Genomic DNA, 113,012 nt, shown 5'->3' with positions numbered 1-113,012 from the left:
CAGCTTGCCATCGAACGCCAGGCGGGCGCGGTCTCGGAGTTGCGCACCGCCATGGAGCGCGATGCCAGGGCCGTGGGCACCCTTTCGGCCGCCATCACCCGGATCGAGGACCATCTTCTGGGAGAGAGCCGCAGATGAGCTATGCCGCAACACTGGACGCCCACCGCCGCCTGGCCATCCTCACCCATCTTTCGGCCTGTCTCGAATATGCCTCCAACTCGGAGATCCTCATGGATGTCTGCAATGGGCTGGGCATTACCACCTCGCGCGACCGGCTGGTCTCAACGCTGGCCTGGCTCAGCGAACAGGAGCTTGTGACGCTGGAGGACCATGAGGGCTTCGTTCTGGCCTCGGCCACCGCGCGCGGCGTGGATATCGCGCAAGGCCGGGCCCTCCATCCCGGCGTGAGGCGGCCCGCACCAAAGGGGCCGTGACATGCCGCGACGGCGCAAGATCGATCTTCTGCCCTCGGCCATCCGTGACTGGCTGCGCGAAGAGCTCGCCGCGCAGGGGTTTGCCGACTATGACACGATCACCGACGCGCTCAATGACCGCCTGGCCGAGAAGGGGCTGCTGGTCACGATCGGGCGCTCAACGGTGCAGCGGTTCGGCCAGGAACACCGGGAGTTCTCGCGCCTTCAGCAGGAGGCCACCGGCTGGGCGGCGGGGTGGCTGGACGAGATCGGGCTGGAAGAGGAAGCCCGCCGCCAATCGGTGCTCTTCGAGATGATCACCACCGTGGCCTTCAAGGTGATGAAAGCGCAGATGACCCGGGAGGCCGGGGAGATCGATCCGCGTGATCTGCATTTCCTGGGCCGGATGATGAAGGATGTCATGAGCTCATCGGGCTTGCGCGAGGCAATGGCCGACAAGGAACGCAAACGCCTGGCCGAGGCCGAGCGCCGCGCCGGGGGAGAACGGGCCGGGGCGGCCGCGCGCGGGGCCGGTCTCAGCCCGGATGTTGCCGCCCTGATCCGGCAGGCGGTCGAGGGTGGTGATGCATGAGGACCCTTCTGCCCTATCAATCGGCCTGGGTGGGGGACCCCGCCCCGCTGGCCGTGATCGAGAAGTCCCGCCGCATCGGGATCAGCTGGGCCGAGGCCTATCACGCGGTGATGCATGCAGGCACGGGCCGGGGCGATATCTACTATCAGAGCTACGCACGCGACATGACGCGCGGCTTCATCGACGATTGCGCGGGCTGGGCCGAGGACCTCGACATCGCGGCCGGGGCGGCCGGCGAGGTTCTGATCCATGATGAGGGCCGCGACATCCAGGCCTTCCGGATCGCGCTGGCCTCGGGCAAACAGATCCTCGCCATGACCTCTTCCCCACGCGGGTTTCGGGGCAAGGGCCGTCCGGGCGATGTGGCGGTGATCGATGAGGCCGCCTTTGTCGACACGCTCGACGCGGTGCTGAAAGCGGCGCTTGCGTTTCTGACCTGGGGCGGCCGGGTGCGGATCATCTCCACCCATAACGGCGAGGCCAACCCGTTCAACACGCTGGTGCGCGATATCCGGGAGGCTCGCCAGCCGGGCACGCTCCACCGGGTGACACTGCGTGACGCGCTCGCTCAGGGGCTCTATGGGCGGATTGCACAGCTTACCGATCAACCGCTCACGCAGCCGGCCGAAACCGCCTGGGAGGCCGCCATCCGCGCCCAATATGGCCGCCACGGGCCGGAAGAGCTCGACTGCGTGCCTTCGGCGGGCGGCGGGGCCTGGCTGCTTTATGATCTCATCCGCGCCGCCTCACGCGACGCGCGCGCCGGAAACCCCGACCATCGCGGCTCCGGTCCCTGCTATATCGGTGTTGATGTGGCGCGCCGTCGCGACCTCTGGGTGGCCGCCGTGCTGGAAGATGATGGGGGCACGCTCTGGCTGCGCGAGATTGTCACACTGGACAACAAAACCTTTGCCGAACAGCGCGCCGAAATGCGCCGTCTTGCGCGCGCGCACCGCCCCTTGCGCATCCTGGTCGATCAGACCGGCATGGGCGAGGCGGTGGTCGAGCAGTACCAGGAAGACCATGGCGCGCTCACCGTGGAAGGGGTGCTCCTGTCGGCGGCCCGCAAGCTCGATGTGGCCGGCGCCCTGCGCGAGGCCTTCGAGGATCGCCGCATTCGCATTCCCGCCGATCCCGCGCTCTGGGATGATCTGCATTCCGTGCGCGCCGAACCCTCGGCCTCCGGGGCGCCGCGCCTTGTTGCCGACCGCAAGGACAGTGACGGGCATGCCGATCGCTTCTGGGCCCTGGCGCTCGCGGCCTTCGGAGCCGCCTCGGTGGCAGGACCCTTCGAGATGCGGCCGGGTCCGCAACTCAGCTCCGCCGGGCTGGGCGGCGGGCCAGGCGCGGGCGCGGGCTACCGCGCCGATCCCGATCTTGACATCATCCGCTCGCCGCTGGCGGGCCCTGTTGGCTGGAGGTAAGCCATGGATCCCCGTGACAGCGATGTGCCCAAGCGCCCCGATACCGCAGAGCGGGCCGCACCGGCCCAGACCGCCCGGCTGGGCGGAACCGGCATCTGGGGTCAGACCGCAGGCTGGCTGGAAGGTCTGGGCAGCGCGCTGGCCGGCGGGCCGGGCGGCTTTGGCGCTGTCCCGGGCGATGACGCCGGACTGGACGCCGCCGAGATCGCCCTGACCGACAGCAAGGCCACCGCCGTGCTGGGCCAGCGCATCGACGGGTTGCTGGCGGCCCCCCTGACAATCGAGCCCGGCGGGACGCGCGCGCGGGACGTGGCGGCCGCCGACGATCTGCGCTTGCAGTTGGGCGGCCTCGACATGAACCGGGTCAGCCGGGCGCTTCTGCACGCGATCTGGTATGGCTATGCGATCTCCGAATGCCTTTGGGCGGTGGAGGGGCACCGCGTCCGGCTGGTCGATATCCGCAGTCGCGATCCGCGCCTCATCCGCCATGACCGGACCACGCTCGAGCCGCTGCTGATCACCCGGAGCCATCCGGCCGGGATCCCGCTGCCGCCAGCAAAATACATCCTGCACCGCACCCCGCCGCGCCATGGCGGGCAACCCTTCGGGCTGGGGGCCGCGCATTGGTGCATCTGGCCGGTCTGGCTCAAGCGGCAGGTGCTGCGCATGTGGTCGGTGGCGCTGGAGAAGTTCGGGGCGCCGGTGCTGGTGGGCAAATACAGACAGGATGCGCTGCAACCGGAGATCGATGCGCTGCTGGCAATCATGGGACAGGCGGTGACAGCCAGCTGCATCGCGCTGCCCGAGGGCCAGTCGGTGGAAACGCTGGCCGCCGCCGGTTCCGGCGGTGGAGCCGGTGGTAGAGGCTCGGGGGGCGGAGACTTCCGCTCCATGCTGTCCGCTCTGGATCGCATGATCGCCGAAGCGGTGGTGGGCCAGCACGCCACCTCCGAGATCGGCCAGCATGTGGGCACAGCCAGGGTCCAGAATGAAACCCTTCAGGCCCTCATCGCCAGTGACGAACATCGGCTTTCCGAATGCCTGCACGCCAGCGTGGCCACATGGCTCACCCACTGGAACTTTCCCGGGGCTGCCGTGCCCCGGCTTTACCGCGATACCGCGCCACCCGAGGACCTCGAGATCCGCGCAAAACGCGATTATTACATCACCCAGGCCTCCGGCCTGCGCCCCGCGCGCAGCTATATCGAAGAGACCTATGGTGGGGTCTGGGAAGAGCCGGCCCCCCGGCCCGACAGGCCGCCCGACATGTCTGATCCCACCGCAGAGTTTGCCGCGCCGCCCGGCGGCGCCCCGGGTGATGCCATCACCGGGCTGGTCGGCCATCTCATCGGCCCCGATATTGCCGCAGAGGCCGCCGCTGCCACGCTCATTCCCGTTCAGGGCGCACTGGATGAGGCGGAAACGCTTCAAGCGTTGCGCGACCGGCTGGCGGAACTGGCCACCCACCCAGCCGCCGAAGCGCTGGCCGGGCTTTACGCGCGCGCTGATTTTGCAGCCCAGCTCGCAGGCACCGCCGATGCGCCGGTGATGCCCGAAAGCGATCCGGAGGCGTGACCCCATGGCTGACCCGATCGATCTCACGCCACTGGCCACCGCCACAGCGCTTCAGCCCCGGGAAGCCATAGAGTTCTTTCGCGCCAAGGGCTACGCCCCGCCTGAAGGGCGCTATTCCTGGCGCGACTGGTGGGGCGCCTCCCATGCGCGCGGCTTCGTGGTCGCCAAGGCGATGCAGGACGATCTGCTGGCCACGATCCGCGAAGCCGTGGACGAGGCCATCGCCGGGGGCTGGACCATGGAGCAGTTCCGCGCGGCGCTGGAGCCAAAGCTCAAGGCCGCCGGATGGTGGGGCCGCAAGAGCATGACCGATCCGCTCACCGGCGAGACCCGCATCGTACAGCTTGGCTCGAAACGCCGCCTTGCCGTCATATTCGACACCAACCTGCGCACCGCATATGCCGCCGGACGCTGGATGCGCATCCAGCGCACCAAAGAGGTCTTTCCCTATCTCGAATATATCCAGCTCCAGCGCGCCAGCCGCCGCGCGGCGCATCAGCCTTTCCACGGGCTGGTTGTGCCGGTCGATCATATCTGGTGGGCCGCGCATTTCCCGCCCAACGGCTATTTCTGCGCCTGTACCACCCGCCAGCTCTCCGCCCGCGCGCTGGAACGCCGGGGCCTGACCGTCGCCACCGAGCCACCAATGGAAACCCGCAGCCTGACCGATCCCCGCACCGGGCGCAGCCTTGAGGTTCCCAAGGGCATCACGCCGGGCTTTGAGACCAACCCCGGGGCCACATTCCTCGCCGAGCAGGGCCGCCATGATGCCATCGCCGAGGGCCTGGACCCGGTGGCGCGCGGCATCGAACTGGGGCTGATCCACGAAGCCCGCGCACGCGGCCTCAGAACCGGCAATGAACATCTCGCCGCCATCGATCTCGACGCCGACACCCCCGTGCGTGGCGGCAATGCCGCACCCGTGGAATGGGTGGAGGGCGCGCGAGACCGGGTCGACTTGTCTCCGGAGATGCTCGACATATTGAGAGACCCGGCCCGCCGTATCGGCGTCGTGCACAATCATCCCGATTCCGCAGCCCTGTCATCTGTTGATCTTGAGCAGCTGGAAAAGCGACCCGGCCTCGTGCGCGTCGTCGCCGTGGGCCATGATGGCTCGCTCTTCCGCGCCACCGATCCCCGCCCCGGGCTTGGCCACACCGCCAATCGCCTCTGGCAACTGGCCACGCTGCGCATCAACGAGCAAGCGGCCGGTCTCGACATGAACGCCCCCGCCATGCAGCGGCTGGCCTCCCATGCCGCCACCAGCGCACTGGACCGCGCAGGCTACGTCAACTATGCTCACGCCATCGCCGGGGGCAGCCGCGTCAACCTGATGCGCTTTGGCGAAGACCGCATGGAGCAACTGATCGCAGGACTTCTCGAATGGCTGGTTTCCTGACATGGGAAGACCTCGAAAGGCACGGTCTCACCGAGTGCGATCCACGTGATCGCGAAGATCTCGATGATCGGATGTTCGGTGATTTCCTCTACGATCATGAGCCAGGGCAGTCCGTGGACTGGCTCCGTCAAACACTCAAATCCGGCAAACCGACCTGCGGCGCCGGATTCGCCGTGGAACTGAGATGCTCCATCGGGGCTGTCAGAAACGGCCTGCGGTTCCCCTGGGGTGCGGGCCTGCCCGAACCCGCAGAGATTCACCGATTGCGGGATTGCGTGCGCGAGGCCATTGCGCAGATCACCGCATGGGTCGAGGGTCACGGTATCGACCGCCTTGATACCCCTGAGGAAGAGGCCGCAGCCCGGCATGGATGGCCTGATGCCGTGGGCAAGGCCTGGACACCGCAATGGGACATCCTCGGGATCGAACCACCCAACTGGTGGGCCCGTTCCTGAACCGCCCCAACACAGGCCCTAAACGCATCTTCAAAGCCCCGTTAAACGCCAATGCCACGCGCTCTGACCGATCGGCGCAATCCGGGTGTTCTGGCCTGCGCAGATCGTGGAAAATACGCTCGATTCCGGGCCCTGAAATGCGAAGAAAAAACCAGCGTTTTCCGGCGATCTGAACCACTGAGCGGTCGAGATTGGGCAAATCACTGTCGCAAGCCCGATTTTGAGCCCTCATCGTCACGCCTCCTCAAGCACCCGAAAAACCCCTTATTCTGCGCGGTTTAACGCCCCTCATCCCAGATAGGCCCGGATAGGCCCGGATAGGCCCGATTGAGCATTAATTCTGTCGTGGCACACTTTACCTCTCAGCATTATCAACGGGTGCTGGCCTACGTGCAGGACCGTTTGGACCAAACGATTACCGTCGATCAACTGGCCTCTGAGGCGGGGATGAGCCCTTCGCATTTTGCACGGGTTTTCAAGGAGACGCTGGGCTCGACCCCCATGCAATATGTCATGGCTTACCGTGTCGAACAGGCGATTAAGATGATCGAAGACCCTGCGCGCCCCCTGGGTGATATTGCCTTGGCCTGTGGGTTCTCGGATCAGGCGCATTTCACGCGTAGTTTCAAACAGGTGGTAGGGCAGACCCCGCGCGCGTTTCGCGCGGCGAATGCCGTCTAAAGCAGAATCTTTCAAAAACGCGGCAGTCCGGTGCAAGTATGCCTGCCGCCGAGAGCGTATCTCAGGTGTCATCGGGCCTATGCCCATCCAGACAGATTTTGGGAGATATCGCTATGAACACCCTCGCTCTGAACACCGCCGCAGCGCTTATGGCGTCTACAGCCGCCGTCGCGCAGGTTGAAACCCGCACCGTTACCTTCGAGAACGAAGGCGCTATGCTGTCCGGCACGCTGTACCTGCCGGAAGAGCGCGGATCAGAACCGCTGCCCACAGTCGTCGTGACCGGGGCCTGGACCTCGGTTCAGGAACAGATGCCCGCAAACTATGCCCGAGAAATGGCCGAGCGCGGCTTTGCCGCCTTCACTTTTGATTTCCGCGGTTGGGGCAAATCGGGCGATCTGCCGAACAACGTGCGCTTCGTTGAAAGCCCCGAGGCCAAGACTTCGGACATCAAAGCGGCCATCGCGTTCATCGCCACGCTGCCCGAAGTAGACGCAGATCACATCAACGGCCTTGGGATCTGTGCCTCGGCCGGGTACATGGTCGATGCGGTCTCTGGCAATCCGCTGGTTCAGCGGCTCGGTCTGGTTGCACCTTGGTTGCAGAATGAAGAGATCGTCGAGGCGGTTTATGGCGGTGCAGAAGGTGTCGCCGGGCTGATCGAGGTGTCCCACGCCGCCGAGGCCGCTGGCGGTCAGATCATCCCCGCCGCAGGTCCCGAGGGTGCCGAGGGCGTTCTGATGCCGATCGGTGGTTACTACTATGAGGCCGACCGTGGTGGGATCCCCGAATATGACGACAAATGGAACAATGCAGGCTGGGAAGGCTGGCTGACCTATCACCCCGCCGACAATCCGCAGCGTTTGGACAAGCCGCTGGCCATTGTGCACTCGGAAAGCGCGGCGATCCCACAGGGCGTGCAGACCTTCCTTGCTGGTTTCGCAGGCGATGCGACCGCGCAATGGCTGGAAGATGTCACGCAGTTCGACTTCTACGACAACCCCGAGGATGTGACCCGCGCGGCCGATACCGTCGCTGACCACTTCCGCGCCGGTTCAACCAACTAATCCCTGTCTGGACGCCGAGCAATCGTTCGGCGTCCACCCTCATCTATTCGGAGCATCCTCATGCGTAGAAAACTCACATCGACCCTTGCGGCCGTCTCTATGATCGGAACCGCAGCTTTTGCTGAACAACAGGCCGATATCTCGACCGCAATCACCGATATCGCGGCCGGCGCTGACCGACACGATTGGACCCGCGTGCGCGACGCATTTTCCGATACTGTCACGACGGATTATACCAGCCTCTGGGGCGGAGACCCGGTCACACAACCCGCCGACGAGCTTGTGGCTGGATGGTCCGCCTTTCTTCCTGGTTTCGACGCGACGCACCATATGGTGACCAATCACACCATCACTTCCCTGTCCGATACATCCGCCACAGCACAGGCTGATTTCACAGCAACCCATCGTCTTGATGATGGCCTGTGGGTGCTTGGTGGCCGCTATGACTATGAGCTTGAGAAATCAGACGACCGCTGGCTTGTCACATCAATGACCATGACGGCAATCTGGGAATCCGGTGACCGTGGGCTTGTGGCTCTTGCCGGCCAGCGCGCTGCCGAGGCGAATTGAAGGAGTAACCATGACCAGTCAGCGTATCGCACTCGTGACCGGAGCCAACCGCGGTATTGGTAAAGAAGTGTCCCGACAATTGGCCCAAGACCATGGGATGAAGGTTCTGATGGGTGCGCGCGATCTGGCAAAAGGGCAGGCTGCTGCGGATGAAATCGGATATGGTGCGGAAGCCTTGCAATTGGATGTCTCTAGTCCGGATTCTGTCGCGGCTGCCTTCTTCTTGATGGTTGAATCGGCCTATGGCCGCCTTGATGTTTTGGTGAACAACGCTGGTGTGGACTACGACACCGACCAACAGGTTCACCTCGCCGATTTGGACCGGGTGCGTCGCGCCTTTGATACGAACCTTTTCGGCCCTTGGGAGACCACGATTGCGGCGGTGCCGCTGCTAAAACAAGGCACGGATGCCCGGATCGTCAACGTGTCCTCTGGGGCGGGGTCGCTGACCGGCATGTCCGCCGGAACGCCTGGCTATGGCGTATCCAAAGCGGCTCTGAACGCGTTGACCCTCAAGACCGCTGCCGCCTTGAAACCTCAGGGCATTCTTGTCAACGCCGTGTGTCCCGGTTGGGTTGCCACGGATATGGGGGGCGGGGGACGTCCGATTTCTGAGGGTGCCAGGGGCGTTGTCTGGGCAGCGACCTTACCGAAAGGTGGCCCGACCGGAGGGTTCTTCCGCGATGGCGTTGCAATTGATTGGTAGGTTCAGCCGGGTGTCATGAAATCAATCAGCTTCCTGACCCGCGCGGGCAACAGGCGGCGGCTGGGATAGACGGCGAACATGTCCCGCGTCATTGGTTGGGCATCGGTGACCTCAAGCCGTTGCAGTTCGCCGTTTACCATATCTGAAGGCAGCATCGCGACACCCAGGTTGCGACGGGCCGCCTGAGTAATGACATCAAGGTCGGTTAAACTGTGCGCGATATACTTCGGCTGCAGTGTTTCCCCGCCCTCTAGAACCCAGGGTTGACCAGCATTAAGGGCGGGCAGAGCAAGAAAGTCTGGTGTGGAAATCGACCCGTCCAACCCGCGCTCTCGAATGAAGTCCTGTCCTGCGCAAAAGCAGTAGGGAACTGACCAAAGCCGTTTCGCGACAAGGCTAGAATCCGTCAAGGGGCCGAGGCGAAAGGCCAGATCGATATTGTCGCGAAAGAAGTCCAGCATGACATTGGTTGTGGTCATCTCAAACGCCACATCCGGGTTCTCTGCTGCAAAATCCAACAACCGAGGGCCAACGGTCGTGCGTGCCGCCAGCGGGGGCGCCGTAATGCGGATGCTTTGGCGTCTGGTATCGTCGGCAAAGCCCGCGATACCCTGTAACGCCTCGATCGGGTCCTGACATCGATCCAGAAGGCGGCGGCCTTCTTCCGTTAGGCGCACCTGCCGCGTCGTTCGCTCAAACAGCTTGGTGCCAAGATGGTCCTCTAACTCTGCAATCCTTCGGCTGACACGGCTAAGCGGGATCCCCAGACGCTGCGCAGCCTTGGAAAAGCTGAGATGGTTGGCGACGACAGTAAACAGGGCAAGGTCGTTGTAGATCATTATTCTATTTTTGGGATTATTCTTTCCGATATCAACTATTATCATTAGATAGCGTGACTACTACCTTCTGCGCAACAGAAGGAGACAGATCATGCCTTTCGCTATTGAAATCACCCAGACCGGTAAACCAGGTGTTTTGCGCGAAACCAACCGTGCGACCCCGACCCCGAATGCCGGGGAAATCCTGATCCGCAACAAAGCCGCGGCAGTCAATTTCATCGACACGATCATCCGTCGAGGTGAAATGCCCGAGGGGATGATGCCCGACCTGCCTCATGTACCCGGGGTCGAGGGAGCCGGAGTGGTTGAGGCGCTGGGCGAGGGGGTCGAAGGGTTCTCTGTCGGGGACCGCATAGCGTGGATGGGGCAGATTGGTGCCGGTGGATACGGCACCCAGTCGGTGATCGCTGCGCCCTATGTCTCCCGGTTGGCCGATACTGTCGAGTTCGAAACCGCAGCCGCAATCCCCGTCAATGGGATGACCGCCTACCACATGCTGGTCAATCTGGGCGGCGCGGCAGCTGGCAAATCTGTACTGGTTCACGCTGCGGCCGGGGGTGTTGGCACCATGGCGCTACACATTGCCAAGCATCTGGGAATGACAGTGATCGCTTCGACCAGCACCGACAAGGTTGGGTATGCAAACGATCAAGGTGCCGATCACGTCATCGACTATCGCACCGAGGATGTCACCGAGCGGGTGATGGACCTCACCGAAGGGCGCGGCGTGGATCTGACGCTGAACCCGATCTCGGGTGAAACTCTGAAATCAGACCTCGACGCTCTGGCGCCTTTGGGCACTGCAGTTCTGTTCGGGTTCCTTGCCGGTCCGCCCGCAGGCAGTTTTGCCGAGGATTTGGCGAAACACTTTCAGAAGTCGGTCTCGGTCCGGGTTAGCGACATATACACATATTTCGTCAACCACCCAGATCAGTTCAGCGCAGATATGGCAGCGGTGTTTGAATTGTTGCAAGCGGGTGTTCTGCGCCCACAGGTGACCGTCCTACCCGTTGCCCAAGCCGCCGAGGCGCACCGTCGTTTGGAGGCCGGTGAAACCACCGGCAAACTGGTTCTGAGCATAGAGTGATCGAGCCCGGCAAACACGAGTCGCGGCAAGGCGGTCGAATCTAGTTGAAAAAGACCTTTAGCCCCACATAGGGCCCTTGCTGGGTGACATCATAGGCGAAGGGGCCGGTTGACGTTGAATCGCTGTAGTCGACGCTGAAATATCTGTAGCCAAAGGTGATCGCGGTGCGATCCCACGGCTGATAGTCAAAGCCGATATTTGCGCCAACCTGAAGATCGTTGCCTCCGGCCCCGAACCCGCCAAGTTCCAGCGATGCGATGGTGGTCCACCGGTCGTTGAGACGCCACATGCCCCGGGCACCCACAACGGGCTCAATCCAGCCTTCGTCACCGCCTTGGGTGGGCGGGTTCGTCGGCCCCGGAGTCGTGAACCTGATTTCCTGCCGGATCGAGTTGTAGCGAATGCCGCCCTGCAGATCGACGGTGTAGCGCTGGTTGTTGGCACCATAGGTCCCATCCGCCACGCGATAAGCACCCATGACCGCAAACCATTTTTGGCGCACATCTACATCCACTGCAGTGGCGGCCGGGCCGGGGAGGGTGGTGTCCTCTCCGATGCCGACGTAATTGGCGTCAACGATGATACCAAAGTCTCCGTTCCAGGCCTCATATCGCCCGGCCGCTGCGAAATCGAGAACATCCAGCACGTCGCCAAGATCGAGGTCAATATCGGCTGAAACGCCCGAGACGGTTGACGTTCCATGCGTGCGCAGCGGCGTAAACAGGAAAAAGCCAAGAGTGTGTCGCCAGCCGTCTTCGGTCTGACCCGGCGCAGGCAGGGACTGGGCGTATGCTGCGCTCGACAGAAAACAGGACAGGGCCGTGGCGCCTGCCATCACGGCAGCGGATCTGATAGCGATTGGTGAATCTCCTTACTTTCAAATTGCGCGACGACCTTGCTGCAAGCCGTCAGTGTCCGGATATACGATCATCTGCCAACAGAAGACTGTTTGAGCAGGAATGCCTCGACAGCAGCTTCGGTTTCAGGTCGCAGGTTTTCGATGCCTTCATAGGGAACACCACGGGCTGGTTCGATGTCCGGGTATTTCTCCTTGCGTTTCAGATGGCGCCCCAGAATACGGACGAACTCTTGCCCGCCCCAAGCCCCAACCTCGGTTGAAACCGGGTATTTATCATGCGTATCGCGGTAAACATCGAAGAAATCGGCTAGAATCGCGCTCTCTCCGGCTCCGGGAATGCGCAGCTTTAGTTGATCTTTGATGACCGCGCGGGGGGTGTGGACGGAATAGACGATCAGGTGGTCGCGCCGTCCTTTTGTCTCGCCCAACAGCAGCAGCGAGGATTGGTCGACCCCGTCCACCAGCCGATCCCGAGGAATGCCGCTTTCGGCTCCGGCGAACCGGGCGAGTGTGGTATAGAGATCCGAGACGTGGACGATATCTCCGACGATGCCATCGGCCTCAATCATGCCGGGCCAGCGGATGAAACTGTCGACCCGAATGCCGCCCTCGGACACATCACCTTTGCCACCGGCGAAAACCATCGGGGTGAACCCTGATTGCGGCGAATACTTGGTGAAATGGCCGTTGTCGCCCATCACGATGACAATGGTGTTGTCGGCCAGGCCAAGCGCCTCCATCTCGTTGAAGATATCGCCGAGCCAGCTGTCTAGCTGCTGCATCTTGTCGACATAGAGCCCTCCGTTCGGCGATTGCGGCCCCGAACGACCTGCGCGCGTGTTGTCCAGCGGAATGAGTGGCCAATATTGCAGGAAGAACGGCGCTTCCCCGCCAGCCAGCTCGCGCATTTTTTCAAGCGTCTGGTCCTGGTAGCGCTGGTTCATTTCGTCATATTTTTCGGCGGTCCAGCGCTCGCCTGCGGTCATGTCAACTTCGCGCGCAAGACCCCCGCGTTCAGCTTCAAGGCCGGTGACCATCGCGGCAGGGTCGGGGCGAAAGAAGTCGTCCAGAACGAAACGGTCATCGAAATCCGAGATTCCGACCGAGACCTGTTCCTTGATCGCATCGTCGTTGTAGATGGTCAGTTGGCCCTGCTGATGAACCGGGAACCCCGCCCAATCGAAGCCTTGGTTATGAGGCCAGGCCTCGGGGATATCGCCCATGTGCCACTTGCCCACATGCACAGTCGCATAGCCCGCATCTGACAGGATCTCGGCCAGCGTGACTTCGTCGGCTGGCAGGCCGAACCCGGCGATATCCACGGTGGTGTCGCCCATGCCCATCCGAACCGGAAGCCGCCCGGTCATCATCGCAACCCGTGTGGGTGTGCAGGAGGGTTCGGTATACATGCGCACCATGCGCATCGCTTCGTCCGAGAAGGCGTTGATATGAGGCGTCGAATACCCGCGCACCGCGTTCAGTTCTGGAATACCAAGATCGCCAAAGCCGATATCGTCAATCAGGATATTGATGATGTTGGGTGGCTTGCCGTCGTTCGAGCTTCGGAAGTCTTCTAGCAACTGGTCAACCTCGGCATTGTCAGCAGCCCATTGTTCGGCATTCTGCGCTTCGAGGATGTAGTACTCGGCATCATGGATGATCGGCGCGTCCTGAGCGGTTGAGATCGTGGCCGATAGGCAGAACAGCACCGACAGGCTGGTTAGGGTTTTCATTTCAACAATCCTCATTCGCTTTGGGCGGGGGTCTGGCGGGGGTCAGATGTGGTGTTGGGCGGGCCGGAGCGGTTGATATCCGTGCCGGGGAAGAACTCGACCCAGACATGCCAGAACATGCCTGATCGAAGGGTCTCAACGCGGGTCAGTTGGCCGCAATCCGCGTTTCCGAAGAAATCGACATGGGTGATGGGCGCGCCGCTGTCATTGTACCAGACGCCAACGCTTTCATAGATTGGGTCGTAGGAAACCACGACGTCACGCCCGCCAACCGTGGCGTTGATCAGCCCTTTATTTTCGGCCAGGAAATCATCGGTCCAGCAAACTGCGTCGTCACCGATCGTGATGCCCCAGACATAGGTTTTGTTGGGCAGACGGTTGTCGCTGTGGCTCATGTTGTCCATGACGGGCGCTTCTTCTTGGTGCTGCTTGGCGATGCCCGAGGAGAAAACGGTTTCAGTAAAGGTGTCGAACAACCTGAGAAGCGGGTTCGAGGAGGGCTTGTTCAGAAAGACCTCTCCATCTGGATAGGCCTTTTGAAATCCCCGAAAGCTCATCCGAAAGGTGGGCCATGGCTGCATTGCCGCTGTTCTCGAGGCGTCGCCGTCGAAGCGGCCATAGATCTGCTGGATCGGCTCTCCGGTGGTGTTGTCGCGCAGTATCAGGTTGTTGCCGTGCTGGGCCATCACCTCAAGATCCAGACGTTTGCCGTGGATCTCGGGTTTGTAGGCCTGCCCCAGATTGGCCATGGCACAATAGGTCATGACGATGTCATCGCCGCCCAACCCCTTATCGTTGCCGGCCAGATGAGGGCGCATCAGCTGGGCGTCCGAATGCGCCCGCGCGTGGCCGTTGTTTTCAATCACCAGAACACTTGCGGATGGGTTGATAAATTGTTGCGCTTCGGAGATCGGATAGTAGCGGGCGGTGTCTTGCTGGTTGCGCAGACCGATATGGACCCAAACCCATGGAAACACGAACAGGAATATGATCACCAGTGTGACCGCGGGTACGCCGAGGAAAAACAGCCAGCCCGGACCGCCACCAAGAAAATGCCCGACAAGCATCAGCGCAAGCCCGGTGAATCCCGCGGCAAGATAGGTGTTCTCATTCCGGATAAAGCGGATCATGTTATTGCGCTTGACCTTCAGCACCATCTGGCTGACGTCACCGAGATCACGGAAATACATGAACCCGATGGTCAACGACACGAGGAGCCCGACGTAGAAGAGAAGATTGGCCAACATTTGAATCGCCTTTTTGCGTCTTGATTAGCCCTCGGGCGGGGTCGAATGGGACGAAAGGTAAGTTTTGATTTCGTCCTCAAGCCCTCGGAGGCTGTCGATGAGATCAGAATTTCTTGGGTCGCTTGCATCGCAGGGAAGAAGAGCTGCCAGGCTTTCGAAGTCAGCGCAGATTTGCGCAAAGACCGTGTCTGAGCTGCGCAGGCGCCGGATATCATTCGCCTGATCAGGAAAGTGTATCGACAAGCAAGCCATCATAAGCCTCACGGTGTCTGAACCCAGTTGTACCCCCGCGATGAGGTCCGTTCCCCTCCTTTGCTAATCATTCTGCCCGAAATTCATTTACACATTCAGGTATCTTAACGTATGTTACGGGGTAACATGTTATTTTTCAAATACTTGAAGCCAGCCAGCGGTTAACGAAAGCGATGTCAGACGCCAGCGTAAAGTCAGATACGGCCCAAAAAACGCTCTCGGATGAAGACATTCAGCGGGCACTGAAGGCGGTCCTGGACAGTCCGGAATTCGATGGGGCCGAGCGACTGCAGTCTTTCCTCAGCTACGTTGTCGATAAGCTTCTGGCGGGCCAGTCCGAGGATATCCGCGCCAAGTCGATCGCCGAGGATGTCTACGGAAGGGCGCTGGATTCCGGGGGTGACCCTATGGCTGTTGTGCGGGTTGATGCGGGGCGTGTGCGTCGGCGATTGGCGAGCTTCTATTCGAACTCCGGCAAGGATCAGAGGCTGCGCATCCATGTGGATCCGGGCGGCTATGTCCCCCGGTTTGAGGTTTTGGACCTAAACATACCGTCGGACCGAGCGCGTCCCTCAAGGATGGTCTGGGTCTCAGTAGCAGCTTTGACTGCGTTGGCTATCGCGAGCGGCGTGATGCTCTTCTCCCGATCGCCCCAGTCACCGCCCAGCCCGGTCGCCGTCTCTACAAATGCCAATCAAGAACAAGCCATCAGAGAGGCGCTGTTCTCGACAAACCCGACCAAGCTACAAGCCGTTAATCTGGCGACTGAGGCGCGCCTGCTGATGTTCCCGGTTCTAGACCGCGACAGGCTGCAAGCCGTGCGCGGCATGTTCGAACGCGCCATGGCGCTGGATGAGACATATTTCGGCGGTTATGCCGGTTCGGCGCAGGCGATCAGCATCCTTGCCTTAACAACCCCGCCCGGAGCTGAAAAACAGGCGCTTCTGAACCTCGCCAAAAACCGAGCGCAGCGAGCATTGGAACTGGCACCGGATGAAGGCTGGAGCCATTCCGCCCTTGCCCTGGCTTCATTTTGCTCGCGCGAGCATGAGGCAGCACTTGCGCAGTCCACGCGCGCAACACGGCTTGCCCCTGATGATATCCACGTCACCAATTTTGATGCTCTGTTCGCGTTGTTTGGTGGGGATTTCCAGCGCGCTATAGCGTCCGCCAATCGGGCGCGGGGTGCCAATACGACAAACGGTAGATTTCCCTATCGCAGCGTGTTGGCCTCCTCCAGCTATCACTTGGGGGATTATCAGGCGTCGGTAGACCAGTTCAACGAGGCGGTCAGGCTGGGTGATCCGGTCAGCGCGATCTCGATCGGTTATCTGGCGGCAAGCTATCAACGGCTCGGAGACAATGAGCGCGCGCGGGCCACAATCCTGTTGTTGGACGAAGCCTGGCCCGGCTACCCTCTGGCGGCGCTGTTTCGGACTTTGTTTGCCGATCCGGATCATGCCGAAGACATCATCAGCGCGATTGACGAAATAGCGGCTTTGCAAGCCGACTAGGGTACGGGACTGGAAGAAGAGGCTATTCTCGGATTTCCGACGGATCGACGCCCCAGAGGTTGCCTTTCAGCGTCCACCCCTTGTAGCCCCCCGCCGAAATGCGACACCAATCCAGCGAACACGCGCCAAGGCGGGCGACCACTCCGGTTTCGAAATGCGCGTTGACGGTCGAGTTCGGATCGGGTCGGGCATAAACGGGCAGAATCTCGGATTCGATCAGCACCGTGCGCAGGCCGGACAGCAGGGCGTAGTGAACCCAACCTCCGGCCCCGTCGCGATCCTGTACCTTGCGCCAGTTGCCGTATTCCGCAGTGATTTGCAGCGGCATACCGCGCCGCTTGAAGACCCAATCGATTCGATGGGTCAGGGACGGACCGCGGCGCACATTGCCTTCGGCAGCCTTCATCGAGACATAGCGCGGAAGGGGCAGGTTGGTGACCGGGCCGCGCACGTCTTGGGCTGCGACCGGCGCAGAGCCGAACGCAATAAAATACGCGGATAGGATCGCCAAACAAAGGCGTTTCACCGGTAGAAGACCACTCACTGACTGCCTGCTCTTGTGCCTGTTGATCTGCTTTCGAAAAAAGGTCGACTCAATGCCTTTGGGGTTCTTGTGCCCCGCCTTATCCTGCGCCACGATGCCATGACGCAAGCGCGTTTGCAAAGCAGTGGGAGGGCGGAAGTGCCAAGAGAACGTCTGAGTGTTGTTGTTACGCGACGGTTGCCGGAAGTCGTGGAAACGCGACTGAGCGAGCTGTTTGATGTTCGCCTGCGCGACGATGACACCCCCATGACCCGTGAGGAACTGGTCGCCGCCGTGCAAGAGGCCGACGTGCTGGTGCCGACGGTGACCGACACAATTGACGGTGGTTTATTGGGGCAAGCTGGTGAAAAGCTGCGCTTGATAGCCAATTACGGGGCAGGGGTCGACAATATCGACGTCTCAACCGCGCGTCAGCGTGGCATTCTGGTCTCGAACACTCCGGGTGTTCTGACCGATGATACGGCCGACATGACCATGGCGCTGATCCTGGCGGTGACGCGTCGTTTCCCTGAAGGCGTGGCGCTGATGCAGCAAGGCGATTGGTCCGGTTGGGCGCCGACGGCTTTGCTGGGAGGTCGGATCGGAGGGCGCCGTCTAGGTATTCTGGGTATGGGCCGGATCGGTCAGGCTGTTGCGCGCCGTGCCAGTGCTTTCGGGATGCAGGTGCACTATAACAACCGCCGCCGCTTGCGGCCTGAGATTGAACAGGATCTGGAGGCCACCTATTGGGAAAGCCTCGATCAGATGGTCGCGCGGATGGATGTGATCTCGGTTCATTGCCCCTCGACCCCGTCGACTTTCCACCTGCTGAACGCGCGTCGGCTGAAGCTGCTGAAGCCCTCGGCTGTGGTCGTGAACACTTCGCGTGGTGAGGTAATCGACGAAAATGCGCTGACGAGGCTGATCCGGTCCGGCGATGTCGCGGGCGCCGGGTTGGATGTGTATGAACACGGCACGCAGGTGAACCCACGCCTTCGCAAGCTGCCCAACGTGGTGCTGCTGCCCCATATGGGATCGGCCACGCTGGAGGGGCGGATCGAGATGGGTGAGAAAGTTATTATCAATATCAAAACCTTCGAGGATGGGCACAGACCACCGGATCAGGTGGTCCCATCCATGCTTTAACCTTTTCCAGGAGCACATTATGCCTACCAATCGGATTTCAGGATTACTTCTGTCTGTCATTGCCTTTACCGCTCCGGGCTTTGCCCAGGAAACAGCGGACTCCGTGGCCCCCGAAGGCGCGAGCGAAGGTCAAGTTCAGGCTCTGACCGACGAGTTGATCGCGGCGCTTGAGGCCAAAACCAGCGGCGTGCCCGTACAGTCCGAGAATTGGATGGTCGCTGCGGCCAACCCCTTGGCAGTTGAGGCCGGGGCGAAGATTCTGCGGGTGGGTGGGTCCGCTGCGGATGCCATGGTCGCCGTTCAGGTTGTTCTGGGCCTCGTCGAACCGCAATCCTCGGGCCTTGGGGGTGGGGCGTTTCTGGTCTGGTACGACGCTGCCACCGGACAGCTTACAACACTGGACGGGCGCGAAACGGCCCCATTGGACGCGACGCCAACCTTGTTTCAGGATGAAAACGGCGAGCCCTTGCAGTTCTTTGATGCCGTCGTCGGAGGGTTGTCGATTGGAACGCCCGGCACGCCTGCCTTGCTGGAGGAGGCGCATCGCCGTTGGGGCCGTTCGCCGTGGCCCGGGCTGTTCACCGATGGTATCCGGCTGGCGGATGACGGGTTTCTGGTCTCGCCTCGTCTGGCCAGTCTGGTCGCCAACGACGCCGAGCGTCTGTCGCGTTTCCCTGCAACGGCCGCGTATTTCCTGCCCGAAGGTGAGCCACTGCAACAGGGTCAACGCCTGATGAACCCGGCTTACGCGGATACACTGCGCGCTCTGGCCGAGGACGGTGCCGCCGGGTTCTACGGCGGGCAAATCGCGTCAGATATCGTGCGAACCGTCCGCACCGCGCCGGGCAATCCGGGCGTATTATCTGGCACCGATCTGGCCCTGTATCAGGTCATTGAACGCGATCCGGTTTGCGCCGCCTACCGCGCCTATGAGGTCTGCGGTATGGGCCCGCCGTCGTCCGGGGCGCTGACCGTTGGGCAGATTCTGGGTATGCTGAACAGCTATGATCTGGCCGCGATGGGGCCTGAGAGCGTGGAGTCATGGCGCCTGATCGGCGAAGCCTCACGCCTCGCTTTCGCGGATCGGGGGCGGTACATGGCGGACAGTGATTTTGTGCCGATGCCGACCACCGGGCTGGTTGATCCGGACTATCTGGCGCAGCGCGCGGAGATTTTGAACGCCAAGGGCGCACTGACCGAGGTCGCTCCGGGCAATCCCGAGTTTGATCATGCGATGAACTGGGCTGATGACGAGTCATTGGAGCTGCCTTCGACGTCGCATATCTCGATCGTAGACAGTTACGGCAATGTCTTGTCAATGACGACGACGATTGAAAACGGCTTTGGTTCGCGCCTGATGACGAACGGGTTTTTGCTGAACAACGAACTGACTGATTTTTCGTTCCGCACCCATCGCGACGGAGTTCCCATCGCGAACCGTCTTGAACCCGGTAAACGGCCGCGCTCGTCCATGAGCCCGACCATCGTCATGCAAGACGGCGCGCCGGTTCTGGCCATCGGGTCTCCGGGAGGCAGTCGTATCATTGGCTACGTTGCCAAGTCGATCATCGCCTGGGCGGATTGGGATATGGATGTGCAGCAGGCGATCTCGCTGCCGCATCTGGTCAACCGGTTCGGGACCTATGATGTCGAGGTGGATACTGCGGCTGAAGGCTATGCAGATGCGCTGATCGAAATCGGGTTCGAGGTGAACCCCCGCGATCTGACCTCGGGCCTGCATGCGATTGAGATCAGCGAAGGTCTCAGCGGTGGTGCGGACCATCGGCGTGAAGGGATCGCGCTGGGAGAATAAAATCTAGGTCTTACCCGGCTCGGGTGGGCCTTTTCGACACATTGAGAAAGGCCCGTGCATCTGGCGGGCAGGAAAGGGGTAGCATGGTGCAGGCGACGGCTCTGCCGAGAAATGAGGCTGGGATTGGCACGGCGCTCGGCATCTTGAAGCAACAGTTTGGGGATCGTCTGCAAACCGGTGCGGCCATCCGCGAACAGCACGGCCACACCACGACCTGGATCACCAATCAAAGCCCGGACGCGGTGGTGTTTCCCCACACCACGCAGGAGGTCGCAGAGATCGTCAAGACCTGCGCCGCGCATAAGGTGCCGGTAATCGCGTTTGGCACGGGCACGTCGCTTGAAGGGCATGTGAACGCGCCTGCCGGTGGAGTGTCGGTCGATCTGACCCAAATGAACAAGGTACTGGCGGTGCATGCAGAGGATCTGGATTGCGTCGTGCAACCCGGTGTGACGCGTGAAGATCTGAACACCCATCTGCGCGATCAGGGCCTGTTCTTTCCGATTGATCCCGGTGCAAATGCCTCACTCGGCGGGATGGCTGCGACCCGCGCGTCCGGGACCAATGCGGTGCGCTATGGCACTATGCGGGACAATGTACTGAGTCTTGAGGCGGTGATGCCCGATGGGCAGATCATCCGAACCGGCAATCGCGCCAAGAAATCCTCGGCAGGGTACGATTTGGCGCGGCTTTTGATCGGCGCCGAAGGCACGTTGGGCATCATCACCGAACTGACCCTGCGCCTGCATGGCATCCCTGAGGCGATCAGCTCCGCCCGCTGCTCTTTCCCGACTGTCGATGCCGCCTGCCGGGCGGTCATGATGACGATCCAATACGGCGTGCCCGTCGCGCGGATCGAATTGCTGGATGAACTATCCGTCAAAGCCGCCAATTCATATTCCGGCCTGACCTTGCCGGAAACGCCTCTGCTGCTGTTGGAGTTCCACGGCTCGGACGCAAGCGCAGCCGAACAGGCCGAGACCTTTGGTCAGATCGCAGAAGAGTTTGGCGGCACAGACTTCGCCGCAACCTCAACCACCGAGGAACGCAACAAGCTATGGCAGGCGCGTCACGACATGTACTGGGCCAGCCTTCAGTTGCGACCGGGCGCCAAGGGGATCTCGACCGATGTCTGCGTACCAATATCCCGTCTGGCCGAGGCCGTAGGGGCCGCTCAGGACAAAGCGGCCGAGCTTGACCTACTTGCGCCTATCGTTGGGCATGTCGGCGACGGGAACTTTCACACGCTGCCCCTGATCGACATGGACGACGCCGAAGAAGTCCGCCGGGCCGATGAATTTGTCGGATGGCTAAACGATCTGGCCATCTCGATGGAGGGCACCTGCACGGGCGAGCATGGCATCGGGCAGGGCAAGCGCCCTTATCTTGAGAAAGAACTGGGGCAGGCAACGCTCTACATGGCCGCGATCAAGGCGGCGCTTGACCCCGACGATATCATGAATCCGGGAAAGATACTGGCCGATCACACCTAGCAGTTTCCGCGATCTTGTCTGCTTTGTGCCCACAAATCGTCTAGGTGATGTGGTTTCTTGCGGCGAAAGACGAACAGGTGATCGACATGAGTGCAAAATATCTGGCTGGCTTTGTCGCGGTGGCCGGGCTGGCGGTCGCGGGGCTGGACTACTACCAGAAAGCCAAAGCCTCGGGTGACGGGCTCAGCGCAAGCGACTATATCGCAGCCTTCACTGGCGGGTCCGAGCATGAACCCACAAGCGTTGACAGCACACCGGAAGCTCAGGAACCCGAAGCCGCCGAGCCGCCCGGCAAGCTGGTCTGCAAGACCGTTGGAAACACCAAACGGTGTCGCTCGGAAGGCTGACGGCTGGTTCTAAGTCGCCATTTAACGACCTGCATCTCCCGTGCGGGTCGTTTTTCTTATATCACTGGTCGGATGGCTTCCGCGATTGATTTCGGAATCAAGCCATATGGTGGCAACAGATTCCAAGGGGAGACACCCGGTTATGAAAACCCAAGTCAAAGCACTGGTCGTTGGCGGCGGCGCCGTCGGGACCTCGATTGCCTATCACCTGGCCAAAGCGGGCTGGGATGATGTGATGTTGATCGAGCGGGACGAGCTGACCTCGGGCTCGACCTGGCACGCGGCTGGCCTGCTGCCGCTGTTCAACATGTCTTACGCGACAACCCACATCCACAAGTACTCGGTCGACTTCTACAAGCAGCTTGAAGAAGAGACCGGCCTCAACGCGGGCTTCGCCGTGGTCGGCAACCTGCGCATGGCGCAGACGCAAGAGCGTATGGACGAATACATGCTCTATGCTTCAACAGCTGAGACCTGCGATGTGGCTTACGAATGGCTGACACCCGAGCAGATCAAGGAACGCTGGCCGCTGATCGAAACCGGCGACCTGAAGGGTGCGATCTATCACACCGAAGATGGCTATATTAACCCTGCTGACGTGACCCAAGCGATGGCCAAAGGTGCCCGTCAGCGCGGCGTCGACATCGTTCGCAAGATGCAGGCGGATGCCTTCCACTGGAACGGCACTCATTGGGAAGTCACCTGCACCAAGATGATCGAGCAGGGCGGCAACCTTGTTCCCTCCGATGAGCAGGTGGTGATCACCGCCGAGCATGTCGTGACCGCATCGGGCAACCACGCGCAGCGCACCGCCAAGATGCTGGGCATCAAGATGCCCGCGATCCCGGTCGAGCACACGTTCATTGTCATGGACAAAGACCCTGAGCTGGTCAAATGGCGTGAAGCCGGTAACCCCGAGCACCCCGTTGTGCGTGACGCCGACAACGAGTCTTATGCGCGTGAAGAACGCGGTGGCTGGATTCTGGGCATCTACGAACACGGCGCGCCAGCACGCTTTGAACATGGCGTGCCGGACAGCTTCCGGGCTGACCTGTTCCCGCTGGATATCGACCGGATCGCAGACCAGTACATGGCGATGGCTGAGCGCGTGCCGTCCTGCGCTGACTCGGGCCTGAAAGACGATTTCAACGGCCCGATCTGCTATACCCCCGACGGCAACCCGCTGGTTGGTCCGGCTCCGGGTCTGCGCAACATGTGGCTGGCCGAGGGCTTCAGCTTCGGGATCACCGCTGCAGGTGGCACCGGCTACTATCTGGCGCAGATGATGGTCGATGGCGAAGCCGAGATCGACATGGCCTCGCTGGACCCCAAGCGGTATTCGTCCAACTGGATGACCACCGAGTTTGCGGCCCGCAAGAACGAAGAGTGTTATGAACACGTCTACATCCTGCACCACCCGGATGAAGAACGTGAAGCTTGCCGTCCTCTGCGGACTGTCCCCGCATACGACCGTCAGAAAGCGCGCGGCGCGCAGTTCGGGTGGGTCAACGGTTGGGAACGTCCGAACTATTTCGGCCCTGTCGATGCGCCGGACAATTTCGACAAGGTAAGCCGCTCATTCCGTCGCGGTGGCTGGTGGCAATATGCCGTCGAAGAGGCCAAAGCGATCCGCGAAGGCGTTGGCCTGATCGACGCGTCGGCCTTTACCAAACATGTCGTCAAAGGCCCCGGTGCGACCCGGTTCCTGGATTGGTTCACCTGCAACAAGCTGCCCAAGGTCGGTCGTATCAATCTGACCTACGCGCTGACGTCGCACGGCACCACCCGCACCGAATACACCATCGTCCGCAACGGCGAGAACAACTACTACATCGTCTCTGCCGGTGCCTGGACCGAGTACGACGCCGACTATCTGCGTAAAGCAGCCGAGGACAAGATGGAGGAGTTCGGCTACATCGAGATCCAAGACGTGACCACTCAGTGGGGCGTCTTTGCCATCGCCGGACCCAAGTCGCGCGACGTTCTGAAAGAGGTCATCAAAGACGCCGATCCAGACACCGCGCTGTCCAACAAGCGCTTCCCCTGGCTGTCGGCCCGTCAGATCGAACTGGGCATGTGCCCGGTGAACGCGATCCGTGTGGCCTATACCGGTGAGCTGGGTTGGGAACTGCACCACCCGATCGAAATGCAGAACTACCTGTTCGACCTGCTGGAAAAGGCGGGTGAGAAGCACGGTATGAAGCTCGTCGGCGCCCGCGCCCAGAACTGGTTGCGTCAGGAGAAATCTTATCGCGCCTTCGGCACCGAATTGGGCCGCGACGCGACCCCGCTGGAAGCCGACCTGCCGCGCTTTGTCGACCTGTCGAAAGATTTCCACGGCAAGGCCAAGCTGGAAGAGACCGGTGTGCGCTTCAAGTGCTGCACGCTTCTGATCGAAGGACCGGAAGACGCCGACCCGTGGGGCCGCGAGGCGCTCTATACGCCGGAAGGCAAACGCGTGGGTCGTCTGACCTCGGGCGGCTACTCAGTGGCGTTCGAGAAATCCATCGGCATGGGCTATGTGTCGCCTGATCTCGCGGTTGAGGGCACCAAGCTGAAGGTCAAAATCCAGGACAAGCTGTGGAATGCCGTTGTCACATGCGACAGCCCCTACGACCCGAAAAACGAAACCATCCGCAAGGACGGCTGAAATCCTGGAGAACTGCGGTGGCGCGAGTGAATGCGCCGCCTGCGGCGACACATACCTCCGCCGGAGGCAAGACTGCGCCAGCAGGCTTTGATCGGCAAAACCGCTGATCAGGTTTTCGGCCTTTGAGCAACAAATGCCAGATTATTGGCAGGCATTTCCACCAGTTGGATCAGCTGCAAGCCGTAATACTGCAAACGCGCTTTGATCTCAGTGTCATTCTTGTACCCGATCTCTGGATCCTGTGAGACCAGGGCTTCGTGAAACTTTTCATCCCCAGGGCTGGTTAAGGCACCGTCTCGCATGAAGGGGCCGTAGATGATGAGGCGGCCAGTCGGACTCAGCGCCTTTGAGGCCTCGCCGAGAAACGTATCAGCTTCGGACCATGAGATCAGGTGCAGCAGGTTGATCAAAACGATCAGGTCCTGCTCTTGGAATGCCTCATGCCAGCCTGCGGAGGTTGCATCCAGATCGGTGGCGGGACGGATATTGGATATGTCCTTTGCGTAGGCGTCGATGCTGGCGCGGCGTTCGGGGTCGATTTCTGTGGGTTGCCAAACCAAGTCGGGCAGTGTCTGCGCAAAGGCGGCAACATGCTGCCCAGTGCCGCTGGCGATTTCCAATGCAAGACCTGAGGCGGGGGCCATTTTGGCCAGCAAGGCGCATAGCGCGTCCGAGTTGCGGCTTGCGGCTGGGGCGATCAGTCGGGCCCCATCGCTTTGCGTCGCGACGCTGGCATTCGAAGGCAGAACTCGTTTGGTCATTATCGCAACCTTTCCACATGCAACTGATTGACAATGTCCTGAGGCAGTTCAGACGGCGCGCACGTCACAAGGCTGGCCAGATGGGACGAGGCAGCCGGCGATGTCTAGAACCCGTATCCACCCTGACCCGCACACCAAATGAACGAGCGGTCCTGCGGGTCTGGCCCCAGCACCAACGTGCCATCCGCCACGAAACTACGCAGACCGGCCCAGTTCGCCTCGAGCCGCGTGACAGGGGTTGTCACCATCGCCTCATACCGCGCCAGACCTTCTGCAAGAACCATATCGTCGGCATAGGCGTCATGAGGCGTTGTCGGCTCGGCTTCGGAGGGCGAGACCAGATACTTCCCCGCATCAGGCTTGGCGTACCAACCTTCCCCCGGACCCATCAGCATGGGCCAGTTGGATACGTCATGCCCTCCGGGTGCGGGAATGCGCGCGATGGAGCGGCGTTTCGGCACGATGCCAATAGGCGGCAGACCAGCCATCGCGGCGACCTCATCCGCCCAAGCGCCAGCTGCATTGACCAGGTTCCGGGCCTCGAACACGTCGCCTGCCTGAACGACCCAATGGCCGGTTTTGCGAATATCGGTGACGGCCTGGCGGGTCAGGACCGCGCCGCCATTGCCTCGGATCACGCGCGCGAAGTCCTGCATCAGGCGGTCGGTATCGATGTCGAAGGCGTCCACACTGATGGCGGCATGGGCCAGAACGTCCGGGTTCAGGATCGGGACTTTGTCGATGGCTTGCTGCGGTGAAATGGAGCGTACGTTCAATTCTTCGACGTCTTTGGCAAACAAGTCAGCCTGATCGTGGCCTGCAACCAGCATGAGGCCTCGGGGGGTCAGGTAGCCTTCGTTCGCTGATCGCAGGTAATCGACCCCGGCCCGATTGAGCGCAACCACCGAGGGCGGGCCGTAGTTTTCCTCGAACATCGCAGCCGAGCGACCCGATGAGTGATAGCCCAGAGCGTCCTCGCCCTCGAGAACAGTGACAGAGCCATGAGCAGACAAACGCGCGCCCGCGCTGAGGCCCGCGATGCCGCCGCCGATGATTAGAAAGTCGATCATCGCAGGGTGACCGGGATGGATTGTGATGAAGCAGATGTCATAAGGGTCTTGGTGCTTGTTATAAGAATATGCTTGGATTTCGGGAGACTATAAGCAGGCTTGAATTTGGCGATCAACCCGGCCAAAGACGCATCATAGAAAAGAAGGAGATTAAGGTGACTGCAGCGGACCTCCATCCCATAGCCACGGGACATATCCCAAAATATGTCGTCGCAGCCGATGGGAGCGACTACCTCTTTTCGGCAATGGTCGTTTTTTTTTGTCGTTCTGGTTGTGTTGATTGGTGTCGGATATCTGACGCTGCATTCGGTGCCCGAGAAAATGGCGCATGAAAACAATCACCCTCAGTTCCAGTTGGTAGGAATTTTGGCGCTGCTGGCGCTGTTTACACATAACGGCATTTTCTGGGTTGCAGCCGTTCTGGTTGCCGGTTTCCAATTCCCAGATTTTGCGACCCCGATGCGAAACATAGCGGATGCCATTCGCTCACTTGGACAGTCTCTTGCGCCTCAGGCACCTGCTGAACCGACGCCTCCGGCACCGCAAACCTCTACGACGTCGGAGCAGTAAGTCATGATCGAAACGATGCTCTGCGCCCTGATTACGGTGCTGCCGGATTTCCTGTTCCGACGCTTTGTCCAAGGCAAGCGGATCGGGCATGAGATCACCCTTTTCACCATGTGGTATGAGCTACGCTGGGGCCTGACGACCTGCGCGATTCTGGCGCTGTCCGTGATCACCACGCTGTTCTACTTCCATCCGGCCTCCAGCACGGCGGCCTCGTATTTTCGGACGGTCACGATCCTACCGCAACTGGGCGGGCGGGTGTCTGAGGTCTATGTCAGCAACAACGATACGGTGACCGCGGGCCAGCCGATTTTCCGGATCGAGGATTTCACCCAGCAGGCGCAGGTTCAGGCCGCCCATGCACAGATCGCGCAGGTTCAAGCCTCACTGAAAGTGGCCGAGACGGACCTCGCGCAGGCGGATGCCGGGATCGCCGGTGCGCGCGCGGCTTTGGCGCAATCGGTCGAAGACCTAGAGCGTAACACCACGTTGCGCGACGAAGGCTCCAGCGCGGTGCGTCTGGCCGAGATTGAGCGGTTAGAGAACTTGGTGGCCGAGCGCGAAGCACAGGTCACCGCCGCCCAGTCGCAGCGCGCTGCCGTGGTGCAGCAGATCGAGGAGCTTATCCCAGCCCAACTGGCCAGCGCAAATGCGCAGCTGGACGCAGCCCTGACCGAGCTGGACAAGACCGTAATCAGCGCGGGCGTTACCGGTCGGATCGAACAGTTCGGCCTGCAGGTTGGTGACTATGTCAGCCCGCTTTTGCGCCCGGCGGGTATTCTGGTGCCTTCGCACTCGGGCCATGACCGGTTTCAGGCTGCGTTCAATCAGATGTCTGCTCAGGTCATCAAACCTGGAATGATTGGAGAACTGGGTTGCATGACCAAACCCTTCACCGTGATCCCGATGGTTGTGGTCGAGGTGCAGGACGTCATCCCCTCGGGCCAGATCCGACCCACGGACGAACTGCGGGACGTCCAGCACAACAAAGTGCCCGGCTCAATTCTGGTGTATATGGAGCCGCTGTATAAGGGCATGGCGGATGACATCCCTCCGGGCAGCAACTGTCTGGCCAATGTCTATACCGACAACCACCACAAGCTAGAGGATGAAAGCCTTGGGTTCTGGAACAAGGCCTTTCTGCATGTGGTCGACACGATCGGTGTGGTTCACGCGGCCGGCCTGAGGTTGCGTCTGATTCTGATGCCGGTGAACACCTTGGTGCTGACGGGGCACTGACGGTTCAAACCTTGGTCTGGGCAATGTAGCCCCAACAAAAAAGGCCCGCGATACGCGGGCCTTTGGTTTTTTGATACGTCCTTCAGCTTACTGCGGGATCTCGCCTTCCAGACCTTCGATGTAGAAGTTCATACCGGCCAGCGTTCCGTCATCTGCGACCTCACCTTCGGCCAGCCAGTCGCTGCCATCCTGCTTTTTGATCGGGCCGGTGAAGGGGTGGTATTCACCTGCGGCCATCGCCGCTTTCAGCGCCAGAGCCTCTTCTTTGACATCTGCGGGAACCGCGTCCGAGATCTCGCCGATTGCGACCATGCCTTCGCGGATGCCGTCCCATGTGTTGGCGCTTTCCCAGGTGCCGTCCATGACGGCCTTGGTCCGTGCGATGTAGTAGGGTGCCCAGTCATCGATGATCGAAGATACGCGCGGGAACGGGGCGTATTCACTCATGTCCGAGGCCTGACCGAAGGTCACGACATTGCCAGCCTCTTGCGCAGCCGCCTGAGGCGCGGTCGAGTCGGTGTGCTGCAGGATCACGTCCGCGCCCTGTTCGATCAGAACGGTAGCGGCGTCAGCCTCTTTCGCAGGGTCGAACCAAGTGTAGGCCCAGACGATCTTGAACTCGACATCCGGGTTCACCTTCTTGGCGTGCAGATAGGCCGAGTTGATGCCACGGATCACCTCAGGGATCGGGTAGGACCCGATATAGCCGATGATGTTCGACTTGGTCATGTTACCCGCGATGTGGCCCTGAACGGCACGGCCTTCATAGAAACGGGCCGAGTAAACTGAGACGTTGTCGGCAGTTTTGTAGCCGGTCGCGTGTTCGAATTTCACATTCGGGAATTTCTTCGCCAAGTTAATAGTCGGATCCATGTAGCCGAACGAGGTGGTGAAGATCAGGTCAGCGCCTTCCAGCGCCATTTGGGTCATGACGCGCTCGGCATCCGGGCCTTCGGGAACGGATTCGACAAAGACGGTTTCAACCTTGTCGCCGAACTCTTCCTCAACGGCCAGGCGGCCTTTGTTGTGTTCATAGGTCCAGCCGCCGTCGCCCACCGGGCCGACATAGACGAAGCCAACCTTGGTCTTGTCGTCGGCGGCCATGGCCCCCGAGGCCAGACCCAGTGCCATGGCGGCGCTTGTCAGAAGTGTCGTGAATTTCATGTATTACTCCCCAAGTTGGTTCAGTTGGCCCCTAGTGCGAGGCGTGGAAAATCCGGCCCAGTGAGGCAGGTGCGCTGCTCTTGTCGGCCGAAAGGATCACAAGCACAAGGATCGTGATGATGTAGGGCGACATTGCCAGATACTCGACAGGAATGGCAACGCCCGCTGCCTGCAAATTAAGCTGCAACACGGTGATGCCGCCAAACAAATAGGCACCCAGCAAGGCACGCCATGGCTTCCAGCTGGCGAACACCACCAGCGCCAGAGCGATCCAGCCGACACCGGCGGTCATACCCTCGGTCCACTGCGGGACCCGGATCAGGCTGATATAGGCGCCGCCCAGCCCGGCGCATGCCCCACCGAACAGGATCGCCATGATGCGAATTTTGATGACTTTGTAGCCCAACGCATGCGCCGCATCGTGGTTTTCACCCACCGCGCGCAGGATCAGACCGACGCGCGTGTATTTCAGTGTGGCCCAGACACCCGCTGTCAAAGCAATGCCCACATAGAGGATCGGGTCATGCTGGAAAAAGATCGGCCCGATGACGGGGATATCGCTGATCAAGGGGATATGAATATCCTCCATGCTGGGGGGTTTGATCCCCACATAGCTTTGGCCCAGAAGGGCACTGAACCCGAGGCCGAACAATGTCAGCGCAAGGCCACTGGCCACCTGATTGGCCAAAGCGACCTGAGTCAGCAGTACGAACAGCAAAGACAGCACTGCGCCACCGATCGCTGATGCGATAAAGCCCAGCCAGGGCGAGCCGGTCTCGACCGAGATTGCAAAGCCACTGATAGCGCCGACGATCATCATGCCCTCGACACCGAGGTTCAGAACGCCTGCTTTCTCGACGACCAACTCTCCGATCGCGGCCAGCAGCAAGGGGGTCGCGGCAACCATGAGCGAGGCGACCAGAAGGACGGGATTGATTTCACCAAGATCCATTACGCTACCTCGCTACGGGCCGCACGGATGCGGTAGTTTGTGAGAAGATCGAATGCCAGCAGGAAGAACAGGAGCATCCCCTGGAATACCTGAATGGCAGCGGCAGGCAGGCCCAGCTGAGACTGCGCGATTTCACCGCCGATATAAGTCAGCGCCATCAGGCCACCAGCCAGCAGGATACCCACCGGGTGCAAACGGCCAAGGAAGGCCACAATGATCGCGGTGAAGCCATAGCCCACGTTAAAGTCGATGCTGACCACGCCCGAGGGGCCTGAGACTTCGAACATCCCCGCCAGACCGGCCAGAGCGCCAGACAGGCCCAGACAGAACAGAATCAGGCGGGCCGGTTTCACACCGGCAAACTTTGCAGCGCGCGGAGCTTCACCGGTCAAACGGATGTGAAAGCCAAGCATGTGCCGGTTCAAAAGGACATAGGAAAAGATCACTGCGATCAGGGCCGTCACGACACCCCAGTGCATCCCCGATCCGGCGATCAGTTCGGCATTATGCGCGCTGTCATAGGATTGCAGGTTGCGCGACCCGGGAAAGCCGAACCCTTCAGGGTTCTTCAACAAACCAAGCGACACCGAGGCCAACATTTGCTCGGCCACGTAAACCAGCATCAGCGAGACAAGGATTTCGTTGGTGCCAAAGCGAACCTTCAGAAAGGCCGGGATCATCGCCCAGAGCCATCCTCCGAACGCACCCGCGATCACCATGATCGGAAAGATGTAGAACGCATCCAGAGGGTAGAAGGCCAGTCCGGCCCCGGCCCCAAAAATGGCGCCCATGATGTACTGCCCTTCAGCCCCGATATTCCAGATGCCGGCGCGGAAACCCAACGCCAGGCCGATCGCAATCAGCACCAATGGCGCGCCTTTCACCAGCAGTTGCGGGCGGTAGTAAAATGCAAACTCGCCGAACAAGGGCTCCCAAAAGATGGTGCCGATGGCCTCGATCGGGTTTTTGCCCAGAATGGCGAACAGGATGCCGCCAAAGACCATCGTAGCAATCACCGCCACCACTGGGGTCGCATAGGACCACGCTTTCGACGGTTGCGGCCGTTTCTCTAACACAATCATATACTTATTCCCCGCCCGTCTTCGTCTTTTTCCGATACTCTCGCCGTAGGCGACGCGATAGATCACACATGCGCCACCTCCATGCCATGGGCGCCGCCCATCATCAGGCCGATCTCGTCAACGGTCAGGCCTGTTGTCTCCCGAGGCGCACTCAGCCGCCCTTCGTTCAGGGCCGCAAAACTGTCCGAAATCTCCATCAACTCGTCCAAATCCTGGCTGATGCAGATCACCGCCGTTCCCTTGGCCGCCAGATCCAGAATGGCCTGCCGGATCGACGCAGCCGCTGCCGCATCCACACCCCAGGTCGGTTGGTTCACCACCAGCACCTCAGGGTTCTGCAAGACTTCCCGACCAATCACGAATTTCTGCAGGTTCCCGCCTGAAAGCGACCGTGCCGCGTTTTCGGGGCCGGGCGTTCTGACGTCAAACGCGCTGATAATCTTTTCAGCGAAGCTTTTGGTTTCGGACCATTTGAGGAAACCTTTGTTTTCCAAACCCTCGCGCACGGATCCTGTCAACAGAGCGTTCTCGGTCAAGCTCATATCCGGTGCAGCGGCGTGGCCCAGGCGTTCCTCGGGTGCGGTCAGTACACCCAGTTTCCGGCGGGCAGTGGGGCCGAGTTTGCCGATCTGCTGACCATTGAATTTGATCGCATCGGCAGGGGTTTGAATCTCACCGGACAGCACGCCCAGCAACTCATCCTGACCATTACCAGCGACACCGCCGATGCCAAGAACCTCGCCCTTGCGGACCGTCATGTGGACGTTCTTCAGCGCCGTTCCGAATTCCGACGGCGATGGCACCGATAGACCGCTGACATCCAACGCAACCTCGCCGAACTCGCGACCCGAGCGTTCGGGCGTTTGCAGCGTTGATCCCACCATCATTTCGGCCATGTCGCGCGCTGATGTTTCGGCCGGAATGCACTCGCCCACATTCTTGCCCAGACGCAGGATCGTAGCGTGGTCACACAGCGTGCGGATTTCTTCGAGCTTATGCGAGATATAAAGGATCGAGGTGCCTTCAGACCGCAATTTGTTCAGCGTCTCGAACAGGATTTCGACTTCTTGCGGGGTCAGCACGCTGGTTGGTTCGTCCATGATCAGCAGCTTGGGGTCTTGCAGCAGGCAACGGATGATCTCGACCCGCTGACGCTCACCGGCGGACAGATCGCCGACAGTTCGGTACGGGTCCAAAGGTAAGCCATAGGTCTCGGAAACTTCGCGAATCCGCGAGGCCAGATCGCCCATGGGCGGCGGGTTCTCCATCCCCAACGCAATATTCTCAGCCACGTTCAGCGCATCGAACAGCGAGAAGTGCTGGAACACCATCGCAATCCCATCCGCCCGCGCCGCGCGGGGTTCCGCTGGGGCGAAAGGTTGGCCGCGTAGCAACATGGTGCCGCTGTCCGGCTTCACCAGCCCATAGATCACCTTGACCAGCGTGGATTTCCCCGCGCCGTTTTCGCCCAAAAGCGCATGTACTTCGCCTTCGCCGATGTCGAACGACACCTGATCATTGGCCACGACGCCGGGATAGGCTTTGGTCAGCCCTTGCAGGCTTAAGAGTGGAGTGGTCACGCGCTCAGGTCCTTCTTCAACTCAGTCTGTCGGGCCGGACGCAGAAGCTGCGCGACGACGCCAACGGCGATCATTTGCGGGTGTTTGCCCAGAGCGGGATCGCCGATTGGACAGGTGATCCGGCTGATCTGGTCAGGCGAATGCCCAAGAGCTGCCAGACGCGACCGGAATCGCGCCCATTTCGTAGCCGAGCCGATCAGCCCCGCAAAGCGGAAATCATGCGAAAGCAGCCGGTTGCACAGCTCTAAATCCAGATTGTGTGAATAAGTCAGCACAACATGCTCGGCATCGGGTGGTGCATGACGCACCAGTTCGGCCGGTTTGGCCGCTGGAACGGTGGTTACACCATTTGGGACCAAGGCCGGGAAGCGTTCGGGTCCGGTGTCGACCCAGGTGATCGCGATGTCGGGTAGGGGGTGCAGAACATCCACGAGTGCACGGCCCACATGGCCAGCACCCCAAATCCACAGGTTTCGGGTTGGCTTGTGAACCGGCTCAACCATCCAGCCGTCGATCAGTTGAGGTTCGGGGGCAATTCCCTGACCGCGTGCAGTTGCAAGCAACCGTTTCACGAAGAGAGGCATTTCGCCTGCAGAAGCGGACCGCGCTATGACCGTGTCGTCGAGTGCTTCAACCGTCTTTATATCAAAGACCTCGCTGAACAGTGAAACTGCACCGCCGCAGCATTGGCCCAATTCGGGGCCAAGCGCGTGATGGGTTAGACGGTTGGGGAGGGATTGGGACCGCGCAGCTTCGGCAGCCTGAAACTCCAACGTGCCACCGCCGATCGTTCCGCTCTGGCCATCCCACCAGACCAACATTGCGGCGCCAACCTCGCGCGGGGACGACCCCTTGATCGCGGCGATGACCACACGAGTCACCTGTCCGTGGGTTTTGACCGCCTCCCTCAAAGCCTCCAGATCAAATCCCATCAGATGCCTCCCTTCATCCTCTGGACACCGCGCCAGACTTCTTCGGCCGTAGCGGGTGCATCCAGCGCCGGATAGCTGTCGCCGCAGGCTGCGACCGCGTTCGACAGGGCCAACCATGCCGAGATACCCAGCATGAAAGGCGGCTCACCCACCGCTTTCGAGCGATAGATCGTATCCTCGCGGTTCTCGCCATCCCAAAGTGCGACATTGAAGATGTCGGGCCGGTCCGAGCAGGCGGGGATCTTGTAGGTCGACGGCGCGTGTGTGCGCAGATTGCCCTTGCCGTCCCAGACCAATTCCTCTGTCGTTAGCCAGCCCGCGCCTTGCACGTAGCCGCCTTCGACCTGTCCGATATCGAGCGCCGGGTTCAGCGAGGCCCCTGCATCATGCAGGATATCGGTGCGCAGAATGCGGTTCTCGCCGGTCAGTGTGTCCACCGCCACCTCGGTGACGGATGCGCCATAGGCGAAGTAAAAGAACGGACGGCCCCGGCCTGCGATCCGGTCCCATTCGATCTTGGGCGTTTTGTAGAACCCGGTCGCCGACAGGCTGATGCGGCCCTGGTAGGCCAAAGCGGCGGCCTCAGAGAAGGTATAGCGTTCCGCACCCACCGAGACGTGACCGTCCGAGAAAGTAACGGTCGAAGGATCCGCCTGATGACGCTCGGCCAGATAGTCGGCCATCCTGTCTCTGATCGTGTCGCAGGCCGCTTTGACCGCCATGCCGTTCAGATCACTGCCCGAAGACGCCGCCGTGGCTGAGGTGTTCGGCACTTTGGCCGTGTCGGTGGCAGTGATCTTGACCATCTCCAGCGGAATGCCAAAGCGCGACGCTGCGACCTGCGCGACCTTCTGGAACAGGCCCTGACCCATCTCGGTACCGCCATGGTTCAGGTGGACCGAGCCGTCCTGATAAACATGCACCAACGCACCTGCTTGATTGAGGTGGGTCAGCGTGAAAGAAATCCCGAACTTGACCGGAGAGAAGGCGATGCCTTTCTTGATCACGCTGTTCTCGGCGTTCCATTTCTTAATGGCAGCCTTACGCGCGGCATAGTCGCTGGATTTCAGCAGAGCTTCGGTCATGCCATGCAGTTCGAAATCGCTGACCTCCATACCGTAGGGCGTGGTGTTTCCGCCTGCAGGCAGAGGGCGCACGGGCGCGTTGCCCGTCTCAACTGCGCCCCGGCTTGTCAGGTCTTCATGCGGATCGGGGTGTCCCAATGGTTTCTCTGCCGGTGCCGCTTCAGCTATCTTGTGGGCGGGTTCGTAGTAGTTACGACGGCGCAGCTCGACGGGGTCCAAACCCAGCGCATGCGCGGCGTGGTCCAACACGCGTTCGATCCCGACCATGCCCTGAGGGCCCCCAAACCCGCGATAGGCAGTGGCGGATTGAGTGTTCGTCTTCAGCCGGTGGCTCTCGATCCGCGCATTTGGCAGCAGGTAGGCGTTGTCGGAATGCAGCATCGCTCGGTCCGCGACGGGTAGAGACAGGTCTTGCGCCCAGCCGCAAATCGCGTGGTGTAGGAAAGAGACCCCCTGAATATGGCCGTTCTCATCGAACCCGGCTTTGTAGGAAATGCGGAACGCGTGGCGTTTGCCGGTGATGATCATGTCATCATCGCGGTCATAGCGCATCTTGCAGGCCTTGCCGGTTGTGCGCGCGGCTATCGCACAAGCCACGGCCAAAGCATTTCCTTGGCTTTCCTTGCCGCCGAACCCTCCGCCCATACGGCGGGTTTCGACCCGGACCGCGTGCATGGGAACGCCCAGCGCATCGGCCACCTTGTGTTGGATTTCGGTCGGGTGCTGGGTGGAACTGTGAACCAGTATATCCGTGCCTTCATTCGGCACGGCAAGCGCCGCCTGACCTTCGAGGTAGAAATGCTCTTGCCCGCCAAGCTCGAAGCTTCCTTCGATGATATGGGGCGCACTGGCGATCGCGGCATCCGCGTCGCCCTTGGCGTAGATGCGGGGGCCATCTTCGAACCGGCTGTCGGCGGCCAGCGCCTCTTCGATGGTCAGGATCGGGGTGTCTTCGGCATAGTCGATCTTGCCCAACCGCGCGGCCTTGCGGGCAGCGAGATGGCTGGTGGCGACGACCAAAAACACGGGCTGTCCGATATAATGAACTGTGCCATCCGACAGCAGTGGCTCATCATGGATCGAGGGAGAGACATCGTTGGCAAAAGGAAGATCCTCGGCCGTCATCACCTGCACGACGCCATCCGCAGCTTTCACGGCCGACAGGTCCATCGCGGTGATTTTGCCTTTGGCAATAGGGCTCAGACCAAAGGCCAGATGGAGGGTGCCCTTTGGCGTCGGGATGTCATCCACGTAACGTGCGGCGCCGGCCACATGCAGCGGGGCCGCGTCGTGGGGGAGGGGTTTGGTCACGCTCATGCCGTCACCTTCAGCACGTCGGTCACTTCGCCCTGATCTTCCAGGAAATACCGTTCCAGCATCGCTTTGGCGGTCTCCAGTCGATAGGTGGCCGAGGCACGCATGTCCGTGAGTGGTGAATAGTCCTCGGCAAAGCTGGGCAGCGCGGCGTCAATCACATCGCGCGTCCAGGGTTTGCCGATCAGCGCGGCCTCGACATGGGTTGCCCGTTTCGGAGTGCCGGCCATGCCGCCAAACGCGATGCGCGCCTGCGTGACGGTGCCGTCCGTAACGGTGATATTGAAACACCCGCATACGGCCGAGATATCCTGATCGAACCGTTTGCTGAGTTTGTAGGCTTTCAGGCGGTCGGGTTGACGCGGGAAACTGACGGCCTCGACAAATTCGCCGGGCGCGCGGTCTTGTTTGCCGTAGGCGATGAAGAACTCCTCCAAAGGAAGGGACCTGCGGGCGTCGCCTTTGCGAAGGTGCAGAGTTGCGCCCAAAGCGATAAGTGCAGGCGGGTTGTCCCCGATGGGCGAGCCATTGGCGATGTTGCCGCCGACGGTGGCTGCGTGGCGCACTTGGACGCTGGCATAGCGACGGATCATTTCAGCGTAGGAGGGATGGAGGTCGGCGAGAGCCTCGCCCATCCGGTTCATGTCGACCATGGCCCCAAACCGGATTTCGTCTTCGGTGATTGTGATCTGTTTTAGGTCTTCGCAGCCGTTGAGGAAGATCACCGGGTCGAGGTCGCGCAGTTGCTTGGTGACCCAGAGGCCGACATCGGTTGCACCAGCGATGAGTGTGGCGTCGGGGTGCTGGGCATAGACGTCTGCCAATTCGTCGGATGAGGTGGGGAGGAAGGGGGGCTCTGCCCCCCGGCCTGCGGCCTCCCCCCGAGGTATTTTTGAACTAGAGAAGGACTGGTCGTCGGTAATCCAATGCGGGACGGAACGCGCTTCGGCGGCTTTCGCGGCGCGGATGATCGGGGCGTAGCCGGTGCAGCGGCACAGGTTACCCGCCAGTTGGGTGTCGTGGTCGCTTGCGCCATTTGCGTGACTGGCAACCATCGACATCACAAAGCCGGGAGTGCAGAAGCCGCATTGCGAGCCATGCAGATCGACCATTGCGCTCTGGACTGGATGAGGCTCATCGTTTGGGCCGCTCGCGCCCTCGACCGTTCGGACGGCTTTGCCATGGAGTTGCGGCAGGAACAGGATGCAGGCGTTCAATGCCTTGGCGCTGCCCTCGTCGGTGACCATCACGGTGCAGGCGCCGCAATCGCCTTCGTTGCAGCCTTCTTTCGTGCCGGTCAGGCCACGCTCCTCACGCAGCCAGTCCAGCAGGGTGACCGTCGGACTGACATCCGACAGCTGCACTGTCTCTCCTTTCAGAAGAAACGTGATGTCCATTCGTGAAACCCGTCGCCTTACCCGGTTGCGCCCGTTGGGCCCTCCTTCGATGCGACGTAGAAAGAGTGGCGGGCGAAGTGCTTGCCGTCAGATGTTAGAAACAGCGCACCTTATCTGGCAAGAAAAACTGCCTATATGATGCACCATTGGACCCGCACGGCCTGTGAATGTTGCAGTTGTTTAGAAGTCAGGCACTTGTAAATAAAGGCCATTTTTGAAGCGGTGCCGAGTCTGACCCGAAGCACCTTCTAAAAAATCAGAACAATCTCTGCTGATTTTTTAAGCAGCCAACAGAGTCGGTTCCCGCTTTTTCGTCGCTGCTGACTGGGATAGCGTGCGGGGTATGAGCATTACTCCTCGATTCATTCACCTTCGCGTTCACACTGAATATTCCCTGCTGGAAGGCGCTGTGCGGCTGAAAAAGCTGCTCGGTCTTTGCGAGAAGGCCGAGATGCCTGCCGTTGCGGTGACCGACACCAATTCGATGTTCTCGGCGCTCGAGTTTTCGGTGACCGCCAGCGGGGCAGGCGTGCAGCCGATCATGGGCTGTCAGGTCGATCTGACCTATGTGCAGCCGCAACCCGGTGAGAAGCCGAAAGCGCCTGCGCCTCTGGTGCTGCTGGCGCAGTCCGAGGTTGGGTATGAGAACCTGATGAAGCTCAGTTCTTGCCTCTATGTGGACAAGGGCGGGCAGTTGCCGCAGGTCACGTTGGAGGAGTTGGCGGATCGGTCCGAGGGTCTGATCTGCCTGACTGGTGGGCCAGAGGGCCCGGTGGGGATGTTGCTGCAGCAAGGTCAACGCCCGGCGGCAGAGGCTCTCGTTGAACGGTTGGCGGGGATGTTCCCGGATCGGTTGTATATCGAACTACAACGCCATCCGGGCGAGGACGGCCAGCCTGAGGCCGAGCGCCTGACTGAGCGTGGTCATGTCGAAATGGCCTATGCCAAGAATCTGCCTCTGGTCGCCACCAATGACGTCTACTTTCCAACCTCGGATATGTATGAGGCCCATGATGCGCTGATCTGTATTGCCGAGGGGGCCTATGTCGATCAGCAAGCCGGTCGCCGCCGTCTGACCGCGCAGCATTATTTCAAGTCGCAGCAGGAAATGGTGACCCTGTTTGCAGATTTGCCTGAGGCCATCGAGAACACGGTCGAGATCGCGCGCCGTTGCGCCTTTATGGCCTATCGTCGTGATCCCATTCTGCCCAAGTTTGCCGATGATGAAGTGGCCGAACTGCGCCGCATTGCGAATGAGGGTCTGCAGAAACGTCTGGCCGTGATCCCTCATGCGGTGACGCCCGAGGAATATCAGGAACGTCTGGATTTTGAGCTGGGAATCATCGAAGGCATGGGATTCCCCGGCTACTTCCTGATCGTTGCCGACTTTATCCAATGGTCCAAGGATCACGATATTCCGGTAGGACCGGGTCGAGGCTCGGGTGCGGGGTCTCTGGTAGCCTATGCCCTAACGATCACTGACCTTGATCCGTTGCGCTACAGCTTGCTGTTCGAACGGTTCTTGAACCCCGAGCGGGTCTCGATGCCCGACTTCGACATCGATTTCTGTATGGACCGCCGGGAAGAGGTGATCCGCTACGTTCAGCAGAAATATGGGCGTGACAAGGTGGGGCAGATCATCACGTTTGGTGCGCTTTTGTCGAAGGCTGCCGTACGCGACATCGGACGCGTGTTGCAGATGCCCTATGGGCAGGTTGACCGGCTGTCCAAGATGATCCCGGTTGAGGGGGTCAAACCCGTTTCCATTGAAAAGGCGCTGAAAGACGAGCCGCGCCTGCGCGAAGAAGCGCGGAATGAAGAGGTTGTGAAGCGGTTGCTCGACTACGGCCAGCAGGTTGAAGGGCTGTTGCGAAACGCTTCGACCCACGCGGCGGGTGTGGTGATCGGCGACCGACCTTTGGATGCGTTGGTGCCGCTTTATCAGGACCCGCGCTCCGATATGCCCGCGACCCAGTTCAATATGAAATGGGTGGAGCAGGCCGGGCTGGTGAAGTTCGACTTTCTGGGTCTGAAAACACTGACCGTGATCCAGAACGCGATGGACCTGATCTTCAAATCCGGGCGGCCTCTGCATGTCGCGGCCGACGGAACGGAGCTGTATGAACCAGCCGAAGGGGCCGAGAACCAAATCAATGCCATCCCGCTGGATGATGAGGCGACATATAAGCTCTATTCCGCGGCCAAGACTGTGGCGGTGTTCCAGGTGGAATCCTCGGGCATGATGGACGCGCTCAAGCGCATGAAACCGACCTGTATCGAGGATATCGTGGCCCTCGTGGCGCTGTATCGACCCGGCCCGATGGAGAACATCCCGACCTATTGTGAGGTCAAAAACGGGTTGCGGAAAATCGAATCCGTGCATCCGCTTATCGACTACATCCTTGAGGAAACGCAGGGCATCATCGTCTATCAGGAACAGGTGATGCAAATCGCTCAGGTGATGGCCGGGTACTCCCTTGGCGGCGCTGACCTGCTGCGCCGTGCTATGGGTAAGAAGATCAAAGAGGCGATGGATGCCGAACGCCCGAAATTCGAAAAGGGCGCGGCGGAAAATGGCGTGGATGCCAAGAAAGCCTCTGAGGTGTTCGACCTGCTGGAGAAATTCGCCAACTACGGTTTCAACAAATCCCACGCGGCGGCCTATGCGGTGGTCAGCTATCAGACCGGCTGGCTGAAGGCGAACCACCCTGTTGAGTTCATGGCAGGCGTCATGAACTGCGATATCCACCTGACGGACAAGCTGGCCGTCTATTTCGAAGAGGTCCGCAAGGGGTTGGACCTGCCTTACATCCCGCCTTGTGTAAACCGCTCTCAGGCCACATTTGATGTGCACAATGGGCAACTTGTCTATGCGCTGGGCGCGTTGAAAAACGTGGGTGTCGAGGCGATGAGCCTTGTGGTTGATGGTCGGGGCGACAAACCCTTCGTCAACCTGTTCGACTTCGCCCGTCGCGTTGATCTGAAAAAGGTCGGCAAGCGCCCGTTGGAAATGCTGGCGCGGGCCGGGGCCTTTGATGAGCTGGACAAGAACCGCCGCCGGGTGTTCGAAAGCCTCGATCCGCTTGTGCAGTATTCGGCGGCGATCCACGAACAGAAGAACTCGAACCAGGTGTCATTGTTTGGCGAGGCCGGGGACGATCTGCCCGAACCGCGCCTGTCGCCGACGCCGGATTGGTTGCCTGCCGAGCGCCTCAGCGAAGAGTTCAAGGCCATCGGCTTCTACCTGTCGGGCCACCCGCTGGACGACTACATGCCTGCGCTGAAACGCAAACAGGTGCTGACCTTGGATGAGGTGATGGAAAAAGCCCGCTCTGGCCCTCTGATCGCGAAGATGGCCGGGGTTGTTGCCGGCCGGCAGGAACGGAAATCGGCCCGCGGCAACCGCTTTGCTTTTGCGCAGCTTTCGGACCCAACCGGTGCGTATGAGGTCACGCTGTTCTCGGAAACGCTGGAGAAGTCGCGCGAGTATCTTGAGACGGGCGCGCAGGTGGTTCTGACCGCCGAAGCGACGATGGAGGCCGATCAGTTGAAACTGCTGGGTCGTTCGGTTGGTCCGGTGGATTCGGTTGTGGCCGAGGCGGGCGCGACCGGCCTGCGTATATTCGTCGATCAGCCGCAGGTGTTGCCCACGGTGGCAACCGTGCTGGCAGACGCGGCCAGCGCTGCGAAAGGGGCTGCCAAGGGGCCGATCCAGCTGTGCCTGATGGACCCGAGCCTGCCGGGCGATGTCGAGATGGATTTGGGGCAGGACTTCCCGATCAACCCGCAGATCAAAGGCGCGATCAAGTCGCTGGATGGCGTTCTGTCAGTGGAAGAGGTCTGATCCCGGCTTTATTGCCACAGCGATGTCCCCCGGCTAGGCTGTAACTGCACATTCTGTGACAAATGAAACAGGAGGGTTAGGGTTTGGCACTTTCAGCTATGGGCTCCAAAGCGCTGGTATTGGCGGGGGCGATCTCGCTTTCTGTGGCGACTGCGGCATTTGCAGATGACAAAAAGAAGAAACAGACAATCGAAGGTGCATTGATCGGCGCCGGGGTTGGGGCCCTGATCGGTGACGGCAAGGGCGCGGCAATCGGCGGTGTGGCCGGTGCGATTATCGGACATAACTGGAAGTGATTGCGATGCGGATGAAAACTCTCAAGCCTGTTGTGTTGGCATCACTATTGATGGCTCCGGTCTTTGCTTTGGCCGACGAAGCCGCTCAGCAGATGGTGCAGGATGCCTTGCCTGTCATGCACTACACCTGTGCCTCAATCGCCGAAGAGGCGGACGGGGATGAGGCCTTTGTTGTCGATGTCGTGGGCAAGATGACTGCCCTGTCGCTCTATAATCGTCAGGTCAATATCGAGGACCACGCGGCGACGGATGAAGACAAAGCGCAACTGCGCGAGGCCTTCATCGCCGCTCTGTCCGAGGGCTGTGCTGCGGATAAAAACGCCCTTCTGGGCGGGGTCGTCGACAATGCGGTGAAATCGTCGCTGGGTTTGTGAACGCAATTATCCTGTCTTGCGTCCCGACGAGGGCAAATCGTGGCCGAATTTCAGTTGCTTGATCGTAGAGCCGGTAAACCCACGCCAGTGCTTTCGAACCCGCCGTCGGACGCGATCACCTGACCCGTGACGTAGCTGGCTTTGTCCGAACAAAGGAAATAGATCACCTGCGCGATCTCATCCTCCGAACCGTATCGGTTCAGTGGGATAGCGTCATGATAGGCGGCGATGATTTCGGGCGAGTGAACTGCCATCGCAAGCTTGGTACGGACCGGGCCTGGACACACGCAATTGGCGCGTATACCGAATTCTCCTAGTTCGGTGGCTTGTTGCTTGGTCAGGTGGATGACACCCGCCTTCGACGTTCCGTATGCTATGCGAAGTGTACTGGCCCTTAGTCCCGAAATCGATGCGATGTTGACGATAGCACCACGGCTTTTGCGCAGGGCTGGTATAGTCGCCTGGGATACAAGAAACACGCCATCAAGGTTGGTTTCCATAACCTTACGCCACACTGCGAAGTCGTGTTCCTCAATTGGTCCGAAATCTGCGACACCCGCGTTGTTCACCACGGCATCAATGCGATTGAATTCGGTGAGAACGGCCTTGACCACATCATCAACCTGATTCTGATCCGAAACGTCCGCGACGAACGCCACCGCACCGTCTAGATCCTTTGCGGAAAGAGAAAGCGCCTCAGAGTCACGATCGATCATCGCAACGTTCCAGCCGTTTTGTAGAAACAGTTTTGTTGTCGCCAGCCCGATACCACGCGCGGCACCTGTGACAAGAGCAAGTCTTTCGGCCATTGAACGTCTCCTGCCAGTGAACTGATATTAAAGTATTAGCCTATCAACAAGATTTCGAAAGGTAACCCTGTGACTAGTATAGGGCGTGACCAGCAAGAACCAGAAAAGCAGGCATCAACATCGAAATCTGTCTCAATAATGCGGCGGGCGTTCGTCTCCAAACACGACCCCGCCCGAGCCTTCCTGCGCCCGTTCGGCCTCGCGCTGCAGCAGCATTTCGACGCGGCGGGTCAGGCGGTCGATTTCGGATTGCTGGCTTGTGACGACGGTGTTCAGCTCTTCGACCGTGCGGGTCAGATGGGCGATCTGTTCTTCCAGATGCTGCATTGGGGTCTCCTTCAGGGACGGTCATAGCGGGCCTGCAAAGCCAAGACCAGCGAAAGCGCGCCTTGCCCCGATGCGGGCCATGGGATAGACCGCGCGCGGAACATGACCCGTGAAGGACGCCCCCGATGGCCAAGCCCAAGAAACAGCCCCGCCCCAAGGCCGTAACGCCTAAAGGGTTCCGAGACTATTTCGGCGAGGAAGTCACGCAGCGCACCGAGATGCTGCGGACGATTGCGGGCGTGTATCATCGGTATGGGTTCGACGCTTTGGAGAGCAACGCGGTCGAGACTGTCGAGGCGCTGGGCAAGTTCCTGCCCGACGTGGACCGCCCGAACGAAGGCGTCTTTGCTTGGCAGGAGTTTGACGAAGGCGGCAACGGTGACTGGATGGCCCTGCGCTATGACCTGACCGCGCCTCTGGCTCGCGTCTACGCTCAGCACCGCAACGACCTGCCGACGCCCTACCGCCGCTATGCGATGGGTCCGGTCTGGCGGAACGAAAAGCCGGGGCCGGGGCGGTATCGTCAATTCTATCAGTGCGATGCGGACACTGTCGGCACCGCCTCGATGGCTGCGGATGCCGAGATTTGCGCGATGTTGTCAGACACGCTGGAGACCGTCGGCATTCCGCGCGGCGATTACCTTGTGCGCGTGAATAACCGCAAGGTTCTGAACGGTGTGCTCGAGGCGATGGGGCTGGGCGAAGACGCCGCCGCCCGCGACAACGTTCTGCGCACCATCGACAAGTTCGACAAGGTCGGTGAGGCCGGTGTGCGAGAGCTGCTGACCAAGGGCCGTCTGGATGCATCTGGTGCGTTTATCGATGGTGTAGGGCTGAGCGATGATCAGGCCGAGCCGGTGCTTGCCTTCCTGACCTCCAAAGCTGCGGATACCGCCGGAACGCTCGCGAACCTGCGTGCGGCGGTTGGCGACAGCAAGATCGGTGCCGATGGCATTGCTGAACTGGAACAGATCGGTTCGCTGCTGGATGCGGGCGGCTACGGTTCGGACCGGATCGAGATCGACCCGTCGGTAGTTCGCGGTCTCGGCTACTACACCGGTCCGGTTTATGAAGCCGAGTTGACCTTTGAGATTTTCGACGAAAAAGGCCGCAAGCGGCAGTTCGGGTCGGTCTCGGGCGGCGGGCGCTATGACGATCTGGTCAAGCGCTTCACCGGGCAGGAGGTGCCTGCAACGGGTGTGTCGATCGGTGTTGACCGCCTGCTGGCCGCTCTGCGCGAAAAGGGTCGTCTCAGTGCGCAGGCGACAGGGCCTGTGGTTGTCACCGTGATGGATCGCGACCGTATGGCTGACTATCAGGCGATGGTGGCTGAGCTGCGCAATGCGGGTATCCGGGCCGAAGTCTACTTAGGCAATCCGAAGAACTTCGGCAATCAGCTGAAATATGCGGACAAGCGGAACTCTCCCATCGCAGTGATCGAGGGTGGTGACGAAAAGACGAATGGCATCGTTCAGATCAAAGACCTGATCCTTGGCGCCAAAATCGCCGAAAGTGCCACGCTGGAGGAATGGAAAGAACGCCCCAGCCAGTTCGAAGTGCCGCGTGGTGATCTGGTCGCCAAGGTGCGCGAAATTCTGGACAGTCAGGACTGAGCCATGGCCAACCGTTCACAGATACAGGCCCGCGCCGCCATGATGCGCGTCCGGTTCGAGGCCGCAGGCGCGCAGGTGGTCGATACGCCGCTGTTGCAACCGGCCGAGACATTGCTGGACCTCTATGGTGAAGACATCCGCGGGCGTGCTTATGTCACGTCGGACGCCTTGCGGGGCGAACAGATGCTGCGCCCGGATTTCACTCTGCCCGTGGTACAGATGCACATGAGCGACGGCGCAGAACCCGCGCGCTATACCTATTCCGGAGAGGTTTTTCGTCGGCAGGAACATGACCCCGACCGGTCGAATGAATACATCCAGGTGGGCTATGAGGTCTTTGATCGCGACGATCCATCCGGTGCGGACGCCGAGGTGTTCTCGCTGTTTGCGTTGCAGTTGCGGGGTCTGCCTTTGCGGGCGGCGACCGGGGATATCGGAATTCTGACCGCAGCCGTCGAGGGCCTTCGCACGACCGAGCGTCGCAAGACCGCCCTGATGCGGCACCTGTGGCGGCCCCGCCGGTTCCGTATTCTTCTGGATCGGTTTGCAGGTCGCAAACCCGGCCCCGAAGGGCGAGACGCGTTGCTGAATGCCGCAGACCCTTTGGACAACGGTATTCCGATGATCGGCAAGCGCCGTGCCTCCGAGATCGAGGCGCGGATCGAAGCTTTACGTGAAGATCGCGATACGCCGCCCATCTCAGACAACGAACTGGCCGGTTTGGAGACGCTGTTGAATGTACGTGAGACCATGCCATTTGCGCTGGAACAGCTGCGCGATGTTGCGGTCGACCTGCCTCAGATCACGCAGGCGCTTGATCGGCTTGAAGCCCGGATCGCAGACATGCAGGCGCGGGGCGTCGATGTTGAACGGTTGGATTTCGAGGCTGCGTATGGCCGGACCTCGATGGAGTATTACGACGGGTTTGTCTTTGGGTTCTACGCCGAAGGCCGCCCCGATCTGCCTCCGATCGCGACCGGTGGGCGCTATGATGCGCTGACCCGGCAGCTTGGCAATGGCGAAGAAATTCCGGCTGTTGGTGGCGTCATCCGCCCTGACCTGATGCTCGAGATCGAGGAGGACGCGCAATGAGCCTGAAACTGGGCGTGCCTTCGAAGGGCCGGTTGATGGAAAAGACCTTCTCGTGGTTCGAAAAGCGCGGCATCACTCTGTCCCGCAGCGGGTCGGACCGGGAATATGCGGGCAAGGTTGAGGGGATCGATGATGTCTCGCTGATCCTGCTGTCGGCGGGGGAAATCCCGCGTGAGCTGGCAGCTGGTCGTATCCACCTTGGTGTTACGGGCGTTGACCTTGTGCAGGAAAAGCTGCCGCGCTGGGAGCAACAGGTTGAAGAGGTTGCCGCGCTTGGTTTTGGCAAGGCGGACCTGATCATCGCCACGCCTGCCTGTTGGGTCGACGTGGATACGCTGGACGATCTGGATGCAGCCGCCGCCGCTTTCCGCAGAACACATGGTCACCGGCTGCGGATTGCGACCAAGTACCACCGTTTGGTTCGTGAGTTTCTGACCGATGCTGGGGTGGCCGACTATGCTCTGGTTGACAGCCAGGGCGCGACTGAAGGCACCGTGATGAACGAAACGGCCGAGGCCGTTGCCGATATCACTTCGACCGGTGAAACACTGCGGGCCAACCACCTGAAGATCCTCTCGGACGGTCTCATCCTGCAATCGCAAGCGACCCTGTGGCGCAGCCGTGTGGCGAGCTACGATGCTGGCGACAAAGCGGTTTTGTCCGAGCTGTTGGATCGCCTGCGCTGACTACAATATGCCGATTTCGGCCAGAGCGCGGTTCAGATCGTCTGGCAGGGCATCGTCCTGCTCGCGCGATTTTGGAAGATCGGCAGGGGTGTCTTCGGGTTTCAGATAACGCCAGCCCTGAAAGGGGCGTTTCAGCGCGTTCTGGGTGCGGTGCACTTCGGGGTCGAGAACAATGGCGCAGCGGCGGATGCCGTCCTCACCGCGTACTTCATCAAGGCGCAGGATGCGCTGGCGGCATTGGATCACGCCTTTGATCACCCAATAGATCGAACCTCCGTTCAGGATCTCGGCCTCGCGCTTGGGCCACGTGCGCGTCACGTGGCGCGGGCAGCCATCTGCATAAAGCGGCTTGCGGCTGTCCTGCCACGCCATCAGCGTGTCGACGCTCTCTGACCCGACCGAAAGTTTGACGAGGTTTACGAATTTATCCACAGTTTACCCACAGAGTCGCCCCAAAGGAATTGGTTAAGAAGGTAGGGTTAACGGGTTATTGCATCAAGTCATAGTAGCGCTAGTGTCGCTAACACGCGATATGTCCGGTGTATGTAACATGCGATCTGTCCGGTTCTATTCTGTCTCTGAGAGGAGGCGTTATGAACCGAGCAGAAGTGTTACAGGAAGTTCGACTGATGAAGTTTGAAGATGTGTATTCGCGGCGAAGCGCGAACAAGCTGACGCAAGAACAGGCGGCTGAGATACTGGGTGTATCCGTGCGCACCGTCAGGCGTTGGGAGGATCGATTTGAGGCGGATGGTGCAGAAGGTCTGTACGACCGTCGGCTTGGCAAACTGGCCAACAATCGTGTTGCCACGGATAAGGTCATGGAGATGCTTGAACTGTTTGATACCAAGTACTGGGATTACACGCCGAAGCATTTCCACGAGAAGCTGGTGGCCCACCATGGTTTCACACAGAGCTACAACTGGGTGCGGCTTACACTGCAGCGCCACGGCCGGGTTCAGGCAGCACCCCGACGAGGTGCCCATCGGCGCAAGCGGCCCCGCCGTCCGATGGTTGGCATGATGTTGCATCAGGACGGCTCCAGCCATGAATGGGTTCCGGGTCAGTGGTGGGATCTGATCGTCACCATGGACGATGCCACCAACCGGGTTTATTCGGCATTCTTTGTCGAGGAAGAAGGGACGATGAGCAGTTTTCAGGGGCTGACAGAGGTGATCGAGGCGCAAGGTCTGTTTTGCTCGCTCTATGCCGATCGGGGCTCTCATTACTGGCATACGCCCGAAGCGGGCGGCAAAGTGGACAAGGACAATCTGACCCAGGTCGGGCGCGCCTTGCAGCAACTCGGCATTGAGCTGATCCCGGCCTATTCACCGCAGGCCCGTGGACGGTCTGAACGCATGTTTGGCACGTTCCAGAACCGATTGCCGCAGGAACTGCGGTCCCATGGGATCACAACCATTGAAGAGGCCAATCAGTTCCTGAAAGAGGTCTATCTTCCCGAACACAATGCCCTGTTTGCAAGGGAGCCGGAGGATACGACCTCGGCCTTCGTGCCGTTTACAGGCAATGTGCGCGACACCCTGTGTGTGCAGGAAGACCGCGTCGTCGGCAACGACAATACGGTGCGCTACAAGGGCCTGGTCATGCAGATCGCGGCAGACAGGCACCGTCATCATTTCGTCAAGGCGAAGGTCAGGGTCCACGAATACCCCGATGGTCAACTGGTCATCTTCCACGGCCCGAGATGCATTGGCCGCTACCAGCCTGACGGATCACCCATCACACAGGAGGATAGCAAACACAAAGTCGCGTGACCCGCTTCGACGTGGCGCGAACGCGGTGGCCCAAATCTACGGTCGCCTACGGCTCCCTCCGAATTGGGCCACCGCGCAATCAACTGAAGCGGACAATTGGCATGTTACCTACACCGGACAATTCAGAATGTTCTCGACAGTCATAGTAGCGCTAGGTGGCCAATTTGGTCTATCTTGTATGCCTCGCAGCTGAATAGGAATCACCAATGAGCCGCTTTGCCGCCCCCATCGCCGAGCAGATCTGGGACATGAAATACCGCTTTAAACAGGCGGATGGCACGCCCATCGACCAGACGGTCGAGGACAGCTGGCGACGTATTGCGCGCGATCTGGCGCGGGTAGAGGCGGATCCGGCGCATTGGGAAGAAAAGTTCTACGCCGCGCTGGAGGATTTCAAATATCTGCCCGCCGGTCGCATCACCGCAGGCGCGGGCACCGCGCGGCAGGTGACACTGTTCAACTGCTTCGTCATGGGCACCGTGCCCGATAGCATGGGCGGCATCTTCGATATGCTGAAAGAGGCCGCGCTGACCATGCAGCAGGGTGGGGGGATTGGTTATGATTTCTCGACCATCCGTCCCCGCGGGGCGGATGTGAAAGGGAATTATATACTTAAGTAACATTTATGATTGACGGACTCCGACGCATTTGTTACATTTTAATAACATTCAGGAGTGTAAAAATGACAAAAGCACCGGGAAAATCAAACCGCAAGGGCCTGACCTTCCTACAGGTTGCTGCAATGTTCGGTAATGAAGAAAAGTCGCGTAAGTGGATTGAGGAACTACATTGGCCAGATGGTCCGTTTTGCCCGCATTGCGGTTCTTTCAACGTGCAGTCAGGCATCAGGCATCCAAGCATGACGCACAGGTGTCGTGAGTGCTCCAAAAAACCCATGTTTACGGTTCGGGTCGGCACGATCCTTGAGAATACCCGGCTACCATATCGCACATGGGCCATTGGTATTTACTTGTTCACAACTAACCTTAAGGGCGTATCTTCGATGAAGTTGCACCGTGAGCTTGGTGTTACGCAGAAGTCCGCGTGGTTCATGCTGCATCGTCTTCGGGCTGCAATGGAGGCAAACATGCCTTGGTTTAATGGCCCAGTCGAAGCAGATGAAACCTACATAGGCGGCAAGGAAGGCAACAAACACGCGAAGAAGAAACTCAAGGCTGGACGTGGCGCTGTTGGCAAGGCTGCTGTTGCTGGTATCAGGGATCGCGAAACGGGTCAGGTTGTTGCCAAAGTGGTAGAGAGCACAGACAAAGAGACCTTGCAGGGGTTTGTGAACGAGCATGCCGTCGAAGGAGCAACACTCTATACCGATGAGGCTAGTGCCTACAAGGGCATTGACAGGCCGCATGAGGTGGTAAAGCACTCAGTGGGTGAATATGTCCGCGATCAGGCGCACACCAACGGGCTGGAAAGCTTTTGGGCTCCTATGAAGCGGGGTTATAATGGCGTCTATCACAAGATGTCGCCCAAGCATCTGCAACGCTATGTGGACGAGTTTCAGCACCGTCACAACAACAGGCCAAAGGATACAATCGACCAAATGGGCGGCGTTGTGCATGGGATGGCTGGAAAGAACCTGCCTTACAAGAAGCTAATCGAGGATAACGGATTGAATAGCGGAGCGCGGTCATGAGCGTCGGAACTTCGCAAAGTACTGCCGGGGTATTTTCCAACACGCGCACGGTGACCGTGCCAAAGCTGGTGCTTCCCGATGTCCTTAAGCCCAACACGCGCCTTAAGATGGACGGTCTTGAGTTCCTTTCCGCTATACCTGCGGACGCAGTTCCAGTCGCATTCTTCGATCCCCAATACCGTGGCGTGCTTGAAAAGCTGGCATATGGGAACGAAGGCAAAGTTCGTGGAAAACGCCGCAGCGCCCTACAGCAAATGCCGGAGGAGGCCATCGCCAATTTTATTCGCGGAATAGATCGTACGCTTATCCCATCAGGCCATCTCTTTTTATGGGTGGATAAGTTTCACCTTTGCCAAGGTATTCACCCGTGGCTGGACGGAACGAGGCTGGACATTGTGGATCTTTTAACGTGGAACAAGGGTACATTTGGTATGGGCTATCGCACTCGGCGCAGAGGAGAATACTGCATAGTACTACAGAAACAGCCGCGTAAGGCAAAAGGCGTGTGGAAAATACATAACATTCCAGATGTAATTCAAGAACAAGTATCCCAGCGGGATCACCCACATTCCAAACCAATAGACATACAAGGTCAACTCATGGCCGCCGTGAGCCACGAAGGCGATTTTGTAATTGATCCGGCTGCCGGGTCGTTTTCGGTTCTGCAAGCGGCACGAAACCATGGCCGCACCTTCCTTGGTTGCGACTTGAACGGTTAGATTATGGCACGATTACGGGATGCCAAACCAAAGAACACATCTGGTTCTTACGCCCGGTTGTTTGGGAATGAAGCGTTAGGTGAATTGGCCAGCAAGATACAGTCAGCTGTAATCTCATCGGGGTCAGAACTGGAATCGATGATCGTGGAAGCTGTTCCCAACATCCCTAATCTGGACACCTTTTTGGAACAAGAAATCATGCCTGAGGGCGTGTTGCTTGCCCGAAAACGTGAAATTAAACGAAGTCGGACCTTGGATTTTTCGGGATCAGAGCCTGACTTTATGGTTTTCAAGCGCCGAAAAGGCGAGCAAAACTGCCATATAGTTGAGTTGAAGGACGGTCATGTGTTCGACACAAAAAAAGCTAGCGCAGAGAGGCAGTCAATGCACGGGTTCATTCAACGCAACGCCCAGCATATTCAATATCGGTTCCAGGCACACTTTTGTGCTTTCAATCAAGAAGACAAGCAAGCGATCTGGGAAGGATTCAAGAAGAGAATTTCAATCGATGAGGCAATGACAGGTCGGGAGTTTTGTGATTTGTTGGAAATTGATTACGACAGTATTGTGCGGGCGCGTCAGGCCGACGGCCCCGACAACGTAGAGTTTTTGTTGACCGAACTGGCTAAAATTGAACCAATCCAAACCCGCTTGCGAGAACTTCTCGGCTAAAACCAATGTATTCAATTTAGGAATTCGCATGACAAACCAACGTTACAATGCAGACCTGCCTGAACCCGCCGATCTGCACATCAGATCGAACAAATATCAACCGACCAAGGCTGAGTTGGAAGAAGAAATCGACATGCCTGAAATGTCATTGGATGAAATCAGGGCTGCATTCATGCGGCCAATGAGTATCAAGAAGCCTGATTAAAGAGAGCGCAGAGTGCTAAAATACCTTGCGCGGTTTTCGTTTTTATCGCGTCAATATGCGACAGTCCACTATAAAAATGTTACTTAAGTATATAATCCCCATGTGAAAGGGGTTGCAGCGGACGCCTCTGGTCCGCTGAGCTTTATGGACGTTTGGGACGCAATGTGCCGCACGATCATGTCCGCAGGCTCGCGCCGGGGGGCGATGATGGCGACGATGCGCTGCGATCACCCGGATATCGAACAATTCATCACGGCCAAATCCGATCCGGCCCGTTTGCGCATGTTCAACATGTCGGTGCTGGTAACCGACCCGTTCATGGAGGCCGTCAAAGCCGACGGTCCGTGGGAGCTGGTGTTCGGTGGCAAGGTCTATCACACCGTTCAGGCGCGGGACCTGTGGAACAAGATCATGCAGGCAACCTATGATTATGCTGAACCGGGCGTGATCTTCATCGACCGCATCAATGCGGCCAACAACTTGAGCTATGTAGAGACGATTGCCGCGACCAACCCCTGTGGCGAGCAACCTCTGCCACCTTATGGCGCGTGCCTGTTGGGCTCGATCAATCTGGCCCGGTTGGTGGCCGAGCCTTTCGATGACGCCGCGCATCTGGACGAGGATGCTCTGAAAGAGCTGGTCGCAACCGCTGTGCGCATGATGGACAATGTGGTGGACGCGTCGAAATTCCCTCTGCCCGAGCAGGAGGCCGAGGCGCAGGCCAAACGCCGCATCGGGCTGGGTGTGACAGGTCTGGCAGATGCGCTTTTGATGTTGGGCCTGCGCTATGGCTCTGACGAGGCGGCGCGTCAAACCGAGCGCTGGTTGCACGCGATCGCCCGCGCCGCGTATCTGGCCCCGGTGCAATTGGCGAAGGAGAAGGGGGCGTTTCCCTTGTTCGATGCCGAGAAGTTCCTCGCCAGCGGCACGATGCAGCAGATGGATGACGATGTGCGCGATGAAATCCGCGCGCATGGGATCCGTAACGCTTTGCTGACCTCGATCGCTCCAACGGGCACGATCTCTCTCTACGCTGGGAACGTGTCGTCGGGGATTGAGCCGGTCTTTGCCTATGCCTACACGCGTAAGGTGTTGCAGAAGGATGGCTCGCGCACCGAAGAAGAGGTGGTGGACTATGCCGTGCAGATGTGGCGCGACAAGTTCGGAGACAAGGACCTGCCGGAGTTTTTCGTGAATGCGCAGACGCTGTCTCCGTCGGATCATGTGAAAATGCAGGCCGCGGCGCAGAAATGGATCGACAGTTCGATTTCGAAAACGATCAACTGCCCTGAGGACATCAGTTTTGACGCGTTCAAAGATGTCTACATGCAGGCCTGGGATCAGGGGTGCAAAGGCTGCACCACCTATCGCCCCAATGACGTGACCGGATCGGTCCTTACCGTATCGGAAAGCGCCGATACGGCGCCGGGCGAAAGCGCCGCCGCCCCGCATGAGGTCGATGGTGGCGATGTCGTTTACATGTCCGAGCCGCTGGATCGCCCTCAATCCCTTGAGGGGTCGACCTACAAGTTGAAATGGCCCGACAGTGAGCATGCGATCTATCTGACGATCAACGATATTGTCATCGGAGGCCGCCGCCGTCCGTTCGAAGTGTTCATCAACTCGAAGAACATGGAGCATTACGCCTGGACGCTGGCGCTGACCCGCATGATCTCGGCTGTGTTCCGGCGAGGTGGGGATGTGTCGTTCGTGGTCGAAGAGCTCAAGGCCGTGTTCGACCCGCGCGGTGGTGCATGGGTGAAGGGCAAATATATCCCCTCGATCCTGGCAGCGATTGGCGGGGTGATCGAGCAGCACATGGTCAATATCGGCTTTCTCGAGGGAGAGGGGATGGGGCTGAAGTCCGACCCTCAGGCGCAGGTCGTCAACATGGATGCACCGCGGGGCAAGGCATGCCCCTCCTGTGGGCAGTATGACATGGTGATGATCGAAGGTTGCATGACGTGCAGAAGCTGCGGTCATTCGAAATGTGGCTGAGGTGAGGGCGCGAAACCCGTTGTGAACCGCAAGGCAATATGAACCCATCTCGTTAGTATTGTCGCCCATACGCAAGGTCATTTGCGCCCACAATCCGAAACTCTTGGGTTTCTAGCGAAGAAATGGCGCCGGGTCTTTGAACGCCTAGACCTTTATGTGCGAGTTGGGAAGTACACACCGAAATCCCGCGAGTTTTGTACCAAAAACAGAATATTGGCTAGTTGCCCGGATCGCATCTGTAGACATCATTCCCTGACGGACTAGCACGTCAACTTGCGGCAGCTTCTGAACTATTTCCTCTTGCTTGTGTCTCTTGTTCGACATTCGCGGTCCACCGTTTCTCAAACAGAACGGTGGACCAAATCAAACGAAGCACTCCATCGCGTTAATTGTTGAAGAACTCTGCCACTGCATCGGTCGACGCTTTCACGGCCTCGGGCTTGTAGTAAAAGTCTACGTGGCTGAATTCATCAAACGCCAGCTCTTTGTGGTCATTGGTCAGTTTCTCGACAAATGCGGTCGAGCAGATCGCTGTGGAGGCATTTGTGCCGTAGATGGCCAGCGAGGGCTGCACGATTTTGTCCGCATAGGCTTCACAAATTGAGAACAAAGATTGCATGGGCTGATCAGCAATGTGCATGTTGGTATAGTTGGGAACTGCAACCGGCCCCTTAGCACCATCACGGCCGTAATAGTCATAGGTTTCGCCAGCCATGTCTGGGTAGGCGGCCGCTTCCGTGAACTCTTCACGAGACATTTCGTCGTTCAAGCCGAACGGTGCAACGTAGTCTGGCGCGCCGGTTTCATATTGCTTCTGCATCGAGGCATTTGCTGCGTCGATCATCTGATTGGCCATTTCGCGGTCGGTCCACTGGAACGCGTCCGAGGCCATCATGCCTGACACCATAGCGATTTTCTTGATCCGGTGGTCTGTCACCGCTGCCGATGCGATGGTCTGACCGCCCTGACAGACGCCCAGGCCATAGATCTCGTCGACGAAGGGTAGCGTACCCAGGTACGAAACCGCGTCCCAGGTGTTTTCAATCAGGCGGAAATTGTAGCGCGATTGTTTGAATTCACCGGGTAGTGCGGGGCTATCGCCCATGCCCAGATAGTCGAAGCCGAGATAGATGAAGCCACGTGCCGCCATTTCAGGGCCGTAGGTCGCGGGTATTTGATCCTTGACCTGCGGGAACGGGCTGGCTCCCACGATGGCCTTGTAGGTCTTGGTCTCATCAAAACCTTCGGGCAGGTAGAGATCACCGGCCAAATCCACGCCAAAAGATTTAAAGGTCACTGCGTTTTTGCCAGCGATGAAATTTTCGAAGGTCATGGTTTGGGTCCTTTCGAGGTCGAGCAGGATTGCACCTTGCTAAAGTAAATCGTCTTGTTTACTTATGTTGAGAAGGCAGTGTTTGTAAACAAACTTTTTTACTTTTGAGGCGAAATCCGTGAAACGTACTGAAAAGAAAAGAGAAGATATCATCGATGCAGCCATCGATGAGTTTCGAGAACAAGGATTTCTGGGGGCGAGGACGACCTCAATCGCCCAAAAAGCAAATGTTTCGAGTCGCACGCTCTACAACCACTTCGAAAGTAAAGAGGCCCTCTTCGAAGCAATCTCAGAAATCATGTTGGAGCAGAACCGGAGTATGCAGCCGGTTGCTTATGACCCAAGTCGTGACTTCGTTGAGCAGCTGAAAGATGCTCTGTGGCGGTACATTGTGGTCATAACGGAAGAGACGGCTATCGGACTAAACCGCATGGTTCTTTCTGAGCTGATCCGCGACCTCGATCGCTCTCGGAAATTCTTCACGGAGACGGAAACGCACGACTACCCGATGACGCAGTTGATCGGCGAAGCCATGGACGCTGGCGTAATCCGAAAAGCCGATCCGGTCTTCGCGACCAACCAGCTCTTGGGGCTTGTCAAAAACTTCTTCTTCTGGCCGGAGTTTTTCCTTGGTGAGAACCCGACACCCGAGGGCGTAATGGACGATTGCCTTGCCATGTTTATGGCGCACTACAAAACGGGCAGTTGAACCGCTGGTGAGACGCTTTGCGCTGGTCGTCACAATGGCGAAAGAACCGAAGCCGAAGGTCACCTACTGAAAAGATCGCTTATGTTCTGACCTATTTTGAACGACTGACTGCTTCCGACATCGACGGAATAGCTCCGGTACTCAGGAGTTGCCGTATTCTTCAGTCCAGAACGGTCTTCGGAAAGTAGAATGAGACCGTCCAGTTCGGGATATCCACGATTTCACTGATACGCAGATCGCCGCAGACCGAGCAGAGCATGTAGGAATCAAGCGCTGACATCCCCGTCGTGGCCGAGATCCAGTCGACCATACCCGCCACCGCATCGCGGGCGGCCTGCATGAGATCCTCGCCTATGCCTGTCGTCGCCTTGTAGCCGGAGGTATCGAAATGGCGTGTGACGGGGCCGTTGGTTTCAAACCGGGGATAGGGCAGGTTTTCGCCTTTGAGAAGGACGACTTTGATGGCCACGTCCATAGGGCTTTCGATGGCCGTACCGCAAATCTCACCATCGCCTTGTGCGGCATGGGTGTCCCCCAGTGACAACATCCCACCAGCCACTTCGACCGGGAGGTAAAGCGTTGTGCCCACGCAATTGTCGCGGATGTCCAGATTGCCGCCCACACGGCGCGGAGGGACGACGGAGTGCAAGCCCGGCTCGGCCAGCGCCAGGCCGATTGTGCCGACGAACGGCTTGAGCGGTACCTTCCCGCCCGGGCCGAACAGAGCAGGGGTCATCGCGGTGGAATCATAGTTCCAGATATGAAGCGCCGCGTCGGGAAACTGATCGGTCAGCAGGCCAAAACCGGGGATGTTGGCGGTCCAACCCCAGCCCGAGGGTTTGAAATCCAGAAAGGTCACGGCAACGGTATCGCCGAGCTCGGCCCCGTTGATGTGGATCGGCCCTGTGACCGGATTGACCGCGTCGAAAGACAGCTTGCCCAGATCGGCCAGGGTCGAGGAAGCGTTCAACTGCCCGCCCGAACTGTCGATGGTTTCGACCTCAACGGTCTCGCCGGGGTCGACGCTCAGGACGGGTTCGATGGAGTTGTCCCAACCGAAATGGTGGTCGTGTTTGTGAATAGTGTGGTGTCGAGAACATTCTGAATTGTCCGGTGTAGGTAACATGCCAATTGTCCGCTTCAGTTGATTGCGCGGTGGCCCAATTCGGAGGGAGCCGTAGGCGACCGTAGATTTGGGCCACCGCGTTCGCGCCACGTCGAAGCGGGTCACGCGACTTTGTGTTTGCTATCCTCCTGTGTGATGGGTGATCCGTCAGGCTGGTAGCGGCCAATGCATCTCGGGCCGTGGAAGATGACCAGTTGACCATCGGGGTATTCGTGGACCCTGACCTTCGCCTTGACGAAATGATGACGGTGCCTGTCTGCCGCGATCTGCATGACCAGGCCCTTGTAGCGCACCGTATTGTCGTTGCCGACGACGCGGTCTTCCTGCACACACAGGGTGTCGCGCACATTGCCTGTAAACGGCACGAAGGCCGAGGTCGTATCCTCCGGCTCCTTTGCAAACAGGGCATTGTGTTCGGGAAGATAGACCTCTTTCAGGAACTGATTGGCCTCTTCAATGGTTGTGATCCCATGGGACCGCAGTTCCTGCGGCAATCGGTTCTGGAACGTGCCAAACATGCGTTCAGACCGTCCACGGGCCTGCGGTGAATAGGCCGGGATCAGCTCAATGCCGAGTTGCTGCAAGGCGCGCCCGACCTGGGTCAGATTGTCCTTGTCCACTTTGCCGCCCGCTTCGGGCGTATGCCAGTAATGAGAGCCCCGATCGGCATAGAGCGAGCAAAACAGACCTTGCGCCTCGATCACCTCTGTCAGCCCCTGAAAACTGCTCATCGTCCCTTCTTCCTCGACAAAGAATGCCGAATAAACCCGGTTGGTGGCATCGTCCATGGTGACGATCAGATCCCACCACTGACCCGGAACCCATTCATGGCTGGAGCCGTCCTGATGCAACATCATGCCAACCATCGGACGGCGGGGCCGCTTGCGCCGATGGGCACCTCGTCGGGGTGCTGCCTGAACCCGGCCGTGGCGCTGCAGTGTAAGCCGCACCCAGTTGTAGCTCTGTGTGAAACCATGGTGGGCCACCAGCTTCTCGTGGAAATGCTTCGGCGTGTAATCCCAGTACTTGGTATCAAACAGTTCAAGCATCTCCATGACCTTATCCGTGGCAACACGATTGTTGGCCAGTTTGCCAAGCCGACGGTCGTACAGACCTTCTGCACCATCCGCCTCAAATCGATCCTCCCAACGCCTGACGGTGCGCACGGATACACCCAGTATCTCAGCCGCCTGTTCTTGCGTCAGCTTGTTCGCGCTTCGCCGCGAATACACATCTTCAAACTTCATCAGTCGAACTTCCTGTAACACTTCTGCTCGGTTCATAACGCCTCCTCTCAGAGACAGAATAGAACCGGACAGATCGCATGTTACATACACCGGACATATCGCGTGTTAGCGACAGTTTGTGAATAGTGTGGTTGCAACCCATGACTTACTCCTGTTTTTTCAGAACCAGGTCTTCGATTTCTTGATCACCCATGATCCCTCCGGGGCGCAGGGCCATAGTCAGAACGATGACCGTTCCCAGTGCAATACCCGACAGGCCCAGCACTTCGGGCAGGTCGATGCCCAGCAGGACCGGGCCGGTTTCCAGCCAGCGCACGCATTCCAACCCGAACGAGATCAAAAGCGTGCCCAGAACCGCACCTGTGACTGTCCGCATTCCTCCAAGGATCAGCATGGCGAGTGTCAGAAAGACGTGGTTGAAATAGAAGGGCCGTGCGCTGATCGTGCCAAGGAAATAAGCGTAAGCAATCCCGGCGACTGCAAGCAGGATGGCTGACAGGACCCAAGCAATCAGGCGTAACCGGCGAATGTTTACACCCATTGCGGCGGCTCCGACCTCATCATCGGCGCAAGCACGCAGCTGGATGCCCCAACGGCTTTCGCGAAACAGGCGCACGATGAACACGACGAACACGGATAAGATCACGATAGACGTCAATGAAAACACCTGCGGAATGCCGAAAAACGCTTGGTTTCCTTTGAAAATATCCGTTCGGTAAAGGAATATCGAATGCACGATGACCAGGACGGCAAGGGAAAAGATGGTCACGCCAGACCCTGTCAGGCGCACGACAAACAGCCCAACGATCAGGGCCAGAACGGCGGTGATCACAATGGCAAGCAGCGCCGAACTGACCGGGTCCAGCGAGAAGGCATTCAACCCCCAAGGCGCATCCGGCAGAGAGATGGATTTGACCGTCACCGGCGTCACGCAAATCGCGGCCACATAGGCACCGATCCCCATGAAGGCACTGTGGCTAAGGTTGGTCAGGCGCGCATTGCCCATGAACACCTGCATGGCCAGAACGACCAATAAGTTCACGTAGGCGCTGTAAACCAGTCGAAGCTGATAGCGAGAGCCGAAATAGGTCACGATCAGCCCAATCGCGATCAATACGGCGGCCAGGATCGCAGCGCCCACCAGCCCGCGTTTCTGACTGGGGTTCAGGATCATATCTTGTCCCCCTTCTCGGTCGGGGGTGACAGGATGCCATCCGGCCTCCAAACCAGAACAAGGGCTATGATTCCAAAGACAAAGGCGTCTTTCATGCCGCCATATTCCTGCGGCAGAAGGACCAGCATGGCGACCTCAATCGTGCCGAGTAGAAAGCCGCCCAGCACGGCTCCGGGCAGGCTGCCAAACCCTCCAACGACGCAGGCCACAAAGGCCTTGAGGACCGGGTTGAACCCCAGATGCGGATCAACAGACCCGCGCCGCGCCATGATGAAGATACAGGCCAGCCCGGCCAGTAGGCCCGACACCATGAAGGCCACCGCAAACACTCTGTTGGATTTGACGCCGACCATGCGGACCATCTCAAAATCCAGCGAGGCTGCGCGCATGGCTAGACCCAGTGTCGTACGTTTGAGAAACAGCATCAGTCCGACGATCACGAGGACTGTCGTAACCGCCTCGAACACCTGAAGGGAAGAGACCTGAACACCCAAAAGCTGCACGGGCCAGTCGAGGAAATACAGAGACGTCACCGCCACGGGGCGTGGTGAGACCGCAAGTAGAAACACGTTCTGCAGAATGATTGAGACACCAAAGGCGGTCAGCAGGCCGGTTGTTGGGTCCGCGTATCGCACGGGTCGAAACGCCACGCGTTCAAGCAGAAGGGACATCAGGATTGCAGCGGCGATCGCTCCGCCTATGACGATAAAGGGGTTGTTCAGCGCCAACGCAGCAAAGGCCACCATCGTATAACCGCCAACTGCGATCACCTCTCCATGGGCAAAGTTCACCAGCCCCATGATCGAAAAGACAATCGCCAGGCCGAGTGCAATCAGCGCATATTCCGCACCAAAGGCGAGCGCGTTCATCATCTGCTGGGCCACATATTCCATTTCAGGCGAGCCCCGTCAGTTCCGCCATAAGCGCGCTGCTTTGGCCCAGCGTTTCCTTCGTCCCCTCGGCCATGATCCGCCCGTTGTTCAGAAGGTAGGCGTAGTCCGACAGGCGAAGCGCTTGCGTTGCGTTCTGTTCGACCAAAAGGATCGTCATTCCCTGCGCTTTCAGCTGTTCGATCATCTGGAAAATCTGGCTTACGATCTTGGGGGCCAGACCCAGGCTGGGTTCGTCCAGCAGCAGGATCTTGGGGCGTGTCATCAAGGCGCGGGAAATAGCCAGCATCTGCTGCTCACCGCCCGACAAGGTGCCAGCCGGTTGGTCTCTGCGTTCGCCAAGGATTGGAAAGGTCTCAAGCCAGTGGGCGATATCGGCGTCCTTGGCCGCGCGGTCAGAACGTGTGGCGCCGCCGAGAACCAGATTTTCCTCGACGCTCAGGTTCGAGAAGATCCGCCGCCCTTCGGGGGCCACGGACATACCCGCCTGCACGCGTGCTTCCACCGGCAGCGCCAAGATATCGGCCCCGTCAAAGGTGATCCGGCCCGAGGACTTGACCACCCCCATCAGCGCCGAGATGGTCGAGGTCTTGCCCGCGCCATTGGGCCCAAGCAAGGACACACAGCGGCCCTTCTCCACGGCGAAAGAGATGCCGTGCACGGCCTCGATCGGGCCGTGAGAAACTATCAGGTTTTCAACATTCAGCATGGGATTGGAAACGGGGGCTGGAGCCGCCCCCGTCTTTTGGCTCAGTTCCAGTCTTTCGGTGTGTTTTCGGGAATTTCGTTCGAGATCAGAACCCGCTTGCCATCTTTGTAGCCAATCACTGGGATCGTGCGCTGGGCATAGGTTTTCGTGTCCTTGAACGAAATGCTGTCGACTGTCAGCACCGGGATCGAGTCGGCTGTGCGGATCGTTTCCGCAATCACTGCCGGGTCGCTGCTGCCCGAGGTTTCGACCGCCCAGGCAACGGCCTTGACCGTATCAGCGCCGGTGGCTGGGAACAGGCCGGGCACATCGTGGCCCAACTCCTTGCAGTCGGCCATGAACTTGACTACGGCGCTTTCGTCATGGCTGGGGGCCAGCGTGGCAAAGAACACCTTGTCGAGGATTGCAGGATCGTCAGCCGCGACGGCGTCCAGCGATGGATCGTCAAACCCGTCCGAGCCGACCACCCACGCGTCAATACCTGCGCTGCGTAGCTGTCGGACCAACACACCGATATCGGGCATGATCGACGAAATATAGACGGCGTCGATCTCTTCCCCCAGTGCTTTCATGTCAGCGATCTGAGGTGACCAGTCCGATGTGCCAAAGCTGAAGTTCATCTTCGCCAGCACCTTGCCGCCGCCCTCTTCGATCACTTGTCCGAACCACAGCGGGGTACGCGCGGACCACGACCCGCCTTCGTCCGAGGTCAGTAGAACCACATTCTTGACGCCTTCGCTAAGCGCGTGGTTGGCAGCTGCCGTTGCCGTGAACGGATCAGGCGAGACGCCGGTAAAGAAATTGTCGACGATGCCCGCGTGCATCTCGACCTGCGTGGATTGCGGCTGGAAGATGGAAACGCCGTAAGGCTGGGCGATCTGCGCCACCGGGATCATCGTGTCCGAGAACGGCGTGGTGCCCAGCATCACAACCCCTTCGTCCAGAAACTTTTGCGCCAGTGAGATCGCGGCCTGCGTATCACCTGCGGAATCCTGAACCAGAACTTCGATCTTCTTGCCGCCAGCACCGCCGTCGGCGTTGATCATATCTGCCATACAGCGCGCGCCCAGGTATTCGGAATAGATGGCCAGATCACCAGTCATCGGTACGCCCAGCCCGATCTTGATTGTATTTTCAGCGACCGCGGGTAGGGCGAGGCTCATGGCGGTCAGAGTCGTAAGGGTCAACTTCTTCATACTTGTTCTCCTGTTGAAAGCCGCCTGCGTCACGCGGCACGTTCATCGGTTTCGCCAAGATAAGCGTCGATAACCTCTTGGTTCTTGGTTATTTCTTCGGGTGCGCCTTCGGCAATGATGGCGCCCATGTTCAAAACAGTGATCTTGTCGCAGAGCGACATGATGAATTTCAGATCGTGATCAATCACCAAAATCGCGCAGTCCGAATGTGTCCGCACCCATGTCAGCGACCGACCCAGAGCTTCCGTTTCCTGTTCGTTCATCCCTGCGGCGGGTTCGTCCAGCATCAGGACACGCGGGTTCAGGGCCAGCGCGCGAACGATCTCCAATCGCCGAAGCTGCCCATATGCCAACGACCCGGCATTTTGGTTTAGCTTGTCTGACAGGCCGAACTCGGGGATCGCGGCCTCGACAATTTCGGCGCCACGGCCGGAGTAACGGGCTACATCGATGTTCTGCGCGACGCTAAGGCTTGGAAAGACCCGCAGGTTCTGAAACGTTCGCGCCACACCGCGCGCCGCGCGTTCGTGGGCGCGCAGGTTGTCCAGCGGTTCGCCATCCAGCGACAAGCTGCCCGCCGAGTGGGTCAGCAGGCCAGAGATCAGATTGACCAGCGTCGTCTTGCCTGCGCCATTGGGGCCGATCAGACCGCGCACCTCGCCCGGTGCGACGGACATGGTCACATCCTCGACGGCGTGGACCCCGCCAAAGGTCTTGGTGATGCCGTTCAGATCAAGCACCGGCCAATTCCTCGACCAGTTCTTTTGTGGTGACCTGTCGGCAATAGCCTTTGATCGCGCGCAGAGAATTGTCGTGCCGGTCCTGCGTATGAGTCAGGCAGGCATCTTCGACCTGAGTGACAAGGTAGCCCAGATCACACGCGTCCCGGATGGCGCTTTCGACGCATTGATCCGTCAAAAGACCGGACAAAACAACTTGGCGAACGCCAAGGTTGCGCAGGATGTAGTCAACATGCGTGGACACAAACACCGAAGAGGACGTCTTCGGCAGCACGATCTCATCCCCTTGGGGCGCGATCTGGTCAATGACCTTTCCGTCCCAGCTGCCCTTTGGAACATGAAAACCCGTAATCTTGTAGTCCAGTGACCGGTCACGCCCGTCGAGTGTCAGACTTTCGATATTAGTATACATGACCTCGACGCCGGCGCTGCGGCAGGCGGCTTGTATGGCCTGCATGTTCGGGATCACGCGGGTGTCCAGCTGATCGAAAAACCAGCCGTATTTCTCATTGAATTCGGCCTTAGGCAGGTCTTTGAATTCGGCTCCTTCCCGGTGTGCCGAATAGTTCTGCACGTCAATGAACAACAGGGCAGATTGCGATGGGATCAGTGGAACATTTCGGGTCAAACTCACGTCTTGGTCTCCAATATCTGGGTAAAGGCCTCGGCGAGAAGCTGCGCCCAATCCTCGACGCCTTTTGCATCGCGGATCAGGTCATTGCGGATTTCGACCAGCGAATGCGCCAGTCCGCGAGGTTCCGCGAAACGAGGTATGAACCAGTCGCTTTCACTGTCGATCTGATAGGGCTGGTTCAACGCCATGTGCAGATCGGGACGCAGGGCCGAGATATGGTCGATAGCGGCTTGTCCCGTTTTGGGGTCAACGCGGGTCAGAAATCCAGCGTGCCAGGGCCGCGTCTCACCATCGACCCGTGCGGCGAAGGAGTGGATCGACACCGCAAGCACGCGCGGCGCACGGTCCAGCATATCTTCAATGGCACCGTTCAGTGGGGCCATGATCTCGCGCTGACGCGCTGTGCGATCCGCAGCGGTCAAGTTCAGATTGGCTGGGATCTGCTCTCCAAAGCTGTTTGGCGGAATTGAATCCGGGGCTTCGATCGGGCGGTTGCAATCAATCACAAGCCGGGAATAGCGCTGCAAGATCAAAGGGGCCCGTAGCCGGTCAGCCAATTGCCGGGCCACGGCCTCGGCCCCAATGTCCCAACCGCGATGGCTGGCCTGCACCTCTTCCGAGACACCCAGATCGCCCAGCTTTTGCGGGATCGCGCGCCCGGCGTGTTCGCAGAGCAGCGCGATCTTCGCATCACTGTCACGATTCACCCATTCCACCGGGGCGGGATCCCCGGCGACCAGCAGTTCTTGGGTCGCGGCTGATGTATTCATGTGGCCCACGTTAGAGAACAATTTTTTTCAGAGTCAATGAAAAATAGATTGACTGAAATTTTTATTCCATGCGATCCATTCAGATCAGGAGGTGCCGCTTGCTTGTTAGGCAGAGGATTGAAGCGAAGGCCGAAAACATGACCGCGAGCGAGCGCAAGCTGGCCGCTGCTTTGCTCAGCGACTACCCCTATGCGGGTCTGGTCACGATTCAGGAACTCGCGCGCCGGGCCGAGGTATCGGCCCCGTCGATCTCTCGGTTCGTCACCAAGATCGGACTGGGCGGGTATCAGGAATTCCAACGTGCTCTCTTGTCGGAATTGAAAGAAGGCCAACGCTCGCCCACCGATCTGCACGGCGAAGGGCGCAGTGTTGATGGAGGGTTCTTACGTGATTTCATCGCGCGCGCCTCGTCCCAGATGGCGCTGTCGGCAGAAGGCATCACCGAGGCGCAGTTTCAGCGCATATGCTCGGTACTGAGCCAGCCGAAAAGCGATGTCTATATTTTGGGCGGTCGGATCAGTGATACCATCGCGCAGCACCTGTCTTTTCACCTGCGCCAAACCCGCAGCGGCGTGTATCATCTTCCGGCCAACAATGAGGTCTGGCCGGAATACCTGCTGCGGATGAAGCCTGCGGATATCCTGTTTCTGGTCGATTTTCGTCGCTACCAACCTGCGCTGGCGCGATTGGCCGCTACTGCCGCGCGGGACCGAGGGGTTCGCGTTGTCCTCATGACAGACAAATGGCTGTCTCCCATATCCCGCCATGCGGCAGAAATCTTGCCAGTTCCGATCGAAAGCGGCACGCTCTGGGATACGTACACAGCGGCCCTTGCCGTCACCGAGGCGCTGGTGACGCGTATTGCCGAAGACAACTGGGACCAAACGAAATCCCGCATTGAAGCCTGGGATGCCATGCGATCCCACAATCAGGACCCCAATCCATGATGCCCAAAACCCCCTTGATATTTGTCGCCACCTCTGACCTTGCCGGGAAATTGCGGGGCAAGGCCTTTCCGGCGGATCAACTGAACAAGCGGTTGCAGCGTGGGGTCGGGTGGACACCAACGAATGTTCAGATCAACTGCTTTGACGGAATTGCCGAAAGCCCCTTTGGCGCGCTGGGCGATCTTCTTCTGATCCCGGACGCCACGGCCGAGGCAAAGGTCGAGTTCGGCGAAGACTCTGGTCTGCATTTTCTTATGGGCGATATCGTCACGCTGGACGGAGACCCGTGGGACTTCTGCACGCGCAGTCTCTTGAGGGCGGCGCTGGAGCGGCTGCACAAGGTCTCAGGAGCAAATCTATTGGCTGCGTTCGAGCATGAGTTCCAGCTGAAAGATCCGCCAAGCCAGGCCAACGAAGCCTATGGTCACCGGGGCTTTGGCCTGCAGCGCGATCTGTGCGAGACCTTGATCAACGCGATTTCTCAGGTCGGTCTGAAGCCGGATTCGATCATGAAGGAATATGGCCCAAACCAATATGAGGTCGTCATCAGCCCCGAGCCGGGTGTTCGCGCGGCGGACGCGGCCATCATGGTGCGCGAACTGACCTATGCGACTGCACAGGCCTATGGCGAGCGGGCCACCTATACCCCTATTCGCGATGTCGCAAGCGTTGGGAATGGGGTCCATATCCACATGAGCTTTGTGGACGACAATGGCGCACCGCTGACCTACGCCGAAGACGGGCCCTGCGGTATGTCGGACCTGACGAGTGCCTTCGCCGCCGGAGTGTTGAAATATCTTGATGCGATCCTGGCCCTGACAGCGCCTTCGGTGATCTCATATGAACGCCTAACACCGCATCGTTGGTCTGCGGCTTTCAACAATCTGGGCTTTCGCGACCGCGAGGCTTCCTTGCGGATTTGTCCTGTGACCGCAAAAGACCCCGCCTCGATCGCGGGGCAGTTCAACATCGAATACCGTGCGGCGGATGCTGCAGCTTCGCCTCATCTGGCGCTTGCGGCGGTTGTCATGGCCGGGGCGCAGGGGATCGAAGAAGGGCTACCCGCGCCCGTTCCAACCGAAGAGGATCTTTCGCTGTTGGACGTCGCAGAACTGAACCAAAGGGGGCTGGTGCGTTTGCCTCAGACCTTGGAAGATGCGCTCGACCGGTTCGTTTCCAACCCGGTCGTAACCGGCTGGTTCCCCGAAGGCTTTGCCGAGGTTTACCAAGCTCACAAGCAATCCGAGATCGCGACAACCGAACATCTGGACACAGACGCACGCTGCCGATTGTACGAAGAAACATATTGACCTGAGCGGCTCGTCTTGCCGAAGCTCACCCAATGCGACCTCTGGGGCGTCGCTTGGGTAATCTCGCGCCGTATGACGCGGCGCAGGCTGTTAAGCTCAGGATAGGGATGGATCATGAACCGTTCAGAAACCGATGCCATCTTGAATGTGCATAGACTGGCTTTTGGCGAAGCGGAAGGTGAAGAAATCGCTCAACTCGCCGAAGATCTCCTTGAGCATCCGGAAACGATTTCAATCAGTGTGAGGCGTGAGGGGCAGATCGCGGGCAATGTCATGTTCACCCCTTTTGTCTTCGAGGATCACCCGGACGTAAAATGCTATCTTCTGGCGCCCTGCGGTGTCTCACCCGAACATCAAGGCCTAGGTGTTGGCAGAGAGATGATGGAGACCAGCATCAATCACTTGAGGTCCATTGGAACAGACGCGGTCTTTGTGTTGGGCGTACCGACATTCTACCCCTTATTCGGATTTGTCCCGACCGACAAAGAGACGCCATATCCGAACCTTCTGACGATCCCCGAGGCATGGATGGTGCTTGAGTTCACTGCAAGATCGGTTGAAAAGCTGGGGGGTAAGACACGTTCGATTGCGCCCTTCATGCATGCGCATTTGTGGGACACATCGCAACACGGGTAAATTTTGTTTTTATCCTTGCTCAAACCACAGCCCTGTTTCAGGCCTCCATTTTTGCTGGCCATGTCTGTTTTGTTTCTGGAAATGTCGCAAGGCTTTCAGCCGCGAATCCTTCCCCGAGTAGGTTGCGGATGTGAGGTGCTGCTGTCTGATTCTCAGGCAGCAGAGAATTGGGAAGCCGGTGCAATTCCGGCGCTGCCCCCGCAACGGTAAGGAAGGTCAGGTTCGACAGGTAACCACTGGGACGAGGATCCCGGGAAGGTGTCGAAACCGGGCGTAAGCCCCTTTCAAGTCCGGAAACCAGCCTTGCAAATATGTCAAACCGCGGGTGGCGGTGGGGGCACAGGTTTCGGACGTGATCCTCGCACGGCTCCGGACTGGCCTCTGATGTCATCTGCCCAAGCTAAGCCGCGGGGCGCGGCAGGAGAGCCAGAAGTGAGCAACGTTCAAAGCCTGTTGGCGCGTCGAAACCCGGCCTATGCCCTTGAACAGGCGTTCTACACCGATCCAGACGTCTTTCAGGCGGATCTTGAGGCCATCCACTACCGCGACTGGCTATTTGCCATTCCGGCATGTGAACTGGTGAAAACAGGCGACTATGTGACCTACGCTGTAGGAGCATATCGCGTGATCATCGTGCGCGGCGCGGACAACCAGATCCGGGCCTTCCACAACACCTGCCGCCATCGCGGGTCGATCATCTGCAAAGCGGCCAAGGGCAACTCGCCCAAACTGGTCTGCCCCTACCACCAGTGGACCTATGAGCTTGATGGCTCATTGCTGTGGGCACGTGATATGGGCCCTGATTTCGACCCCAAACAACACGGGCTGAAAACCGTTCACTGCCGGGAATTGGCCGGGCTGGTCTATATCTGTCTTGCAGATGAAGCCCCCGATTTCGACACGTTCGCCAATAGAGCACGGCCCTATCTGGAGCCGCATGATCTAGGCAACGCCAAGGTCGCCTTTGAAAGCACGATCGTCGAAAAGGGCAACTGGAAGCTGGTTTGGGAAAACAACCGCGAGTGCTATCACTGCGGCGGCAACCACCCTTCGCTGTGCCGGACCTTCCCTGATGATCCCTCAGTAACCGGTATCGAAGGGGGTGAAACCCCGGCCTTCATGCAAGCTCACTTTGACCGTTGCGAGGCTGCGGGAATGCCGTCGCAGTTCTATCTGCATGATGACGGGCAATACCGACTGGCGCGGATGCCGCTGAAGGAAGGGGCGGAAAGCTATACTCTGGACGGCAAATCCGCGGTGCGCCGCTTTCTGGGCCGAGCGCCTTTTGCGGATGCAGGGACGTTGCTGAAGTTCCACTATCCCAGCACATGGAACCACTTCCTGGCCGATCACTCGATTGTCTTCCGCATCACTCCGGTCAGCCCGACCGAGACCGAAGTCACCACGAAATGGCTGGTCAACAAGGATGCAGTGGAAGGGGTCGATTATGACGTCAAGCGCCTGACCGAAGTTTGGATGGCCACCAATGACGAAGATCGCCGCGTGGTGGAAGACAACCAGATGGGTATCAACAGCCCTGCCTATGTGCCGGGGCCGTATTCGGTGATCCAGGAATCCGGTGTTCTGCAATTCACCGATTGGTATTGCAGCGCTTTGGCGCGTCACCTTGCACCTGACACGATGGCGGCGGAGTGACGGAGATGAAAGATCTGAACGCTGTTGCCTCGGTCTGGCAGGATGACGAGACGCTGGAATGCGTCTCGGTCGTGCCCGAGACGCCAAACACCGCCAGCTTTACGTTCCGCGCCCCTTCCGGGGCCTTGTTTGCCTACCATCCAGGTCAGTTCCTAACGCTCGAGATTCCGGCGCCGGGGCAGCCGGGAGGCGTTGTGCATCGGACCTATACGATTTCGTCATCCCCATCTCGTCCGCGATCCATTACGATCACGGCCAAGGCACAGCCGGACAGCATCGGCACTCGCTGGATGCTGGATAATCTGCAGCCGGGTATGCGGATGCGGGCGATCGGCCCGGCGGGTCTGTTCACCAATGCTGAAAGCGCAGCGCCCAAGTATCTGTTCATCTCGGCGGGGTCGGGCATCACGCCTATGATGTCGATGACGACCTGCATGTGGGACGAAGGCCGCGATCTGGATGTCGTCTTTATCAACTGCGCCAAGCGCCCCTCCGAGATCATTTTCCGCCAACGGCTCGAGCAGATGGCAAGCCGGACGCCGGGGCTGGATCTGAAGTTTGTTGTGGAGGAAGCTGACCGTTACAGCCCCTGGACCGGCTACCAGGGTCAGTTTAACCAGCTGATGCTGGGCCTGATGGCCCCAGACTATCTGGACCGTGAGGTCTATTGCTGCGGTCCGGAGCCGTTCATGCAAGCCGTCCGGGACGCTCTGTCGGGTCTTGGCTTTGACATGGACAAATATAATCAGGAAAGCTTTGGAGCACCGGTTGAGACCGAAGCAGATCAGCCCGATCTGGATGATATCGTTCCTGACGATGACAGCGCCGCCGAAATCGTGTTTGCGAGTTCGGGTGTCACCGCCAAAGTTGCCGAGACGGATACGGTTCTAGCCGCTGCACGTGCGGTTGGATTGAACATTGCCTCGGGATGTACTTTTGGCTGTAGAAAAGCGTGCAATTTTGACCCCCTAAGCGGGGAAATCGGCGTCCAAATTTGACCCCTCCCTATGGTTGTAGACATCCTTTTCATTGAGCAGTCGATGGAGAGGCAAGCGGGATGATTTGCGTGGAAACTATTAGAAAAGTGCGTCGCTTACACCTGATCGAAAAAAAGAGCATCAAGGAAATTTGCCGTTCGCTCAATTTGAGCCGTGCAACGGTTCGAAAGATAATCCGATCGGGAGTGACGGAGTTCAAATATGAGCGCAAATCGCAGCCATACCCGGTGCTCGGGCCTTGGCGCGCGCGTCTGGATGAAACGCTTGAGGAGAACGAGGCGCTTCCGAAGAAACACCGCAAGCGGATGACCAAAATCTGGAAGGAACTCTCCGATGATGGTTTTGGCGGCGGGTATGACAGTGTTCGACGCTACACAAAGAATTGGCGCATTGCGCACGGCCGACAACAGGCGCAGGCGTTCATCCCGCTGATCTTTGATCCTGGGGAGGCGTACCAGTTCGACTGGAGTGTGGAGACGGTTTTGATGGACGGTGCACTCACGACCGTGAAGGTTGCCCATTTCAAACTTTGCCATAGCCGCATGCCATTCTCCATTGCCTATCCGCGCGAGACGCAGGAGATGGTCTTTGATGCCCACGACGAGGCCTTCAAATTCTTTGGTGGAGGCTGCATCAACGGGATCTACGATAACATGACGACCGCCGTCGATGCGATCCTGTCGGGCAAGGAAAGAAAGTTCAACAAGGCATTCTCCCGGATGTGTTCTCATCATCTGGTGAACCCGATCGCCTGTACGCGCGCGGCCGGTTGGGAGAAGGGTCAGGTTGAGAATCTGGTCAAGGAGAGCCGCGCCTATAGTTTTACACCGCGTCTGGAGGTGGCCGACTTCGATGAATTGAATGCCCGGCTGCAAAAAGACGCGATCAAACGCGCAAAAGAACTGCGGCATCCGGAAAACCTGGAGGTGACGGTCTGGGAGGAGTTCCAGCAGGAAAAGCCGCTGCTGACGCATCTGCAGAAGCCCTTCGTCGGGTTCCGTGAAAAGACGGTCGCCGTGAGCCGAACCTCCTGACTTCCGACATTTTTTCGTATAAGTCATTGATATTATTATGCCTTGGTTGCCAAAAGGCACTACACGGACTTTTTTCGCCAGCGATTGTTTCGGAGTGTTGAGGGAGCTCAGGCTTTGGTCTGGCCAGTTTTTCGGGTGCGCCCGGGGGGTATCTTGAAAGGGGCTTCGTTCCAGGTCAGGCCGACGCAGGTGAGGATGCGTCTGGCATCGACCGTGGCATGGCTTGGCATGCCGTAGCGGTCAGGGGTGCCTTTGTGGCGCAGGATCGAGAGCTGCAATGCGTTCAACTCGTTGCGGATACGAGCCGGGCTCATCGGGTGTCCGAGCAGGTCCAGATGCTTGCGCAGGTGCTGCAGGCAGCAGAAGGCCATGTAGCAGATGGCGATATGGGCCCGGACCCGACGCGGCGACCAGTGATAGATGGGCCGGATTTTCAGATCGTGCTTGTTGGTGCGGAAGCAGGCTTCGATCTCCCACAACTGGTGATAGCGGGCAATGACGTCCTGTGCCTCCAGTTCGTCCGCACCATGAACAACAATGGCATGCAGCCCGTCCCATTGTGCCGCTGCCTTGATCTTTGCATCATCCAGCGTGACGTCCCCGCTGTCGGGGAAGGCCAGGAAGCGGCCATATCCCCGGCTGCTGAAGCTGCCGGGTTTGCGAGAGCGCTTGAGCTTCTTGTGCAGCTTTTCGATTGCCTTGTCGCGCTTGTGGGCATCATTGCGTGCCCGGGTGGGTGACCAGGTCACAATGACCCGCGCTCCCTCCTGGTCGATCACCTTGTACCAGCCCTTCTCGGTTGCCTCTTCAGAACCGTGTCCAGCCCAAGGCTGGCGTCCCTCCGGGCTCAAAATGTTCGCCTTCACGGCGGCCGGGGCGGACTTCATGCGATAGCCGAGGATGTAGGGCAGACCCTTGTTCTGCAACATCTGCTGGTTGTCCTTGCTGAGCATGGCGGCATCGGCCACGAACGTGACCCTGGCCACGTCGAAGCGTCCCTCCAACGCCTTCAGCGCAGCTTCCAGCGTATGACCTTCCCAGGTGTTTCCCGGGAAGAGTTCATAGCCCACAGGCAGCCCATCGGAGGTGACGATCAGCGCCAGCATGACCTGAGCGCGGTGATGCTTGCCATCCTTGCTGAAGCCCTTGGCCAGAAGATGATCCTGCTCGACCCCGTCCGCATCCTCGGCCGGGTCCTCGCGCTCGGTGTCAAAGGCCAGGGTCGTGCAATCGTAGAACAGCACGGTCACTGGCCCGCCCAGCAACTTCTCTGCCGCCGCGTGAGAGGTTTTGCAAATCCCGTCTATCACCGGCGTATTGATGTAATCCATGCTCCGATAGACCACGTCCAGATTGAGCGTGATGCCTGCCTGGTTCTCCAACGCCTCCACGGTCGCGCGCTTGCTCTCGGGCTGTGCGATCCGCGCCATAACCAGCTCTTTCACAATGCGATTGGCACTTTTACGCGCCGCCCCCAGAAGGGCCCCCCAACCCAGTTGGTCATACATCGTCCCCATGACATCCCGCAGACCCAGAGAGACCCGCGCCTCCTCACGGCACTCGGCAAGATCAACGCCAAGCTTGTCCGGCCGCGGAGCGCGGCGCACCAGCGCCTGCAGATCGGCATATTCCGTGGGCGTGAACAGTTCCATTTGCGGCGAGCGATCAATGCGTAATTGCTCCATCAAGCGGCCCGCCAGACGCTTGATATCCTCAATCTCGCTGTCGTTATGGGCCACACCCACATGGCGCAGGATCTTCTGGCGTACCTTGGAGCCGGTGCGGACGGATTCAACGATCTGGATCCGTGTGCGGTTGAGCTTTGCGTCATGTTTGGTGCGGATGAACATGGGCGAAGAGGTTAGCCATCTGAAGGCCCATGTCAATACTTTTTATAATAATGGGGCACTACAACGCGCCTCTGAGCAACCACACCTGAAAACAAACCAAAAACCCAGTCAGATCAACAAAAAGGTCGGAAGTCAGGAAAGAACTGCGGCATCCGGAAAACCTGGAGGTGACGGTCTGGGAGGAGTTCCAGCAGGAAAAGCCGCTGCTGACGCATCTGCAGAAGCCCTTCGTCGGGTTCCGTGAAAAGACGGTCGCCGTGAGCCGAACCTGCCTGATCAACTTCGAAAGAAACAAATACAGCGTTGAGGCAAGAGCTGTTGGACGTCAGGTCCAGTTGCAGGTCTACGCCACGCGGATTGTCCTGCGCCAAGACGGTGAGATTGTCGGAGAGCACGAACGGTGCTTCGGCCGAGGAAAAACGATCTTCAACCCTTGGCACTATGTGCCCGTCCTCAAGCGCAAGCCTGGCGCTCTGCGCAATGGAGCACCGTTCCGTGACTGGGACCTACCACCGGCAATGACGCAGATCTGGACCCATCTGCGGGGCACATCCGACGGAGACCGGCAACTTGCCGATATTCTTTTCGCTGCTTACCAGCACGACATTGATGTGGTCGAGGCTGCCTGCGAAGAAGCTCTAAAATCTGGCCTGCGCAAGGCCGATGCGATCCTGAACATTGTCTCTCGGCGCACCAATCCCCCGCCGCCAAAGGCGATTGAGCCGCCTGCCCACCTGCAGCTGAAAATGGCACCGATCGCGGATTGCGCTCGCTATGACAGGCTTGGAGGCTCCCATGCAACTGCGTAAGGAAATTCTCGAACTTGCCCGTCAACTGAAGTTGCCAGGCATCGTCAACTGCTTTGACGAAGTGATGCAGGCCGCAGCCAAAAACAACTGGCGGCCCCAACAGGTCGTGGCCGAACTCCTCACGGCCGAACTGGCCGAAAAGACTGCGCGCTCGATCCGGTATCAGATGGGTGCCGCAAAGTTCCCGGTCTGCAAGTCCTTACCTGAGTTCGACTTCACGGTCAGCCCCGTCAACGAGGAAGTCGTGCGCAATCTTCATGACGGCGATTTTATGGACCAGGCCAGGAATGGCGTGCTGGTCGGTGGAACCGGATCGGGCAAAACGCATCTCGCAACAGCGATCGGGGGCCACGCGGTCAATAACCGCCGGCGGGTCAGGTTCTTCAGCGCTGTGGATCTCGCGAACAAGCTGGAGGCTGAACATCGCGAAGGCAACGCCGGGCGGCTCAGCGAGCAGCTGATCCGCGTCGACCTCGTGATTATAGACGAACTCGGTTATCTGCCGTTCGCAGAGTCTGGTGGACGATTACTCTTCCATCTCATCAGCAAACTGTACGAGCGAACGTCTATTCTGCTAACAACCAACCTCGCATTTGCTGAATGGCCGAGTGTGTTCACAGATGCCAAAATGACCACTGCTCTCCTGGATCGACTGACACACCATTGCGATATCATCGAAACCGGGAACGAAAGCTGGCGAATTAACCACCGCGACTAACCTCGAAATCGGGGAATAAATTCAAAACAGACAGCAGGTCAAACCTTCAGTCGAGCTACGCTCTCTTTTCGGTTTGACCTGCTGTCCACCCCCTCCTGAATCAACCTAAACACGACCCCCTCAACGCCCCTCTTAGCTCCAAGGGGGGTCAAATTTGGACGCCGATGGGGGGTCATTATTCAATGCCGATTGACAGCCAGATCCTCGGCCAGCACCACACGGGTGCCACGCACCCGGTGAATGGCGCTATGGACCTCATGCGTGCTGGGCAGGGTGTTCGTCATGGCAACCGTTTGGAATCACAATTTGTGATTTCAAACGTGGAGGAGAGGGCGCTGGGCTGCAAGGTGGAAGTGCCCAAGTGGCGCACTAGCGAGAGATCTAAACCAAAATGCGGACGAATAAAACCGAAGTAATGATTTGGAAAGCTATTCTAGGCATTCTGATCCTGTTTCGTTGACAATCTGACACTTGGATGCGAACACTCATCAAAAAACGCGGACATCAAGTGCATGTCTTTGTTAATAAGTAACATTTTGAAATTTTCTTTGAGGTATCAATGACCAACGAATTGACTATTAAGCTGTCAAAACTAGAGGTGCCAAAGGAAGACTTAGAAAAAATGCCTGCCTCGGAATTGGCGTTTCTAAGTACTCTCGCATTTGCGATCGATGAAATATCTGTGTTCTTAAAACTAATAATTCAGACGTTCAAGCCTAGGCCATCTAGTGAAGAATTTTTGGCAGCTTATCAAATCCAGCAAAATACATTGATGAGGGTGCTCAACGCAAAGTGCTTTGAAGCGCTAAAAATCGTTGAGCAGTACAAAAAACAGATTGAGCGTGAGGGAGATAGTTCAAGATTGGAAAAGCTCTCTGAGTTGATGGTCGAATTGGATGAGCTTGCTAAGCGAGAAGAATACGAATTGGCGAAGGATATTCGGGATCATTCGACAAACCACTATCTCTCAAGCGAGACTAAAAAGAACGTCGCACATCTGTCCAGCCGGTCGACGTTCACGGCATACTTACATGAGAATTTGGGGAATTCGTTTCACCCGTTCGGGGAAGAGTATGTCTTTTTAGCGAGGATTGGACGGCACTTCTCCGAAAAGGGAGATGCTAGCTATAGCGTAGATGATATCAAGAAATGGATCGACTGGGGTTTAGCAGTCGGCGACCAGATTACAAAGATTTTCCAAAGATATCTTTTGTGGCTGTACAGCGAAAAGTTTCCTCATTGGAGGCTTGAACCTTTGTTGCTATACTTGGAGAATGAGCTAGTTGGAAAGATCGGAATTTCGAATCTTCCAATTATACTGTCGGCTGATGCGTACTTTGCGAGAAAGACCAAAACCTCTTCCTAGTTACCGCTTCCTCCGCTTCACATTCCCACCCCGCTGACCCGGCCTGCCAGCCGTTGACCGTCCGCGCGATTTCACCGCGTCCTCCGAGGCTTTCTCGACCGCCCATTGCCGCGCCATGGGGTCGTCGGCGACGGCCAGATCGACCGCTTCCAGACGTTTGATCTCATCGCGGATATTGGCGGCCTCTTCGAATTCTAGGTTCTCGGCAGCTTTGCGCATTTTCTCGCGCAGACCGTCCAGATGGGCCTCGAGGTTGGCACCGTGCATCGGCTTGTCGATGGTTGCGGTGACTCGATTCATGTCGACGTCGCCTTCGTAGAGACCGGCCAGAACGTCCTCGACATTCTTCTTCACCGTCTCCGGCGTGATGCCGTGTTCCTCGTTATAGACGATCTGCTTGGCGCGGCGGCGGTTGGTTTCGTTCAGCGCGCGCTCCATCGAGCCGGTGATCTTGTCGGCATACATGATCACCCGACCTTCGGCGTTCCGCGCAGCACGGCCGATGGTCTGGACCAGCGAGGTCTCCGAGCGCAGGAAACCTTCCTTATCCGCATCCAGAATGGCGACCAGCCCGCATTCAGGAATGTCGAGGCCTTCGCGCAGAAGGTTGATTCCGACCAGCACGTCGAACGCCCCCAGCCGCAGGTCGCGCAGGATTTCGATGCGTTCCAGCGTGTCGATATCCGAGTGCATGTAGCGGACTTTGATGCCCTGTTCGTGCAGGTATTCGGTCAGGTCCTCGGCCATGCGTTTGGTCAGCGTGGTGACCAGTGTGCGGAAACCGTTGGCGGAGACCTTGCGCACCTCTTCCAGCAGATCGTCCACCTGCATCGACACAGGGCGGATTTCGACCTCGGGGTCCAGCAGGCCGGTGGGGCGGATCACTTGTTCCGTGAAGACGCCGCCGGTCTGTTCGATCTCCCATTTCGCAGGGGTGGCCGAGACAAAGACGGATTGCGGGCGCATGGCGTCCCATTCCTCGAATTTCAGCGGGCGGTTGTCCATGCAGGAGGGCAGGCGGAACCCGTGTTCGGCAAGTGTGAATTTGCGCCGATAGTCGCCCCGGTACATGCCACCGATTTGCGGGACGCTGACATGCGACTCGTCGGCGAAGACAATCGCGTTGTCCGGGATGAATTCGAACAGGGTCGGGGGCGGCTCGCCCGGCGCGCGACCGGTCAGATAACGCGAGTAGTTCTCGATCCCGTTGCAGACACCGGTGGCCTCAAGCATTTCCAGATCGAAATTGGTACGTTGCTCCAGGCGTTGGGCTTCCAGCAGTTTGCCTTCACCTACCAGTTGGTCCAGCCGGATGCGCAGTTCCTTTTTGATCCCGATGATCGCTTGCTGCATCGTCGGTTTCGGTGTCACGTAGTGCGAGTTTGCGTAGACCCGCACCTGCTCCATCGTGGCGGCGCGTTCGCCGGTCAGCGGGTCGAATTCGGTGATCTGTTCCAGTTCCTCGCCGAAGAAAGACAGCTTCCAAGCGCGGTCCTCGAGGTGGGCGGGCCAGATCTCTAGCGAGTCACCCCGAACCCGGAAGGACCCGCGCTGAAACGCCTGATCGTTGCGGCGGTATTGCTGGGCGACCAGATCAGCCATCACCTGCCTCTGGTCATACTCATGACCCACCTTCAGGTCCTGCGTCATCGCCCCATAGGTCTCGACCGAACCGATACCGTAGATGCACGAGACCGAGGCGACGATGATCACGTCGTCACGTTCCAAAAGCGCGCGGGTGGCTGAGTGGCGCATCCGGTCGATCTGTTCGTTGATCTGGGATTCTTTTTCTATGTAGGTGTCGCTGCGCGGCACATAGGCCTCGGGCTGGTAGTAATCGTAGTAAGACACGAAATACTCGACTGAGTTTTCAGGGAAGAAGCCCTTGAACTCGCCAAATAGCTGCGCGGCCAGTGTCTTGTTGGGCGCAAGAATGATGGCGGGGCGCTGCGTTTCCTCAATCACTTTGGCCATGGTGAAGGTCTTGCCCGTTCCGGTCGCGCCCAGCAGAACCTGATCGCGCTCGCCATCCAGAACGCCGCCCGCCAGCTCTTTGATGGCCGTAGGCTGGTCCCCGGCGGGCGCAAAATCGGTGTGCATAACGAACGCCTTGCCGCCCTCGAGCTTCAAGCGGGCGCGGACGTCTTCTGAGGTCAGCTGGGTCTTGTCGGAATGAGCATAGGCCATAGAGGGGGATTCCTTTCGCGCCTGATTTTGATCTGTTTTTGTTCCGGTTCAAGGGGGCATTTCCATTGCACGCAATTGCGACAATTGCGGACTTGTCCGAATGGATGCTGTGGCGCATAAACAAAGCCAGCCAAATGAGCACGGAGAGGCGAGATGCGCGCACGGATTTACCAGCCTTCGCGGAATGCGATGACCTCGGGCATGGCCAAGACCCGAAAGTGGGTTTTGGAATATGCGCCTGCGTCCTCGCGTGAGGTTGATCCGCTGATGGGCTGGACCTCATCCGATGACACCCAAACACAGGTGCGCCTGAAATTCGATACCAAGGAAGAGGCGCTGGATTACGCCAAGGACAACGGTATCGACGTGCAGGTCAGCGAGCCGCACAAGCGCAAGCCCAATCTGCGTCCGCGCGGGTATGGCGAGAATTTCGCAACGGACCGTCGCAGCCCCTGGACGCACTGAATGATCGATATTCGACTGGCCGACCCCACGTCGGATGCCTTGCGCCCTGTGATCGAGGCGCATTTTGCCCATAGCGAGCAAGCTGGCCCGGCGGAAAGCAATCATACCATGGGACCCGACGCCTTGTCGGGTGACGGCATCCGGTTCTGGGGTCTTTTCGAAGAGGGTCGTGCACTGGGCTGCTGCGCGTTAAAGACGCTGCCCGATGGTACGGCCGAAGTGAAATCCGTGCACGTTATCGAGGCCGCCCGCGGACGCGGTCTGGCGCGGGTGATGATGGCGCATCTTGCTGATCTGGCAGCCAATGAGGGCACAGAGGCGCTTGTGCTTGAAACGGGTGCGGCGCACCTGCCAGATTATGCGGCTGCGCGTAAGCTCTATGAGGCGCTGGGTTATTCCTATTGCGGCCCGATCTATGGGTATGAAGACGATCCAAACAGCGCCTTCATGCGCTTGGCCCTTGAACCCCGCCCTTAAAACCAGCAAGAAGGGCGCAGCGGTCCCTTAGCTCAACTGGATAGAGCAGCTGACTTCTAATCAGCAGGTTGAGGGTTCGAGTCCTTCAGGGATCGCCATTTCACTCAAAAAACGCGCGGATTGTCCGATCCGTTCTTCGCTTTGGCGGGGAAGGGTCAGAAGGGCTGGCTGAGGGGGTCGCGCCAGCCCTTCTTAAGAGGGTTACTGAGTGGTAGGTAAATCAGTAACCAAAAATTAACAAATGCGCGCAGCGCGCGAAATTGGGGGATTCCCGTAGTTACTGCGCCGCAACGCGAGTTTCTGCGGTGTTCAAACGGGATAGATGCGACCTGAGAACAGCCGCTTCATGTGGCTTTAGAATAGGTGCAGCCGTCGGCCCATAGGCGTTGGGATTTCCGCGCAACTCTGGGAAAAGTGACAGTATTTCAGCACGCTGCGGGCGATCCAGCGCTCCGATCGAGGTTGGGTATACGAAAAAACTCTCGCTGAGGACGCCCTCAGATCTGACGATCTGATGCTGATCGAACATGATATGCCAATAGCTGACATGCCCGCCTTCGCGAATCGATACTCCCTCCATGCCGCATAGGAATTTGGCCGCCACCAAAGCGCGGGGTGCGCCAAACAGAAGCTCGGCTACACTTGTGTCGATCATCATCCGGTGCTGCTGCGAGACGACCAGTTCGCGCGAGTTGCCCAGCGTGTTGGGGCCGAAAACCACAGGGGCAAAGCGCCCGGTTGCCGGGACGGTTGTACTCCCGACCCACAAAACGGGCTGCAGGCCGTTGTCCCGTGTCCAGACCTTCTGACCCACATTAATCTGCTGCACGGGAACCAGGCCGTCGGCTGTTTCGATCAATGTACCCTCAGCAAAGCAAGCCACATAGTCCGAATACAGCGATGATCCTGCATTCGATCCGGCAACCTTGACGTAGGAGGCCCCATCTATCAGCCGCTCCGAGGCCGCAAAGCCCCAGACATCCGAGGTCACGCCGTTTTGCGAAAAGACATTCAGCCGGATAACAGGTCCGGTTGCTACTCCGTTTTCGTCAAGCTGCCGAATATCGATGAAGGACTCGGATTCCACAGGAGTACCATTGGCCACGATGCCACCGCCTTCGGTGACGGTATGACCAAAGGCCTGATCGTCTTCGAACACATCCGGATTGCCCGAGGTGTCATCCACGGTGATCGTGGTTCCGCCGCCCGCAGAATATTGGAAAACAGTACCGTCCGGCGTGTCCGAGTTGTTGCGGATCGGTGTGCCTACGATCCCAGCGCTGGGGCTGGACGTAACCATCATGTTTTCGCTGTCGATCGAAAAGAAACTGCGTAGAACCATCACACACCCATCATGTTTACTATTGCTTTGAGTTGCCCCAACAGACCATTCGCGACGCACCCTAGGGTGGTTCTTGGCCTCGACCAATTCACGTCATCTTGAGCGTCAGGTTTTTTGAGGCTTCGCGCATTCAATTGTGGTTGAGGTGCCGACTACATCGCCCGCAGACCTTGATCGGAGGACCAGTGATAAAACTATTGCAACCGGTTGCAAAAAAATCCATTGTTGCGCCAGATAACAGGATTCGAGGGTTTGGATGTTGAAGGTTGGATTGCTGGGCGCCGGACGGATCGGGCGGGTGCATGCGCGGGCCATATCAGCCCATCCGGGCAGTGTGCTATGCGCGGTCTCGGATGCCATGGCTCAGGCGGCAGAGGATCTGGCCAGTGACCACGGCGCTGAGGTTCGAACCTCGGACCAGATCATAGCGGACCCAGAAATTGAAGCTGTGCTGATCGCGACGCCGACCGACACGCATTCGGACCTGATCGAAGCCGCAACAGCGGCGGGTAAAGCGGTTTTGTGCGAAAAACCCGTCGATCTGGACCTCCAGCGGGCCATTTCCTGCCAGCAGTCGGTTGTCGCCCATGGTCGACCCGTGATGATCGGTTTCAACCGTCGGTTTGATCCCAGCTTTTCGGCATTGAAAGCGGCTGTGAATGCAGGCGAGATCGGCAAGGCTGAACTGTTGTCCATCACCTCGTTCGATCCCGCCCCGCCACCGGTGAGCTATGTCAAGGTTTCGGGTGGCTTGTTCCGGGACATGATGATCCACGATTTCGACATGGCGAATTTCCTGATGGGAGAGGTCCCGAAGACGATTTCTGCTGTCGGCTCGTCGATCGTCGACCCGGAAATCGGCGCGGCCGGTGACGTGGATACTGCTGTTGTCACAATGACTTACGCCGATGGTCGTATCGCGGCCATCAAGAATTCACGCCGGGCGGCCTATGGCTATGATCAGCGGGTTGAGCTACTGGGTTCCGAAGGTCTTCTGCAGGCGCAGAACATGCTGGAAAACACGGTTGTCAAATCGACCTCTGCCGGTGTTGTCGGCGCCAAACCCACCTATTTCTTTCTGGAACGCTACATGCCCGCCTACCAGGCGGAATGGGCCGCTTTTGTGGAGGCAGCGGCGTCGGGCGCGCAGGTTCCTGTGTCGCTGGAGGATGGGGTTGCAGCCCTCGCAATGGCCGAGGCAGCAACGCTGTCGGCGCAGTCCGGTAGGCCGGTTCATCTGGCTGAAGTTTTGAAACCGGTTGCAAAATGATTGAATTTCTTCAAACTGAAAACAGCTCGGATACAGACCCGGGCAATACAGATTCGGCCCAACCGATTAAATGGGGCTGATAGCCTAGGACGAAAACAGACGGTTTTATGGGAGGAAACCAAATGAACAAGTTTGTGAAACGAGTACTGATGGCCAGTGCTGTCGCGGTGGCGGCCGCAAGCGGTGCCGCGGCTGAGGGTGAAAAGTACATCCTGGTCAGCCATGCCCCTGACAGTGACAGCTGGTGGAACACGATCAAGAACGGTATCGCTTTGGCCGGTGAGCAGATGGGTGTCGAGGTAGAATATCGCAACCCGCCTACTGGTGACCTTGCGGATATGGCGCGCATCATCGATCAGGCTGCGGCCTCCGGTCCCAATGGTATCATCACCACGTTGGCTGACCCGGATATTCTCGAAGGCCCGATCAAAGCTGCTGTAGATTCCGGGATCGACGTGATCATTATGAACACTGGGACACCCGACAAGGCACGCGAAGTTGGCGCCCTGATGTATGTCGGGCAGCCCGAATACGACGCCGGCTACGCGGCTGGTCTTCGGGCGAAAGGTGACGGCATTGGCTCTTTCCTTTGTGTGAACCACTACATCGTCCAGCCATCCAGCCAAGAGCGTTGCCAGGGCTTCGCGGACGGCCTGGGTATTGAGCTTGGTGAGCAGATGATCGACGCGGGACAGGACCCTGCGGAGATTAAGAACCGCGTTCTGGCCTACCTGTCGGCTAACCCAGAGACGGACGCTGTTTTGACGCTTGGCCCGACCTCTGCCGATCCAACCATCTTGGCGCTTCAAGAGAACGGCATGGCCGGTGACATTTATTTCGGTACGTTCGATCTGGGTGGCGAGATTGTCAAAGCCATCAAGGACGGTACGATTCAATGGGGAATCGACCAGCAGCCGTTCCTGCAGGCCTACCTGCCGGTTGTTGTTCTGACTAACTACCACCGTTACGGCGTTCTGCCGGGCAACAACATCAACTCTGGCCCCGGGTTTGTGACCGCTGACGGCCTGGAGAAAATCGAAGAATTCGCGGGCGAATACCGCTGATCTTCTAAACTGAGCGGGCGTGCTAGGACGCCCGCTCAATCCTACTTCCAATTTTTCTGGATCGCCCGCGAGGGGAGGACCACAATGTCTGAATCAGCTCAATCCACGGCAGTTGAAGATGAACGGATCAAAGAGATCTCGCCGCTGCGCCGTGCTCTGATCCGCCCAGAGCTGGGTGGAATTGTCGGCACCGTCGCCGTATTTACGTTTTTTCTGTTGTTTGCCTTCGATAGTGGCATGTTCACAAGTCAAGGTGTGCTGAATTGGTCGATCGTTTCGGCGCAGTTCATGATCATTGCCGTAGGGGCGTGCCTGCTCATGATCGCAGGCGAATTTGACTTATCGGTCGGTTCGATGATCGGCTTTGCCGGGATGATGATCGCGATCTTCTCAGTCACACTCAGTTGGCCCGTGTGGATGGCTATCATTGTGACGTTTGCGCTCTGTGTGTCGATTGGGGCCTTGAACGGTTTTATCGTGGTGCGAACTGGCCTGCCCAGCTTTATCGTGACTTTGGCCTTCCTGTTTATCCTGCGCGGCTTCACCATTTATCTGCCGCAAACCATTGAGCGAAAGACGATCATCGGCGGCATCAAAGACGTCGCGGAAGGTGACTGGCTGGCATCGATCTTCGGTGGCAAAGTCGGACAAGGGTTCTTCAGTTGGCTTGGCGAAAACGGCTTGATCGAAACGTTCGAGCGTGGAACGCGCGCGGGTCAGCCTGTTGTTGACGGTATTCCCATGCTGATTGTCTGGGCCATTGGTATCATTATTTTTGGTCACGTGCTGCTTACCAAAACCAAGTTTGGCAACTGGATTTTCGCAGCGGGTGGCGACGCCGAGGCAGCGCGGAATTCAGGCGTGCCAGTGAACAAAGTCAAAATACTGATGTTCATGTTCACTGCCTTCTGCGCCACGGTCTTCGCCACCTGTCAGGTTATGGAGTTCGGCTCGGCGGGCGCGGACCGTGGATTGCTCAAGGAGTTTGAAGCGATTATTGCAGTTGTAATTGGCGGTGCGCTGCTGACCGGCGGATATGGCTCGGTTCTGGGGGCTGCTTTGGGCGCTTTGATTTTTGGCGTGGTACAGCAGGGGCTGTTCTTTGCTGGCGTTGAAAGCTCACTGTTTAGGGTCTTCTTGGGGATCATCCTGTTGGGTGCCGTGATCCTGAACACCTATATCCGCCGCATCATCACAGGAGAACACTGAGATGACTGACGATACCAAGTTCCACCATGGGGACGTGCAGGATAGCAAGCCGATCATTCGTATGGTCGACATCCAGAAACACTTCGGCTCGGTGATTGCGCTGGCCGGCGTCAGCTTTGACCTTAAACCGGGGGAATGCCACTGTCTTCTCGGCGACAATGGTGCCGGCAAGTCGACCTTCATTAAGACGATGTCGGGCGTTCACAAACCAACTTCGGGCGAGATTTTCTTCGAAGACAAACCGATGCATTTTGAAGACCCGCGCGATGCTATTTCAGCGGGGATCGCAACAGTGCATCAGCACTTGGCCATGATCCCGCTAATGAGTGTCAGCCGCAATTTCTTTATGGGCAACGAACCTACGCGCAAAATGGCTGGTATCAGCTTCTTCGATAAGAAGCTGGCTGACGAAATCACTATGGAAGAGATGCGCAAGATGGGCATCAACCTGCGTGGCCCGGATCAGGCTGTGGGCACCCTGTCTGGAGGGGAACGCCAGACGGTTGCGATTGCGCGCGCCGTTCATTTCGGCGCCAAGATCCTGATTTTGGACGAGCCGACTTCGGCCCTTGGGGTGCGGCAAACTTCGAACGTGCTGGCGACCATCGACAAGGTGCGCAGTCAAGGCGTCGGTGTGGTTTTCATCAGCCACAACGTTCGCCACGCGCTGGCCGTCGGCGACCGCTTTACCGTGCTGAACCGGGGCAAAACGCTGGGCACGGCAAAACGCGGCGAGATAACACCTGAAGAACTACAGGACCTGATGGCAGGAGGTCAGGAATTGGCCCAATTGGAAGGGTCACTTGGCGGAACGGTTTAACGCCGTTCCTGCAAAAACGGGACCATTCGGTCCGACATCCAACGAAATCGCAGAATTGGCCAAATTGGCCTTGTGTCGAAAGGGATCACAATGGGCAAGACCGTCCGACTGACCGCAGCGCAAGCTTTGGTGCGCTATCTGGGTGCCCAGATGAATGAGGCCGGAGAGCCTTTTATCGCAGGTGTCTGGGCCATTTTCGGCCACGGAAACGTGGCCGGGCTGGGTGAGGCGCTGCATGGTGTCAAAGACACGCTGCCCACCTATCGCGGCCACAATGAACAGACGATGGCGCATTGCGCGATTGCATATGCCAAACAGATGCGGCGCACACGGGCGATGGCGGTGACCTCGTCCATCGGGCCGGGCGCGACCAATATGGTCACCGCTGCTGCGCTGGCCCATGTGAACCGCCTTCCGGTTCTTCTGTTGCCGGGCGATGTCTTTGCCTCGCGCGGGCCGGACCCGGTGTTGCAACAGATCGAGAGTTTTGGCGATGGCACCATCAGCGCCAATGACTGTTTCCGCCCGGTCAGCCGCTACTATGACCGTATCTCGCGCCCCGAGCATCTGCTGACCGCTCTGCCGCGTGCTTTCCGCACGATGACGGACCCGGCGGATTGCGGACCGGTCACTTTGGCCTTCTGTCAGGATGTACAGGCCGAGGCCTATGATTACCCCGAAAGCTTCTTTGAACCGCGCGTGTGGTTCCAACGGAGTATTCGCCCGGACGAAGGCGAGCTGGCGCGCGCTGTGGCCACGATTTCAGCGGCCAAACGCCCGGTTATCGTTGCGGGCGGTGGGGTGCATTATTCGGACGCAACAGATACCCTGCAGAGCTTTGCTGAGACACACAATATCCCAATCACAGAAACGCAGGCCGGCAAATCCGCTTTGGCCTGGGATCATCCCTTGAACCTGGGTCCGATTGGTGTGACGGGCGGCGAGCCTGCCAATGACATCTGCGCCGAAGCCGATTTGGTGCTGGCCGTTGGCACACGCCTGCAGGATTTCACGACCGGCTCATGGGGTCTGTTTTCGAACCCCGCGCGCGAGATGATTTGCCTTAATACCGCCGCCTATGATGCCGAAAAACACGGCGCGATGCCGTTGCAATCCGATGCGCGCGTTGGCTTGCAGGAGCTGGGCGCCGCGCTGCAGGGCTACAATGCTGATCCTGTGGCCGACACACTCAAAGCGGATTGGTTTGGCAAGGTTGACGCGCTGACTGACGCGCCGGGTGACGGGAACGCTCTGCCCACCGACATGCAGGTGGTGGGCGCGGTTCAGCGCGCCTCGCATGACGACACGGTGGTGATGTGCGCCGCTGGCACAATGCCGGGTGAGCTGCACAAGCTGTGGAAAGCGCCGCGACCTGGGGCCTATCACATGGAATACGGGTTCAGCTGCATGGGCTATGAGATCGCAGGCGCCATGGGCATCAAAATGGCCCAGCCGTATCGCGACGTGATCTGCTTTACCGGCGACGGCACCTACATGATGGCGAACTCCGAAATGGCGACGGCGGCGATGATGGGCGTGTCCTTCACCGTTGTGATCACGGACAACCGGGGCTTTGGCTGTATCAACCGGCTGCAAATGGGCACCGGCGGGGCCGAGTTCAACAACCTGCTTGATCACACCGTCCATGAAACTGCCTCGAACATCGATTTCGCGGCACATGCGGCGGCGATGGGGGCGACCTCGGTCAAGGTCAGCTCGATTGCCGAGCTTGAGGACGCGCTGGCTAAACGCGGCGACATTACAGGGCCCTACGTAGTGGTCATCGACACCGATCCTTACCCCTCGACCGAATATGGCGGCACATGGTGGGAAGTCGCGGTGCCCGAGGTCAGCACCCGCCCCGAAGTGAATGAAAAACGCGCGGCCTATGAGGTTGCCATCAAGGAAAGAAACACGAAATGAGCGTGAAAATCGGGATCTCTCCGATCGCGTGGCAGAATGACGATCTGCCGGACCTGACCGCCGCATACACCATGGAACAAGCGCTGCAGGAGTCGCGTCAGATTGGCTACACCGGCGTCGAACGGGGCCAGCGGATGCCCAGCGATACCGAGGGGCTGCGCGCCTACCTTGAGGGCAACGATATCGCGCTCTGTGGCGGCTGGTGTTCCGGTGCGTCACTGGTCAATGACTTTGCGACGGAACGAGACGCCGTTCGCGAACAGGTAGAACAGTTTGTGGCGCTGAACAGCCCGTGTATCGTTTACGCCGAATGCTCCAACACAATTCAGGGCCAGATCGGGACGCCGGTCAATGACCGTCCGAAACTGTCGAAGGATGAGGTGCTGTCCTACGCGGCCAAGCTGACCGAACTAGCAAAATGGATGGGCGATCAGAGCATGCCAATGGCCTATCACCACCACATGGGCACGATCATCGAAAGCGAAGATGACGTGAACTGGCTGATGGAGGGCTCAGGACCCGAGGTGAAACTGTGCTTTGACACCGGCCACCTGCTGTTTGGCGGTGGCGACGTGATGGCGACCCTGAACCGCTGGGGCGACCGCGTGCATCACGTGCATTTCAAGGATATCCGCCCCGCCATCGTGCAGGACGTGCGGGAAAACAACCGCAGTTTCCTGGACGCCGTGATCGCAGGCGCGTTCACGGTGCCCAGTGACGGCTGCATTGATTTTCAGGCGGTCGCAAATGCGCTGAAAGCGATGGACTACGACGGTTGGATCGTCGTTGAGGCAGAACAGGACCCGGCCAAAGCGCCGCCCTATGAGTACTCAAAAAAAGGCTACGACCACATCGTTGACGTCTGCGGCAAGGCAGGATTGGAGATCACCGCTTAGCACACTGTCCCAAGGGGCAACACCGAAGCCATGAGAAAGGAGAAAGTCATGGTAAATCAAGAACTCAGATATGTCGGCTATTTTGACCGGGAATCCTGTGATCTGGATGAATTCAAGGTGTTGACCTCACAGGCCCTTTCGGCGGACGCGGTGCCATTTGCTGCGTCTTTGGAAAACAATTTGCCAATCTATGACATGCAGGCTTTGCGTCCGCTACTAGAGCAAGCAGACAAGCGGCAGGCCTTGCTGGCCGAATGGGCTTGGGTTCTTGCCAAATCCGCAGGCGTCATCGCCCTGAAACAGGCGTATCCGGATACAATTGTGATTGACCGGGCGACAGATGTGTTCCGCCAGATCATCGAAGATGAACGTCAGGGCGGCGGGGGTGAGGGCGACCACTTTGCGGCCTCTGGGGCCAATGATCGGATCTGGAACGCGTTACAGAAACAGTGCTTGCGCGATCCCGAGGGCTTCGCGCTCTATTTCGGAAACACCTCGATTGCCGCCGCGTGTGAGGCGTGGCTTGGCCCGAACTACCAGGTCACGGCGCAGATCAACCAGGTGCGTCCCGGCGGGCAGGCACAGCAAGCGCATCGTGACTATCATCTTGGGTTTCAGACGGCAGACAGCGCAGCACGCTATCCCGCGCATGCGCATTTTCTAACGGCAGCTCTGACATTGCAGGGCGCTGTAGCGCATTGCGATATGCCGGTAGAATCCGGCCCAACCAAACTGCTTCCGTTCTCGCAGCTTTATGCGCCCGGGTATCTTGCCTTCCACGACACGGATCACCGCGCGCATTTCGAAGAGAACTTCGTGCAGCTGCCTTTGCAAAAGGGAATTATATACTTAAGTAACATTTTTATAGTGGACTGTCGCATATTGACGCGATAAAAACGAAAACCGCGCAAGGTATTTTAGCACTCTGCGCTCTCTTTAATCAGGCTTCTTGATACTCATTGGCCGCATGAATGCAGCCCTGATTTCATCCAATGACATTTCAGGCATGTCGATTTCTTCTTCCAACTCAGCCTTGGTCGGTTGATATTTGTTCGATCTGATGTGCAGATCGGCGGGTTCAGGCAGGTCTGCATTGTAACGTTGGTTTGTCATGCGAATTCCTAAATTGAATACATTGGTTTTAGCCGAGAAGTTCTCGCAAGCGGGTTTGGATTGGTTCAATTTTAGCCAGTTCGGTCAACAAAAACTCTACGTTGTCGGGGCCGTCGGCCTGACGCGCCCGCACAATACTGTCGTAATCAATTTCCAACAAATCACAAAACTCCCGACCTGTCATTGCCTCATCGATTGAAATTCTCTTCTTGAATCCTTCCCAGATCGCTTGCTTGTCTTCTTGATTGAAAGCACAAAAGTGTGCCTGGAACCGATATTGAATATGCTGGGCGTTGCGTTGAATGAACCCGTGCATTGACTGCCTCTCTGCGCTAGCTTTTTTTGTGTCGAACACATGACCGTCCTTCAACTCAACTATATGGCAGTTTTGCTCGCCTTTTCGGCGCTTGAAAACCATAAAGTCAGGCTCTGATCCCGAAAAATCCAAGGTCCGACTTCGTTTAATTTCACGTTTTCGGGCAAGCAACACGCCCTCAGGCATGATTTCTTGTTCCAAAAAGGTGTCCAGATTAGGGATGTTGGGAACAGCTTCCACGATCATCGATTCCAGTTCTGACCCCGATGAGATTACAGCTGACTGTATCTTGCTGGCCAATTCACCTAACGCTTCATTCCCAAACAACCGGGCGTAAGAACCAGATGTGTTCTTTGGTTTGGCATCCCGTAATCGTGCCATAATCTAACCGTTCAAGTCGCAACCAAGGAAGGTGCGGCCATGGTTTCGTGCCGCTTGCAGAACCGAAAACGACCCGGCAGCCGGATCAATTACAAAATCGCCTTCGTGGCTCACGGCGGCCATGAGTTGACCTTGTATGTCTATTGGTTTGGAATGTGGGTGATCCCGCTGGGATACTTGTTCTTGAATTACATCTGGAATGTTATGTATTTTCCACACGCCTTTTGCCTTACGCGGCTGTTTCTGTAGTACTATGCAGTATTCTCCTCTGCGCCGAGTGCGATAGCCCATACCAAATGTACCCTTGTTCCACGTTAAAAGATCCACAATGTCCAGCCTCGTTCCGTCCAGCCACGGGTGAATACCTTGGCAAAGGTGAAACTTATCCACCCATAAAAAGAGATGGCCTGATGGGATAAGCGTACGATCTATTCCGCGAATAAAATTGGCGATGGCCTCCTCCGGCATTTGCTGTAGGGCGCTGCGGCGTTTTCCACGAACTTTGCCTTCGTTCCCATATGCCAGCTTTTCAAGCACGCCACGGTATTGGGGATCGAAGAATGCGACTGGAACTGCGTCCGCAGGTATAGCGGAAAGGAACTCAAGACCGTCCATCTTAAGGCGCGTGTTGGGCTTAAGGACATCGGGAAGCACCAGCTTTGGCACGGTCACCGTGCGCGTGTTGGAAAATACCCCGGCAGTACTTTGCGAAGTTCCGACGCTCATGACCGCGCTCCGCTATTCAATCCGTTATCCTCGATTAGCTTCTTGTAAGGCAGGTTCTTTCCAGCCATCCCATGCACAACGCCGCCCATTTGGTCGATTGTATCCTTTGGCCTGTTGTTGTGACGGTGCTGAAACTCGTCCACATAGCGTTGCAGATGCTTGGGCGACATCTTGTGATAGACGCCATTATAACCCCGCTTCATAGGAGCCCAAAAGCTTTCCAGCCCGTTGGTGTGCGCCTGATCGCGGACATATTCACCCACTGAGTGCTTTACCACCTCATGCGGCCTGTCAATGCCCTTGTAGGCACTAGCCTCATCGGTATAGAGTGTTGCTCCTTCGACGGCATGCTCGTTCACAAACCCCTGCAAGGTCTCTTTGTCTGTGCTCTCTACCACTTTGGCAACAACCTGACCCGTTTCGCGATCCCTGATACCAGCAACAGCAGCCTTGCCAACAGCGCCACGTCCAGCCTTGAGTTTCTTCTTCGCGTGTTTGTTGCCTTCCTTGCCGCCTATGTAGGTTTCATCTGCTTCGACTGGGCCATTAAACCAAGGCATGTTTGCCTCCATTGCAGCCCGAAGACGATGCAGCATGAACCACGCGGACTTCTGCGTAACACCAAGCTCACGGTGCAACTTCATCGAAGATACGCCCTTAAGGTTAGTTGTGAACAAGTAAATACCAATGGCCCATGTGCGATATGGTAGCCGGGTATTCTCAAGGATCGTGCCGACCCGAACCGTAAACATGGGTTTTTTGGAGCACTCACGACACCTGTGCGTCATGCTTGGATGCCTGATGCCTGACTGCACGTTGAAAGAACCGCAATGCGGGCAAAACGGACCATCTGGCCAATGTAGTTCCTCAATCCACTTACGCGACTTTTCTTCATTACCGAACATTGCAGCAACCTGTAGGAAGGTCAGGCCCTTGCGGTTTGATTTTCCCGGTGCTTTTGTCATTTTTACACTCCTGAATGTTATTAAAATGTAACAAATGCGTCGGAGTCCGTCAATCATAAATGTTACTTAAGTGTCGCTAACACGCGATATGTCCGGTGTATGTAACATGCGATCTGTCCGGTTCTATTCTGTCTCTGAGAGGAGGCGTTATGAACCGAGCAGAAGTGTTACAGGAAGTTCGACTGATGAAGTTTGAAGATGTGTATTCGCGGCGAAGCGCGAACAAGCTGACGCAAGAACAGGCGGCTGAGATACTGGGTGTATCCGTGCGCACCGTCAGGCGTTGGGAGGATCGATTTGAGGCGGATGGTGCAGAAGGTCTGTACGACCGTCGGCTTGGCAAACTGGCCAACAATCGTGTTGCCACGGATAAGGTCATGGAGATGCTTGAACTGTTTGATACCAAGTACTGGGATTACACGCCGAAGCATTTCCACGAGAAGCTGGTGGCCCACCATGGTTTCACACAGAGCTACAACTGGGTGCGGCTTACACTGCAGCGCCACGGCCGGGTTCAGGCAGCACCCCGACGAGGTGCCCATCGGCGCAAGCGGCCCCGCCGTCCGATGGTTGGCATGATGTTGCATCAGGACGGCTCCAGCCATGAATGGGTTCCGGGTCAGTGGTGGGATCTGATCGTCACCATGGACGATGCCACCAACCGGGTTTATTCGGCATTCTTTGTCGAGGAAGAAGGGACGATGAGCAGTTTTCAGGGGCTGACAGAGGTGATCGAGGCGCAAGGTCTGTTTTGCTCGCTCTATGCCGATCGGGGCTCTCATTACTGGCATACGCCCGAAGCGGGCGGCAAAGTGGACAAGGACAATCTGACCCAGGTCGGGCGCGCCTTGCAGCAACTCGGCATTGAGCTGATCCCGGCCTATTCACCGCAGGCCCGTGGACGGTCTGAACGCATGTTTGGCACGTTCCAGAACCGATTGCCGCAGGAACTGCGGTCCCATGGGATCACAACCATTGAAGAGGCCAATCAGTTCCTGAAAGAGGTCTATCTTCCCGAACACAATGCCCTGTTTGCAAAGGAGCCGGAGGATACGACCTCGGCCTTCGTGCCGTTTACAGGCAATGTGCGCGACACCCTGTGTGTGCAGGAAGACCGCGTCGTCGGCAACGACAATACGGTGCGCTACAAGGGCCTGGTCATGCAGATCGCGGCAGACAGGCACCGTCATCATTTCGTCAAGGCGAAGGTCAGGGTCCACGAATACCCCGATGGTCAACTGGTCATCTTCCACGGCCCGAGATGCATTGGCCGCTACCAGCCTGACGGATCACCCATCACACAGGAGGATAGCAAACACAAAGTCGCGTGACCCGCTTCGACGTGGCGCGAACGCGGTGGCCCAAATCTACGGTCGCCTACGGCTCCCTCCGAATTGGGCCACCGCGCAATCAACTGAAGCGGACAATTGGCATGTTACCTACACCGGACAATTCAGAATGTTCTCGACATCATAAATGTTACTTAAGTATATAATTCCCAAAAGAAAAGTCCAAAAATAAAAGATATGATGAACAGCCGTGCTCCCCAGACAGCCAGATCCTGACCCGAGAAGCTGCGGGAATGCAGGACAAACACCTCAAGAAAGGCAAAGACGACGTAGAAGGACGCGCCAAACAGCAGCGCTGTGCGGAATTGCCCGCGTGTGGATTCGAAGTACCAATCGCGGTATTGGGCCTCAAACTTCTTGTCCAGAAAGTTCTGGGTGACCGCGTTGATCGGCTCATCATATATGAAGGCGCGGAGTTTCACTGTCTTGTCACCCCCAGTCGATAGCCGACCCCGTGGACCGTCACGATGATCTTGGGACCATCGCCGCCATCCGACAGCTTCCTGCGGATCTTTGCAACTAGAGCATCAATCGTGCGCTCTCCTGCGTCATGGTCCGGTGAGAGGGCAACTGCATCCAGCAGCACCGACCGGGACAGCACCCGACCGTTCGCGTTTACGATGGCCATCAGCACGTCGAACTCGGCCCGCGTGACGGGTATGACCTCGTGCTGGGCGTTCCAGACCTGTCGACTGTCCAGATCAATCTCGATCTCTCCCAGCCGGACTTTGGTATCTTGACGGGGCATCTGAGCCTGGGGGTTTGTACGTCTGAGCACTGCGTTGATCCGGGACAAAAGCTCATCCGGGTCGAACGGCTTTGTCAGATAGTCGTCACCCCCGATGTCCAACCCGCTGATCTTGTCGCTCGCGCTATTGCGGGACGACACGAAGATGATCGGCGGATGTGCCGATTTCGCCCGCATCGAACGCGCAAGCACCAGACCGTCTTCATCCGGCAATCCGAGGTCCAGCAGCGCGATATCCACGGATTGGGACGCAAGCGTCGCGCGCGCATCCGCAACATTGGACGCCTGAAGAACATTGTAATGCGGTCGAAGGAGCGCGGACGTCAGAGCAAGCAATGACGGGTCGTCCTCTACCAACAATACGTTCAGCTTCTTCAACTCTGCGGTCCTACATGTCTGTTTCTAAACACAGCTTGGCACGTGTGAGTGTTTTCGTGCAAACCATCCCCACACTCTTTTTGGAATATGTTCAGCCACGGACACAAGCCTAGCGTGCGTAAGAACCGGGCCTGTTAACATCTGGTTAACATCTGCATCGCGGTTTGGTGACAATTTGATTTTAATCTCTGTTTCAACGTCCCGATTTGTTGGTGCAGTTATGTTGAATACATCTTTTGAAATTATTGAACCCATCGACGATCCCGAACTGTCTGAACTTCCGGCGCCATGCAGCAAGCATAGCACTCTGGCAGTCGTTGATATGGAGAGTAACGAACCGGCGGTCGTGTCAATCGGCATTGAATAATGACCCCCCATCGGCGTCCAAATTTGACCCCCCTTGGAGCTAAGAGGGGCGTTGAGGGGGTCGTGTTTAGGTTGATTCAGGAGGGGGTGGACAGCAGGTCAAACCGAAAAGAGAGCGTAGCTCGACTGAAGGTTTGACCTGCTGTCTGTTTTGAATTTATTCCCCGATTTCGAGGTTAGTCGCGGTGGTTAATTCGCCAGCTTTCGTTCCCGGTTTCGATGATATCGCAATGGTGTGTCAGTCGATCCAGGAGAGCAGTGGTCATTTTGGCATCTGTGAACACACTCGGCCATTCAGCAAATGCGAGGTTGGTTGTTAGCAGAATAGACGTTCGCTCGTACAGTTTGCTGATGAGATGGAAGAGTAATCGTCCACCAGACTCTGCGAACGGCAGATAACCGAGTTCGTCTATAATCACGAGGTCGACGCGGATCAGCTGCTCGCTGAGCCGCCCGGCGTTGCCTTCGCGATGTTCAGCCTCCAGCTTGTTCGCGAGATCCACAGCGCTGAAGAACCTGACCCGCCGGCGGTTATTGACCGCGTGGCCCCCGATCGCTGTTGCGAGATGCGTTTTGCCCGATCCGGTTCCACCGACCAGCACGCCATTCCTGGCCTGGTCCATAAAATCGCCGTCATGAAGATTGCGCACGACTTCCTCGTTGACGGGGCTGACCGTGAAGTCGAACTCAGGTAAGGACTTGCAGACCGGGAACTTTGCGGCACCCATCTGATACCGGATCGAGCGCGCAGTCTTTTCGGCCAGTTCGGCCGTGAGGAGTTCGGCCACGACCTGTTGGGGCCGCCAGTTGTTTTTGGCTGCGGCCTGCATCACTTCGTCAAAGCAGTTGACGATGCCTGGCAACTTCAGTTGACGGGCAAGTTCGAGAATTTCCTTACGCAGTTGCATGGGAGCCTCCAAGCCTGTCATAGCGAGCGCAATCCGCGATCGGTGCCATTTTCAGCTGCAGGTGGGCAGGCGGCTCAATCGCCTTTGGCGGCGGGGGATTGGTGCGCCGAGAGACAATGTTCAGGATCGCATCGGCCTTGCGCAGGCCAGATTTTAGAGCTTCTTCGCAGGCAGCCTCGACCACATCAATGTCGTGCTGGTAAGCAGCGAAAAGAATATCGGCAAGTTGCCGGTCTCCGTCGGATGTGCCCCGCAGATGGGTCCAGATCTGCGTCATTGCCGGTGGTAGGTCCCAGTCACGGAACGGTGCTCCATTGCGCAGAGCGCCAGGCTTGCGCTTGAGGACGGGCACATAGTGCCAAGGGTTGAAGATCGTTTTTCCTCGGCCGAAGCACCGTTCGTGCTCTCCGACAATCTCACCGTCTTGGCGCAGGACAATCCGCGTGGCGTAGACCTGCAACTGGACCTGACGTCCAACAGCTCTTGCCTCAACGCTGTATTTGTTTCTTTCGAAGTTGATCAGGCAGGTTCGGCTCACGGCGACCGTCTTTTCACGGAACCCGACGAAGGGCTTCTGCAGATGCGTCAGCAGCGGCTTTTCCTGCTGGAACTCCTCCCAGACCGTCACCTCCAGGTTTTCCGGATGCCGCAGTTCTTTTGCGCGTTTGATCGCGTCTTTTTGCAGCCGGGCATTCAATTCATCGAAGTCGGCCACCTCCAGACGCGGTGTAAAACTATAGGCGCGGCTCTCCTTGACCAGATTCTCAACCTGACCCTTCTCCCAACCGGCCGCGCGCGTACAGGCGATCGGGTTCACCAGATGATGAGAACACATCCGGGAGAATGCCTTGTTGAACTTTCTTTCCTTGCCCGACAGGATCGCATCGACGGCGGTCGTCATGTTATCGTAGATCCCGTTGATGCAGCCTCCACCAAAGAATTTGAAGGCCTCGTCGTGGGCATCAAAGACCATCTCCTGCGTCTCGCGCGGATAGGCAATGGAGAATGGCATGCGGCTATGGCAAAGTTTGAAATGGGCAACCTTCACGGTCGTGAGTGCACCGTCCATCAAAACCGTCTCCACACTCCAGTCGAACTGGTACGCCTCCCCAGGATCAAAGATCAGCGGGATGAACGCCTGCGCCTGTTGTCGGCCGTGCGCAATGCGCCAATTCTTTGTGTAGCGTCGAACACTGTCATACCCGCCGCCAAAACCATCATCGGAGAGTTCCTTCCAGATTTTGGTCATCCGCTTGCGGTGTTTCTTCGGAAGCGCCTCGTTCTCCTCAAGCGTTTCATCCAGACGCGCGCGCCAAGGCCCGAGCACCGGGTATGGCTGCGATTTGCGCTCATATTTGAACTCCGTCACTCCCGATCGGATTATCTTTCGAACCGTTGCACGGCTCAAATTGAGCGAACGGCAAATTTCCTTGATGCTCTTTTTTTCGATCAGGTGTAAGCGACGCACTTTTCTAATAGTTTCCACGCAAATCATCCCGCTTGCCTCTCCATCGACTGCTCAATGAAAAGGATGTCTACAACCATAGGGAGGGGTCAAATTTGGACGCCGATTTCCCCGCTTAGGGGGTCAAAATTGCACGCTTTTCTACACATTGGCGGCCGCTTCTTCACCATCGGCAACATGCAGAACACGGTAGCCTTCAAAACACCCGGACGCATCTAGACGCTTGGTTGAAAGGACGGTTTCGGCATCCATCAGTGAACAATCGGTCTTGAAATGCAACACGCCTTCAGGCGTAAACACCTCGCGCAAAGCATGGCCCCATTCATTGGCAATTTCCGTCAGCTCGCCCACGCCTGCAGCGTCGGTTCGATCCGAGCGGCCGACCAGAATTTCCTTTCCGGTCACCAGGATATCACCTCCTTCGACATGGCCGGGCCCCTTGATCTCGCGGACGTCGTCGTAACAGGCACGGATCGTCGACGATATTTCTGCCACCTCACCCAGGCGGGAGGGCGCGCCAGGTCGCATCAGGATAGCACCTTGCGGCAGGCACAGCGCGGTGTCCTCGACGAATTGGGCGTCCGGGTACGCTTCAAGCGGGTCAAGCTCGATGACTTCTGCTCCGGTGCTCCGCAGCGCGCTGACATAGGCCGAATGCGCAGCCAGCATACCCTCTAGGCTGGGATTGCCGATATCCTCGGCACGCAGGCCGTCTGCAATGGTCGAGGCAGGCTTGCGCGTTATGGCACGGGTAAATTCAAAGGTCGGGTTGCGCATGAGTCACTCCTGATCCGAGCGTCGCCCGGCAATATCAATTTCCAGAATCGCGGGGCCGTTTTGGGCAATGGCTTCTGTCAGTGCAGCGGCAACAGCTATTGGATCTTGCCGGACGCGTTTGTAGGGGACACCAAACGAGGCAGCAGTGGCCGCAAAGTCAGGTGGGGTTGGGTCGCAACCGATCACCTCGACGCCCACGCCCTCCATGGACGTGGCGATTTCGCCATAGCCATGATTGTTCCAAAGAACAAAGGTAATGCGCAGGTTTTGGTCCACTGCGGCCATGATCTCAGGCAGTGAAAATTGGGCACCTCCGTCCCCAGCGATGCAAATCACGGACGCCTCCGGGTCGGCAATCGCGGCACCGATGGCTGCCGGAATACCGTAGCCAAGCGCTCCGTATCCTGTGGCCGCATTGAACCATCCGCCGGGACGGTCGTGATCATAGTAAAGGTTGCCAGCATAAATCGGCTGAGTGGAGGGGGTATGAATGATTTGTGATCGGCCAAACGCCCTGAATCTGTTAGAGGATTCGGGGAGGCGGATAGGTCTCAGGCTGGATGTTTTCGTAGGGCATTGTGACCCTGTAGTGGAGCTTAGCCTTCGCCTGTTTCCGAACAGCCCCCATAGGGCCCGGTTTTGGCCGGTGATCCTGCATAGGAGCTTGGTTTGGCCGTTCACGCCCCATTGGGGGCTCCGCCTCCTTGAGCAGGGAGTATAGCCATGGCTTACATAGGTGTCGATCTTCATACGAATTCCTTCACGATCTGTCGGCGTGAGACGGACGGATCGGAAACATTCCAAACCTTTCAACTGTCCGCGCAGGCGCTTGAGCAGTTCTGTCAGAGCCTTGATGCGGATGACGAACTGGCGGTCGAGGCCACCGGCAACACGGCCTGGTTCTGCGGTGAGGTGGAACCCTGTGTCGGCCGGATCGTTGTGGTCAACCCGCGCCAGTTTAAAGTGATCCGCACATCGGTGAAGAAAACCGATCGCAACGATGCCCGCGCCCTGGCGTTTTTCCTGTCGAAGGACATGCTGCCGGAAACCCGGCTCAAGTCCACTCAGGAAAGCGAACTGGCCTCGCTGACCCGGACGCGTGACATGCTGGTCAAACAGCGCACCATGCTGCTGAACGGCATCCACGCGATGTTTGTCCGCCACGGCATGAAGCTGAAGAAGGAAGGGTTGTCCAGCAAGAAGCGCCTGCGCGACCTGGATCTCAGCCGCTTCACACCGCTTGAGCAGGTCGAACTGGCGGCATTGCGGGACCAGGCGCTCGGCCTGACCGAAACCCTGAGCCGTCTCGACAAGGCCATCGAGGAGGCCGCCTCGGCCATGAAAGGCTTTGAGGGGCTCACCAGCATCAAGGGGATCGGTGCGCGATCTGCCGCGGTCCTGCTGGCGGGGATCGGCAGGGTTGAAGACTTCTCCGACGCGGACAAGCTGGCCGCCTATGTCGGCATCGTGCCCAAGGTGAGCAACTCAAACGAAACCGAACATCACGGGCGGATCACGAAGCGCGGCAACAAGCTCATGCGCACCACGCTGGTGCAATGTACGCTCATCGCGATCCGCTATTCGGGATATCTCAACAGCCATTATCGGCGCATCAAGGAACGCCGTGGCGCGGGCAAGGCGATCATAGCCACTGCCCGCAAGCTGCTCAAGATCATCTATGACACGCTCAAGAACGGCTGGGTCTTCGACGATTTTGTCGAATTTAAAATCAAACAAAATCAATGTCATGCTTGACAATCATCATAGGAGTCCCCGATCATGAGCGCATTCGGGACTGCGGCGCGCATGGCCGCCAGAATCTCGACTTGGGCGCGGTAGTCAGAACCAATCTCTTCGAACGCCGCAGCGCGGGTTCTTTCAGCGCTGTCCATTCCATCTCGCTGGTTGGATTTTCCGGGCAATGCCGACAGCAAGGACGAAACAACCTGATCGGTGCGACCCTCTATGGCTATTGCGGCTTCGTGACGGGTCAGTTGATCCGGGCAAATATCCACTCGTATGAGCCCCGACATAGAGGCCATATCTCCGGTGGCATAGATGTCATAGTCCGTTGGGCCCAACTCGGTCCCCAAAGCGAGGACGCAATCGGCATCTTCGATCAAAGCCCGGACAGATTTCAAGCTTGCACTGGCGGGAACAGTCAGTGGGTGCCCATGCATCACACCGCGCGCATTTACGGTTTGCACGACAGGCGCATCGAGGCGCTCAGCGAGAGTTTGTAGATATTCTCCGGTCGTTTTCGCTCCGCCCCCCGCCAAGATGACAACTTTTCGCGCGGCAGACAGCCGGTCTGCGGCCTGTTTGATTAAGTCACTGTCCAGTGCCTGATGAGGATGATCTTTCGAAGTCAGGGCGCTTTCAGCGACCAGCCCCGCCACATCCAGCGGGATTTGGATATGGGTGGGGCCCGGTCGTCCAGCGGAATAGGGTGCAAACGTGCGATCCAAAGCAGCGCTCAGATCACCGGGCTGGGCCACATGTTCGGACACCAGCGCAACAGATTTGGCCAGCGCATGTTGGTCGGGCAGTTCATGCAAATGGCCAAGACCCTTGTGTAGCGTGCTGTTTTCGTTGACGCCGGAAACCACCAGCATCGGAACGGAATCCGCGCGGGCCTGCGCCATCGGCGTCAGCGTATTTGTCAGGCCGGGTCCTGTAATCACAAAGGCAACGCCTGGCTTGCCTGAGACACGCGCATAACCGTCAGCCATAAAACCTGCGCCTTGCTCGTGCCTTGGGGTCACATGCTGAATGCCCGAGGCGGCAAGCCCGCGATAAAGCTCAACGGTGTGCACGCCGGGAATGCCGAACACGCAGGATACGCCCCGTTGCTTCAATTCGGCGACCAGTGCCTCGCCCACTGTTTGTTTGGTCATGCAACATTCCGTTTGCTGAGGTTTGCGTGGGCGACGATGCGGTCCAGCGCCGTCGCGAATTGGCGGTCGTCGATGGTGAGGGCGACCCGAACCCAGTCCTTGAGGCTTTCACCAAAGGCCGAGCCCGGCATCACTGAAACGCCATGCTCCAGCAGATCCCAGGCATAGGTGTCACCATCCTTTCCAATGCCCGACACGTTGACCAGCGCAAACATGCCCGCATCCGGTTGGTGGACGGTCAGAGGCGTTTCACTATGAAGGCGGCGTTCCAGAACACGAGCGCGAGCCGCAAAACGAGACGCCATGCCTGCAGCGACCGAAGATCCGTCTCGCACAGCTTTTTCAGTCATGTCTGCGATAAAGGGCTGATTGCCAAACAGCATCGTTTCCGAGACCGGTAGTAACGCAGTACAGAACGCGGCTGGGCCAACGCACCAACCGCTGCGGAAGCCAGGGGCTGCGTGAGATTTGGAAATCGACGACACGGCGATGACCCTATCGGCCAGGTCCGGGTCCGAAAGCGGAGATACAAATTCCGCTCCTTCAAACACCAGATGCTCGTACACTTCGTCCGAGATGATCCAGAGGTCGTGCTTGATCGCAAGTTCGCCAATTTTCCGTACATCTTCAGCGGTCAGGATCGCGCCTGTCGGATTATGCGGAGTCGTCAGAAGTATAGCGCGGCTGCGCGGGGTGATGCGCGCGGCGATGTCTTCGGCCTGCAACCGAAAACCGTTTTCTGGGCGGAGCGGCACCGGTACGGGTTCGGCTCCTGATGCGCGGATCACGCCCTCGTATGTGGCATACATCGGGTCACCAACCAACACTTCGGAACCTGCTTCGGCGACGCCTTGCATCACTGTATAAAGCGCGGTCTGCGTGCCGGGAAAACAAAGAATGTTCTCGGGCAAATAATGCCGGCCGCAGCTTTTGGAGTACGACTCTGCCAAGGCTGCGCAAAGCCCGGCCTCTCCCCGGCCGTTGGAATAGCCGGTACGGCCCGACTGCAAAGCTAAGGCAGCGGCATCGCAAAGCTCCGGCGGCGTTGGCACGTCCGGCTCGCCGATTGTCATTTCCACCAGATCGGCGCCTGCCTCAACCATGGCGCGCGCCTTCAAGTGTACTTCCCACTTACCGCCGCCCAATCCGGCCAGCCGTTCAGTAATTGCCGTCAACCTCATAGGCGCTCGCTCTCTTGCGATAGATCCAAATCGATAATGGCGGAAACGGATTGCAGCCCGATTTCAACCAGTTCACCCTGCTCAAAGGCATCGGGTAAGGCCCCGCCTTCCAGCCACAGACCGTCGATGACCGCGTTGCAAGCGATAGCCAGCTGCCGCAATTGGACAGGCGATGCCGAGCGGTTCGCTTCTTTCAGCGAGGCCGCGATCAACCCTTCAAGTTGGTCCCGAAAATAGCCGTATGTTCGTTCGTTGGTCGCCTTCATTTGCTGGTCCTGCTGAACTTTGTTCAAAAAACTGGCCCAAAGAGCGATAGCACGGGGGTCGACAACCGGGGGCGTCAACGACGCCTTCACGAAAGCTGCCAACTTGGCTTGGGCGCTGGCTTCGACTTCGTTCGCGGGCGCGAATGTCTGATCTGTCATCGAGTTCATGTGGTGCTCATACGCCGCGACGATCAACTCCTCCTTGGAGTTGAAATAATGACGGATAAGCCCCTGCGTAACATCCGCACGGTCTGCGATTCCCCGCACTGTAGCGCCACGGACGCCCTGCTCCGCCACCAAATCAAGCGTCGCGAGAATCAGTGCGTGCTGTCGGGCTTCGGCCGACTCACGCTTAAATTTCTTGCGGTCTTCGCTCACGATTGGTCCTATTTTGCGGATGCTGTAATTATACACTTGCATAATTACTATGCTCGCGGCTTACTGCAATCAGAAAGTTGGGGTCAAAGAAAAAATGGACACAGCCGCCGCGGACGCAGTTGCTCAAGAAACGGATACGCGCCGAGAGGCGATCCGAGTTGAGGACTTGCACAAGTCTTTTGGAAATCTCGAGGTGCCAAAAGGCGTAGACCTCACTGCACATCAGGGCGATGTCGTAGCGATCATTGGTGGCTCAGGGTCTGGCAAGTCGACCATGCTGCGATGCATCAATTTCCTTGAAACGCCGACCTCCGGCAAAATCATAATCGGAGGCGAGGAAGTGGCCATGCGGGCAGATGGAAGCCCGGCCAGCCAGAAGCAGATAGAGCGCATCCGGACAAAGCTGGCGATGGTGTTCCAGCAATTCAACCTGTGGACCCACCGCACTTTGCTGGAGAATGTAATCGAGGTTCCGGTACATGTGTTGAAGGTACCAAAATCAGAGGCGATCGAACGCGCGCGCGAATTGCTGGTCAGGGTAGGCCTGGGCGGCAAAGAGGACACCTTCCCAGCATATCTATCCGGGGGCCAACAGCAGAGGGCCGCTATTGCTCGGGCATTGGCGGTTGATCCTTCCGCCATGCTTTTTGACGAGCCAACATCCGCACTGGATCCGGAACTCGTGGGCGAAGTGCTGACGGTGATCCGTGATCTGGCTGCCGAAGGGCGAACAATGTTATTGGTTACTCATGAGATGAAGTTCGCGCGCGAAGTGGCGAACCATGTCGTCTACCTCTATCAGGGGCGTATTGAAGAGCAGGGACCACCTGCCGACCTCTTTGGAAATCCGCAATCAGAGCGACTGAAGCAATTCCTCAGATCAGTCGGATAGCATCAAAACACCAAATAAAACCAACCGGGAGACTCCTAATGAAATTGAAAACACTTCTGACTGCAGCAACAGCCGCAGCCGTGCTAACTGCAGGCGCGGCAGCAGCTGAACAAGTTAAGATCGGTATCGCCGCCGAACCCTATCCCCCATTTGCGTCACCCGACAGCTCGGGCAATTGGGTCGGATGGGAGATCGAGGTGATCAATGCCGTCTGCGCCGCGGCCGAGCTTGACTGCGTGATCACACCTGTTGCCTGGGACGGTATCATTCCGTCGCTGACCGGCCAGCAGATCGACGCGATCATGGCGTCGATGTCGATCACCGAAGAGCGTCTGAAAACCATCGACTTCAGTGATGCGTATTACAACACACCCGCAGTGATCGTGGCGGACAAGTCGATGGATATCGAGCCCACCGCAGAGTCCCTCGCAGGTAAGATCATCGGGATCCAAGCCTCGACCATCCACCAGGCCTATGCGCAGGAATACTTCAAGGATGCAGAGCTGAAAGTCTATCAGACTCAGGATGAGGCCAACCAAGACCTTTTCGCGGGCCGCATCGATGCCACTCAGGCCGACAGCATTGCCATGGCAGATTTTGTGAATTCGGACAATGGCAGCTGTTGCGAAATCAAAGGCGCTGTCGCGGATGATCCGGCAATCCTGGGCCGTGGCGTCGGTGCCGGTGTGCGCAAGGGCGACACCGAACTTCTTGAAGCGCTTAACAAAGGGATCGCTGCGATCCTGGCCGATGGGACCCACGAGAAAATCACCGAGGGTTACTTCACCACCAGCATCTACTAAGGCGTAGCTGTGACCGGACTGTTAGAGACACTGGGCCTTGGCACCAGCATGGAGTTGCTGTCGCTGTCTAGTTGGGGTGGCAACCTGTTACGCGGGCTTGCCAATTCCCTGCAAATCGCTTTTGGCGCATTTGGAATGGGGCTGGTTATCGGGCTGTTCGGGGCCTACGGAAAACTCTACGGCGGGAAGGTCACGCGTGACCTTCTTGCCATCTATACGACTGTGATCAGGGCGGTGCCTGAACTGGTGCTGATCCTGATCCTTTACTATGTCGGCAGTGATATCATCAACAAGATCTCTGAGGCGGTCGGAGGCGGCAGGGTTGAGATCAACGGTGTAGCCGCCGGTATTTGGGTGCTGGGCATTGTGCAAGGGGCCTATGCCACCGAGGTGCTGCGAGGCGCGATAAAGGCGGTGCCCGTCGGCCAGATCGAGGCGGCGAAGTCCTATGGAATGCCCGCTTTCATGATCATGCGTCGGGTGACCATACCAGCAATGATGGGATTTGCTGTGCCCGGCCTGGCCAATCTGTGGCTTATCGCGACCAAAGACACGGCCTTGCTTGCAGTCGTCGGGTTCAGTGAGTTGACGCTGGAAACACGACAGGCGGCTAGCAGTACCCGTGCTTATTTCACCTTCTTTTTGGCTGCAGGCTTCTTATACCTGATGGTCACCCTTTTCTCAGGGGTCGTTTTTGCCCGTATCGAGAAATGGGCGCGGCGTGGTCAACCTTCGTTGAAGGGTGGCTCGGCATGATCACTGTGAAAGCTCTTATGCAACCGCACCGTATCGTCATGATGCTGTTATTTGCAGCATTGGTGATCTGGTGTGCGGTCTCGCTGCGTTGGGATTGGATTCCAAAATATGCCCCTTTGGCGCTGCAGGGTCTCTGGACCACAATCTGGCTTTTGGTGGTCACAACCGTACTAGGCTTTCTCATGGCTGTGCCTCTGGGATTGGCGCAGGCGGTGGGCCCGTGGTACTTGGCAACGCCCGCCCGCGTGTTCTGCACGATCATTCGAGGCACACCGCTGCTGTTGCAGATCTGGTTGCTATATTACGGGCTTGGTTCGTTATTTCCGCAGTTTCCCTGGATACGCTCGTCTGAGCTTTGGCCTTACTTGCGTCAGGCTTGGCCCTATGCCGTCCTGGCACTGACACTGTCCTTTGCGGGATATGAGGGCGAGGTCATGCGAGGCGCGTTTTCCGGCGTGGCAAAAGGCCAGTTGGAGGCTGCAAAGTCCTTCGGGATGCCACGTTTCACAATGTTCCGCCGGATCTGGCTGCCCCAAGCGGTACGCAATGTTCTGCCGACCTTGGGCGGAGAAACCATCTTGCAGCTCAAAGCAACGCCACTCGTAGCAACGATCACAGTGGTCGAGATATATGCTGTTTCTTCCCGGGTTCGAGCAGACACATTCGTGGTCTACGAGCCCCTGCTGTTGCTGGCATTGGTTTACATGGCCATCGCCGGGTTAATTGCCTTGGCCTTCCGACGATTTGAGGAAGTTTGAAGTATTGGCAGCAGTGCTTACGTATGGTCGATAGGTGTTTTGGGTCAGAAATGCTTGATGTTTGGGTCAGACATGAATGACGTGATGCAATCATTCCTTGAGGTTTTGGCCATCGATTAAGTCAAAGATCTGTGACGTTCCACAATTATTGTGATCAACCACCGCAGCCACCTGGATGGTTTCGCTCTGATTGACGTGGTGTCCGACGCCAAGTGGATCACCTTCGCCGCCAAAAAAGGAACTTTGCGACGCGGTCCTGACTTCCGACCTTTTTGTTGATCTGACTGGGTTTTTGGTTTGTTTTCAGGTGTGGTTGCTCAGAGGCGCGTTGTAGTGCCCCATTATTATAAAAAGTATTGACATGGGCCTTCAGATGGCTAACCTCTTCGCCCATGTTCATCCGCACCAAACATGACGCAAAGCTCAACCGCACACGGATCCAGATCGTTGAATCCGTCCGCACCGGCTCCAAGGTACGCCAGAAGATCCTGCGCCATGTGGGTGTGGCCCATAACGACAGCGAGATTGAGGATATCAAGCGTCTGGCGGGCCGCTTGATGGAGCAATTACGCATTGATCGCTCGCCGCAAATGGAACTGTTCACGCCCACGGAATATGCCGATCTGCAGGCGCTGGTGCGCCGCGCTCCGCGGCCGGACAAGCTTGGCGTTGATCTTGCCGAGTGCCGTGAGGAGGCGCGGGTCTCTCTGGGTCTGCGGGATGTCATGGGGACGATGTATGACCAACTGGGTTGGGGGGCCCTTCTGGGGGCGGCGCGTAAAAGTGCCAATCGCATTGTGAAAGAGCTGGTTATGGCGCGGATCGCACAGCCCGAGAGCAAGCGCGCGACCGTGGAGGCGTTGGAGAACCAGGCAGGCATCACGCTCAATCTGGACGTGGTCTATCGGAGCATGGATTACATCAATACGCCGGTGATAGACGGGATTTGCAAAACCTCTCACGCGGCGGCAGAGAAGTTGCTGGGCGGGCCAGTGACCGTGCTGTTCTACGATTGCACGACCCTGGCCTTTGACACCGAGCGCGAGGACCCGGCCGAGGATGCGGACGGGGTCGAGCAGGATCATCTTCTGGCCAAGGGCTTCAGCAAGGATGGCAAGCATCACCGCGCTCAGGTCATGCTGGCGCTGATCGTCACCTCCGATGGGCTGCCTGTGGGCTATGAACTCTTCCCGGGAAACACCTGGGAAGGTCATACGCTGGAAGCTGCGCTGAAGGCGTTGGAGGGACGCTTCGACGTGGCCAGGGTCACGTTCGTGGCCGATGCCGCCATGCTCAGCAAGGACAACCAGCAGATGTTGCAGAACAAGGGTCTGCCCTACATCCTCGGCTATCGCATGAAGTCCGCCCCGGCCGCCGTGAAGGCGAACATTTTGAGCCCGGAGGGACGCCAGCCTTGGGCTGGACACGGTTCTGAAGAGGCAACCGAGAAGGGCTGGTACAAGGTGATCGACCAGGAGGGAGCGCGGGTCATTGTGACCTGGTCACCCACCCGGGCACGCAATGATGCCCACAAGCGCGACAAGGCAATCGAAAAGCTGCACAAGAAGCTCAAGCGCTCTCGCAAACCCGGCAGCTTCAGCAGCCGGGGATATGGCCGCTTCCTGGCCTTCCCCGACAGCGGGGACGTCACGCTGGATGATGCAAAGATCAAGGCAGCGGCACAATGGGACGGGCTGCATGCCATTGTTGTTCATGGTGCGGACGAACTGGAGGCACAGGACGTCATTGCCCGCTATCACCAGTTGTGGGAGATCGAAGCCTGCTTCCGCACCAACAAGCACGATCTGAAAATCCGGCCCATCTATCACTGGTCGCCGCGTCGGGTCCGGGCCCATATCGCCATCTGCTACATGGCCTTCTGCTGCCTGCAGCACCTGCGCAAGCATCTGGACCTGCTCGGACACCCGATGAGCCCGGCTCGTATCCGCAACGAGTTGAACGCATTGCAGCTCTCGATCCTGCGCCACAAAGGCACCCCTGACCGCTACGGCATGCCAAGCCATGCCACGGTCGATGCCAGACGCATCCTCACCTGCGTCGGCCTGACCTGGAACGAAGCCCCTTTCAAGATACCCCCCGGGCGCACCCGAAAAACTGGCCAGACCAAAGCCTGAGCTCCCTCAACACTCCGAAACAATCGCTGGCGAAAAAAGTCCGTGTAGTGCCTTTTGGCAACCAAGGCATAATAATATCAATGACTTATACGAAAAAATGTCGGAAGTCAGGAAAAAGGAACTTTGCGACGCGGTTATCCAACGCCACGGAATCAAGTGTTTAGGGCCGGTGAAGATTGACTGGAAAAGTGGCAATGTGGCGATCGAAACACTCACTGCTGTCGTTCAAGCCATGCCCGCGCGCCGTTGTGTCGTGCTTTTCCCATACGGTACGCGCACTAACTCTGGAAGCCTCGGCAAGTTCAAGGCAGGAGCTATAGTAGTAGCGCGCACCAACGGCCGAACAACACGACCCGTCCTAATTCACGCATCCTACAAAAGCATGCCGCGCGACAAACACTTGCCCAAAAGCGGAACGATCCGGGTCGAGGTATTGCCGTCATTTAGATGCGATCACTCCGCTTCAGTGGACGAAGATATTGCTCACCTGCGAAGCGCAATGATGGCCGTTTTCGACGCCGGATCGTGTAGGTAGGTATGTGGTTCTTCGTTGCTCCTGCGACTCCAATAGTAAGACAAAGGTCCGCCCTGGGCTACAAGCCGACTTTCGATGCGGCCGACGCAAATGGCCGCCTTGGGCCGATTTTGATGTTAGTGCTTGGGCAATGCCAAAGGGATCGCAATCAGCGGTGATAACTTGTCGACCACAACTGAAATTGCAACTAACGAGCGGGCTAAGGGCTCTGCCCCCGCCGCCTATCGGCGTCTCCCCGGGATGTTTTAGCCAGATGAAGGGCGGATCAGGAGGCCGCTTTCATCAGGCCCTGTGCGATGATCTCGGCTTGTGTTTCGTCTAGGGACTTGTGGATGCGTACGAACATCTCGTCGATGTCCGCCGTCGTCAGGATCAGAGGCGGAGAGATGATCATCCGGTCGCCCACATGCCGCATGATCAGGTTGTTGGCAAAGCAGCGGTCGCGGCAGATATAGCCCACCGTGCCGGGGGCCGAGGCGAATTTGGCGCGGCTGGCTTTGTCGGGGGTAAGCGCGATCGACGCCATCATGCCGACGATCTTGGCCTCGCCCACCAGCGGGTGATCGGCCAGCGCCTCCCATTTCTGTTTCAGGTAGGGGGCGGCTACGTCGCGGACATGCTCGACGATCTTTTCCTCTTCGAGGATGCGCAGGTTTTCCAGAGCAACAGCAGCCGCGACCGGGTGGCCGGAATAGGTGTAGCCGTGGTTGAATTCCGTGCCGCCGATCACCTCGGCGATCTCGTCATTGACGATGGAGCCTCCGATAGGCGCGTAGCCCGAGCTGAGGCCCTTGGCGATGGTCATGATATGCGGCTTGATACCAACTGTTTGCGATCCGAACCAGTTGCCGGTACGGCCAAAGCCACAGATCACTTCATCGGCGATCAGCAGGATGTCGTATTTGTCGCAAATGCGCTGGATTTCGGGCCAGTAGGTATCGGGCGCAACGATCACGCCGCCTGCGCCTTGTACGGGCTCGGCGATGAAGGCCGCGACGCGATCTTCGCCGAGTTCCTGGATGGCGTCCTCCAACTCGCGTGCACGGGCGAGGCCGAACTCTTCGGGCGATATGTCACCGCCTTCGGCCCACCAGTTGGGTTGATTGATATGGTGGATGTTCGGGATCGGAATACCGCCCTGTGCGTGCATTCCGGCCATTCCGCCCAGCGAGGCAGAGCCCACCGACGAGCCATGATATGCATTGTGCCGGCTGATGATGATGTTCTTGTCGGGCTGGCCTTTTTCGGCCCAATAAGTGCGCACCAGACGGATGTTGGTGTCGTTCGCCTCGGACCCGCCAGCGGCGAAGAACACGTGGTTCAGATCGCCTGGGGCAAGCTCGGCCAGTTTGTTGGCCAGTGCAATTGCAGGCACGTGGGTCGTTTTGAAGAAGGTGTTGTAGTACGGAAGCTCGCGCATTTGGCGGGCGGCGGCGTCGGCCAGCTCATCGCGCCCGTAGCCGATATTCACGCACCACAGGCCGGCCATTGCGTCCAGGATCTGTTCGCCTTCGCTGTCTGTCAGATAGACGCCATTGGCGCGGGTGATAACGCGCGCGCCCTCTTTCCCCAGCGCTCCGTTGGCAGAGAACGGGTGCATGTGGTGGGCGGCATCCAGCGCCTGCAATTCAGCGGTGGGCATGTGGTTTGTGATCGTGGACATCCGAAAGACTCCTGCAACGGTGGTTGCGAGTCACAATATGATCAAATTATTTCCTGTCAATCGAATCGGTGTTTTCTAGATGTCCGAGGCAGACTCGATCATCAGTTCCATGCCTTGCTCGATATCCTGAGCGGTCGCCTTCGCCACTTTTTCCGCATCCCCGGCGCGCAGCCCTGCGATGATATCCTTATGGCGATCAGGCAGGCTTTGAGTGCCGAAGCGGCCGCAGACCACACGTAAGGATGGCCCGAATCGAAGCCACAGACGCTCGGCCAGATCGCTCAGAACGGGCGCATCGGCATGTGCATATAGCGTTTCGTGGAATCTGTGGTTGAGATGCAGGTAGCCGTGAACGTCACCATCCGCGATCATCTGGTCCAATTGCTGGTCGATAGATTCCAGTTGATCAACGTCGCTGGCGGACATTTTGGCGGTGGATCGCCTTGAAAGCTCTGATTCTATGGCAATTCTGGCGAAGATCACCTGCTCAACATCACCGCTGGACAACAACGGCACACTGACCCTGCGATTGCCCTGAAACACTAATGCGCCGTCCGAGATCAGACGTCGAATCGCCTCACGCACGGGGGTCATGCTGACGCCGAGCGATTCGGTAAGGCCCTGAATAGTGACGGGCTGACCTGGGACCAGCTCGCCGAACATGATCATGGATTTCAGGGTGTGGTAGACCTGTTCGTGCGCGGGCCGTTTCCCGGCGTCAATATTGGGCTTAGGTGCCTTATTTTTGATCAAATCCAATTGGTTTGCCTTGTCTCGATGGGTGCCGACTTGCCGGGCTGTTGACCTTTTGGAACCATAGTTCAGAAAGTCGAAAAACGCAAAACTTGATCAAATCCAAAAAAACGGGACAATACCCACCATAATCGCAGGGAGAACAAAAATGATGTTCAAGACGCTGACACTGACAGCGGTTCTCGCATTGGGGACTTCGGCGGCCTTCGCCGAAGAGGTGCGAGTCTATAACTGGTCGGACTATATCGACGAGGAGCTTCTAACGAAGTTCGAGGAAGAGACAGGGCTGACCCTGATCTACGACGTGTTCGACAGCAACGAATTGCTGGAGACCAAGATGCTGGCCGGTGGCTCTGGCTATGATGTCGTGGTGCCCTCGGGTACATTCCTTCAGCGCCAGATTCAGGCCGGAGCGTTCCGGGAACTGGATACAGCTCAGCTGTCCAATGCTGGCAACCTTTGGGATGTCATCCAGGAGCGTACTGCCGGATACGACCCGAACAATGCTTATTCGATCAACTACATGTGGGGCACCACTGGCATTGGTGTGAATGTCGGCAAGGTGAAAGAAGCGCTGGGGGATGACGTGGCGCTGAACAGCATGGATTTGGTGCTGAAGCCCGAAAACATGGAGAAACTGGCCGAGTGCGGAGTGCATTTCTTGGATGCTCCCGCCGAAATGATCCCGATGACATTGCAATATCTGGGTGAGGACCCGGATAGCCATGACCCGGACGTCATCAAAAAGGTCGAGGAAGTACTGACCGGCGTGCGCCCTTATATCCAGAAATTCCACAGCTCGGAATACATCAACGCGCTGGCCAATGGCGATATCTGCGTGGCTGTTGGCTGGTCGGGTGACATTCTGCAGGCCCGTGACCGTGCGGCCGAGGCCGACAACGGTGTTGAGATCGAATACCACCCCTTCGCCGAAGGCTCTCTGATGTGGTTCGACCAGATGGCCATTCCGGCAGATGCTCCGAACCCGGAAGGCGCGCATAAGTTCCTGAACTTCATCCTTGACGCCAACAACATGGCGGCAGCGTCGAACTATGTGTACTACGCCAACGGCAACAAGGCCTCGCAAGAGTTCCTTGAGGAAGACGTGATCGGTGATCCGGCGATCTATCCGGATGATGCGACGATGCAGAACCTCTACATCACGACGCCTTACCCGGCAAAAACGCAGCGGGTTGTGACCCGTATGTGGACCAAGATCAAATCGGGCACCTGATCCGATTTCGCGCAAGGCGGCGGGGATCGCCTTGCGCCCACTTCCAGATTGTCGAACGGGGGCCGTTTTGAACTCTGACGTCTTTGCGCCGTGGGATGACCCGCAGGCGAAACCCTTGATCCAATTCCAGAATGTTACCAAACGGTTTGGAGATTTTACGGCCATAGACAATCTGTCTCTGGACATTTTCGAGAAAGAATTCTTTGCCTTGCTCGGCCCGTCGGGCTGCGGCAAGACCACGATGATGCGGATGCTGGCGGGGTTCGAAACGCCAACCGAGGGGCACATCATTTTGGGCGGTCAGGACATTGACCCGATACCGCCAAACAAACGCGCAGTGAACATGATGTTCCAGTCCTACGCGCTGTTTCCGCATCTCAGCATCTGGGAAAACATCGCCTTCGGTTTGCGCCGGGACAACATGCCCAGGCATGACCTTGAGGACCGGGTGGAAGAGATGCTGCGCCTGACCCGGCTCGAGCAATTTGCACGCCGAAAGCCACATCAGATCTCGGGCGGTCAACGGCAACGGGTCGCGCTTGCGCGGTCACTGGCGAAGGCGCCTAAGCTGTTGCTGTTGGACGAACCTCTGGGTGCGTTGGACAAGAAACTGCGGCAGGATACGCAGTTCGAACTGATGGATATTCAAGAGAAGACCGGCACGACCTTTGTGATCGTCACCCACGATCAGGAGGAAGCCATGACCGTTGCCAGCCGCGTGGCGGTAATGGATCAAGGTCGCTTGATGCAGGTCGCCACGCCCGATCGCATCTATGAAAACCCGAACTCGGTCTATGTCGCTGACTTTATCGGCGACGTAAACATCATCGAAGGCCACGCCACCGCGAATGGTGAGGAAACCTATCGGATCGACTGGGCCGAAGGGCAGGCTCCGCTGACGGCAACCTCGGCGAACGGCTTCTCGGAGGGTCAGGCCTGCCATCTGGCGATCCGGCCCGAGAAGGTGACGATCTCAACCGACCGCCCTGCCGAGGCAATCAATGCCGTGCAGGGCAAGGTGTTGGATATCGCTTATCTGGGCAACCTCTCGACCTATCATGTCGAGCTGCCGAACGGCACGATCATCAAGGCGCAAGCGGCCAATACTCGCCGCATCTCGCGTCGGTCATTCACATGGGAAGACCCAGTCTGGCTGTCCTGGACAGCGACGGCTGCGGTCCTGTTGGCAAGCTGATGCGCCGCGCGCTGCTGATCGCAGTTCCTTATGTCTGGCTGTTGGCGCTGTTTTTGGTGCCGTTTTTCATTGTCCTGAAAATCTCGCTCTCGGACACGGAACTGGCGATCCCGCCTTACACGCCGACCTTGGACCTGTCGCAGGGTTGGGCCGGGATCAAGGATTTCTTCAGCCAGCTGGATTTTGAGAATTTCGTCTGGTTGACCGAGGATGACCTGTATTGGAAGGCCTACCTCTCCAGCCTGAAGATCGCCCTGATCTCAACCTTTCTGACGCTGCTGGTGGGATACCCGATTGCCTATGGCATGGCGCGCGCGCCGGCCGAATGGCGACCGACACTGATGATGCTGGTGATCCTTCCGTTTTGGACCTCATTTCTGATCCGCGTTTACGCGTGGATGGGGATTCTGTCGAACGAAGGGTATCTGAACCAGCTTCTGCTTTGGACGGGTATCATCTCGACCCCGCTGACCATTCTGAACACCAATACCGCAGTCTACATCGGGATCGTCTACACCTATCTGCCGTTCATGATCGCACCGATCTATTCGTCGTTGGAGCGCATGGACGAGTCGCTGATCGAAGCCGCCGAGGATCTGGGATGCTCGCGCCTTCAGGCCTTTTGGCTGGTGACAATCCCCTTGTCGCGCCCCGGCATCATCGCAGGCTGTTTCCTGGTGATGATCCCGGTGATCGGTGAGTTTGTGATCCCCTCGCTTCTGGGCGGCTCGGGCACCCTGATGATCGGTAAGGTTCTGTGGGAGGAGTTCTTCTCAAACCGTGACTGGCCGGTGGCAAGTGCTGTAGCAGTGGTACTGCTGCTGATCCTCGTAGTGCCAATTGTGCTTTTCCAGCGTAACCAGCAGAAACAGGCGGAGGCCGAGAAATGAACAGGTTAAGCTGGTTCAACACGGTTTCCCTGACGCTGGGGTTCGCGTTCCTGTACATCCCGATGATTATCCTGATCGTCTTCAGCTTCA

106 protein-coding genes, 1 tRNA gene, 6 pseudogenes and 1 riboswitch (2 of these 114 cut by a window edge) are annotated in these 113,012 nt (G+C 58.2%); of the genes and pseudogenes, 66 read left to right on the top strand and 47 right to left on the bottom strand.

Features of this window, described 5'->3' with window-relative positions:
- From ACOERD_RS07150 to ACOERD_RS07100, 11 genes are all read left to right on the top strand, one after another.
- Positions 1-138: the 3' end of a hypothetical protein gene (locus tag ACOERD_RS07150; protein ID WP_419738523.1), read on the top strand. It extends 291 nt beyond the left edge of the window; only the last 138 of its 429 coding nucleotides appear in the window; its start codon lies beyond the left edge, outside the window; its stop codon occupies positions 136-138.
- Entirely contained in the window at positions 135-434 is a 300-nt protein-coding gene (locus tag ACOERD_RS07145; RefSeq protein WP_419737723.1) for a hypothetical protein, read from the top strand. Before ACOERD_RS07150 ends, ACOERD_RS07145 begins: the two co-directional genes overlap by 4 nt.
- A gap of 1 nt (position 435) precedes the next feature.
- A complete protein-coding gene (locus ACOERD_RS07140; protein WP_419737724.1) occupies positions 436-1,005 on the top strand; it encodes a phage protein Gp27 family protein in 570 nt (189 codons plus the stop codon).
- On the top strand, positions 1,002-2,429 hold the full coding sequence (locus tag ACOERD_RS07135; RefSeq protein ID WP_419738328.1) for a hypothetical protein: 1,428 nt from the start codon (positions 1,002-1,004) through the stop codon (positions 2,427-2,429). The genes ACOERD_RS07140 and ACOERD_RS07135 overlap by 4 nt, the downstream gene beginning before the upstream one ends.
- Positions 2,430-2,432: 3 nt before the next feature.
- The gene (locus ACOERD_RS07130; RefSeq protein WP_419737908.1) at positions 2,433-4,004 is read left to right on the top strand and encodes a phage portal protein family protein; all 1,572 of its coding nucleotides are present in this window, start codon (positions 2,433-2,435) and stop codon (positions 4,002-4,004) included.
- A 172-nt stretch (positions 4,005-4,176) separates the two neighbouring features.
- The gene (locus ACOERD_RS07125; RefSeq protein ID WP_419738327.1) at positions 4,177-5,403 is read left to right on the top strand and encodes a phage minor head protein; all 1,227 of its coding nucleotides are present in this window, start codon (positions 4,177-4,179) and stop codon (positions 5,401-5,403) included.
- Positions 5,388-5,858 (top strand): hypothetical protein, encoded by a 471-nt coding sequence (locus ACOERD_RS07120; protein WP_419737728.1) that lies wholly within the window; start codon positions 5,388-5,390, stop codon positions 5,856-5,858. Before ACOERD_RS07125 ends, ACOERD_RS07120 begins: the two co-directional genes overlap by 16 nt.
- Before the next feature lie 327 nt (positions 5,859-6,185).
- Complete coding sequence (locus tag ACOERD_RS07115) at positions 6,186-6,539, top strand: helix-turn-helix domain-containing protein (protein WP_419738522.1); 354 nt, start codon at positions 6,186-6,188, stop codon at positions 6,537-6,539.
- 113 nt (positions 6,540-6,652) lie between these two features.
- Entirely contained in the window at positions 6,653-7,606 is a 954-nt protein-coding gene (locus ACOERD_RS07110) for an alpha/beta hydrolase (protein ID WP_419738521.1), read from the top strand.
- A 60-nt stretch (positions 7,607-7,666) separates the two neighbouring features.
- Positions 7,667-8,176 carry a nuclear transport factor 2 family protein gene (locus ACOERD_RS07105; RefSeq protein ID WP_419738520.1) on the top strand — a complete coding sequence of 170 codons (510 nt, stop codon included), beginning with the start codon at positions 7,667-7,669 and terminating at the stop codon, positions 8,174-8,176.
- Between the two features lie 10 nt (positions 8,177-8,186).
- Positions 8,187-8,882 carry an SDR family oxidoreductase gene (locus ACOERD_RS07100; RefSeq protein WP_419738519.1) on the top strand — a complete coding sequence of 232 codons (696 nt, stop codon included), beginning with the start codon at positions 8,187-8,189 and terminating at the stop codon, positions 8,880-8,882.
- A gap of 2 nt (positions 8,883-8,884) precedes the next feature.
- Here ACOERD_RS07100 and ACOERD_RS07095 read toward each other — a convergent pair whose 3' ends face one another.
- Positions 8,885-9,721, bottom strand: coding sequence for a LysR family transcriptional regulator (locus tag ACOERD_RS07095; protein ID WP_419738518.1), 837 nt, complete (start codon positions 9,719-9,721; stop codon positions 8,885-8,887).
- A 91-nt stretch (positions 9,722-9,812) separates the two neighbouring features.
- Between ACOERD_RS07095 and ACOERD_RS07090 the strand changes: the two genes are divergently transcribed.
- A complete protein-coding gene (locus ACOERD_RS07090) occupies positions 9,813-10,808 on the top strand; it encodes a quinone oxidoreductase family protein (RefSeq protein ID WP_419738517.1) in 996 nt (331 codons plus the stop codon).
- A 40-nt stretch (positions 10,809-10,848) separates the two neighbouring features.
- Here ACOERD_RS07090 and ACOERD_RS07085 read toward each other — a convergent pair whose 3' ends face one another.
- The 4 genes from ACOERD_RS07085 to ACOERD_RS07070 all read right to left on the bottom strand — a co-directional run bounded on the left by ACOERD_RS07085 (position 10,849) and on the right by ACOERD_RS07070 (position 15,399).
- A complete protein-coding gene (locus ACOERD_RS07085) occupies positions 10,849-11,643 on the bottom strand; it encodes a hypothetical protein (protein ID WP_419738516.1) in 795 nt (264 codons plus the stop codon).
- A 92-nt stretch (positions 11,644-11,735) separates the two neighbouring features.
- Complete coding sequence (locus ACOERD_RS07080) at positions 11,736-13,400, bottom strand: sulfatase-like hydrolase/transferase (RefSeq protein WP_419738515.1); 1,665 nt, start codon at positions 13,398-13,400, stop codon at positions 11,736-11,738.
- Positions 13,401-13,411: 11 nt separating this feature from the next.
- Complete coding sequence (locus ACOERD_RS07075) at positions 13,412-14,647, bottom strand: DUF3179 domain-containing (seleno)protein (RefSeq protein ID WP_419738514.1); 1,236 nt, start codon at positions 14,645-14,647, stop codon at positions 13,412-13,414.
- 446 nt (positions 14,648-15,093) lie between these two features.
- Complete coding sequence (locus ACOERD_RS07070) at positions 15,094-15,399, bottom strand: hypothetical protein (protein WP_419738513.1); 306 nt, start codon at positions 15,397-15,399, stop codon at positions 15,094-15,096.
- A gap of 111 nt (positions 15,400-15,510) precedes the next feature.
- Between ACOERD_RS07070 and ACOERD_RS07065 the strand changes: the two genes are divergently transcribed.
- Complete coding sequence (locus ACOERD_RS07065; protein WP_419738512.1) at positions 15,511-16,413, top strand: tetratricopeptide repeat protein; 903 nt, start codon at positions 15,511-15,513, stop codon at positions 16,411-16,413.
- Positions 16,414-16,435: 22 nt separating this feature from the next.
- On the opposite strand, the gene ACOERD_RS07060 is transcribed toward ACOERD_RS07065, so the two are convergent.
- The gene (locus ACOERD_RS07060) at positions 16,436-16,924 is read right to left on the bottom strand and encodes an SH3 domain-containing protein (RefSeq protein WP_419738539.1); all 489 of its coding nucleotides are present in this window, start codon (positions 16,922-16,924) and stop codon (positions 16,436-16,438) included.
- A gap of 171 nt (positions 16,925-17,095) precedes the next feature.
- On the opposite strand from ACOERD_RS07060, the gene ACOERD_RS07055 reads away from it, so the two are divergent.
- The 5 genes from ACOERD_RS07055 (at position 17,096) to ACOERD_RS07035 (ending at position 24,385) form a co-directional block, all read left to right on the top strand.
- Entirely contained in the window at positions 17,096-18,082 is a 987-nt protein-coding gene (locus ACOERD_RS07055) for a 2-hydroxyacid dehydrogenase (protein ID WP_419738511.1), read from the top strand.
- 19 nt (positions 18,083-18,101) lie between these two features.
- Positions 18,102-19,895 (top strand): gamma-glutamyltransferase, encoded by a 1,794-nt coding sequence (ggt, locus tag ACOERD_RS07050; protein WP_419738510.1) that lies wholly within the window; start codon positions 18,102-18,104, stop codon positions 19,893-19,895.
- Positions 19,896-19,978: 83 nt separating this feature from the next.
- Positions 19,979-21,388, top strand: a complete 1,410-nt coding sequence (locus ACOERD_RS07045) for an FAD-binding oxidoreductase (protein ID WP_419738509.1) — start codon at positions 19,979-19,981, stop codon at positions 21,386-21,388.
- Between the two features lie 86 nt (positions 21,389-21,474).
- The gene (locus tag ACOERD_RS07040) at positions 21,475-21,735 is read left to right on the top strand and encodes a hypothetical protein (protein WP_419738508.1); all 261 of its coding nucleotides are present in this window, start codon (positions 21,475-21,477) and stop codon (positions 21,733-21,735) included.
- A 142-nt stretch (positions 21,736-21,877) separates the two neighbouring features.
- Positions 21,878-24,385: a GcvT family protein gene (locus ACOERD_RS07035; protein ID WP_419738507.1), complete on the top strand. Its 2,508-nt coding sequence runs from the start codon at positions 21,878-21,880 to the stop codon at positions 24,383-24,385.
- A 107-nt stretch (positions 24,386-24,492) separates the two neighbouring features.
- Here ACOERD_RS07035 and ACOERD_RS07030 read toward each other — a convergent pair whose 3' ends face one another.
- Both ACOERD_RS07030 and ACOERD_RS07025 read right to left on the bottom strand, forming a co-directional pair.
- Positions 24,493-25,146 (bottom strand): DUF938 domain-containing protein, encoded by a 654-nt coding sequence (locus ACOERD_RS07030; RefSeq protein ID WP_419738506.1) that lies wholly within the window; start codon positions 25,144-25,146, stop codon positions 24,493-24,495.
- Between the two features lie 104 nt (positions 25,147-25,250).
- The gene (locus ACOERD_RS07025; RefSeq protein WP_419738505.1) at positions 25,251-26,216 is read right to left on the bottom strand and encodes an NAD(P)/FAD-dependent oxidoreductase; all 966 of its coding nucleotides are present in this window, start codon (positions 26,214-26,216) and stop codon (positions 25,251-25,253) included.
- Between the two features lie 204 nt (positions 26,217-26,420).
- Here ACOERD_RS07025 and ACOERD_RS07020 point away from each other — a divergent pair, with 204 nt between their 5' ends.
- Positions 26,421-26,786, top strand: a complete 366-nt coding sequence (locus ACOERD_RS07020) for a hypothetical protein (protein ID WP_419738504.1) — start codon at positions 26,421-26,423, stop codon at positions 26,784-26,786.
- A 3-nt stretch (positions 26,787-26,789) separates the two neighbouring features.
- Positions 26,790-28,022: a biotin/lipoyl-binding protein gene (locus ACOERD_RS07015; protein ID WP_170374469.1), complete on the top strand. Its 1,233-nt coding sequence runs from the start codon at positions 26,790-26,792 to the stop codon at positions 28,020-28,022.
- 87 nt (positions 28,023-28,109) lie between these two features.
- On the opposite strand, the gene ACOERD_RS07010 is transcribed toward ACOERD_RS07015, so the two are convergent.
- The 7 genes from ACOERD_RS07010 to xdhA all read right to left on the bottom strand — a co-directional run bounded on the left by ACOERD_RS07010 (position 28,110) and on the right by xdhA (position 37,528).
- Positions 28,110-29,186, bottom strand: a complete 1,077-nt coding sequence (locus ACOERD_RS07010) for a BMP family ABC transporter substrate-binding protein (protein ID WP_419738503.1) — start codon at positions 29,184-29,186, stop codon at positions 28,110-28,112.
- 31 nt (positions 29,187-29,217) lie between these two features.
- Positions 29,218-30,138 (bottom strand): ABC transporter permease, encoded by a 921-nt coding sequence (locus ACOERD_RS07005; RefSeq protein WP_170468428.1) that lies wholly within the window; start codon positions 30,136-30,138, stop codon positions 29,218-29,220.
- Positions 30,138-31,220 carry an ABC transporter permease gene (locus ACOERD_RS07000; RefSeq protein WP_419738538.1) on the bottom strand — a complete coding sequence of 361 codons (1,083 nt, stop codon included), beginning with the start codon at positions 31,218-31,220 and terminating at the stop codon, positions 30,138-30,140. The genes ACOERD_RS07005 and ACOERD_RS07000 overlap by 1 nt, the downstream gene beginning before the upstream one ends.
- Positions 31,221-31,282: 62 nt before the next feature.
- Positions 31,283-32,800, bottom strand: coding sequence for an ABC transporter ATP-binding protein (locus ACOERD_RS06995; RefSeq protein WP_419738502.1), 1,518 nt, complete (start codon positions 32,798-32,800; stop codon positions 31,283-31,285).
- On the bottom strand, positions 32,797-33,732 hold the full coding sequence (xdhC, locus tag ACOERD_RS06990) for a xanthine dehydrogenase accessory protein XdhC (protein ID WP_419738501.1): 936 nt from the start codon (positions 33,730-33,732) through the stop codon (positions 32,797-32,799). The genes ACOERD_RS06995 and xdhC overlap by 4 nt, the downstream gene beginning before the upstream one ends.
- The gene (gene xdhB / locus ACOERD_RS06985; protein WP_419738500.1) at positions 33,732-36,134 is read right to left on the bottom strand and encodes a xanthine dehydrogenase molybdopterin binding subunit; all 2,403 of its coding nucleotides are present in this window, start codon (positions 36,132-36,134) and stop codon (positions 33,732-33,734) included. The genes xdhC and xdhB overlap by 1 nt, the downstream gene beginning before the upstream one ends.
- Positions 36,131-37,528, bottom strand: a complete 1,398-nt coding sequence (gene xdhA / locus ACOERD_RS06980; RefSeq protein ID WP_419738499.1) for a xanthine dehydrogenase small subunit — start codon at positions 37,526-37,528, stop codon at positions 36,131-36,133. The genes xdhB and xdhA overlap by 4 nt, the downstream gene beginning before the upstream one ends.
- A gap of 343 nt (positions 37,529-37,871) precedes the next feature.
- Between xdhA and dnaE the strand changes: the two genes are divergently transcribed.
- The 3 genes from dnaE (at position 37,872) to ACOERD_RS06965 (ending at position 42,042) form a co-directional block, all read left to right on the top strand.
- Positions 37,872-41,372 carry a DNA polymerase III subunit alpha gene (gene dnaE, locus ACOERD_RS06975; RefSeq protein WP_419738498.1) on the top strand — a complete coding sequence of 1,167 codons (3,501 nt, stop codon included), beginning with the start codon at positions 37,872-37,874 and terminating at the stop codon, positions 41,370-41,372.
- Between the two features lie 83 nt (positions 41,373-41,455).
- Positions 41,456-41,668 (top strand): YMGG-like glycine zipper-containing protein, encoded by a 213-nt coding sequence (locus tag ACOERD_RS06970; protein ID WP_419738497.1) that lies wholly within the window; start codon positions 41,456-41,458, stop codon positions 41,666-41,668.
- Positions 41,669-41,673: 5 nt separating this feature from the next.
- On the top strand, positions 41,674-42,042 hold the full coding sequence (locus tag ACOERD_RS06965) for a hypothetical protein (protein WP_419738496.1): 369 nt from the start codon (positions 41,674-41,676) through the stop codon (positions 42,040-42,042).
- 50 nt (positions 42,043-42,092) lie between these two features.
- On the opposite strand, the gene ACOERD_RS06960 is transcribed toward ACOERD_RS06965, so the two are convergent.
- Both ACOERD_RS06960 and ACOERD_RS06955 read right to left on the bottom strand, forming a co-directional pair.
- Positions 42,093-42,851, bottom strand: a complete 759-nt coding sequence (locus ACOERD_RS06960) for an SDR family NAD(P)-dependent oxidoreductase (protein WP_419738495.1) — start codon at positions 42,849-42,851, stop codon at positions 42,093-42,095.
- Positions 42,852-42,983: 132 nt separating this feature from the next.
- On the bottom strand, positions 42,984-43,178 hold the full coding sequence (locus ACOERD_RS06955) for a SlyX family protein (protein ID WP_170384915.1): 195 nt from the start codon (positions 43,176-43,178) through the stop codon (positions 42,984-42,986).
- A 125-nt stretch (positions 43,179-43,303) separates the two neighbouring features.
- On the opposite strand from ACOERD_RS06955, the gene hisS reads away from it, so the two are divergent.
- The 3 genes from hisS to hisG are packed head-to-tail and all read left to right on the top strand — an operon-like array spanning position 43,304 to position 46,569.
- Positions 43,304-44,791 (top strand): histidine--tRNA ligase, encoded by a 1,488-nt coding sequence (gene hisS, locus ACOERD_RS06950; protein WP_419738494.1) that lies wholly within the window; start codon positions 43,304-43,306, stop codon positions 44,789-44,791.
- Between the two features lie 3 nt (positions 44,792-44,794).
- Positions 44,795-45,883 (top strand): ATP phosphoribosyltransferase regulatory subunit, encoded by a 1,089-nt coding sequence (locus tag ACOERD_RS06945; RefSeq protein WP_419738493.1) that lies wholly within the window; start codon positions 44,795-44,797, stop codon positions 45,881-45,883.
- Complete coding sequence (gene hisG, locus ACOERD_RS06940) at positions 45,880-46,569, top strand: ATP phosphoribosyltransferase (protein ID WP_170374507.1); 690 nt, start codon at positions 45,880-45,882, stop codon at positions 46,567-46,569. The genes ACOERD_RS06945 and hisG overlap by 4 nt, the downstream gene beginning before the upstream one ends.
- On the opposite strand, the gene ACOERD_RS06935 is transcribed toward hisG, so the two are convergent.
- The gene (locus ACOERD_RS06935) at positions 46,570-47,001 is read right to left on the bottom strand and encodes a DUF1489 family protein (protein ID WP_419738492.1); all 432 of its coding nucleotides are present in this window, start codon (positions 46,999-47,001) and stop codon (positions 46,570-46,572) included. It abuts the gene before it with no gap.
- 161 nt (positions 47,002-47,162) lie between these two features.
- Between ACOERD_RS06935 and ACOERD_RS06930 the strand changes: the two genes are divergently transcribed.
- From ACOERD_RS06930 to ACOERD_RS06900, 7 genes and pseudogenes are all read left to right on the top strand, one after another.
- Positions 47,163-48,344, top strand: a complete 1,182-nt coding sequence (locus ACOERD_RS06930; protein WP_419737600.1) for an ISNCY family transposase — start codon at positions 47,163-47,165, stop codon at positions 48,342-48,344.
- 206 nt (positions 48,345-48,550) lie between these two features.
- Positions 48,551-48,946, top strand: a pseudogene (locus tag ACOERD_RS06925) (ribonucleotide reductase N-terminal alpha domain-containing protein); the annotation flags it as partial.
- Positions 48,947-49,026: 80 nt separating this feature from the next.
- On the top strand, positions 49,027-49,995 hold the full coding sequence (locus tag ACOERD_RS06920) for an IS1595 family transposase (protein ID WP_419737678.1): 969 nt from the start codon (positions 49,027-49,029) through the stop codon (positions 49,993-49,995).
- Complete coding sequence (locus ACOERD_RS06915; RefSeq protein WP_419737677.1) at positions 49,992-50,714, top strand: DNA methyltransferase; 723 nt, start codon at positions 49,992-49,994, stop codon at positions 50,712-50,714. Before ACOERD_RS06920 ends, ACOERD_RS06915 begins: the two co-directional genes overlap by 4 nt.
- Positions 50,715-50,717: 3 nt before the next feature.
- Positions 50,718-51,386: a hypothetical protein gene (locus ACOERD_RS06910; RefSeq protein WP_419737676.1), complete on the top strand. Its 669-nt coding sequence runs from the start codon at positions 50,718-50,720 to the stop codon at positions 51,384-51,386.
- A gap of 28 nt (positions 51,387-51,414) precedes the next feature.
- On the top strand, positions 51,415-51,591 hold the full coding sequence (locus ACOERD_RS06905; RefSeq protein ID WP_419737675.1) for a hypothetical protein: 177 nt from the start codon (positions 51,415-51,417) through the stop codon (positions 51,589-51,591).
- A gap of 102 nt (positions 51,592-51,693) precedes the next feature.
- Positions 51,694-53,589, top strand: a pseudogene (locus ACOERD_RS06900) (adenosylcobalamin-dependent ribonucleoside-diphosphate reductase); the annotation flags it as partial.
- 385 nt (positions 53,590-53,974) lie between these two features.
- Here ACOERD_RS06900 and ACOERD_RS06895 read toward each other — a convergent pair.
- Positions 53,975-54,922, bottom strand: coding sequence for an alpha/beta hydrolase (locus ACOERD_RS06895; protein WP_419738491.1), 948 nt, complete (start codon positions 54,920-54,922; stop codon positions 53,975-53,977).
- 118 nt (positions 54,923-55,040) lie between these two features.
- Here ACOERD_RS06895 and ACOERD_RS06890 point away from each other — a divergent pair, with 118 nt between their 5' ends.
- Entirely contained in the window at positions 55,041-55,631 is a 591-nt protein-coding gene (locus ACOERD_RS06890; protein ID WP_419738490.1) for a TetR/AcrR family transcriptional regulator, read from the top strand.
- Positions 55,632-55,791: 160 nt separating this feature from the next.
- On the opposite strand, the gene ACOERD_RS06885 is transcribed toward ACOERD_RS06890, so the two are convergent.
- The 9 genes from ACOERD_RS06885 to ACOERD_RS06845 all read right to left on the bottom strand — a co-directional run bounded on the left by ACOERD_RS06885 (position 55,792) and on the right by ACOERD_RS06845 (position 64,117).
- The gene (locus ACOERD_RS06885; RefSeq protein WP_419738489.1) at positions 55,792-56,757 is read right to left on the bottom strand and encodes an acetamidase/formamidase family protein; all 966 of its coding nucleotides are present in this window, start codon (positions 56,755-56,757) and stop codon (positions 55,792-55,794) included.
- 101 nt (positions 56,758-56,858) lie between these two features.
- Positions 56,859-58,040 carry an ISNCY family transposase gene (locus ACOERD_RS06880; RefSeq protein ID WP_419737631.1) on the bottom strand — a complete coding sequence of 394 codons (1,182 nt, stop codon included), beginning with the start codon at positions 58,038-58,040 and terminating at the stop codon, positions 56,859-56,861.
- Positions 58,041-58,149: 109 nt separating this feature from the next.
- Complete coding sequence (locus ACOERD_RS06875) at positions 58,150-59,178, bottom strand: branched-chain amino acid ABC transporter permease (RefSeq protein ID WP_170662302.1); 1,029 nt, start codon at positions 59,176-59,178, stop codon at positions 58,150-58,152.
- Positions 59,175-60,071, bottom strand: coding sequence for a branched-chain amino acid ABC transporter permease (locus ACOERD_RS06870; protein WP_419738488.1), 897 nt, complete (start codon positions 60,069-60,071; stop codon positions 59,175-59,177). The genes ACOERD_RS06875 and ACOERD_RS06870 overlap by 4 nt, the downstream gene beginning before the upstream one ends.
- 1 nt (position 60,072) lies before the next feature.
- Positions 60,073-60,777: an ABC transporter ATP-binding protein gene (locus ACOERD_RS06865; protein ID WP_419738487.1), complete on the bottom strand. Its 705-nt coding sequence runs from the start codon at positions 60,775-60,777 to the stop codon at positions 60,073-60,075.
- Positions 60,778-60,818: 41 nt separating this feature from the next.
- Positions 60,819-61,973 (bottom strand): ABC transporter substrate-binding protein, encoded by a 1,155-nt coding sequence (locus tag ACOERD_RS06860; protein WP_419738486.1) that lies wholly within the window; start codon positions 61,971-61,973, stop codon positions 60,819-60,821.
- 29 nt (positions 61,974-62,002) lie between these two features.
- Positions 62,003-62,713 (bottom strand): ABC transporter ATP-binding protein, encoded by a 711-nt coding sequence (locus tag ACOERD_RS06855; protein WP_419738485.1) that lies wholly within the window; start codon positions 62,711-62,713, stop codon positions 62,003-62,005.
- On the bottom strand, positions 62,706-63,347 hold the full coding sequence (locus ACOERD_RS06850) for an isochorismatase family cysteine hydrolase (protein ID WP_419738484.1): 642 nt from the start codon (positions 63,345-63,347) through the stop codon (positions 62,706-62,708). The genes ACOERD_RS06855 and ACOERD_RS06850 overlap by 8 nt, the downstream gene beginning before the upstream one ends.
- The gene (locus tag ACOERD_RS06845; protein ID WP_170767393.1) at positions 63,344-64,117 is read right to left on the bottom strand and encodes an N-formylglutamate amidohydrolase; all 774 of its coding nucleotides are present in this window, start codon (positions 64,115-64,117) and stop codon (positions 63,344-63,346) included. Before ACOERD_RS06845 ends, ACOERD_RS06850 begins: the two co-directional genes overlap by 4 nt.
- Positions 64,118-64,185: 68 nt before the next feature.
- Between ACOERD_RS06845 and ACOERD_RS06840 the strand changes: the two genes are divergently transcribed.
- The 6 genes from ACOERD_RS06840 (at position 64,186) to istA (ACOERD_RS06815) (ending at position 70,698) form a co-directional block, all read left to right on the top strand.
- The gene (locus ACOERD_RS06840) at positions 64,186-65,064 is read left to right on the top strand and encodes a MurR/RpiR family transcriptional regulator (protein WP_419738483.1); all 879 of its coding nucleotides are present in this window, start codon (positions 64,186-64,188) and stop codon (positions 65,062-65,064) included.
- The gene (locus ACOERD_RS06835; RefSeq protein WP_419738537.1) at positions 65,064-66,374 is read left to right on the top strand and encodes a glutamine synthetase; all 1,311 of its coding nucleotides are present in this window, start codon (positions 65,064-65,066) and stop codon (positions 66,372-66,374) included. Before ACOERD_RS06840 ends, ACOERD_RS06835 begins: the two co-directional genes overlap by 1 nt.
- A gap of 114 nt (positions 66,375-66,488) precedes the next feature.
- On the top strand, positions 66,489-67,010 hold the full coding sequence (locus ACOERD_RS06830) for a GNAT family N-acetyltransferase (RefSeq protein ID WP_170767395.1): 522 nt from the start codon (positions 66,489-66,491) through the stop codon (positions 67,008-67,010).
- A gap of 116 nt (positions 67,011-67,126) precedes the next feature.
- A riboswitch (cobalamin riboswitch) is annotated at positions 67,127-67,331 on the top strand.
- A gap of 63 nt (positions 67,332-67,394) precedes the next feature.
- Complete coding sequence (locus ACOERD_RS06825; RefSeq protein ID WP_419738482.1) at positions 67,395-68,666, top strand: aromatic ring-hydroxylating oxygenase subunit alpha; 1,272 nt, start codon at positions 67,395-67,397, stop codon at positions 68,664-68,666.
- 5 nt (positions 68,667-68,671) lie between these two features.
- Positions 68,672-69,664, top strand: a complete 993-nt coding sequence (locus tag ACOERD_RS06820; protein ID WP_419738481.1) for an FAD-binding oxidoreductase — start codon at positions 68,672-68,674, stop codon at positions 69,662-69,664.
- Positions 69,665-69,723: 59 nt separating this feature from the next.
- Positions 69,724-70,698: an IS21 family transposase gene (istA, locus tag ACOERD_RS06815; RefSeq protein WP_419738480.1), complete on the top strand. Its 975-nt coding sequence runs from the start codon at positions 69,724-69,726 to the stop codon at positions 70,696-70,698.
- A gap of 107 nt (positions 70,699-70,805) precedes the next feature.
- On the opposite strand, the gene ACOERD_RS06810 is transcribed toward istA (ACOERD_RS06815), so the two are convergent.
- Positions 70,806-72,548 (bottom strand): IS1634 family transposase, encoded by a 1,743-nt coding sequence (locus ACOERD_RS06810; protein WP_419737624.1) that lies wholly within the window; start codon positions 72,546-72,548, stop codon positions 70,806-70,808.
- Between ACOERD_RS06810 and ACOERD_RS06805 the strand changes: the two genes are divergently transcribed.
- The 4 genes from ACOERD_RS06805 (at position 72,541) to ACOERD_RS06790 (ending at position 75,441) form a co-directional block, all read left to right on the top strand.
- A complete protein-coding gene (locus tag ACOERD_RS06805; RefSeq protein ID WP_419738479.1) occupies positions 72,541-72,792 on the top strand; it encodes a hypothetical protein in 252 nt (83 codons plus the stop codon). The genes ACOERD_RS06810 and ACOERD_RS06805 overlap by 8 nt on opposite strands.
- Entirely contained in the window at positions 72,716-73,357 is a 642-nt protein-coding gene (locus ACOERD_RS06800; RefSeq protein WP_419738478.1) for a Mu transposase domain-containing protein, read from the top strand. The genes ACOERD_RS06805 and ACOERD_RS06800 overlap by 77 nt, the downstream gene beginning before the upstream one ends.
- Positions 73,344-74,075, top strand: coding sequence for an IS21-like element helper ATPase IstB (gene istB, locus ACOERD_RS06795; RefSeq protein ID WP_419737606.1), 732 nt, complete (start codon positions 73,344-73,346; stop codon positions 74,073-74,075). The genes ACOERD_RS06800 and istB (ACOERD_RS06795) overlap by 14 nt, the downstream gene beginning before the upstream one ends.
- 559 nt (positions 74,076-74,634) lie before the next feature.
- Positions 74,635-75,441, top strand: coding sequence for a hypothetical protein (locus tag ACOERD_RS06790; protein ID WP_419738477.1), 807 nt, complete (start codon positions 74,635-74,637; stop codon positions 75,439-75,441).
- Here ACOERD_RS06790 and uvrB read toward each other — a convergent pair whose 3' ends face one another.
- Positions 75,442-77,628 (bottom strand): excinuclease ABC subunit UvrB, encoded by a 2,187-nt coding sequence (gene uvrB / locus ACOERD_RS06785; protein WP_419738476.1) that lies wholly within the window; start codon positions 77,626-77,628, stop codon positions 75,442-75,444.
- A 153-nt stretch (positions 77,629-77,781) separates the two neighbouring features.
- Here uvrB and ACOERD_RS06780 point away from each other — a divergent pair, with 153 nt between their 5' ends.
- The 3 genes from ACOERD_RS06780 to ACOERD_RS06770 all read left to right on the top strand — a co-directional run bounded on the left by ACOERD_RS06780 (position 77,782) and on the right by ACOERD_RS06770 (position 78,668).
- Positions 77,782-78,093: an ETC complex I subunit gene (locus ACOERD_RS06780; RefSeq protein ID WP_170378795.1), complete on the top strand. Its 312-nt coding sequence runs from the start codon at positions 77,782-77,784 to the stop codon at positions 78,091-78,093.
- Positions 78,094-78,570, top strand: coding sequence for a GNAT family N-acetyltransferase (locus ACOERD_RS06775; protein WP_419738475.1), 477 nt, complete (start codon positions 78,094-78,096; stop codon positions 78,568-78,570). It begins immediately after the preceding gene.
- A 21-nt stretch (positions 78,571-78,591) separates the two neighbouring features.
- Positions 78,592-78,668 (top strand) — tRNA-Arg (locus ACOERD_RS06770).
- 179 nt (positions 78,669-78,847) lie between these two features.
- Here the strand turns inward: ACOERD_RS06770 and ACOERD_RS06765 are convergent.
- The gene (locus tag ACOERD_RS06765) at positions 78,848-79,912 is read right to left on the bottom strand and encodes a Hint domain-containing protein (protein ID WP_419738474.1); all 1,065 of its coding nucleotides are present in this window, start codon (positions 79,910-79,912) and stop codon (positions 78,848-78,850) included.
- A 256-nt stretch (positions 79,913-80,168) separates the two neighbouring features.
- On the opposite strand from ACOERD_RS06765, the gene iolG reads away from it, so the two are divergent.
- From iolG to ACOERD_RS06730, 7 genes and pseudogenes are all read left to right on the top strand, one after another.
- Complete coding sequence (gene iolG, locus ACOERD_RS06760; RefSeq protein ID WP_419738473.1) at positions 80,169-81,182, top strand: inositol 2-dehydrogenase; 1,014 nt, start codon at positions 80,169-80,171, stop codon at positions 81,180-81,182.
- Positions 81,183-81,304: 122 nt separating this feature from the next.
- Positions 81,305-82,246 carry a sugar ABC transporter substrate-binding protein gene (locus ACOERD_RS06755; protein ID WP_170378787.1) on the top strand — a complete coding sequence of 314 codons (942 nt, stop codon included), beginning with the start codon at positions 81,305-81,307 and terminating at the stop codon, positions 82,244-82,246.
- An 84-nt stretch (positions 82,247-82,330) separates the two neighbouring features.
- Positions 82,331-83,455 (top strand): ABC transporter permease, encoded by a 1,125-nt coding sequence (locus ACOERD_RS06750; protein ID WP_170767239.1) that lies wholly within the window; start codon positions 82,331-82,333, stop codon positions 83,453-83,455.
- 1 nt (position 83,456) lies between these two features.
- A complete protein-coding gene (locus ACOERD_RS06745; protein WP_419738472.1) occupies positions 83,457-84,275 on the top strand; it encodes an ATP-binding cassette domain-containing protein in 819 nt (272 codons plus the stop codon).
- A 90-nt stretch (positions 84,276-84,365) separates the two neighbouring features.
- Entirely contained in the window at positions 84,366-86,198 is a 1,833-nt protein-coding gene (gene iolD / locus ACOERD_RS06740) for a 3D-(3,5/4)-trihydroxycyclohexane-1,2-dione acylhydrolase (decyclizing) (protein WP_419738471.1), read from the top strand.
- Positions 86,195-87,094, top strand: a complete 900-nt coding sequence (iolE, locus tag ACOERD_RS06735; RefSeq protein ID WP_419738470.1) for a myo-inosose-2 dehydratase — start codon at positions 86,195-86,197, stop codon at positions 87,092-87,094. The genes iolD and iolE overlap by 4 nt, the downstream gene beginning before the upstream one ends.
- 48 nt (positions 87,095-87,142) lie before the next feature.
- A pseudogene (locus ACOERD_RS06730) lies at positions 87,143-87,934 on the top strand (phytanoyl-CoA dioxygenase family protein); the annotation flags it as partial.
- A gap of 96 nt (positions 87,935-88,030) precedes the next feature.
- Here the strand turns inward: ACOERD_RS06730 and ACOERD_RS06725 are convergent.
- From ACOERD_RS06725 to ACOERD_RS06710, 4 genes are read right to left on the bottom strand one after another with little or no spacing between them, the layout of a single operon-like run.
- The gene (locus ACOERD_RS06725; protein ID WP_419737675.1) at positions 88,031-88,207 is read right to left on the bottom strand and encodes a hypothetical protein; all 177 of its coding nucleotides are present in this window, start codon (positions 88,205-88,207) and stop codon (positions 88,031-88,033) included.
- 28 nt (positions 88,208-88,235) lie between these two features.
- A complete protein-coding gene (locus ACOERD_RS06720; protein ID WP_419737676.1) occupies positions 88,236-88,904 on the bottom strand; it encodes a hypothetical protein in 669 nt (222 codons plus the stop codon).
- A gap of 3 nt (positions 88,905-88,907) precedes the next feature.
- A complete protein-coding gene (locus tag ACOERD_RS06715; RefSeq protein ID WP_419737677.1) occupies positions 88,908-89,630 on the bottom strand; it encodes a DNA methyltransferase in 723 nt (240 codons plus the stop codon).
- Entirely contained in the window at positions 89,627-90,595 is a 969-nt protein-coding gene (locus tag ACOERD_RS06710) for an IS1595 family transposase (RefSeq protein ID WP_419737678.1), read from the bottom strand. The genes ACOERD_RS06715 and ACOERD_RS06710 overlap by 4 nt, the downstream gene beginning before the upstream one ends.
- A gap of 149 nt (positions 90,596-90,744) precedes the next feature.
- Here ACOERD_RS06710 and ACOERD_RS06705 point away from each other — a divergent pair, with 149 nt between their 5' ends.
- Complete coding sequence (locus tag ACOERD_RS06705) at positions 90,745-91,926, top strand: ISNCY family transposase (RefSeq protein WP_419737631.1); 1,182 nt, start codon at positions 90,745-90,747, stop codon at positions 91,924-91,926.
- Positions 91,927-92,078: 152 nt separating this feature from the next.
- On the opposite strand, the gene ACOERD_RS06700 is transcribed toward ACOERD_RS06705, so the two are convergent.
- The 6 genes and pseudogenes from ACOERD_RS06700 to ACOERD_RS06675 all read right to left on the bottom strand — a co-directional run.
- Positions 92,079-92,366, bottom strand: a complete 288-nt coding sequence (locus ACOERD_RS06700) for a hypothetical protein (RefSeq protein ID WP_419738469.1) — start codon at positions 92,364-92,366, stop codon at positions 92,079-92,081.
- On the bottom strand, positions 92,363-93,049 hold the full coding sequence (locus ACOERD_RS06695) for a response regulator transcription factor (protein ID WP_419738536.1): 687 nt from the start codon (positions 93,047-93,049) through the stop codon (positions 92,363-92,365). The genes ACOERD_RS06700 and ACOERD_RS06695 overlap by 4 nt, the downstream gene beginning before the upstream one ends.
- Positions 93,050-93,612: 563 nt before the next feature.
- Positions 93,613-94,344 carry an IS21-like element helper ATPase IstB gene (gene istB / locus ACOERD_RS06690; RefSeq protein WP_419737606.1) on the bottom strand — a complete coding sequence of 244 codons (732 nt, stop codon included), beginning with the start codon at positions 94,342-94,344 and terminating at the stop codon, positions 93,613-93,615.
- Positions 94,331-95,839 carry an IS21 family transposase gene (istA, locus tag ACOERD_RS06685; protein WP_419737605.1) on the bottom strand — a complete coding sequence of 503 codons (1,509 nt, stop codon included), beginning with the start codon at positions 95,837-95,839 and terminating at the stop codon, positions 94,331-94,333. The genes istB (ACOERD_RS06690) and istA (ACOERD_RS06685) overlap by 14 nt, the downstream gene beginning before the upstream one ends.
- A 117-nt stretch (positions 95,840-95,956) precedes the next feature.
- Positions 95,957-96,586: pseudogene (locus ACOERD_RS06680) on the bottom strand (arginine deiminase family protein); the annotation flags it as partial.
- Positions 96,567-97,066: pseudogene (locus tag ACOERD_RS06675) on the bottom strand (thiamine pyrophosphate-dependent enzyme); the annotation flags it as partial. The pseudogenes ACOERD_RS06675 and ACOERD_RS06680, both read right to left, overlap by 20 nt.
- A 243-nt stretch (positions 97,067-97,309) precedes the next feature.
- On the opposite strand from ACOERD_RS06675, the gene ACOERD_RS06670 reads away from it, so the two are divergent.
- Positions 97,310-98,341: an IS110 family transposase gene (locus tag ACOERD_RS06670; RefSeq protein WP_419737763.1), complete on the top strand. Its 1,032-nt coding sequence runs from the start codon at positions 97,310-97,312 to the stop codon at positions 98,339-98,341.
- 11 nt (positions 98,342-98,352) lie between these two features.
- On the opposite strand, the pseudogene ACOERD_RS06665 reads toward ACOERD_RS06670, so the two are convergent.
- The 3 genes and pseudogenes from ACOERD_RS06665 to ACOERD_RS06655 all read right to left on the bottom strand — a co-directional run.
- Positions 98,353-99,483, bottom strand: a pseudogene (locus ACOERD_RS06665) (5-guanidino-2-oxopentanoate decarboxylase); the annotation flags it as partial.
- Positions 99,480-100,664, bottom strand: coding sequence for a pyridoxal phosphate-dependent aminotransferase (locus tag ACOERD_RS06660; protein ID WP_419738468.1), 1,185 nt, complete (start codon positions 100,662-100,664; stop codon positions 99,480-99,482). The gene ACOERD_RS06660 and the pseudogene ACOERD_RS06665, both read right to left, overlap by 4 nt.
- A complete protein-coding gene (locus ACOERD_RS06655) occupies positions 100,661-101,308 on the bottom strand; it encodes a TetR/AcrR family transcriptional regulator (protein WP_419738467.1) in 648 nt (215 codons plus the stop codon). Before ACOERD_RS06655 ends, ACOERD_RS06660 begins: the two co-directional genes overlap by 4 nt.
- Positions 101,309-101,402: 94 nt before the next feature.
- Here ACOERD_RS06655 and ACOERD_RS06650 point away from each other — a divergent pair, with 94 nt between their 5' ends.
- Genes ACOERD_RS06650 through ACOERD_RS06635 form a run of 4 tightly spaced genes read left to right on the top strand, consistent with a single transcriptional unit; the run spans position 101,403 to position 104,517 of the window.
- Positions 101,403-102,200, top strand: coding sequence for an ABC transporter ATP-binding protein (locus ACOERD_RS06650; protein ID WP_419738466.1), 798 nt, complete (start codon positions 101,403-101,405; stop codon positions 102,198-102,200).
- 38 nt (positions 102,201-102,238) lie between these two features.
- Positions 102,239-103,003 carry a transporter substrate-binding domain-containing protein gene (locus ACOERD_RS06645; RefSeq protein ID WP_419738465.1) on the top strand — a complete coding sequence of 255 codons (765 nt, stop codon included), beginning with the start codon at positions 102,239-102,241 and terminating at the stop codon, positions 103,001-103,003.
- Between the two features lie 9 nt (positions 103,004-103,012).
- The gene (locus tag ACOERD_RS06640; RefSeq protein ID WP_419738464.1) at positions 103,013-103,759 is read left to right on the top strand and encodes an ABC transporter permease; all 747 of its coding nucleotides are present in this window, start codon (positions 103,013-103,015) and stop codon (positions 103,757-103,759) included.
- Positions 103,756-104,517 carry an ABC transporter permease gene (locus tag ACOERD_RS06635; protein ID WP_419738463.1) on the top strand — a complete coding sequence of 254 codons (762 nt, stop codon included), beginning with the start codon at positions 103,756-103,758 and terminating at the stop codon, positions 104,515-104,517. The genes ACOERD_RS06640 and ACOERD_RS06635 overlap by 4 nt, the downstream gene beginning before the upstream one ends.
- Before the next feature lie 217 nt (positions 104,518-104,734).
- On the opposite strand, the gene ACOERD_RS06630 is transcribed toward ACOERD_RS06635, so the two are convergent.
- Positions 104,735-104,917 (bottom strand): hypothetical protein, encoded by a 183-nt coding sequence (locus tag ACOERD_RS06630; protein ID WP_419738462.1) that lies wholly within the window; start codon positions 104,915-104,917, stop codon positions 104,735-104,737.
- Here ACOERD_RS06630 and ACOERD_RS06625 point away from each other — a divergent pair.
- Entirely contained in the window at positions 104,910-106,652 is a 1,743-nt protein-coding gene (locus ACOERD_RS06625; RefSeq protein ID WP_419737624.1) for an IS1634 family transposase, read from the top strand. The two genes, ACOERD_RS06630 and ACOERD_RS06625, sit on opposite strands and share 8 nt — an antisense overlap.
- A gap of 97 nt (positions 106,653-106,749) precedes the next feature.
- Entirely contained in the window at positions 106,750-107,187 is a 438-nt protein-coding gene (locus ACOERD_RS06620; protein WP_419738461.1) for a lysophospholipid acyltransferase family protein, read from the top strand.
- 265 nt (positions 107,188-107,452) lie between these two features.
- On the opposite strand, the gene ACOERD_RS06615 is transcribed toward ACOERD_RS06620, so the two are convergent.
- Together ACOERD_RS06615 and ACOERD_RS06610 are read right to left on the bottom strand one after the other, a co-directional pair.
- Positions 107,453-108,850, bottom strand: coding sequence for an aspartate aminotransferase family protein (locus ACOERD_RS06615; protein ID WP_419738460.1), 1,398 nt, complete (start codon positions 108,848-108,850; stop codon positions 107,453-107,455).
- Between the two features lie 75 nt (positions 108,851-108,925).
- Positions 108,926-109,609 carry a GntR family transcriptional regulator gene (locus ACOERD_RS06610; RefSeq protein WP_419738459.1) on the bottom strand — a complete coding sequence of 228 codons (684 nt, stop codon included), beginning with the start codon at positions 109,607-109,609 and terminating at the stop codon, positions 108,926-108,928.
- A 142-nt stretch (positions 109,610-109,751) separates the two neighbouring features.
- On the opposite strand from ACOERD_RS06610, the gene ACOERD_RS06605 reads away from it, so the two are divergent.
- From ACOERD_RS06605 to ACOERD_RS06590, 4 genes are all read left to right on the top strand, one after another.
- Entirely contained in the window at positions 109,752-110,837 is a 1,086-nt protein-coding gene (locus ACOERD_RS06605) for a polyamine ABC transporter substrate-binding protein (RefSeq protein WP_170375682.1), read from the top strand.
- 67 nt (positions 110,838-110,904) lie between these two features.
- On the top strand, positions 110,905-112,032 hold the full coding sequence (locus ACOERD_RS06600) for an ABC transporter ATP-binding protein (protein ID WP_419738458.1): 1,128 nt from the start codon (positions 110,905-110,907) through the stop codon (positions 112,030-112,032).
- Positions 112,032-112,922 (top strand): ABC transporter permease subunit, encoded by an 891-nt coding sequence (locus tag ACOERD_RS06595; protein WP_419738457.1) that lies wholly within the window; start codon positions 112,032-112,034, stop codon positions 112,920-112,922. The genes ACOERD_RS06600 and ACOERD_RS06595 overlap by 1 nt, the downstream gene beginning before the upstream one ends.
- Positions 112,919-113,012, top strand: partial view of an ABC transporter permease gene (locus tag ACOERD_RS06590; protein WP_419738456.1) — the 5' portion only. Its footprint extends 725 nt past the window's final position; only the first 94 of its 819 coding nucleotides appear in the window; it begins with the start codon at positions 112,919-112,921; its stop codon lies off the right edge, out of view. Before ACOERD_RS06595 ends, ACOERD_RS06590 begins: the two co-directional genes overlap by 4 nt.

The organism is Ruegeria sp., from assembly GCF_965199275.1.
GTDB lineage: Bacteria > Pseudomonadota > Alphaproteobacteria > Rhodobacterales > Rhodobacteraceae > Ruegeria.
The sequence above is the reverse complement of the archived record's forward strand: the minus strand, read 5'-3'. Positions and strand labels throughout refer to the sequence as shown.

Bases quoted from the DNA above. Each gene is read 5' to 3' on its own strand.
- ACOERD_RS07045 (WP_419738509.1), top strand. From the start codon at position 19,979: ATGGTGCAGGCGACGGCTCTGCCGAGAAATGAGGCTGGGATTGGCACG.
- ACOERD_RS06910 (WP_419737676.1), top strand. From the start codon at position 50,718: ATGGCACGATTACGGGATGCCAAACCAAAGAACACATCTGGTTCTTAC.
- ACOERD_RS06810 (WP_419737624.1), bottom strand. From the start codon at position 72,548: ATGTTCATCCGCACCAAACATGACGCAAAGCTCAACCGCACACGGATC.
- ACOERD_RS06775 (WP_419738475.1), top strand. From the start codon at position 78,094: ATGATCGATATTCGACTGGCCGACCCCACGTCGGATGCCTTGCGCCCT.
- ACOERD_RS07105 (WP_419738520.1), top strand. From the start codon at position 7,667: ATGCGTAGAAAACTCACATCGACCCTTGCGGCCGTCTCTATGATCGGA.
- ACOERD_RS06965 (WP_419738496.1), top strand. From the start codon at position 41,674: ATGCGGATGAAAACTCTCAAGCCTGTTGTGTTGGCATCACTATTGATG.
- ACOERD_RS07140 (WP_419737724.1), top strand. From the start codon at position 436: ATGCCGCGACGGCGCAAGATCGATCTTCTGCCCTCGGCCATCCGTGAC.
- ACOERD_RS07095 (WP_419738518.1), bottom strand. From the start codon at position 9,721: ATGATCTACAACGACCTTGCCCTGTTTACTGTCGTCGCCAACCATCTC.
- xdhB (WP_419738500.1), bottom strand. From the start codon at position 36,134: ATGAGCGTGACCAAACCCCTCCCCCACGACGCGGCCCCGCTGCATGTG.
- xdhC (WP_419738501.1), bottom strand. From the start codon at position 33,732: ATGGGATTTGATCTGGAGGCTTTGAGGGAGGCGGTCAAAACCCACGGA.
- ACOERD_RS06955 (WP_170384915.1), bottom strand. From the start codon at position 43,178: ATGCAGCATCTGGAAGAACAGATCGCCCATCTGACCCGCACGGTCGAA.
- istA (WP_419738480.1), top strand. From the start codon at position 69,724: ATGATTTGCGTGGAAACTATTAGAAAAGTGCGTCGCTTACACCTGATC.
- ACOERD_RS06615 (WP_419738460.1), bottom strand. From the start codon at position 108,850: ATGTCCACGATCACAAACCACATGCCCACCGCTGAATTGCAGGCGCTG.
- ACOERD_RS07070 (WP_419738513.1), bottom strand. From the start codon at position 15,399: ATGGATGCGCAGCCTCTGATCCTTGCCGGAGTTCGAATAGAAGCTCGC.
- ACOERD_RS06595 (WP_419738457.1), top strand. From the start codon at position 112,032: ATGCGCCGCGCGCTGCTGATCGCAGTTCCTTATGTCTGGCTGTTGGCG.
- dnaE (WP_419738498.1), top strand. From the start codon at position 37,872: ATGAGCATTACTCCTCGATTCATTCACCTTCGCGTTCACACTGAATAT.
- ACOERD_RS07080 (WP_419738515.1), bottom strand. From the start codon at position 13,400: ATGAAAACCCTAACCAGCCTGTCGGTGCTGTTCTGCCTATCGGCCACG.
- ACOERD_RS06720 (WP_419737676.1), bottom strand. From the start codon at position 88,904: ATGGCACGATTACGGGATGCCAAACCAAAGAACACATCTGGTTCTTAC.
- ACOERD_RS07035 (WP_419738507.1), top strand. From the start codon at position 21,878: ATGAAAACCCAAGTCAAAGCACTGGTCGTTGGCGGCGGCGCCGTCGGG.
- ACOERD_RS06765 (WP_419738474.1), bottom strand. From the start codon at position 79,912: ATGGTTCTACGCAGTTTCTTTTCGATCGACAGCGAAAACATGATGGTT.
- istB (WP_419737606.1), top strand. From the start codon at position 73,344: ATGCAACTGCGTAAGGAAATTCTCGAACTTGCCCGTCAACTGAAGTTG.
- ACOERD_RS06880 (WP_419737631.1), bottom strand. From the start codon at position 58,040: ATGAACCGAGCAGAAGTGTTACAGGAAGTTCGACTGATGAAGTTTGAA.
- ACOERD_RS07020 (WP_419738504.1), top strand. From the start codon at position 26,421: ATGTCGTCGCAGCCGATGGGAGCGACTACCTCTTTTCGGCAATGGTCG.
- ACOERD_RS06620 (WP_419738461.1), top strand. From the start codon at position 106,750: ATGTCGGAAGTCAGGAAAAAGGAACTTTGCGACGCGGTTATCCAACGC.
- ACOERD_RS07005 (WP_170468428.1), bottom strand. From the start codon at position 30,138: ATGGATCTTGGTGAAATCAATCCCGTCCTTCTGGTCGCCTCGCTCATG.
- ACOERD_RS06905 (WP_419737675.1), top strand. From the start codon at position 51,415: ATGACAAACCAACGTTACAATGCAGACCTGCCTGAACCCGCCGATCTG.
- ACOERD_RS06755 (WP_170378787.1), top strand. From the start codon at position 81,305: ATGAACAAGTTTGTGAAACGAGTACTGATGGCCAGTGCTGTCGCGGTG.
- iolG (WP_419738473.1), top strand. From the start codon at position 80,169: ATGTTGAAGGTTGGATTGCTGGGCGCCGGACGGATCGGGCGGGTGCAT.
- uvrB (WP_419738476.1), bottom strand. From the start codon at position 77,628: ATGGCCTATGCTCATTCCGACAAGACCCAGCTGACCTCAGAAGACGTC.
- istA (WP_419737605.1), bottom strand. From the start codon at position 95,839: ATGATTTGCGTGGAAACTATTAGAAAAGTGCGTCGCTTACACCTGATC.
- ACOERD_RS07075 (WP_419738514.1), bottom strand. From the start codon at position 14,647: ATGTTGGCCAATCTTCTCTTCTACGTCGGGCTCCTCGTGTCGTTGACC.
- ACOERD_RS06915 (WP_419737677.1), top strand. From the start codon at position 49,992: ATGAGCGTCGGAACTTCGCAAAGTACTGCCGGGGTATTTTCCAACACG.
- ACOERD_RS06895 (WP_419738491.1), bottom strand. From the start codon at position 54,922: ATGACCTTCGAAAATTTCATCGCTGGCAAAAACGCAGTGACCTTTAAA.
- ACOERD_RS06660 (WP_419738468.1), bottom strand. From the start codon at position 100,664: ATGAGGTTGACGGCAATTACTGAACGGCTGGCCGGATTGGGCGGCGGT.
- ACOERD_RS07130 (WP_419737908.1), top strand. From the start codon at position 2,433: ATGGATCCCCGTGACAGCGATGTGCCCAAGCGCCCCGATACCGCAGAG.
- ACOERD_RS06835 (WP_419738537.1), top strand. From the start codon at position 65,064: ATGCCCAAAACCCCCTTGATATTTGTCGCCACCTCTGACCTTGCCGGG.
- ACOERD_RS07090 (WP_419738517.1), top strand. From the start codon at position 9,813: ATGCCTTTCGCTATTGAAATCACCCAGACCGGTAAACCAGGTGTTTTG.
- ACOERD_RS06885 (WP_419738489.1), bottom strand. From the start codon at position 56,757: ATGTTACCTACACCGGACAATTCAGAATGTTCTCGACACCACACTATT.
- ACOERD_RS06825 (WP_419738482.1), top strand. From the start codon at position 67,395: ATGTCATCTGCCCAAGCTAAGCCGCGGGGCGCGGCAGGAGAGCCAGAA.
- ACOERD_RS06845 (WP_170767393.1), bottom strand. From the start codon at position 64,117: ATGAATACATCAGCCGCGACCCAAGAACTGCTGGTCGCCGGGGATCCC.
- ACOERD_RS06875 (WP_170662302.1), bottom strand. From the start codon at position 59,178: ATGATCCTGAACCCCAGTCAGAAACGCGGGCTGGTGGGCGCTGCGATC.
- ACOERD_RS07135 (WP_419738328.1), top strand. From the start codon at position 1,002: ATGAGGACCCTTCTGCCCTATCAATCGGCCTGGGTGGGGGACCCCGCC.
- ACOERD_RS06920 (WP_419737678.1), top strand. From the start codon at position 49,027: ATGACAAAAGCACCGGGAAAATCAAACCGCAAGGGCCTGACCTTCCTA.
- ACOERD_RS06670 (WP_419737763.1), top strand. From the start codon at position 97,310: ATGGCTTACATAGGTGTCGATCTTCATACGAATTCCTTCACGATCTGT.
- ACOERD_RS07015 (WP_170374469.1), top strand. From the start codon at position 26,790: ATGATCGAAACGATGCTCTGCGCCCTGATTACGGTGCTGCCGGATTTC.
- ACOERD_RS06865 (WP_419738487.1), bottom strand. From the start codon at position 60,777: ATGCTGAATGTTGAAAACCTGATAGTTTCTCACGGCCCGATCGAGGCC.
- ACOERD_RS06650 (WP_419738466.1), top strand. From the start codon at position 101,403: ATGGACACAGCCGCCGCGGACGCAGTTGCTCAAGAAACGGATACGCGC.
- ACOERD_RS06605 (WP_170375682.1), top strand. From the start codon at position 109,752: ATGATGTTCAAGACGCTGACACTGACAGCGGTTCTCGCATTGGGGACT.
- ACOERD_RS06625 (WP_419737624.1), top strand. From the start codon at position 104,910: ATGTTCATCCGCACCAAACATGACGCAAAGCTCAACCGCACACGGATC.
- ACOERD_RS06945 (WP_419738493.1), top strand. From the start codon at position 44,795: ATGGCCAACCGTTCACAGATACAGGCCCGCGCCGCCATGATGCGCGTC.
- ACOERD_RS07085 (WP_419738516.1), bottom strand. From the start codon at position 11,643: ATGGCAGGCGCCACGGCCCTGTCCTGTTTTCTGTCGAGCGCAGCATAC.
- ACOERD_RS07010 (WP_419738503.1), bottom strand. From the start codon at position 29,186: ATGAAATTCACGACACTTCTGACAAGCGCCGCCATGGCACTGGGTCTG.
- ACOERD_RS06820 (WP_419738481.1), top strand. From the start codon at position 68,672: ATGAAAGATCTGAACGCTGTTGCCTCGGTCTGGCAGGATGACGAGACG.
- ACOERD_RS07120 (WP_419737728.1), top strand. From the start codon at position 5,388: ATGGCTGGTTTCCTGACATGGGAAGACCTCGAAAGGCACGGTCTCACC.
- ACOERD_RS07000 (WP_419738538.1), bottom strand. From the start codon at position 31,220: ATGATTGTGTTAGAGAAACGGCCGCAACCGTCGAAAGCGTGGTCCTAT.
- ACOERD_RS06840 (WP_419738483.1), top strand. From the start codon at position 64,186: ATGCGATCCATTCAGATCAGGAGGTGCCGCTTGCTTGTTAGGCAGAGG.
- ACOERD_RS07125 (WP_419738327.1), top strand. From the start codon at position 4,177: ATGCAGGACGATCTGCTGGCCACGATCCGCGAAGCCGTGGACGAGGCC.
- ACOERD_RS06705 (WP_419737631.1), top strand. From the start codon at position 90,745: ATGAACCGAGCAGAAGTGTTACAGGAAGTTCGACTGATGAAGTTTGAA.
- ACOERD_RS07100 (WP_419738519.1), top strand. From the start codon at position 8,187: ATGACCAGTCAGCGTATCGCACTCGTGACCGGAGCCAACCGCGGTATT.
- ACOERD_RS06860 (WP_419738486.1), bottom strand. From the start codon at position 61,973: ATGAAGAAGTTGACCCTTACGACTCTGACCGCCATGAGCCTCGCCCTA.
- ACOERD_RS06960 (WP_419738495.1), bottom strand. From the start codon at position 42,851: ATGGCCGAAAGACTTGCTCTTGTCACAGGTGCCGCGCGTGGTATCGGG.
- ACOERD_RS06790 (WP_419738477.1), top strand. From the start codon at position 74,635: ATGACCAACGAATTGACTATTAAGCTGTCAAAACTAGAGGTGCCAAAG.
- xdhA (WP_419738499.1), bottom strand. From the start codon at position 37,528: ATGGACATCACGTTTCTTCTGAAAGGAGAGACAGTGCAGCTGTCGGAT.
- ACOERD_RS06780 (WP_170378795.1), top strand. From the start codon at position 77,782: ATGCGCGCACGGATTTACCAGCCTTCGCGGAATGCGATGACCTCGGGC.
- ACOERD_RS06715 (WP_419737677.1), bottom strand. From the start codon at position 89,630: ATGAGCGTCGGAACTTCGCAAAGTACTGCCGGGGTATTTTCCAACACG.
- iolD (WP_419738471.1), top strand. From the start codon at position 84,366: ATGGGCAAGACCGTCCGACTGACCGCAGCGCAAGCTTTGGTGCGCTAT.
- ACOERD_RS07030 (WP_419738506.1), bottom strand. From the start codon at position 25,146: ATGACCAAACGAGTTCTGCCTTCGAATGCCAGCGTCGCGACGCAAAGC.
- hisG (WP_170374507.1), top strand. From the start codon at position 45,880: ATGAGCCTGAAACTGGGCGTGCCTTCGAAGGGCCGGTTGATGGAAAAG.
- istB (WP_419737606.1), bottom strand. From the start codon at position 94,344: ATGCAACTGCGTAAGGAAATTCTCGAACTTGCCCGTCAACTGAAGTTG.
- ACOERD_RS06725 (WP_419737675.1), bottom strand. From the start codon at position 88,207: ATGACAAACCAACGTTACAATGCAGACCTGCCTGAACCCGCCGATCTG.
- ACOERD_RS06750 (WP_170767239.1), top strand. From the start codon at position 82,331: ATGTCTGAATCAGCTCAATCCACGGCAGTTGAAGATGAACGGATCAAA.
- ACOERD_RS07040 (WP_419738508.1), top strand. From the start codon at position 21,475: ATGAGTGCAAAATATCTGGCTGGCTTTGTCGCGGTGGCCGGGCTGGCG.
- ACOERD_RS07025 (WP_419738505.1), bottom strand. From the start codon at position 26,216: ATGATCGACTTTCTAATCATCGGCGGCGGCATCGCGGGCCTCAGCGCG.
- ACOERD_RS06830 (WP_170767395.1), top strand. From the start codon at position 66,489: ATGAACCGTTCAGAAACCGATGCCATCTTGAATGTGCATAGACTGGCT.
- ACOERD_RS06805 (WP_419738479.1), top strand. From the start codon at position 72,541: ATGAACATGGGCGAAGAGGTTAGCCATCTGAAGGCCCATGTCAATACT.
- iolE (WP_419738470.1), top strand. From the start codon at position 86,195: ATGAGCGTGAAAATCGGGATCTCTCCGATCGCGTGGCAGAATGACGAT.
- ACOERD_RS06745 (WP_419738472.1), top strand. From the start codon at position 83,457: ATGACTGACGATACCAAGTTCCACCATGGGGACGTGCAGGATAGCAAG.
- ggt (WP_419738510.1), top strand. From the start codon at position 18,102: ATGCCTACCAATCGGATTTCAGGATTACTTCTGTCTGTCATTGCCTTT.
- ACOERD_RS06870 (WP_419738488.1), bottom strand. From the start codon at position 60,071: ATGGAATATGTGGCCCAGCAGATGATGAACGCGCTCGCCTTTGGTGCG.
- ACOERD_RS07110 (WP_419738521.1), top strand. From the start codon at position 6,653: ATGAACACCCTCGCTCTGAACACCGCCGCAGCGCTTATGGCGTCTACA.
- ACOERD_RS06635 (WP_419738463.1), top strand. From the start codon at position 103,756: ATGATCACTGTGAAAGCTCTTATGCAACCGCACCGTATCGTCATGATG.
- ACOERD_RS06710 (WP_419737678.1), bottom strand. From the start codon at position 90,595: ATGACAAAAGCACCGGGAAAATCAAACCGCAAGGGCCTGACCTTCCTA.
- hisS (WP_419738494.1), top strand. From the start codon at position 43,304: ATGGCCAAGCCCAAGAAACAGCCCCGCCCCAAGGCCGTAACGCCTAAA.
- ACOERD_RS06630 (WP_419738462.1), bottom strand. From the start codon at position 104,917: ATGAACATGGGCGAAGAGGTTAGCCATCTGAAGGCCCATGTCAATACT.
- ACOERD_RS07145 (WP_419737723.1), top strand. From the start codon at position 135: ATGAGCTATGCCGCAACACTGGACGCCCACCGCCGCCTGGCCATCCTC.
- ACOERD_RS06930 (WP_419737600.1), top strand. From the start codon at position 47,163: ATGAACCGAGCAGAAGTGTTACAGGAAGTTCGACTGATGAAGTTTGAA.
- ACOERD_RS06645 (WP_419738465.1), top strand. From the start codon at position 102,239: ATGAAATTGAAAACACTTCTGACTGCAGCAACAGCCGCAGCCGTGCTA.